Source organism: Pseudomonas sp. IPO3747 (assembly GCF_013385245.1).
Taxonomy (GTDB): domain Bacteria; phylum Pseudomonadota; class Gammaproteobacteria; order Pseudomonadales; family Pseudomonadaceae; genus Aquipseudomonas; species Aquipseudomonas edaphica.
On sequence record NZ_JACAQL010000008.1, the window covers coordinates 203342 to 316013 of the forward strand.

Genomic DNA, 112672 nt, shown 5'->3' on the forward strand with positions numbered 1-112672 from the left:
AGGGTGCCGGCCAGGGAAGCGACTTCGTGGGAAATACCTTCCATCATGCAGCCATCACCCAGGAACACGTAGGTGTGGTGGTCGACAATGTTGTGGCCAGGGCGGTTGAACTGCGCGCCCAATACTTTTTCCGCCAGCGCAAAACCCACGGCGTTGGCCAGGCCCTGGCCCAGCGGGCCAGTGGTGGTCTCGACGCCTGGGGTGTAGCCGAATTCCGGGTGGCCCGGGGTGCGGCTGTGCAGCTGGCGGAAGCTCTTGAGGTCATCGATGGTGACGTCGTAGCCGGTCAGGTGCAGCAGCGAGTAGATCAGCATCGAGCCGTGGCCGTTGGACAGCACGAACCGGTCACGGTCAGCGAACGACGGGTTGCTTGGGTTGTGCTTCAGGTAGTCACGCCAAAGTACCTCGGCGATATCCGCCATGCCCATCGGGGCACCGGGATGGCCGCTGTTGGCTTTTTGCACGGCATCCATGCTGAGGGCACGAATGGCGTTGGCACGCTCACGACGGCTGGGCATCGCTGATCTCCTGGAGTTTGAGTAGAAGAAACGGAAAAAAGGACCGGCATTTTCCCTCAGCCACCGCCTGCGGGCAATGACAGATAGTCACTTGTAGGTGTTTTTCCTGCGGTTTACCCGGCATTGGCTTGCAGAAACAGCCCACCGGTTCGTCTAAAGGTTATAGCGGCTGCTTATAACTACCGATTATCGACCAATATCAAAACTTTTTGATATTGGCCTTGCGGGGATTTCCACCCGTCACTAGACTGCTGGCCTTATGAACCTACCCGTGCCCTCCCTGCGTCCCGACGACGGCGATGAGCTGGCTGCCTTATGCAAGGCCGCTGGTGATCCGTTGCGCCTGAACGTGTTGCGCGCACTGGCCAACGACTCTTTTGGGGTGCTGGAACTGGCGCAGATCTTCGCCATCGGCCAATCCGGCATGAGCCACCACCTCAAGGTGCTGGCCCAGGCCGAGCTGGTGGCTACGCGCCGCGAAGGCAATGCGATTTTCTATCGCCGCGCCCTGCCCCACACCGAGCTGCTCGGCGGCAAGCTGCACGCTGCCCTGCTCGAAGAGGTAGACAGTTTGGGCCTGCCCAGCGATGTGCAGTCGCGCATCAGCCAGGTCCACGGGCAACGCGCCGCCGCCAGTCAGGACTTTTTCTCACGGGTAGCCGAGAAGTTTCGCGCCCAACAGGACTTGATCGCCGGTTTGCCCCAATACCGCGAAAGCGTACTGGCGCTGTTGGACAAGCTGAGCTTCAGTGATGAGGCGACGGCGTTGGAAGTTGGCCCCGGCGACGGTGGCTTCCTGCCGGAACTGGCACGTCGCTTCAAGCAGGTGACCGCGCTCGACAACAGCCCGGCGATGCTTGAACTGGCGCGCCAGCTGTGCGAGCGCGAAGCGCTGGGCAACGTCAGCCTGCAGTTGGCCGACGCGTTGAATGACACCAGCCTGCTGGCCGATTGCGTGGTGCTGAACATGGTCTTGCACCATTTTGCGGCCCCCGCCGAAGCCCTCAAGCAGATGGCGAATTTGCTGCAACCGGGCGGCAGCCTGCTGGTCACAGATTTATGCAGCCACAACCAGAATTGGGCCAAGGAGGCCTGCGGTGATCTCTGGTTGGGTTTTGAACAGGACGATCTGGCCCGTTGGGCCACCGCTGCGGGACTCGTTCCCGGGGAAAGCCTCTATGTAGGTTTACGTAATGGTTTCCAGATCCAGGTCCGCCACTTTCAGCGACCGACTGGCGACACTCACCATCGGTAAATATCAGGAAAACATCGAGATGAGCGAATACTCCCTTTTCACCTCCGAGTCCGTGTCTGAAGGGCATCCGGACAAAATCGCCGACCAGATTTCTGACGCGGTGCTGGACGCCATCATTGCTGAAGACAAGTTCGCCCGCGTGGCGTGCGAGACTCTGGTGAAAACGGGCGTGGCGATCATCGCCGGTGAAGTCACCACCACGGCCTGGGTCGACCTGGAGCAGATCGTTCGTGACGTGATCACCGACATTGGCTACAACAGCTCCGACGTCGGCTTCGACGGCGCGACCTGCGGCGTGATGAACATCATCGGCAAGCAGTCCCCCGACATCAACCAGGGTGTGGACCGCGCCAAGCCTGAAGATCAGGGCGCCGGCGACCAGGGCCTGATGTTCGGCTACGCCAGCAACGAAACCGACGTGCTGATGCCGGCACCGATCACCTTCTCGCACCAGTTGGTACAGCGCCAGGCGCAAGCACGTAAATCCGGCGTGCTGCCATGGCTGCGTCCAGACGCCAAGTCCCAGGTCACCTGCCGTTACGAAGGCGGCAAAGTGGTGGGCATCGACGCCGTTGTACTGTCGACCCAACACAACCCGGACGTGTCCTACGCCGACCTGCGTGAAGGCGTGATGGAGCTGATCGTCAAGCACGTGCTGCCTGCCGAACTGCTGACCAAAGACACTCAGTTCCACATCAACCCGACCGGCCAGTTCATCATCGGCGGCCCGGTGGGTGACTGCGGCCTGACCGGTCGCAAGATCATCGTCGATAGCTACGGCGGCATGGCCCGTCATGGCGGTGGTGCGTTCTCGGGTAAAGACCCCTCCAAGGTTGACCGCTCGGCGGCCTACGCCGGTCGTTACGTGGCCAAGAACATCGTCGCGGCCGGCCTGGCCGAGCGTTGCGAAATCCAGGTTTCCTACGCGATCGGTGTAGCCCAGCCTACGTCGATCTCGCTGAATACCTTCGGCACCGGCAAGATCAGCGATGACAAGATCGTCAAGCTGGTGCGTGAGATCTTCGACCTGCGCCCTTACGCAATCACCACCATGCTCGACCTGCTGCACCCGATGTACCAGGACACTGCAGCCTATGGCCACTTCGGTCGTACCCCTGCGCAGAAGACTGTCGGCGACGACACCTTCACCACCTTCACCTGGGAAAAAACCGACCGCGCCAACGACCTGCGCACTGCCGCCGGCCTGTAAGCACGCGTTGCACCAAAAGCCCCGCCGGGTTCGCCCGACGGGGCTTTTTATTGTCTGCGTGATGACTTTCGTATTTTTTGGATCCAATGCTTGCAGGCCAAATAATGGCCCTCTAGAATCCGCGCCCTCTCGGGCCTCTCACCTTATTTGGATATTGCCTTGCGCCAGCCCGGGATAGACCAGCGCGCAAGCAATCGAACATTGAGGTTTTTCATGCGCATTTCCACGCTCGCTCCTGCCGCCCTGCTGTTCTGCCTGTTCGCCCTGCCGGCCCATGCCGTCGACCTGAGTGCATTAGGTGGCGCCTTGAGCACTCAGCTAGGCGGCAAAACCGGCGACTGTCAGCAGCAAGCCAAAGACCTGCAAGCCAAGATCGATGCGGCGCAAGCCAAGAACGACCTGCTGAGCGTCCAGGCGTTTAAAGCGGCTCAGGAGCAGCTCAACAAAGGTTGTAACAAACTGGCAGAATCCCAGGCCAAGGTCGATGCCAAGCAACAAACACAGGAAGCCAAGATGGAAAAGAACGATGCCGTGAAGGCGTTGGGCGGCCTGTTCAAGTAACTGGTAACACCCGGTAAAAAGCCCCGCACTGCCGGGGCTTTTTTGTGGCCGCCTGGATCACTTAGGCTGAGCGTCCCTTCCGAGCAAGGATGCTCATGATGCATTTACTGATTGCCCTTCTACTCAGCGCCCTGGCGTTTCCAGCCTGGGCCGAAGACTGCCCCGAAGAGGCACGCTCACAGGTCGGCACCCTGGCTGAACAGCTCAAGCTCTGGGATGACAGTTACCACCGGCTCGGTCAGTCCCCGGTCAGCGACGAGCTGTACGACCAGGCCCGACAGCGCCTGGCGCGGTGGCAGGCCTGTTTTGCGCAAACGCAGTCGACGGCTGATAACCCGCTGGCAGGTGCACGCGGTACGCAGCCTCATCCAGTCGCTCATACCGGCCTGGAAAAGCTGGTGGATGAAGGGGCCGTGGGTGAGTGGCTCAAGACACGCCAGGACGTCTGGATCCAGCCCAAGGTCGACGGCGTTGCGGTGACGCTGGTGTATCGCAAAGGCCGCCTGAGCCAGCTCATCAGCCGTGGCGACGGCCTGCTCGGTCAGGACTGGACAGCCGCCGCGCGCAAGATCCAGGGCATTGTCCAGCAACTGCCAGAGCCCATCGACCTGGTGCTGCAAGGCGAACTCTATTGGCGTCTTGACGATCATGTGCAGTCCGAACACGGCGGGCTCAGTGCCCGCAGCAAAGTGGCGGGGCTGATGAATCGCCGACAGTTAAGCGATGCCGAGGCCTCCAGGATCGGGCTATTCGTCTGGGCCTGGCCCGACGGCCCGACAGACTTCAGCACGCGCCTGGCCACCCTGGCGCGCTGGGGGTTCACCGATAGCCGCCGCTACAGCCATCCCGTGCAAAACCTCACTGAAGCCGCGCACTGGCGCAGGTACTGGTACAACCATCCGCTGCCCTTTGCCAGCGATGGCGTGGTGCTGCACCAGGCCCGGCACGCACCTGCCAAGCGCTGGCAGGTCAGCGCGCCGTATTGGGCGGTCGCCTGGAAATACCCGATAACCAGGGCTTTGGCGCTGGTACGCAAGGTGCAGTTCAAGATCGGCCGCACGGGGCGTATCACGCCCATTCTGGAACTGGAGTCGGTGCGACTGGACGACCGGCAAATCCGCCGCGTCAGCGTCGGCTCCTTGAAACACTGGCATGCACTGGATATCCGCCCCGGCGATCAGGTCTCCATCAGCCTTGCCGGCCAAGTGATTCCTCGGTTGGAGCAAGTGATCCTGCGCAACGAGACCAGGGTGGCGGTGCAAGTACCGGATGCGCGCAACTTCCACGCCTTGAGTTGTTGGCAACTGGACCCTGGCTGCGAAGAGCAATTGCTCGCGCGCCTGACCTGGCTGAGCAGCAACCAGGGACTGGCCCTGCCTTATATGGGCCGCGAGACCTGGAACGCATTGATCCAGGCCGGTCTAATCGCAGGCATTCTCGATTGGTTAACCCTGGATGCGGCAGAGCTTGCTAACATTGACGGCTTCGGTGATCGCCGCCGTGCCCGGGTGCTCGACAGCCTGCAAAGCGCGCGGCAACGGCCCTTTGCACAATGGCTAAAAGCCCTGGGCGTACCGCCTTCGGCGCGCAACGATCTGGAGGGTGGCTGGCAGGCCCTGGCCGCCAAAGACACGCAAGCCTGGCTGGCCACCGACGGCATTGGCCCGGGCCGCGCGGCGCAATTGAGCGCTTTTTTTCGCGACCCGCAAGTACAAGCGTTAGCTGAAACATTACGCGTGGCTGGAATTGACGGGTTTTAAGCCCAACCCGGCCACTTTTACTCCCGGCAGAATTCACCCTGCCATCCGATTGCGACCTTGGAGCCTCACATGAAATTTCTAGCCCCACTTGCCTTGTTGGCCACCGTAAGCCTGGCGAGCATGCCGCTGCTGGCCGCCGAAGAAGTGCCGGAACTCACCGGCTGCGCCGCCAAGCGCCAGGCCATCAGCGCACAAATCGAACAAGCCAAAACCCATGGCAACAGCGAACAACAAGCCGGCCTGGAAAAAGCCCTGAGCGAAGTCACCGCCCACTGCACCGATGCGTCCTTGCGCAAAGAACGCGAGAACAAAGTGCTCGACGCCAAGCACGAAGTCACCCGCCGTCAGGCGGACCTCGACAAGGCGATGAAAAAAGGCGATGCCGACAAGATCAACAAACGCAAAGACAAGCTGGCTCAGTCGCGCAAAGAACTGCAGGAGGCTGTCGACGAACTCGACAAATAAAACCGGTCAGTGGTCGCGAAACTGTTTATGGCAGGCCGTGCAGGCATCTTCGACTTTCTGCACCGCAGGCCCCAGGTTGCTGGCCTTGTAGGGCTGCACCTGGCTTGCGATTACCAATTCACCGGTAGCCGTTTCAAGGTTTCGGGCCAGCTCCTGGAAGCGTGCCTGCTGTTGCCACACAGTATCCTTGGCGCTGGTGTGATCTTCCTCACGCACACTCGGGAAATGCTTCCACGGTTCGTGGGACAACGCATCGAGCTTGACCGCGCCTTCGGCGAACTTCGCGCCGTCGAACGGGATACGCCCACGCAGCATGCCGCCCAGGTCTTCGCCGGTCTTGAGCATCTGTTTGAAGATGGCCTTGCGTTGGCCCAGCGGCGAATTAGGATCGACACCGCCGCAGGCGGACAAGGTCAGGCAGGCCAGCAATACCACGGTCAGTTTTTTAAAAGTCATGATGGCTTCAGGGTCACGGGAAACGGCGGCCAGTATCCTCGCCCCGCCCGCAAAGACCAATAGCCCTATTAATAATAAGGGTTGCCTGAATGCGCTGCGGCGCAGGCAACCGCTTCAGGAATTACGTGTATGAATGTCACCTTGAAACGCTGGAGCCGCCGAATGGTGTGGGCTCTGCCGATGGTTGCGCTGCTGGCCGGTTGCGATGGCGGCAAAGACACCGGCAAAAAAGATGAAGCGGCCAAGCCCCATGCCGTCGCCACCTATGTCAGTGCACCGTGGGAAGCGCTGCCGGCGGTTTCCGACAGCGACCTGCTGGCCGGGTTTGAATCCTGGCGCAGTGCCTGCCAGCGCCTAAAAGCTGATCCGGTGTGGGGCGCAACCTGTGCCGCCGCCGCCACCGTACCGGGCGATGCCGTAGCCGTGCGCGGTTTTCTCAAGGAGCGCCTGGATGTGTTCGGCCTGCGCTCGGCCGACAACACACCCAATGGCCTGATCACCGGCTACTACGAGCCGGTCTACCCCGGCAGCCTGACCGAAACCGCCACCGCCCATGTGCCGGTGTACGGCGCGCCGGACGACCTGATCATCGTCAACCTGGAAAGCATCTACCCGGAACTCAAGGGCAAGCGCCTGCGCGGCCGCCTCGAGGGCCGTGTACTCAAGCCGTATGACGACGCCAGCACCATCAACGGCCAAGGCTCCACTGCCAAGCCGATTGCCTGGCTGACCAACCCGATGGACCTGCAATTCCTGCAGATTCAAGGCTCGGGGCGTATTCAACTGGCCGGTGGGCGCCAATTGCGCGTGGGCTATGGCGACCAGAATGGTTACCCGTACCGCCCGATCGGCCGCTGGCTGGTGGAGCAAGGCGAACTGAAAAAAGAAGACGTGACCATGGGCGCCATCAGCGCCTGGGCCAAGGCCAACCCGCAGCGCATTCCGCAATTGTTGGCGAGCAACCCCAGCTACGTGTTTTTCAGCGCCCGCCCGGACAGCAACGAAGGCCCGCGCGGCTCACTGAATGTGCCGCTGACGGCGGGTTACAGCGTGGCGGTAGACCGCAAGGTGATTCCGCTGGGCAGCCTGTTGTGGCTGTCGACCACCAAACCCGATGGCTCGCCCATCGCACGGCCCGTCGCCGCGCAGGACACCGGCGGCGCGATCACCGGCGAAGTGCGCGCAGACTTGTTCTGGGGCACCGGTGACGCGGCGGGTGAGCTGGCGGGGAATATGAAGCAGCAGGGGCAGATCTGGATGCTGTGGCCCAAGGGCGCGGCGTTGCCCCACGTGCCGGATGCGCCAGCTGGCACCTGAATAACGCTGAAGATCACATGTGGGAGCTGGCCTGTGTGGGAGCTGGCTTGCCTGCGATAGCATCACCGCGGTGTAACTGACATACCGAGGTGCCCGAATCGCAGGCAAGCCAGCTCCCACACAAGCCAGCTCCCACAGGGGATTACGTCAAACCTCTAGATCGACACAAAAAAGAAACTCGCAATCAACGCCATCCCCACCGCCCACACCAGCGAACGCAGCATCGCCCAGTCGGCCAGGTAGCAAATGATGTACAGCAGCCGACTGGTGATAAACAGCACCGCCAGTACATTGATGGTCACCAGCGACGCCGTACCGGCCAGGTGCGCGATGATTACCGCCGCTGCAAACGCAGGCGTCACTTCAAAGCTGTTGAGCTGGGCATTGTGGGCGCGCTTGGCGACGCCTTCGACGGTATCCAGGAAGGCACGCGGGTCGTGGTTCTGCCGCGGGCCGAACTTGCCACCGCTGAACTTGGCCACCCCCGTGCACAGGTAAGGCAGGAATATTGCGATCAACACACACCAGAAAGCGGCCGTCATGATGGATTCCTTTTTTTGTTTTAAATAGAAATTAGAGTTTTAGCACTATCACTGCAAAATCGCACTCACCGGCTATGAACCGAAGCACGCCGAAAGGTTCTATCGCGCTTTTAGCCCGTGCCTTGAAACATCCCGCCGCTGTTGCGGTCCATCCCAGCAATAACGACCTTCCCTCACTTCCAAGGACCTCGGATGCTTGAACTTGTCGCCGCCTTTATTTGCCTTACCACCCTGCTCACCTATGTGAACTACCGATTTATCGGGCTGCCGCCCACCATCGGTGTGATGGTCACGGCCCTGGTGTTCTCCCTGATTTTGCAAGGCCTGAGCCTTATCGGCTACCCAGGCCTCGAAGAACGTATCCAGCAGTTAATCGGCCAGATCGACTTCGGCGACTTGCTGATGAACTGGATGCTGTCATTCCTGCTGTTCGCCGGCGCCTTGCACGTCAACCTCAACGACCTGCGCAGCTATCGCTGGCCCATCGGCTTGCTGGCGACCTTCGGCGTATTGATCGCCACCGTGGTCATCGGCAGCCTGGCGTATTACATCTTTGCCCTGTTCGGCTGGCACGTCAGCTTCCTCTACTGCCTGCTGTTCGGTGCACTGATTTCGCCCACCGACCCGATTGCGGTGTTGGGCGTGCTGCGAACCGCCAACGCCTCCAAACCACTGAAAACCACCATCGTCGGCGAATCGCTGTTCAACGACGGCACCGCAGTGGTGGTGTTTACCGTACTGCTGGGCATCGCACAGCTGGGCGAAACACCGACCGTCGGCGCCACGGCCATGCTGTTCGCCCATGAAGCGATTGGCGGCGTGCTGTTCGGCGGGCTGATCGGCTACCTGGTGTACCTGATGATCAAGAGCATCGAGCAGCATCAGATCGAAGTGATGCTGACTCTGGCGCTGGTGATCGGCGGCTCGGCAATGGCGACCGAACTGCACGTTTCGGCGCCGATTGCGATGGTGGTGGCCGGGCTGATCATCGGCAACTTGGGGCGCAAGCTGGCCATGAACGACATGACCCGCCGCTACCTCGACGGCTTCTGGGAGTTGCTCGATGACATGCTCAACGCCCTGCTGTTTGCACTGATCGGCATGGAGCTGCTGCTGTTGCCGTTCAACTGGCTGCACGTACTGGCCGCCAGCTTGCTGGCCGTGGCGATCCTGGCCTCACGCCTGCTGACCGTGGCCCCGGCGATCCTGTTGCTGCGCCGCTGGCGCACGGTGCCACGCGGCACTATCCGCATTCTCACCTGGGGTGGTTTGCGCGGTGGCGTCTCGGTAGCACTGGCGCTGGCCCTGCCGCTTGGCCCGGAACGCGACTTGCTGTTGAGCATCACCTACATCGTGGTGCTGTCGTCGATCCTGTTGCAGGGTTTGAGCATCGGCAAGCTGGTCAAGCATGTGACCAAAGATGAGCCTGCACCGCCAACCGAGGCTCACTGATTGAGGCCGGCGGCGGATTCATTTCGCCGCCGGCGCCTGCGATCAATGGGCCTGCACGATGATCTGGCTCTTGAGGTCATTGAACATCGCCTCGATCATCGGCTGCATGCTCTTGAACCACTCAGGGCTGCACACCGCTTCGGGGTGGTTAAAGGCAAGCGTGCGGGAAACCAGCACGGTATTGCCGCTGCGCTCATAACTGGCGTCGTAGGTTACATCCGCGCCCTTGAGCGAAACGGTCTTGGGCAGCGCCAGAATAGTCAACGATGCGGGGAACTCGAAGCGGGCCTTTTCAACGCTCTCGCCGGCAAAGCAGGTGAAGTTCTGCACCCGCTTCTTTTCTACCGACAGGACCTGCACATCCTGGGCGATATAGCTTCCCAGGCGACTGAGTGCCGGTACACCGATCGGCCCAGGCACGTTGACGAGGTTTTCCGTGCGCCCGGCCAACGTGGTGTTGAAGCCGGACGCAGTACCTTCCAGCGCATCTGTTTGCAGGGTGCCGTTGCCCGCCTGGCCTGAGCTGCGCAGCATTTTCTGGATCATCTGATCACGCTCCGCCGGCTGCTGAGACCTGATCCAAAAACGCGTCGCTTCGGTACGCCAACCCTCGGCGAGGGACGTTTGCGTAAAGTCTGCCGCGCCCTTGTCATCGACCTTGAACACCAACTCACTCGATAGCTTGCTCGGTTGAGTGGCCGGGGTACGTGCCAACTCGCCAGTACGCGTCAACAACACCGGCTTGTCCAAGTCCTGCAGTGGCAAGTAACCGGCAGCGATGAAACTGGCGGTGGAGTCCAGGTAGAGGTCCAGGCTTGGCACATAGGTGATCGCATGGTTGAGCACGCGTAACGCCGCCACCTTGGGCAAAACATAGGCATTGCCGGCGTTGATCAACACCGGTGAGCTGTCGATGCCAACGGCCTTGAGCATGGCTTCCAGCAGGGCCACATGGTCCTTGCAGTCGCCGTAACGGTTGTCCAGCACCGATTGCGCCGGGTGCGGCACCACGCCGCCGGCGTCGATGTACACCGCCACATAACGGATGTTCTTGCGCACCCAATCGCTGAGCACCAGGGCCTTGGCCCGAGGCGTTGGCTGGTCGGCGGTGAGCCTGTGCGCCAATTCGGTGATTTGCGGTGTGACCTCAACCTTGGCACGTGCCTCGTAAGCCCTGGCCAGGTCTTTGTAGGTTGCAAAGGTCGAAACAGCGAGGAGTTGGCCATAGTCGGTGTAGGCCACCGCGCCTTGTTCAGGCCGGGTTTTGTCGACCGGCACGTAGTCCCATCGGTACACCTTACGCCCAACCGCTGCGGCCGAAGTGGAGGCTTTGAAACCCCGGGCCTCGGCGTACAAAGGCTTGTCGGCCGGCAAGTCGTAGATCAGGGAGTAATCCAGCGTGGGGCTCAAGCTCGCCGTGGAGAAGTCGGTAAACTCGCCAGGAAACAGCGCCGTGTGGCGTATTCGCTTGTAACGCAAGCTCAGACGATCACCCACTGCCACCTCAGGAAAAATCACCACCTTGACCCGCGAATCCTGAAACATCGGAGCATTGGCCGAGGCCTGCTCCTGTTGCTCCCTGATCTGCGGCGCGGTGACCATTACCCTGCGCCCATCGGGCTTGAGCGTGAACGCCTCGATAATCTCCAGGCTATCCAATGAGCGGTTATAACTGACCGCTTGCTGGGCACTGGATCTGATGGCCCGCTCTTCGTTGATCAGCACGACCTTATCGGCATCCACCACATAGCTGCCGTCGGTATTGATCACGTAGCGCTGAGTTTGCTTTTCGATGGTCACGGAGCGATCCGCAGCATCATCCTTGGCCTGTGCCACGCCGAAAACGCCCACCGCCAATACCAGCGTGCACCAACTGCGCCCCCGCAAAAAAGGGAAAGTCCGCATAAAGATCCTTCTTTCATGAATGGAAAACCGCGCAGCGACTTTGCCATTCATTTATGACGAATCAGCTTACTCGTCCTTGTTCACCCGCTGGGGATGGCGCGGGTCTGCGGGCTTGCCCGGCAAGCTGCTCTCACTGCGAATCTGCGCATGGCTGATCAGCGCAAAAATGAAACTGCCGCCGATGATATTGCCTGCCAGGGTCGGCCCGGCGAACACCAGCCAGAAGTCCTTCCACGGCAGTTCGCCGGCAAACACCAGGTACGACACTTCCGCCGAACCGACGACGATGTGGGTGAAGTCCCCCAGCGCCATCAGGTAAGTGATCAGGATGATGATGAACATCTTCGCGCTTTCCATGGACGGGATCATCCACACCATGGTGGCGATCATCCAGCCGGAAATAATGCCCTTGGCGAACATCTGGCCGGGGTCGTTTTCCATGACCTTGCGGCCGATTTCGAGAAAGGCCATGTCGGTCTTAGTGTCGAAGATCGGCAGGTGCAGCATCACGTAGGCCACCAGCAAGGTGCCGCACAGGTTGCCCACCAGCACCACCGTCCACAACCGCAACAGGCGGCCGGCATTGGCCAGCGTCGGCTTGCTCATCACCGGCAGCACGGCGGTCAGGGTGTTTTCGGTGAACAGTTGCTGGCGCGCCAGGATCACCGCAAGAAAGCCCGCGCAATAACCAAAGCTGGCGATCACCTTGAAGCCTTCGCCATCCGGCAGGCGCGAGTTGAGCAGGCCCATGCCCATCAGCGACAGGCCCATGGTCAGGCCCGCCGCCAACGCCGACCACCACAACGCAGCCACATTGCGCTCCAGTTCCTGGTCGCCCTGAGTGCGGATGATTTCGTGCAGAACCGCCGCGCGGGGCGGCTGGTTCTCGTCGACGTCCTGTTGCTCTTCCTGCGACAGGTTGGGGGTTTTGCCGTCTGTTTGAGTCGCCATGGGTGTACCTGAACAGGTGGGTGTTGTTCAGGTACGACCTGTCGCCAGCCGCCAGCGTTCAATGCCCGCCGCCGCTGGGTTCGCAGTTACTCGGTTTCGTCTTTGAACTGGTCTTTGACGTACCTGATTTCTGTACGCCCGTGCGGTGCCGGCAAACCATCTTCGCCCAGGTTGACGAACACCATTTTCTCTACGGTGAGGATACTTTTGCGGGTGATCTTGTTGCGCACTTCACAGGTCAGGGTGATCGAGGTGCGGCCGAACTCGGTGGCGGTGATGCCCAGTTCGATGATGTCACCCTGGCGCGAGGCACTGACGAAGTTGATTTCGGAGATGTACTTGGTCACCACGCGTTGGTTGCCCAGTTGAACAATCGCGTAGATCGCCGCTTCTTCGTCGATCCAGCGCAGCAGGCTGCCGCCGAACAGGGTGCCGTTGGGGTTGAGGTCTTCGGGTTTTACCCATTTGCGGGTGTGGAAGTTCATGGTCACTCCAAAGCGTCTTGCCGAATGATGGGCAACATCATGGCAGAGCCCGCGCCCAAGCTCTATGCACCATTGCCTATCATGCCCATGCACGATCTGCATGTGGCCGACAGAAAGGCTTGGGAAGTGCCGCGCACACGGCTATAATCGCCACCGCTTCAAAACGGTCATCTTCGATTGATACCGTTCTCCCGCCACCTGTCCGAGGGGCGCTGCAGCAGGTTCAACCTGTCAGGCTCGGATGGGGCGTTGTTCGGCCTGGTTAGCCAGCTGGATACTAAACGCACAACGGCGCCCATTCGCACACTACGAATGGAGGCTCTTCATGAGCGCTGTAATCACGCCTGCAGGTTTTACCGACTACAAAGTCGCCGACATGTCCCTCGCTGCCTGGGGCCGTCGCGAAACCTTTATCGCCGAATCCGAAATGCCAGCCCTGATGGGCCTGCGCCGCAAGTACGCCGCTGAGCAGCCGCTCAAAGGCGCGAAGATCCTCGGCTGCATCCACATGACCATTCAGACTGCCGTGCTGATCGAAACCCTGGTTGCACTGGGCGCCGAAGTACGTTGGTCGTCCTGCAACATTTTCTCGACTCAGGACCAGGCCGCTGCTGCTATCGCCGCTGCCGGTATCGCGGTTTACGCCTGGAAAGGCGAGACCGAAGAAGAGTACGAGTGGTGCCTGGAGCAAACCATCCTCAAAGATGGCGCGCCATGGGATGCCAACATGATCCTCGACGACGGCGGCGACCTGACCGAGCTGCTGCACAAGAAATACCCGCAGATTCTGGACCGCGTTCACGGTGTGACCGAAGAAACCACCACTGGCGTACACCGCCTGCTGGACATGCTGGCCAAGGGCGAGCTGAAAATCCCGGCCATCAACGTCAATGACTCGGTGACCAAGAGCAAGAACGACAACAAGTACGGCTGCCGTCACAGCCTCAACGATGCCATCAAGCGCGGCACCGACCACCTGCTGTCGGGCAAGCAAGCCCTGGTAATCGGCTACGGCGACGTGGGCAAGGGTTCGTCCCAGTCTCTGCGTCAGGAAGGCATGATCGTTAAAGTCTCCGAAGTTGACCCGATCTGCGCCATGCAAGCGTGCATGGACGGTTTCGAAGTGGTTTCGCCGTTCATCAACGGCCAGAACGACGGCACCGAAGCGAGCATCGACAAAGCCCTGCTGGGCAAGATCGACCTGATCGTGACCACCACCGGTAACGTGAATGTTTGCGACGCAAACATGCTCAAAGCCCTGAAGAAGCGCGCTGTAGTCTGCAACATCGGCCACTTCGACAACGAAATCGACACCGCTTTCATGCGCAAGAACTGGGCATGGGAAGAAGTGAAGCCGCAGGTACACAAGGTTCACCGTACCGGCGCTGGCGATTTCGACCCGCAGAACGACGACTACCTGATCCTGCTGGCTGAAGGCCGCCTGGTTAACCTGGGCAACGCCACCGGCCACCCAAGCCGCATCATGGATGGCTCGTTCGCCAACCAGGTCCTGGCGCAGATCTTCCTGTTCGGCCAGAAGTACGCCGACCTGTCGCCGGCCCAGAAAGCCGAGCGTCTGACCGTGGAAGTACTGCCGAAGAAACTCGACGAAGAAGTGGCCCTGGAAATGGTCCGCGGCTTCGGCGGCGTGGTGACTCAACTGACCAAGACCCAGGCCGACTACATCGGCGTGACCGTCGAAGGTCCGTTCAAGCCGCACGCTTACCGTTACTGATCGGCCCAGTGCCAGCTGCCATAGGGGAGCTGGCTTTTGTAGGAGCTGGCTTGTCGGATCGCCGCACCGCTGCGATAGCATCGCCTCGGTATTGCTGAAAAACCGAGGTGCCTGCATCGCGGGCAAGCCCGCTCCCACACCGGTATTCTGAGTTTCCATAGGTACGACCATGTCCCAAGACCGTCGCTACAGCTTCGAGTTTTTCCCGACCAAGACCGATGCTGGGCATGAAAAACTGATGGCGACTGCCAAGCAGTTGGCCAGCTACAACCCCGACTTCTTCTCCTGCACCTACGGCGCCGGTGGCTCGACCCGTGACCGCACGATCAACACCGTGTTGCAGCTCGAAAGCGAAGTCAAAGTTCCCGCCGCTCCGCACTTGTCGTGCGTGGGCGACAGCAAGGCCGACCTGCGCAGCCTGCTGACCCAATACAAACAAGCCGGCATCAAGCGCATCGTCGCTCTGCGTGGCGACCTGCCGTCCGGCATGGGCATGGCCAGCGGCGAGCTGCGCTACGCCAATGACCTGGTGAGTTTCATCCGCGAAGAAAGCGGCGATCACTTCCATATCGAAGTGGCGGCTTACCCGGAGATGCACCCACAGGCGCGTAATTTCGAAGACGATTTGCAGAACTTCGTGCGCAAGGCCAATGCCGGCGCCGACAGTGCGATCACCCAGTACTTCTTCAACGCCGACAGCTACTTCTACTTTGTCGAGCGCGTACGGGCCATGGGTGTGAATATCCCTATCGTGCCGGGCATCATGCCGATCACCAACTACAGCAAGCTGGCGCGTTTCTCCGACGCCTGCGGTGCTGAAATCCCACGCTGGGTGCGCAAGCAACTGGAAGCTTATGGCGATGACGTCAAGAGCATCCAGGCGTTCGGCGAGCAGGTGATCACACAGATGTGTGAACAATTGCTGCAAGGTGGCGCACCAGGGTTGCACTTCTACACCCTGAACCAGACTGAACCCAGCCTGGCCATCTGGAACAACCTCAAGCTGCCACGCTAAGGCTTGTTTGGTAATGCCAAGGCCCTCGTTTATACGAGGGCCTTTTGCTTTTAATGCGCCACATCAACTTGCCCGCGAATGCGTGTGCCAGAGCTTCTCTTTAGCGCAGGAGCATCGTAACCTCAGGGGATGCCCGTCATTCTCAAGCTGTTGACCGCTGTGCTTTTTGCTTGCCTGAGCTTCACCGCTTACGGCGAGAAATTGCGCGTTGTCACCGAGCCTTGGGCACCTTATGTGTACGACGACAACGGCAGCATGCGCGGCCTGGATTACGAAACCACGATGATCGTGTTCCAACGCCTGGGGGTGGAGGTGGAGTGGCAATTCCTGCCCTGGAAACGTTGCCTGGCCATGCTGGACCAGGGCCACGCCGATGGCGCACTGGATATTTTCCACAGCCATGAGCGCGATGCTTTGCTGCTTTACCCCAGCGAACCGTTGTCGGCTGTCGAGTTCGTGCTGTTCTATGCCAACGACCGCCCTCATCCGGCCCAGACCCTGGATGGCCTGCGCGGGCTGACGGTCGGCACGTCGCCAGGCTATCTGTATGGCGAGGCCTTCAGCGAATCCAGCCTGTTCGACCGCGAGCCGGCGCCCAGCCATGAGGCCAACTTCGGCAAACTGTCGCTGGGCCGCATTGACCTGGTGATTACGGACCGTCGAGTCGGCCAGCATGTGATCAAGGCCATGGGCCTGGAAGGCAAGGTCAGCCAGGCGCCGCTGGTGGTCAGCCGCCAGCCGCAATTTTTAGCCGTGCGCCGTGGCGCCGGCATGGACCTGCTGGTGCAACGCTTTGCCGCCGAGCTCAAGCGCTTCAAGCAAGAGCCTGCCTACGCAGCCTTAAGCGCCAAATATGGCGGAATCCAAGCCAATACAGCCCCTGAACACACCGTTGAGCAGCAGGAAAGCGGCGCGCCGTGATTGCTCTGTTATACTCCGGCCTTTCCGCCAGGCTCACGCCCGGCCGCTGAGGTCTTGAAAAAGGCACCTAACCCAGCTACTGCGCAGCTTTCAGCCCGCGCGAGCCGGTGGAGTGCCCGCCAGACGCAGCAGGACCGGACGGGGTTGCGCTCCCCTAAGCGCCATTCACGCCCGGCAAGATTATCCCTTTGGGCCAAGCCCTAACTAAAACAGGATTACTCATGTCCTTTGCTTCCCTCGGTCTCTCCGAGGCTTTAGTCCGCGCCATCGAGGCAGCGGGCTATACCGAGCCTACTCCGGTGCAACAGCGGGCCATTCCCGCCGTGTTGCAAGGTCGCGACCTGATGGTTGCGGCGCAGACAGGTACTGGTAAAACCGGTGGTTTCGCCCTCCCGATTCTGGAGCGGTTGTTCCCCAACGGTCACCCGGACAAATCCCAGCGTCACGGCCCGCGCCAACCGCGCGTACTGGTCCTGACCCCAACCCGCGAACTCGCCGCCCAAGTGCACGACAGCTTCAAGCTGTACGCCCGCGACTTGAAGTTCGTCAGCGCCTGCATCTTCGGCGGCGTCGGCATGAACCCACAGGTTCAGGCCATGTCCCGTGGTGTTGACGTGCTGGTAGCCTGCCCGGGTCGTTTGCTCGACCTGTGCGGCCAAGGCAGCGTCGATTTGTCCCACGTGGAAATCCTCGTGCTGGACGAAGCCGACCGCATGCTCGACATGGGCTTTGTCCATGACGTGAAAAAGGTCCTCGCCCGCCTGCCGGCCAAACGTCAGAACCTGCTGTTCTCGGCAACGTTCTCCCAAGACATCACCGCCCTGGCCGGCAAGCTGCTGCACAACCCGGAACGCATCGAAGTCACGCCGCCGAACACCACGGTCGAGCGTATCGAGCAACGCGTATTCCGCCTGGCAGCCAGCCACAAGCGTTCGCTGCTGGCGCACCTGATCACCCACGGCGCGTGGGAGCAGGTGCTGGTGTTTACCCGCACCAAGCACGGCGCCAACCGCCTGGCCGAGTACCTGGACAAGCACGGCCTCACCGCCGTCGCCATCCACGGTAACAAGAGCCAGAACGCGCGCACCAAAGCCCTGGCCGATTTCAAGGCCGGCACTGTGCGCATCCTGGTCGCCACCGATATCGCCGCGCGCGGCCTGGATATCGACCAATTGCCACACGTGGTCAACTTCGAGCTGCCGAACGTCGATGAAGATTACGTGCACCGTATCGGCCGTACCGGCCGTGCCGGTCGTTCGGGCGAGGCCATTTCCCTGGTCGCTCCGGACGAAGAAAAGCTGCTGAAAAGCATCGAGCGCATGACCAAGCAGAAAATCGCCGACGGCGACCTGATGGGCTTCGACTCCAGCGCCGTGGAGGCCGAAAAGCCTGAAGCGCGCGAGCGTCCGGACGTGCGTAACCCACGCAACCCACGCGGTCCGAAGGGCGATGGCCCGAACGGCGGCGGTGGTGGCGGTGGCCGTCGCGACAAGGGCAAAGACAAAGGCGGCAAGGAAAAAGCGCCCACCAACGGCCGTGGCGAACGCCCAGCCCGTGAGCAGAAGCCCCGTGAAGGCACCCCGGCCCGCGAACAGCGCCAGCCGAGCCAGCCGCCACGTGCCGCTGCCGACCGCGCCCCGGACGAGTTCCTCGACGACGATGTGGATAACTTCGGTAACCGCGTTGACTACGTGCCTCAGGCCAAGCCGGCCCAGGGCCGTGGCCGCCGTCCTGGTGCCCCGGCACAAGGTGCGGGCGCAGGCACGGGTGCTCCACGTGGCGGCCAGCCACAGGGCGGTCGTCAAAATGGCCCGCGCAACAGCAGCGGCGGTACCACCGGTACGCCACCTGCCAAGCGCAACGGCCCGCGTAATGGCGCCCCCCGTGACGGCCAGGCCCGTCGTGAAGACTCGCGCAGCAACAACCGCCGTCCGGCTCGTGACGACCAGCCACGCTTGTCGGAACCCGCCGTGCAGAACCCGCGCGGTGGTCCGGCGCCGAAGATCATCCACAAGGAGTCGAAAGCGGATCGCTTCCCGACACCTGAGCAGCTGGATCAACTGCCAGGCCGCCCTCGTGGTGAAAAACCAGCGCTGCTGACCCGCAACCGCTGAGTTTTCGACGCTAACAAAAACGCCCCGATTAATCGGGGCGTTTTTGCATCCAGGCGTTAGCTTATTGATCAGCCACTTCACCGGCCTTATGAAAAAGCTTGGCAAAGATCATCCAGCGACCGTCAACTTTCATCAGGTTCAAATAATCAACCATCACGTTATTGAACAAGCGCAAGCGCACTTTGACGATGGCCATTTCCGGCGACATCACGTCAATCATCAATACCTCATCAAGCTGCGGAAAACCGCCTTCCTGCGGCGACTTTCGGCCTTGAACCATGGTCCGGTATTCATCGAACGGCCGCACGACCACGGTCGAGTTCTGTGCGCTGTATAACACGCAGCCACGATGAAAGACTTGATCGAACGTATTCAAATCCTGAGTTTGCAACACACTAAAGTAATCGTTCAGAAACGCTTGAATCTCATCAATCATGGCGCACAACTCCCGACAGTTTCAACACGGTGTTATTTGAATAAATAACTTGCCGCCATTATTGATAGCCCACTCATTTCACGTATAGCGGCTATTATTAGGCTTTTCTGTGAAAGGAATTCACACTTTGAAACTGCCTCCCCTTGCCGCGCTGCGTGCTTTCGAGGCCTTGGCCCGACTGGGCAAAGTGAACCTGGCCGCCCTCGAACTGCACGTGACCCACAGTGCCGTCAGCCATCAGATTCGCGCCCTTGAAGAGTACCTGGGCCTCGCTTTGGTCATGCGCAACAAGCGCACGCTGATGCTGACGGATGAAGGCCGCGTGTATGCCTACCAGATCAGGCAGGGGCTGGGCGAAATCGCCGGGATCACCGAAAAGCTGATGGCAAAAACCAGGCACCCACAGCTGACCGCTTCGGTGCTGCCTTCCTACGCCATGCATTGGTTGTTGCCGCGCCTGCATGATTTCAGGGCGGCTCACCCCGAGCTGCACTTGCGGCTGGAGTCGAGCATGGAGTTCGCCAGCTTCGAGCAAGGCCCGCTTGATTGCGCGATTCGCTTCGGTCATGGCCAGTGGCCGGATGTGCATTGCGAAACGCTGATGGGTGACTCATTGCTGGTGGTCGCCGCGCGCGACTTCAACCACGGCGTGCTGCCGGACACGGCGCAAGCCGTCCTTGAGCAGCCATTGCTGCACGCCAGTGAGAGCTGGCCGATCTGGCTGGGCGCCGCAGGTATCGAGGGGCAACGTCCGCAAGCGCCGCTGGAGTTCACCGATTCCACGTTGATGCTCGAAGCTGTGCGGCTCGGGCACGGCGTCGCGCTGACACGCCGCTCGATTGCCCATGCACTGATTCAACGCGGGGAGCTGGTCCGGCTCACCGACATTGAACCGGCGCACACCTCACGCTATTACATAGTCTGGCCTGCGGGCAGCAAACCGTCGGCGCAGTTGACCTTGTTGCACACTTGGCTCAAGGGCCAAGTGACGATGTATCAAGAAAGCCTTTGAACAGCGCACAGCAAAACGCCGACCCTGAGGTCGGCGCTTGGCGTTTGAAACAGCGAAATAATTACTTCGCTTTTACGCCTTCAAAAGTCACGTACAGCTCAACAGTGTTGGACGCTGGGCCCAGGTCCATCTGCTTGCCGAAGTCCTGACGGTTGAAGCTGGTGGTGCCTTCAAAGCCGGCACGGTAGCCGCCCCATGGATCCTTGCCTTCGCCCAGGAACGTGGCCTTGACCACGATCGGCTTGGTCACGCCGTGGAAGGTCAGGTCGCCGGTCACGTCGGCAGTGACTTGGCCTGCAGCATTTTTACCGGTGGTTTTGACACTGGTGGAGACGAACTTGGCATCGGCAAACTTGCCAACGTCCAGGAAGTCTTTGCTGGCGATGTGCTTGTCACGTTCGGCGTGGTTGGTGAATACGCTGGCGGTACGGACGTTGAACTCGATTTTGCTGTCTTCAGGCTTGGCGGCGTCAAAGCTGAACTTGCCGTCCAGATCCTTGAAAGTACCGGTGATGAAGCTATAGCCCAAGTGGCTGATCTTGAAGTCAACGAAGGCGTGCTGGCCTTCCTTGTCGACAACATAATCAGCGGCCATCGCCGAACCTGCGGACAGCAGTGCGGAACCGATTGCCAGAGCGGCGAGAGTCTTTTTCAACATGCTTTCTATTCCTTGTGAGTCGAGGTTGAACATCAGGCTTTGCGTCCCAGCATTCGTGTCAGGGTCGCATCACGATCGATAAAGTGGTGTTTAAACGCGGCCACGCCATGCAAACCGGCGAAGACCACCAACACCCAGGCCAGGTACAAATGCACCAAGCCGGCGTTGTCTGCCTGGTCCGGTAGCCCGGAAACCACAGCAGGAATCTCAAACAGGCCAAACACCGGGATACCGACACCGTCTGCGGTGGAAATCAGGTAACCGGCGATCATCACGGCAAACAGCCCGAGATACAGGAACGCGTGGCCAAACGCAGCGCCAATACGCGTCATTCGGCTGTAGCTGGCCAACGGTGGTGGCGGCGGGCTGACAATGCGCCAGACGATACGCACCAGCATGATGGCAAACAGCATGATGCCAATGCTCTTGTGCAGGTCGGGCGCGTCTTTGCGCCAGGCGCTGTAGTAGTCGAGGCCGACCATCCACAGGCCCAGCGCGAACAAACCGAACACCACCAGGGCTACGCCCCAGTGCAAAACAATGCTGACCCAGCCATAACGGGCCGATGAATTACGTAGCTGCATGTCCCAAATCCCGTAAGAACTGTGCCCAAGACTAGCGATTTACCTATCGAATTAAAGCGGAAAATTTCGCTTTGAAATATCGAGAAATACGATCAAGAGAGTATGCACAGTACGTTAACAATGGATTAAGGACTATTCCTGATAAACGTGACAGATCGTCCTGCCTTTACTGCCAATTCATCCGTAATGGGTTGTGACGCCGCCTGGCATTGCATAGGCTTGCGCGATTGTTTCGCCTGCGCCGGGCGCAGGGCCGCTTCGAGGAGATAACCGATGGGCTTGAATAACCAGTGGATGCAACGCGACCTCGCGGTGCTGTGGCATCCCTGCACCCAGATGAAAGACCACCAGCAACTGCCGCTGATCCCGATCAAACGTGGCGAAGGCGTATGGCTGGAAGACTTCGAAGGCAAGCGCTACCTCGATGCCGTCAGTTCCTGGTGGGTCAATGTGTTCGGCCACGCCAACCCGCGCATCAACCAGCGCATCAAGGACCAGGTGGATCAGCTGGAACACGTGATCCTCGCCGGTTTCAGCCACCAGCCGGTGATCGAATTGTCCGAACGCCTGGTGGCGATGACGCCTGAAGGTTTGACCCGCTGCTTCTATGCCGACAACGGCTCGTCGTGCATCGAAGTCGCGCTGAAGATGAGCTTTCACTACTGGCTCAACCATGGCCTGCCGAACAAGAAGCGCTTCGTCACCCTGACCAACAGCTACCACGGCGAAACCATTGCCGCGATGTCCGTGGGCGATGTGCCATTATTTACCGAAACCTATAAAGCCTTGCTGCTCGACACCATCAAGGTGCCAAGCCCGGATTGCTACCTGCGCCCCGAGGGCATGAGCTGGGAAGAGCACTCACGCAACATGTTCCTGGCCATGGAACAGACCCTGGCCGAAAACCACGACAGCGTCGCCGCCGTGATCGTCGAGCCGCTGATCCAGGGCGCCGGCGGCATGCGCATGTACCACCCGGTGTACCTCAAGCTGCTGCGTGAAGCCTGCGACAAATATGGCGTGCACCTGATTCACGACGAAATCGCCGTCGGCTTCGGCCGCACCGGCAGCATGTTCGCTTGTGAGCAAGCCGGCATCCGCCCGGACTTTTTGTGCTTGTCCAAAGCCCTCACCGGCGGTTACCTGCCATTGGCGGCGGTCGTCACCACCGACGATGTGTACGACGCCTTCTACGACGACTACCCGACGTTGCGCGCCTTCCTGCATTCCCACAGCTACACCGGCAACCCGCTGGCGTGCGCGGCAGCCTTGGCGACTTTGGATATTTTCGAAGAAGACAACGTCATCGAAAACAACAAGGCCCTGGCCCAGCGCATGGCCACCGCCACCGCGCACCTGGTGGACCACCCGCACGTGTCGGAAGTGCGCCAGACCGGCATGGTGCTGGCCATCGAGATGGTTCAGGACAAAGCCACCAAAACCGCCTACCCGTGGCAGGAACGCCGTGGCTTGAAGGTGTTCGAGCATGCCCTGGAGCGCGGTGCGCTGCTGCGGCCGCTGGGCAGCGTGGTGTATTTCCTGCCGCCGTATGTGATAACGCCGGAACAGATCGACTTCCTGGCTGAAGTCGCCAGCGAAGGGATTGATATCGCCACCAACAGCACTGTCAGTGTTGCGGTGCCACAAGATTTTCACCCAGGCTTTCGGGATCCGGGTTAATTGAGTTCACTCAACTGATCGGGTGTCGGGTCTGCCGCTATCGCGGGCAAGCCCGGCTCCCACAGGTTTTGTATGATCGTTCCCACGCTCCGCGTCCGCTCTGCACACCACTTCCAGAGAACAGAAATGAGACTGTCCCGCTTTTTCACCGACACCCCGCTCAGCATCGGCGACCATGAATTGCCCGAAGCCCAGGCGCATTACATCAGCCGCGTATTGCGCATGGGTGAAGGCGACGCCGTACAACTGTTCGACGGCTCCGGCCAGGAATTCCTCGGCACCTTGCTGGAAGTCGGGAAAAAACGCGTTACCGTGCAACTCACGGAACGCTTCGCGGGCCAGACCGAATCACCGCTGCACATCCACCTCGGCCAAGGGCTGTCCCGGGGCGAGCGCATGGATTGGGCGATCCAGAAAGCCACCGAACTGGGTGTGAATGAAATCACGCCGATTTTCAGCGACCGCTGCGAAGTACGCCTGAAGGACGAACGCGCCGACAAACGTCTGCTGCACTGGCGCCAAGTGGCGATCAGCGCCTGCGAGCAATGCGGGCGTTCGACAGTGCCGGTGATTCACCCGCCGCTGTTACTGGCCGACTGGTTGAAGCAAGCCGAGGCGGATTTGAAGCTGGTGCTGCACCCGGTGGCCGAGCCGATGGTCAGCCACGCCAAGCCATCGAGCCTGGCGTTCCTGATCGGGCCTGAAGGTGGGTTGACCGACGCAGAAGTCGCAACCGCCCAAGCTGCCGGCTTCCACGCCGCCCGCCTCGGCCCGCGGGTGCTGCGCACCGAAACCGCGCCGGTCGTGGCATTGAGCGTGGCCCAGCAACTCTGGGGCGACTTCTAACCCTCGCCCGATCGTTCCCACGCTCTGCGTGGGAAAGCCTCCTGTGACGCTCTGCGTCACGACCTCAAATTGGGACGCAGAGCGTCCAAGGCTGCATTCCCACGCGGAGCGTGGGAACGATCATTGCGGCTATCACTCCACCGGGTCACTCACCGGCTTGGCAATAATCGCTTTCAACTCGCTGGTCATCGGAAACTCCAGGTTCAGGCCCTTGGGCGGAATCGGCTGTTCAAACCAACGCTGGTAAATCCCGTTGATCTCCCCGGAGCGGTACAGGTCGGCGAGCGTTTCGTTGACCACCGCTAGAAACTGCGGGTCGTCCTTGCGCAGCATGCAGCTGTAAATCTCCCGCGACTGCTCCTTGCCCACCACCACCCAGTGGTGCGGGTCACGGGCCTTGGCGCGCTCACCGTAGAGCAACGCATCATCCATGTAGAACGCCACTGCGCGGCCGGTCTCGAGCATTTTGAACGCTTCGCCATGGTCCTTGGCGCTGATCACAAACATATTGGCTTTGTGGTCGGCGTTGTAGCGCTTGAGAAAGCGTTCATTGGTGGTGCCGGCCGTGGTCACCACATTCTTGCCCTTGAGGTCTTCAAAACCCTGGATGCCACTGTCCTTGGCGGTCAGCAGTTGGCCCTTCACATAGATAAACCCGTAGGAAAACGCCACCTGCCTCTGCCGCTCGGCGGTGACACCGGTGGAACCGCATTCCAGGTCGACGGTGCCGTTTTGCACCAGCGGAATACGGGTCTGAGAGGTCACCAGGTTGTACTTAACATTCAGCTTGGCCACCCCGATTTTCTGCTGGATGCGCTCAACGATCTTGCTCGCCAACTCCACCGAATAGCCCATGGGCGTACCGCTGTTATCGCCCACATAGGAAAACGGCACCGAGGCATCGCGATACCCCAAGGTGATCGACTTGGCATTCTCGATCTTGCTCAAGGTGCCGTCCAGCGGGACATCATTGGCCTGAACCTGTGCGCCAAACAACAGCCCCAGGGTGCAGCCGGTCAACAGGATTTTTTTCATTGTTATTCTCCGTTGGTCTTGCGGTTATTTACGTACAGCAATCACGCTGATTTCCACCAGCACCGTCGGGCGCGCCAGTTCGGCCTGCAAGGTGGTGCGTGTCGGCGCCATGCCCGGCGACAACCACGCGGACCACACTTCATTCATGGGTGCAAAACCACTGCCGATGTCTTTGAGGTAAATAGTGGCGTTGAGCACGTGATCCTTGTCGCTGCCGGCTTGCGCCAGCAGTGCGTCGATCCTGGCCAGTACTTCGCGGGTTTGCGTGGCCACATCCTGGCCGTCGCCCGGCACCTGGCCCGAGAGGAACACCAAGTCCTTGAAGGTGACGGCGCCAGAGAGGCGCTCGTTGCTGCTGATTCGAGTGATGGTCATGGCTGTATCCTCAAGCGGCGCGGGGCGCGAGGCCCTGCATATCGATGGAAGGCGCGTGTTCGCTGATCAGTTCGGCCAGTAATTGGCCGCTGCCGCAGGCCAGGGTAAAACCCAGGGCACCGTGGCCCAGGTTCAACCACAGGTTGCGATAGGCGCTGGCGCCGATCAGCGGCACACCGGTGGGTGTGGCCGGGCGCATGCCGGCCCATTCGACCGCGTGGGTGTAATCGCCGGCCGTTGGGAATGTCTCCATGGCCTGGCGTTTCATCAGCGCCAGACGCTTGGGCTCAAGGCCTGCATCAAAGCCGACGATATCCACCATGGCCGCGACCCGCAGTTGCTCGCCGATGCGCGCATACACGATCTTGCGGTCATAGTCGGTGACACTCACGTTCGGCGCCTGGTGATGCGCGCCAATCGGCACGTTCAGGCTGTAGCCCTTGAGCGGATACAGTGGCAATGACAACCCTGGCAAACCCAATTGCGCGCTGCGATGCCCGGCCGCCAGCACCAGTTGATCCACCGCCATCACCTCGTCACCCAACTCGATGGCCTGCACCGCGCCGTCGGCGTGGCGTATGCGAGTGACCTCGCGGCCCAGCAAAAACCTGCAGCGCCCCGAGGCTTCGAGCCGGGCCGCCAGCCGTTGGCAGAAGGCGTGACAGTCAGCCACCTCCTCGTTCGGCGTGTAGATGCCACCGAGAAAGTCGGCGCCCATTAACGCTGGCTCCAAGTGTGCGCAATCGGCCACGGACAACACTTGCTGCTGCACGTTATTGCTGACCTTGCTGCGCGCATGCTCAAAGGAGGCGGCGTTACGAAACGTCACCAGTTTGCCGTTGCGGCGCCAGTCGAAACCTTCCAGGCGATCGCCTTCGCGCCATTGCTCCAGCGTGGCCTGGCTCAAGGACGCCAGGCGCAGCAGGTGCGCGGCATTGCGCGTGTTCACCGAGCCACGGCAGGCGCCGATAAAGGCCGCCATCCAGCGCCATTGCTGCGGGTCGAGACGCGGGCGCAGCTTCAGCGGCGAATCACCGCGCAGCAACCAGCCGATGGCTTGCAGCGGCACACCTTTGTCGGCCAACGGCGCGACATAGCGGTAGGACAGTTGCCCGCCATTGGCGAAACTGGTCTCGCTGCCGAGGCTGTCCCGCGTGTCGATCACTGTCACCTCATGGCCTGCACGCACCAGGGCATAGGCGCTTGCCAAGCCAATAACGCCACCACCGATGATGCAAACCCGCTTGGCCATTGCCGCCACCCGCTATTGAATTGACTGGCACCAAGCCTAGGGCCAGGTGACAGGTCGCCGACAATGAATAAAGATGGGTCATCTATAAACAAAGGTTATGGACTTGCCATGCGCCTGCGTCATATCGAAATCTTCCAGGCCATCCGCCAGACCGGCTCCGTCAGCGCCGCCGCGCAGCTGTTGCACGTCTCGCAACCGGCGGTAACCAAGGTGCTGCAGCACGCCGAGTTGCAGCTGGGCTTTGCGCTGTTTTTACGGGTGCGCGGCAAACTGCAGCCCACACCCGAAGCGCTGGCGCTGGAAAGCGAAGTCGAGAAAGTCACCGAAAGCCTGCAAGGCGTGCGGCGCCTGGCCAAGAGCTTGCGCCGCAAGCCGGGCCAAAGTGTGCGTATTGGTGCGATTCCGGCACTGGCCCTGTCGCTGCTGCCGCCGGCGATTCTGGAATGGAAGCGCGACTACCCGGACATTGCCTGTGAGCTGTCCAGCGACCACAGCCGCGAGCTGGTGCAGAAGCTGTTGATGCGTGAGATTGACCTGGCGCTGACGCTGAACTTCTCCGGCCATCCTGGGCTGACCACGCAAGTGCTGGCCAATGGGGTCTTGGTGGCGTTGGCGTCAAAGGGTTATTGGTCGGATGCCGAGCTGAGCACGCCCCTGCCATTGGCGGACCTGGCGGGTGCGCCGTTGATTGGCCTGTCGAGTGCCGACCCGTTGGCCGCCAAGCTCGACAGCTACCTGGAAAACGTCGACCCACCGCCACGGGTGAGCATTGCCGTACAGACCTATTCCCTGGCCCGGGCGATGGTGGAGTCAGGTGCCGGGTTGACGGTGATCGACCCGTTTACCGCCCTCGGCGCGTCAACGGCGACCACCTGCATTCGCCCGCTGACGCCGCCATTGCCGATCACCCTGTACGCCCTGACCCGCGCGGATGAGCCGCCGCCGCATATGTTGGCGAACCTGTTGGACATTTTCGGCAACCGAGCGCGAGAGCTGCTGGAACGCTTGTAATGTGGGAGCTGGCTTGCCTGCGATAGCGGTATTGAATGTGCCGACGCTATCGCAGGCAAGCCAGCTCCCACAAAAGCCAGCTCCCACAGGTCAGAGCACGTAGTGCATGATCGCCACAAAGTGCAGCAAACTGCCGCCGATCACAAACAAATGCCAGATCCCATGCGAATGCCGCAGGCGATCCTCCAGGGCAAAAAAGATGATGCCGACGGTGTACAACACCCCGCCCGACGCCAGCCAGATAAACCCCGCCGTGCCCAGCGCGGCAATCAGTGGCTTGACCGCCACCAGCACAATCCAGCCCATCACCGCATAGATCACAATCGAAAGAATCCGCGCCTCGGAACGCGGCTTGATCTCCTGCAAAATGCCGATCACCGCCAGCCCCCACACGATTCCAAACAGCGTCCAACCCCACGGCCCGCGCAGCGTCACCAGGCAAAAGGGGGTGTAGCTGCCGGCAATCAGCAGGTAGATCGAAAAGTGATCAACCTTCTGCATGATCTCTTTTCGCCGCCCCTGCACGCTGTGGTACACGGTGGACGCGCTGTACAGCACCAGCAGGGTAAAACCATAAATCGCCACGCTGACGATCTTCCAGGGGCTGCCGTCCAGGCTCGCCACCACCAACATCCACACTGCGCCGACAAACGCGGCGACCGCCCCGGCCAAATGGCTCCAGGCGTTGAATCGTTCCCCGTGATACATGTGTCACTCACCTCGAATAACCGTTACCACATGGTTGTGCCAGGACCATTGTGACGCTACCGGCACTGTTACAGGTAACACGCATTTCTGCCTTTGCCCAACGACCCCGTGCCGATGGATCACTCACTGAGTCCTGTGGGAGCTAGCTTGCCTGCGATAGCGGTGTGTCAGCCCATCATTCAATAATTGACAGACCTCATCGCAGGCAAGCCAGCTCCCACATACGGCAATCTCCATGGCCCGGCCCCAATATCGCCACCTGCATGGCTTGCCGGGTGCGATTGTGACCGTGCGCGGGCTGTACCTGTTCCCTTCGGTACACCCGACTGGTGCTGGGCCTGTGCAGCGCATCGCTGGGAGTGAACGGGTTTTAGGGGCACAATCGACAGCATTCGAACCCGAGCCACGGCCATGCTGATCGACGAAGAATTCACCCTCAAGAAACTGGAAATCTTCCTGGCGTTCATGCGCACCGGCAACCTGGCCCGCGCCGCTGCCGAGCTGCAAACCAGCAACGTCAGCGTGCACCGCGCTATTCACTCGCTGGAAAATGCGCTGCGCTGCCCGTTGTTCAAACACGAAGGGCGCAACCTCACGCCGCTGGAAAGTGCCTACGTGCTCGAAGAACGCGCGCAGAAACTGGTCGCCGATGTGGTCGACAGCGTGCGCCTGACCCGCGAAGCCGCCGGGTTTTCCGCCGAGCGCTTCAAGCTGGGCTCGCTGTATTCGCTGACGGTCAAAACCGTGCCGCAATTGATCATGGGCCTTAAAATCAGGCGCAGCGAACTCAATATCGACCTGATCCTGGGTTCCAACTTTGACTTGCTCTACAAACTCAAGAACATGGAAGTCGACGCGATCCTCATCTCCCTCGATGACCACGCCAACGACCCCGACTGCGAACAGATCGCGCTGTTTTCCGACGACATCTTCCTCGCCACTCCAGCCGATTCACCCTTCGACCGTGAGCAGCAAATCGACTTGGCGGATGTGCGCGACGCTACTTTCATTACCCTCACCCAAGGCTTCGCCACCCATCAGGACGGCAATCGGGTGTTCAAGCAGGCGGGCTTTGAGCCGAAGGTGGCGATGCAGGTGAACGACATTTTCACGCTGCTGAGCATGGTCAGTTCAGGCGTGGGTTATGCGTTGCTGCCAGGGCGGATTGCAGCGGTGTATGAGAACCGCGTGAAGCTCATACCGCTGCAACCGCGGTATCGGTTGCAGCAGCATATTGGCGTGGTGTTTTTGAAGGCCAAGGAGCGTGATCCGAACTTGCTGGCGTTGCTGGCGGAGTGTCGGATGTATGCCAACCGCCAAACCTGACACCGATCGTTCCCACGCTCTGCGTGGTAATGCAGCCCTGGACGCTCCGCGTCTGCTCTTAAAGGCGTGACGCGGAGCGTCACATGAGGCATTCCCACGCGGAGCGTGGGAACGATCATTGATGAGGCCGGCTCAGGTCAGCCCACCAACCCGCGCATCAGCAAAAACAGCAACGACGGTCCCAGCAGACAGCCCAGCGCCGTGTAAAACGCCGCCGTCAGGCAACCATACGGCACCAGTTTCGGATCGGTCGCTGCCAAACCACCGGCCACGCCGCTGGACGTGCCCATCAGCCCGCCGAAAATCACCGCACTGCGTGGGTTATTCAGCCCGATCAACGGCGCTACAAACGGCGTCATCACCATCACCAGAATGGCCTTGATCAACCCGGCGGCAATCGACAGTGCCATGACCTCGGAGCTGGCACCAATCGCCGCGCCCGTCACCGGGCCAACGATGTAGGTCACGGCGCCCGCACCAATAGTGGTGAGGCTTACGGCATCGGTATAACCAAACGCCAGCGCCACTCCAACGCCAGCCACGAACGACGAACCCACGCCGACAAACAGCGCCAGCACGCCCACATAACCGGCGCGCTTGAGTTCATCCACACTCACGCCAAACGCCGTGGCAACAATGGCAAAGTCCCGCAGCATCGCGCCGCCCAGCAAGCCGATGCCCGACAGCAACGGAATATCCACAACACCCTTGGCGCCGCCGGTAAACGCGCCGCCCACATACGACAGCACCAGCCCGAGCAAAATGGCGATGGCCGAACCGTGCAGCCGGCCTTTGGTGAAGGTGTCGGAGATCCAATAGGACACCCACATGGTCAGGCCGATCACGGCAAAACCACTGATCAGGCCGTAGCCGGTGATCACTTTCATCATGGATTCGTACATGGCGATCACCCGGCTTCTTTAGTGGGAACAACCGCAACAGGCTTGCGGTTGCCGATGCGCACTAACACCGGTACCAGGGCAAAACCCAGCACTACAGCGAGCGTGCCGGCCAGAATCGCCATCGGCCCGCCCTTGATTGCGCCGTACACGTTTTGTTGGGCCGCCATCGCTACCACAATAGGGATATACACCGCCGCCCAGAAGCTCACGCCCTGCTCCGACTTGCCGGTAAACAGCCCACGTTTACTGAGGTAACTGCCCAGGCCGATCAACAGCAACATGGCGATACCCACCCCGCCGACGTTGGCCGGAATACCCATCCACTTGCCCAGCAACTCACCGATAAACAGGCCGATCAACGTACACAGCGCCAGAAACGCCACACCGTAAATAATCATTGTTGTTGTCCTCGAAGTGCTTCATCGAAATTGTTGTTTTTGTGCTTCGAAAGCCTTGGGTGGTGCTTTATCGGTGGCGGCGCTCCTCCTCTTGCAGCAGGGCCTGCAAGGTGTCCAGGCGTGCGCCTTCATAGGCGATTACGCTGCCTTGCTCGAAGACACGGCGGGACAGGCCAGTGAGTACCGCGCCAGGCGGCAATTCGATTTGCAGGCGCACACCACGCTCGTAGGCGCTTTGCACGGTGCCGCGCCAGTCGACGATGCGGCACATGTTGAAAGCCAGGTCGTCGCGCAGTTGCTCGGGGTTGTGGATCGGCCGCGCGCGGGTGCTGCTCAGGTAGGTAATGCGCGGCGCCTTGAGCGTTACAAACGCCTGCGCCAATGCCTCGGCGGGTTCGTTCAGCAGCACGCAATGGGATGGCACGCTCACGGCCAGGCGCTTGGCCACGCCGTTGCCTTTGATGCGTTGCGCGACACGCTGCATGGCTTCGTCACTGCCGGCGATGACGGTCTGGTTGTCGGCGTTGATGTTGGCCAGGTACACCGGGGTTTGTGGGCTGTGGATTTCAGCCAGTAGCGTTTCGACTGTGGATAACTGCGGGCCGAGAATCGCGGTCATGCCAAAGCCTTGTGGATAAGCGTTTTGCATCAGTTCGCCGCGCAGGCTCACCAGCTTTACCGCATCGGCAAACGCCAGCGCACCAGCGATGACGGCTGCCGGGTAGGCGCCGATGGACAGGCCCGCCACGTAATCAGGCGTGCGTTGCAATTGGCGGGCGTGGGCCACACCGGTGATCAACAGGCAGAGTTGCACGGCGCGAGTGTTGGCCAGGGCTTGGACTGAATCGAGCTGGCTTACGTCTTCGCCCAATGCATCACTGGCTTCTTCCAGGACGTGAGCAGGCAACGCTTGAAGCATGCCCGCGCGCTGGGCACCCTGCCCCGGAAATACCAGAAGGCTGCTCATGCCACGGCCTGCCAAGGGTCAAGTACCAGGTGCGCGCCGTGGGTGGTTTTAAGCAGCACCCGGCGTGATTCGCCAGCCCATTCACGCAAGGCGACAGCGCCAAACGGGGTTTGCAGTTGCAGGTCGACAGCGCATTCGGCCGAGTCCAACAACGCCAACAGATTGCGTGCGGCGTTGCGCTCAAATGGCTCGGGTGTGCACAGCATCAAATCCAGATCGCTTTGGGCATGCAGTGCTTCAATGCCGCTGGCCAGCTCGAACCCTGCACTGCCGGTGACGCCCCAGTCCTGCTGCGCCAGCACTGGGCGCAGTTGATCAAGCGCGCGCAATGCCGGTAGATCCCGCGACGAGACCACACTGCGCAAATCTTGCGGCGTCACGCGTCGTTGCACTGCCACAAGGGGCATCAGCGCCGCAAAGCGCTGCTCACGCAAGCGCCCGCGCACACCCACAGCCACGTCACCCGGCTCGACCGTGGCGCGACGCACCACCACCGGGTGACCGGCGCTGATCACCTCCAGCACCCAGGCCGGCGCATCAGCGGGCAGATGCGCCGGGGTCATGCCCCAGAGCAAGTCGTGGGCGTTCACCATTGCTCCCGCAGCAGTTGGCGTACGTGGCTTGAGGCGGCGCGATTGCTCGCACCGAGGCGCCCTTTCAGATCCGGGCTGTGGATATCTTCAATGGCGCGCAGCAGGCAATCGCTGACCCGCGTCACGTCGTCCGCGGTGGGCTGTTCAATCTGGCTGACCGATAGGGTTTCCCAGAGCAAACCCAGGCTGGCATAGCTGTCAATGTCATAGGCCATGGGCGGCACGCTGGCGGCCAGGGCCTCGAGTTCTTCAACACTGCGCAAGGTCACCCGCGCCGCCGAGGCCTTGCCCATGGCGTGCACCATCACGCCAGGGTCACGCAGGGCGATCATGCGGTTAGCCTGATAACCGTGAGCAAGGAATGCACCGGACATGGCTTTGCCCACCAGCAGCGCAATCACCGGGTGCCCGGCCAAGCGAGCACGGGCATAGCTGTCGGCGGCGGCGGCCAGGGCCTGATGGATGCCGAGGGCTTCTTCGCGACGGCCGTAGGCTTGGCTGGGTACATCGACGATAGCGATGATGGGGCGTTTGTCGCCCTTCTCGATGGCTTCGTCGACAGCCTTGGCAAGGCCCCAGCCCTCCAGTAAACCGACCTCGCCGTTGCGCGCACGCGGGAAACGATTTTGCGCATCGGTGACCACGGCAATAAAGCGCACGGCCTGCTCACCCACTACGCCGTCTGCAACCTTCAAAGAGTACGGCAACCCTTCGACAGGCGTTGCGCCGACGCTCAATGCGTTGAACCACTGCAAGCCTCTCATGGACGTTCTCCTTGATACAGGTCGCGCACCGTCGCGGGGTCTATTTGCGGCGTTGCGTCCAGTTCAGTGAGGCGCGCCAGGTAGAAATCGATCTGACGGCTACGCTGTTGCTCGGGCAAACCCTGTTGCAGCAAGGCGCTGACGGTCTGTTGGATCTGCGCCACATCGTCGGCCACATAACGGTCGGCCAGGCCGCTGTTAAAACGCTGCTCGCCGCCGGTAAGGCTCCAGATAAACGGCCGGTCGCGGGAGTCGTACTCTTCCAGCCCCGCTTCCTGCTCGATCACTTGTGGGCCATTCAAGCCCAGGCGTGCTTCGCGGGTGACCACCAGATAACTGCACAACCCGGCGGCGATGGACATGCCACCAAAACAACCAACACTACCCGCCACCACGCCGACTACCGGCTGGTACTGGCGCAGGTCGACAATCGCCGCATGGATATCGGCAATCGCAGCCAAACCGAGGTTGGCTTCCTGCAAGCGCACGCCGCCGGTTTCCAGCAGCAGCACGGCACGGGTCGGAACACCGTTGCGGTTGTCTTCAGCCGCCAGTTCGAGGGCACCGGCGATTTTTGCGCCGCCCACTTCACCGAGGCTGCCGCCCTGGAAATTGCCTTCAATGGCAGCAATCACCACCGGCAACCCGGCGATGCTGCCTTTAGCGATCACCACGCCGTCATCCGCTTGCGGCACCACGCCTTGGCGGCTGAGCCAGGGCGACATCACGCGTTGGAACGGGTCGATCAGTTCGCGGTAAGTGCCGCTGTCCAGCAACGCCTTGGCTCGCTGCCGCGCACCGAGTTCGACGAAGCTGTGCTTGTTGAGTAAATCAGTCATGGCCGATCTCCTCGAAACCCTGTTCCAGGCGCAAACGCACCACGCCGGGCGTGGCGCCGAAGTCGTGAATATCAATCTTCAAAGCCGGTGGCGTCTGCTCCTGGAAGATCCGTTCGAACAGATGCTGCCAGCGTTGCTCGGCGCCATTCACCGAAGTCTGCACTTGAATGGTCAGCGTGCCGGGCGTGCCCGGTTCCAGCAGCACTTCCAGGTCGCCGGAGCCGACGCAACCCACCAGCGCACGGCCTTTGGGCGGCTGCCCGGCGGGGAATTCAAAGGATAAGGTTTCCATCACGACGCTCCGTCGAGGCGGTCGATAAACAGGCAGGCGGCCAACAGGTCGGCGGCGCCGCCGGGGGAGGCATTCAGGGCCAGGAGTTGCTGGTCAAGGTCGTGCAGTTGGCGGCGCCCGGCGAGGCTTGCGCTACCGCCAGCGTCCAGCACCGCCTGGGCGCCGCGTTGCATGGCGCGCAGGCCTTCGGTGCCGGCTCGGTAGAGCACGCAGGTGTCGGCCAGGTCGGTCATGATCGCGAGCAAGGCGTCCAGGCGCGCATTCTGTTCACCGGCGTTTTGACGGCGGCTTTTGTGCAACTGCGGCAGGCCGCGTTGCACCAGGGCAGGGAAGCCCAATTGCGCTTCTTCACGGGCACCGCGTGCGCCGTAGCGTTGCGCGACTTGCGCGCCATGGCTTAGCGGTTGCGGGGCGAAACGGTCGTTGAGCAAGGCCAGTTTGGCGGCGGTGAGCGTGACGGCGCGTGGCTCCAGAGCCGCTGCGGCAGTGAGCAAACCGAGGGCCCAGATCGCGCCGCGATGGGTATTCACGCCTTGGGTGGTGGCGAGCATGGCTTGCTCACCTTCGCGCCCGATACGCCCGAGGGCTTCGCGCAAGGGCAAACCCACTTCACCGAACTCAAGCGCCGCTTCGGCCATTTCCTTGAACATCGGCCACAACGACAGCGCCGAGGCGTGCATCAGGCCCAGGTGCAAATCGCTATGGGCGCCATTGCCGCGACGGTCTACCAATGCGGGTTTGGGTGACAGGTCAGCCTCATCAATCAAGGCATCCACAGCCATATCCGCCAGGCGATCGGCGAGGCTCAGTTCATGCAGTTTGAGGGCGCGCATTTACCAGCTCCTGAACTTGGCGGGCGGGTTATACAGGCCACCGGACCAGTCCACCAAATCGGCCACGCTCTTGGCGGCGAGCAGCTCGCGGGTGGCGTCGGTGCGGCGAATCCCCAAGTCTTCGGGCAAGGCGATCAAGCCTTCGCGGCGCATGCGCGCAGTGTCCTTGGGGTTGTGGCGCATGCCGATGGCGGTGACGCCTGCAACGGCGGCGATCATCGCCTGGCGCTCTTCCAGCGAGCGTGCCTTATACAAATAGGCGATGCCTTCTTCGGTGAGCAGGTGAGTCACGTCGTCGCCGTAGATCATGATCGGCGCCAGCGGCATGCCGCTTTTGCGCGCGACTTCCACGGCGTCGAGGGTTTCGACGAAGGTGGGTTTGCCGCCTTCCTGGAAGGTCTCGACCATTTGCACCACGAGCTTTTTGCCGCGTTCCAGCAAAGCCTCCGGCGCGTCGTCGTGGCGCATATCGAGCCAGGCCGGCGTACCGTGACGGCGGCCGCGTGGGTCGTGGCCCATATTCGGCGCACCACCAAAACCGGCAAGACGGCCACGGGTCACGGTGCTGGAATGCCCGTCGCCATCCACTTGCAGCGTGGCGCCGATAAACAGGTCCACCGCGTATTGGCCGGCCAGTTGGCAGAACATCCGGTTGGAGCGCATCGAGCCGTCGCGGCCGGTGAAGAACACATCCGGGCGGGCGGCGATGTAGTTTTCCATGCCCAGTTCGGTGCCGAAGCAATGCACGCTTTCCACCCAGCCGCTTTCAATCGCGGGGATCAGGGTTGGGTGCGGGTTGAGGGTCCAGTTGCGGCAGATTTTGCCCTTGAGGCCCAGGGACTCGCCGTAGGTCGGCAGGATCAACTCAATGGCGGCGGTGTTGAAACCAATGCCGTGGTTGAGCGACTGCACATTGTGTTTTTCGTAGATGCCACGGATCGCCATCATCGCCATCAGCACATGCACCGGCTTGATATGACGCGGGTCGCGGGTAAACAGCGGTTCGATGTAGAACGGCTTGTCGGCCACCACCACAAAATCCACCCAGCTCGCCGGGATGTCGACACGGGGCAAGTCAGTGACATCGTCGACCAACTGGTTGACCTGCACGATCACGATGCCATCACTGAACGCGGCGGGTTCGATCAGCGCCGGAGTGTCTTCGGTACTGGCGCCGGTGTAGATATTGCCGGCGCGGTCGGCCATGAAACCGGCCGAAAGCACCACGTTGGGGATCAGGTCAACCACCAGCCGTGCGTAGAGTTCGATGTAGGTGTGGATCGCGCCGATTTCCAGCAGGCCATCTTCGAGCAACTGGCTGATGCGCAGGGACTGGGTGCCGGCGAAGGAGAAATCCACCTTGCGCGCGATGCCCTTTTCAAACAGGTCCAGGTGCTCGGAACGGCCGACACTGGGCATGATCATGTGCAAATCGTGGAGCTTGGTCGGGTCGGCCTTGGCCAGTGAGCGCGAGAGAAAATCGGCTTGCTTCTGGTTATTGCCCTCCAGCACCACCCGGTCGCCGGGGAGGATCAGCGCTTCCAGCGCTTCGACGATTTTGTCACTGGGCAACACTGCCCCGTCTGCGTACTGCTTGACCAGCCCGAGCCGCCGCTGCTTCTCGTCGCGCCGCCGCGTCCAGCGCGAATCGGGGGTGATGGTTGTTGTCATGGTCGCTCCACGGGGTTTGCTGTCGTGGGCTGTACCTTAGGAGTGAATGTGGGGGGCATCAATCAAGCCCGGCGGTGGATCGTTACGGCTGGAGTAACGGAACATCAGTGAATGCTGGATTCAAGCCAAATGAAAATCAAAGGTGGGAGCTGGCTTGCCTGCGATGGCGGTGGGTCAGCTATGAAGGTGTCGGCTGACAGTCCGCTATCGCAGGCAAGCCAGCTCCCACATGTGTTCGGTGATGCTAGTTAGATAGCAGTCCCCTTTTGGGACTACTCAGGCAGGGCTGACGTGTTCCAGTGCTCTGTCGACCAACAGCTGACTCAGCTCTGCCATTTGGATCGTTCCCACGCTCTGCGTGGGAATGCCGCCTGGGACGCTCCGCGTCCCGCCAGGCAGCACAAGACTCAAGACCAGCGCAAGGGTGACGCGGAGCGTCACGGGATGCATGCCCACGCGGAGCGTGGGAACGATCATCTCAAGTAATCCGCGACCTGCGGCTACTTTCAGGCTGCCGCACAGAGCCCCCTGTGGGAGCTGGCTTGCCTGCGATGGCGGTGGGTCAGCAATGAAGTTGTGGGCTGACAGTCTGCTATCGCAGGCAAGCCAGCTCCCACATGTGTTCGGTGATGCTAGTTAGATAGCGGTCCCCTTTTGGGACTACTCAGGCAGGGCTGACGTGTTCCAGTGCTCTGTCGACCAACAGCTGACTCAGCTCTGCCATTTGGATCGTTCCCACGCTCCGCGTGGGTATGCCGCCTGGGACGCTCCGCGTCCCGCCAGGCAGCACAAGACTCAAGACCAGCACAAGGGTGACGCGGAGCGTGGGAACGATCATCGCCGTCAGGCCAGGCCGGACTCGACCAACAGCGCTTCCAACCCCATCAAATCCGGCACCTTCGCCACGTGCTCGCCCACCTGCACCGCCGCGAGTTCCAGCGGGCAGAGTGGCACGTCCACGTAGCTCAGTTCGCTGTCGAGCTTGTACGAGCGGGGAATGCCCTGGATCACCAGCGCAATAAACTTCAACGTCGGCCGCCCGCCCAGCGCATTCAGCACCACTATGCGCGAGCGCTCGGCGGTCAAGATCGCCTCGCCGCACACCGCTTCAAAGCTGATCAGGGGTATTTGCCGGTCACGCCAGGTCACTTGCCGCAGGTACCACGGCGGCGCATCGCTGGCCGGTTCGCCGCGCTGGAAGTCGATCAGCTCGGCCACGGCCACATTGGGCAGCAGCAGATGGCGGTCAGCCAAGGGCAACAACAGGCCAGTGAGTTGGCTGGTGCGGTGGTCAAGCATGGGACTTGCTCCAGTAGGCGATGCTTTCCAGCAGCACCGACTCCTGGTACGGCTTGCCGAGGTAGTCGTTGACGCCGATGGCCATGGCGCGGTCGCGGTGTTTCTGGCCGGTGCGCGAGGTGATCATGATGATCGGCAGGCGCATCAGGCGCGGGTCGTTGCGCACCTGAATCGCCACCTCGAAGCCGTCCATGCGCGGCATTTCGATGTCGAGCAGCATCAGGTCCGGGGTGTGCTCTTCGAGTACGGCGATGGCGTCGATGCCGTCTTTGGCGGTGAGCACGTTCATGCCGTTGCGCTCCAACAGGCGGCTGGTAACTTTGCGCACGGTGACCGAATCGTCCACCACCAGCACCAGCAGCGGGCGTTTTTTCAGCGGGTCGTTGAGGATCAGCGGCGCGTCAACCGCCTGGGCCGGCGACACGGGTTGACGTGCCCGGATGTGCGCAAGCAGGTCGATGATCAGCACCACGCGGCCATCACCCAGGATGGTCGCGCCGGACAGCCCCTGCACGCCCGCGAACTGCGGCCCCAGGCCCTTCACTACAATCTCCCGAGTACCGGCCATGGCATCCACATGCACCGCCACGCGCCGCTCGTTGCATTGCACCAGCAGCACCGGCACGGGCTGGTATTGGCCGAGCAATTTCGGGCGGCTGACGGTATGCAGCAGGTCGCCAAGGTAGAACAACTCATAACGCTGGCCGCCATATTCATAACGCGGCGGGTCTTGCTGATAGTGCCCAGCCAACTCGTGGGGCAGCACACGCACCACGCCTTCGATGGTGTTGAGCGGGATCGCATATTGATCGTCCGCGCACTGCACCATCAGCGCCCGGTTAACCGACACGGTAAACGGCAGGCGAATGCGAAAGTGCACGCCCGCACCGGGCGTGGAGTCAATCACCATCGAGCCGCCAAGCTGGCGCACTTCTTCGTGCACCACGTCCATGCCCACACCGCGTCCGGATATCTGGGTGATCTTTTCCGCCGTCGAAAAACCCGGCTGCAGGATGAACTGCAACACGTCGCGGTCGCTGATCTCTTGATGGGGGTCGAGCAGGCCGCGCTTGATCGCCTTGCGCCGCACTGCGTCCAGCGGCACGCCGGCGCCGTCGTCGCGCATATCGAATACGATATCGCCGCCTTCGTGGGTCAGGTCCAGGGTGATACGACCCTTCTCCGGTTTGCCCGCCAGCACACGTGCTTCGCGCGACTCCAGGCCATGGTCGACGGCGTTGCGCAGCATGTGTTCCAGCGGCGCGACCATGCGTTCGAGCACGTTGCGGTCCATCTCGCCTTCGGCATTGCCGACCACGAACTCCACGTCCTTGCCCAATTCCTCTGCCACCTGCCGCACGATGCGCTTGAGGCGCGGCAGCATGCGCTCAAACGGCACCATGCGCGTGCGCATCAGGCCTTCTTGCAACTCGGTGTTGATGCGCGCCTGTTGCTGCAACAGGTTGTGCGCATCCTGGTTGCGGCGGTCGAGGGTTTCCTTGAGGTCCAGCAGGTCGGAAGCGGACTCGGACAGCGCACGGGACAGTTGCTGCAACTGCGAATGGCGGTCCATTTCCAGCGGGTCAAACTCTTCATAACCCAGGCGCTCGGCCTCGGCTTGCTGGCGGCTGAGGATACGACCCTGGGTTTCGCTGTCGAGGCGGCGCAGTTGGTCGCGCATGCGCTCGATAGTGGTTTCGACCTCGCTGAGGGCCGTGCGCGCATCGTTGACCTGCTGCTCGATGCGCCCCCGGAAAATCGAGGTTTCACCGGCCAGGTTGACCAGGTCATCGAGCAAGTCGGCGGAGATTTTCACCATGTCCGCAGCCGGGTCCATAGCCGCTTCGGCCTTACCGGCGGGCAGTGCAACCGGCGCCAGCGGCTCATCGCTCGGGTGTACCAGGCTCTTGATCCGCTCGATCAGCTTGTCCACCGAGCCCACCGGTAAACCGTCTGCCACCGCGTCGATCATCTGCGCCAAGCGGTCGTGGCAACCTTGCAGCAGCGAAAACAGTTCCGGCGACGGCGCGAGCAAACCAGCGGACAGCCCTTCGTAGAGAAACTCCAGCTCATGGGCCAGATCGCCAATCGGCCCGATCTCGACCATGCGTGCACCGCCCTTGAGGGTGTGCAGGTCGCGCAGCAGGGTTTCCACTTCCTGGCGATTATTCGGCTCGGCCTGCCAACGCACCAGCGCGCTGCCGGAGCTGTCGAGAATGTCGGCGGCTTCTTCGAGGAAAATTTCCAGCAACTCGGGGTCGGCGGTCGCCACTTCGGGTGCTGTGGCCGCGGCTGCGGGCGTGCTGCTGTGGCGCAACTCGCGCAGTTGCGCGATCAAGTCGCTGGCGTCACTCAGCGGTTGCTGGTCTTGCAGTTGATCCAGTTGCAAGGCCAGCCGCTCGTGACTGGCCATCAACACTTGGGACAACTCGGTGGAGTAGCTGTAACGGCGGTCTACCAGGCCTTCGTAGAGGCCTTCCAGCTCATGGGCCAGGTCGCCAATCAGGCCGATTTCGGCCATGCGCGCGCCACCCTTGAGGGTGTGCAAGTCGCGCTGCAACGAAGACAACGGCGCTGCGCTGTCGGGCTCCAGCAGCCAACGTTTGAGCGACTGGCCGGCGCTGTCGAGGATGTCCACGGCTTCTTCGAGGAAAATCTCGACGATCTCATCGTCCATTGCCGTGTCCTGGTTCAACTGCGCCGTGGCCGCGCCCAATTCAGCGATGCTGAGGGCACGGCTGCCGTCGCTTTTGATCAGGCCGGTGGCCGACGGGTCGAGGGCTTCATCGAGCAATTCGCGCAGGGCCTGCACCCGCGCCGGCGCCGGGCTGATTTCCTGCCCCGCAGCCAACTGGTCGAGCATGTTGATCAGCGCGTCATGGGCCTGTTCGGCTTCTTGGAAAAACCGCTCGCTGACCGCCAGGCTGCTCTCCTCCACCGCCCCGTACAGGTCAAGCAAAGCTTCACAGAGTTCGTCGATGCTGTGCAGGTCGGCGATATGCGCGCCCTCGCCCAAGGTGGTCAACTCGTCCAGCAGTGCGGTGAGTTCCTGACGCTCACCGGGGTGCTGCTGCCAGCGGCGCAACAGGCTTTCGGCGTCGAGCAGAATGTCCATGCCTTGGGCCAGGAAGTTGGCGATCAACTGCGGGTCGCGTTTGATACGCAGGCCCGTGTTCGGCGCGTCGAGCAAGGCTTGCAGTTGTTGGTCGAGCAGGCTTTGGGTGCGGCTGATCAGGTCCGGCGCGCCCTTGATTGGCACCAGCGGGTCACTGTCCAGTTGGTGCAGGCCGCGCTGGAACAAGCCTTCGGCTTCCAGCAACAGCTCCACTTCGTCCAGGTCCAGCGGCAGGCGGTGAGCCTTGTATTCGCGGGTCAGGTGATCCAGCGGCCGCGCCAGTTCGGCAATCGGCAGCACACCGGCCATGTAGGCACTGCCTTTGAGGGTGTGCAGGGCACGTTGCAGCTCATCGCTGACTTGCAGCGGCACATGCTCGGCGGCCTGTTGCAGGAAGTGGTTGATGCTCTCCAGGTGGCTCTGGGCTTCGTTGCGGAAGATCTCCAGCAGCATTGGATCGTGCGGCTCGGCGGTGGCTGTTGCAGTGCCACTGGCTAGGGCATGGGCACGGGCGGCCAGGGCGTCGACTTCATCGCGCTGGTGTTGGTCGTCGGTGGCGAAGTCGGCGATCAATTCGGGCAGCAGGGCCACCGCTTCATCCAGTACGTGTTGCACATCGGAGCTGAGGGCCACGCTGCGTTCGAGCACGCGATTGAGCAGGTTTTCCACCGCCCAGGCCAGTTCGGCCAGCACCAGGGCACGGACCATGCGGCCGCTGCCTTTGAGCGTGTGAAAAGCCCGGCGCATTTCGCCTTGAGCAGTTTTGTCGGCGCTGTTGGGCAGATGGCGGTGTAGCACGTCGAGGACTTCGTCGGTTTCTTCGAGGAAGACTTCGCGCAGCTCATCGTCGATGGGTTCTTCATCGGCCGGCGGCGGCAGCAAACTGCCGGGGCGATGCAGCGCCGGCGGATTCAGGCGCGTGATCGGGCTGGCCAAGGCATCGAACTGGGACTGGCTCGGCGTGCTGTCGGCCGACAATGCGCCATCCGGCGCAACCAGCGCCTGACGCCAGGGCTTTTCGGCGGGCAGGTAACCGAGCGCGGCCAAGCCTTGGGTGGCCAGTTCCAGCACGCGTTCGCCAGCGGCGTCAGGGTCCTGGAGCATGCGTTCCAGGTAATACTCAAGGCTGCTGATCACGTCGGCGAAATGCGCCAACTGCGCCTGGGTCGGCGGCGCGTCGTTGACCATCAACTGTTCGTCGACGTAATCGGTGCAACCCCGCATCAGGCTCGCTGCGCGTGGCAGTGGAATCATCGCCAAGGCGCCGCGCACCTGGCTGAGCAGCTCCGGCAGGGATTCCAGGCGTTGGCGGTCCCAGTCGGCTTCAATGCAGTCGATCACCAGCTCTTTGGCTTGGCGCAGGCATTGGCAGGACTCGCGGATCACCAGTTGATGAATCTGCGTCAGGTCGGTGGTGGGCAGGCGGCTTTCTTCGCGGCTTTCCGGTTCGACGGTGCCGACCATGCCGGCCAGCGTGGCCTCGACATAGAGCAAGGCGCCGGCGACGTCCATCAGTACGGCGTCGTTGGGTTCGCGGTGACCTTGCACCAGGCTCAACACCACGGCGAGCTGGTCGATGATCACCTTGCGCGGCTGGCCGAAGCCCAGCACCGCCAAGGTATCGGCGATCTGCCGCAATGGCGCCAGCAGCGCATCCAGGTCGTCGGTGTGTTGGCGGTCGCTGCGCACGAACAAGTCGAGGCGCTCCTTGACCCGCACCAGTTCCTCACACAATGCGCCAAGCACCGACCCCATGGCATTGCGATCCGGCCCGGCCAGCCGCGCCCGTTCGGCATCGACCACGGCACTGTCGGGCAAGGCCTCATCCAGGCCGTAGCGTTCCTTGAGACTTTGCATGCGCGGCGTCGGACGAGTGACCTTGGCCACATAAAACAGCAGGCTCTTGAGCAGTTCGTCGGGCGCCGGCTGGTTGATACCGCCGATGCCCTGGGCCAGCAGGCGCTTGAGTTGCTTGTCGCTGGCCTTGAGCAGGCTGCGCAGCGCCGGGCTGTTGGCGATCACGCCGGTGAGCATGCCTTCGACCAGCGCCGAGGTGACTTGCCACAACGGCAACAGCGGCGCGCCCTGGCACAGCGCTTCGAGGCGCGCAAACACCCGCGCCATGTCTTCCAGGTTGCTCGGGCCATGGTCTTCGCGCAGCAGGCCGGCCAAGGCTTGTTGGAGCAATTTGTGCCACTGGTGCAATTGTTCGTACAGTTCTGGCACTGCGCGCTGGGCCAGGGCTTCGTCGGGCAGCGGTGCAATCGACAAGAGCTGTGGGCTGAACAGACTGGTTTCCGACAACAGGCTTTCGCCGCGGGCGCTGCGCAGGTCGTTGAGCAGCGGCAACACCACCAACGGCAGGTCGCGGCGGGCGCTGTGTACGCGGTCCAGATACAACGGCAATTGGCTGAGGGCTTGTTGCAGCAGGCGGATGCTTTCATCGCGCTGGCCGACGCGCTCGGCTTGCAGGGCCAGGGTCAATTCTTCGATTTCTTCGGCGAGCAACGCCGCACCGTAGAACTCGACCATTTGCAGCGCGCCATGCACTTGGTGGATGGCGGCCAGGCACTCGGCGATGGCGTCGCTGTCGTGGGTTTCGACAAACGCATCCAGCGCCGAACGGGCCTGTTTCAGGGTTTCGGCAATGTCGCCCTTGACCCATTCAAGGGCCACGTAGTCGTGCCGATCAACCATAACTGCTCCGCTTAAAATTTATGAGTTGCTGGTGTTGCCAAGAACAATCGAGATCACCTGTGGGAGCTGGCTTGCCTGCGATGGCGGACTGTCAGGTGATACCTGTGCAACTGACCCACCGCTATCGCAGGCAAGCCAGCTCCCACATCAGATAGCATTTCAATCATCGGCCTGTTTAGGCGGCGGCAGGGTGAAACCCGACACCGACCGGCGCAACTGACTGGCCATCTTTGCCAAATTGCCGATGCTCTCCGCCGTGGCCGTAGAACCCGACGACGTCTGCGTGGTGATCTGCTGAATCACATTCATCGTCAGCGAAATCTGCCCCGCCGATGAGGTCTGTTGCTGCGCCGCATTGGAGATGCTCTGAATCAACGCCGCCAGGGTTTTCGACACGCCTTCGATCTCTTCCAACGCCACCCCGGCGTCCTGGGCCAACCGTGCGCCACGCACCACTTCGGTGGTGGTTTGTTCCATGGAGATAACCGCTTCATTGGTGTCGGCCTGAATCGCCCGCACCAGGGTTTCGATTTGCCGGGTGGCGGCGGATGAGCGCTCGGCCAGCCGCTGTACTTCGTCGGCCACCACCGCAAAACCGCGCCCAGCGTCACCGGCCATGCTCGCCTGGATGGCGGCGTTGAGGGCGAGGATGTTGGTCTGGTCGGCAATGTCGTCGATCAGGCTGACGATATCGCCAATCTCCTGGGAAGACTCGCCCAGGCGTTTGATGCGCTTGGCGGTGTCCTGGATCTGTTCTCGGATGTTGTCCATGCCATGGATGGTGTTGTGCACCACCTCGTTGCCCTTGTTGGCGATTTCCACCGAGCGCTCCGCCACGGCCGAAGATTCGGCAGCGTTGGCCGACACTTGATCGATGGACTGGGCCATCTGGTTGATCGCCGTGGAGGCTTCGGCGATCTGCTGGGCTTGATGCTCCGAAGCCTGGGCCAGATGCATGGCGGTGGCCTGGGTGTCCTGCACCGCACCGGCCACTTGCCCGGCGGTGAGGTTGATGGTCGCGACCAGATCGCGCAGTTGGTCGACGGAGTAGTTGATGGAGTCGGCGATGGTGCCGGTGAAGTCCTCGGTGACCGAGGCGGTCACGGTGAGGTCGCCATCGGCCAGGTCTTCGATTTCATCGAGCAGGCGCATGATCGCGTTCTGATTGCGCTCGTTCTTCTCGGCGGTTTCATGCAGTTGGCGGTTGGTTTCGCGCACCATCACCAGGCCGATCAGAATGATCGAGGCCAGTGCCAGCAAACCCAGCACGTAGCCACCAATGGTGTCGAAACTTCGCCCGCTGGCGAGGTTTTCAAAACCGGTGGCCAGGTGCGAGGCCTCATCGAGCAGGGTTTGCGACAGGTTGAAGATATTGCTCGCCGAGGCCCGTACCTGGAACAGCTGCGGCGAGGTTTCGAGGATTTCATCCACGGAGCCGGAGACAAACTCGAACAGCTCCGAAATTTCCGCCAGCCGCGCGCGCGCGTCATGGTCTTCGACCTGGGTAATGCGCAAGCCCGGGTTGCCATTGAGCATGCCGTTGAGCACCACACCGAAGCGGCTGGCATCGCGGCCAAAGGCATCGGCGGCTTGCACGGCGGTTTCGTCGCCCGCCAGCACGGTGTTGACCGCGCCGAGAATACGTTCGGCCAACAGCGATTGGCGTTGAGCCAACGCTACCTGGCTGGCCGGTGCGCCACGTTGCAGCAGGATATCGACGACCTTTTCCGATTCCATCTGCAATTGCGGCACGGTTTCGGCGAGGGTCGCGGCCACTTGATGCAGGGACAACACGGTTTGTTCGCTGGCGAGAATCGCGTCGGTGTTTTTCAGCAGCGCTTCCCAGTCGGTCTGCACCGCGCGCATTTCCGCACGAACCGCACTGGGCGCGGCGGGCAGGCCGGTTTCGGTATCACCTTTTTTCAGGTAGCCCCAGCGCTGGGCAAAGTCGTTGCGCGCATCGCCCAGCAATTTGAACGCGGCGGCCTTGCCGGCAGCGGCCTCGGTGGCGTTTTTGGCGATGCGTTGGGACAGCACACGCAGCTCACCGGCGTGGCCGATGTACTGCTTGTCATAGGTGGACTGAGTGTTGAGGTACGCGAAGTTGGCGAACAACAGCATGATGAACACGATCAGCGCAATAAACAGCACGATGATCTGTGAGCGGCTGCGCGATGCGGCCTGGGGTTTGGGCGTGGTGACGGTGGTCATGCGGCAACATCCATGAAGCCTGGGGCCTGGGCCAGAGCGAAGGGGCTGAAGACCTGCCACAGCGGGTCGCCGTCGAACTGGCCGAGGATAAACGGCGCGCCGGGTGCGGCGCTGGTCAACAAAGCGTCTTGTGCGAAATGCTGCATGCCCACCACCTCGTCTACCAGCAGCCCGACAAACAGGTCGTTGTACTCGACCACCAGCACCCGTCGTTGCTTGCGTGCCTTGGACAATTCAAGGCCAAGAAAGCCACCCAAGTCCATCACCGGCAGCAAACGCCCACGCAGGTTGGCCACGCCCTTGACCCACGGTTTGACACCGGGCATCAAGGTGCAACGCGGCTCATGCAGCACTTCGGCGACTTCGCCCATCGGCGCCACGTACCAGTGTGGCCCCAGGCGAAAGCCGATCCCGCTCCAGCGTTGCAGGCGAGCTTCCTGGGACGGCAGGTCGGCGGCCAGCAGGCGGCAGCGGCGGTCGATGTCCAGCAGCAGCTCGAAGGCGGTTTGCGACTCGGTCATGATCGCGAGCCTTTAGCCGGCCAGTACCTTGTTCAAGGTGGCGATCAGGGTGTCTTCGTCCACAGGCTTGGTCAGGTAATCCTTGGCACCCTGGCGCGCGCCCCAGATTTTGTCGGTTTCCTGATCCTTGGTGGTGATGATGATGATCGGAATGCCGTTGGTTTCCGGCTCCTTGGACAGTTGGCGGGTAGCCTGGAAGCCGTTGAGGCCCGGCATCACGATGTCCATCAGCACGGCGTCGGGTTTTTCCTGGCGGGCCAGGGCCACGCCGTCCGCGCCGTTTTCGGCCTTGAGCACCACGTGGCCGTGTTTTTCCAGCATGCCGGTGAGTTTGTACATTTCAGTCGGCGAATCGTCGACGATCAGAACGCGTGCCATGGTTTTCCCCACTACATTGGTCGGCGCCAGCCCTTGTGAGGCGGCGTCAGTGTGCTTGTTCTACTGCGGCAAACCCAGGCACGTAAGCCTTGATTGCGCCCAGCAGTTCTTCCTTGCTGAAAGGCTTGGTCAAAAACTGATCGACACCAACGATGCGCCCCTTGGCCTTGTCGAACAGGCCGTCTTTAGAAGACAGCATGATCACCGGGATCGACTTGAACGCCGGGTTGTTCTTCACCAGGGCGCAGGTCTGATAGCCATCCAGGCGCGGCATCATGATGTCGACAAAGATAATGTGCGGGTGATGATCAACAATCCGGGCCAGGGCATCGAAACCGTCGATAGCCGTGATCACATCGCAGCCCACGTTCTTCAACAGCGTCTCGGCGGTGCGGCGGATCGTTTTTGAATCATCGATCACCATCACTCTCAAGGCGTTGGAATGCTGTTCCATATCTGCTCTACCATCGCCACAGCGAATCGGTTTTCGGTGTGTACTGCCTGATGTTGCACAGGATGAGCGCCGCAAGCCTTGGAATTCAAGGGCTGCTGCGCCGTGGCAGTCTTTTTAGCACAGTCTCCGGGCGCAATCTATCGAGCAACCGGCCAGGTGGTTTTTCCTTGACCCACAACAGCCGCAGCGCCACTCTGACGCCACTTTTATGCGCCCTAATTTGCTAGAGGAAATCCCCCATGAGCGTTCGCGTCGGCATTGTCATGGACCCTATCGCCAGCATTTCCTATAAAAAGGACAGCTCGCTGGCCATGCTCCTGGCCGCCCAGGCCCGCGGCTGGACCCTGTTCTATATGGAGCAGCGCGATCTTTACCAGGGCGACGGCGAAGCCCGCGCACGCATGCGCCCGCTGCAGGTGTTTGCCAACCCTGAGAAGTGGTTTGAGCTGGCGGACGAGATCGACAGCCCGTTGAGCGATCTGGACGTGATCCTGATGCGCAAGGACCCGCCGTTCGACATGGAATTCGTCTACTCCACTTACCTGCTGGAACAGGCCGAGCGCGCCGGCGTGCTGATCGTCAACAAGCCGCAGAGCCTGCGCGACTGCAATGAAAAGCTGTTCGCCACGCTGTTTCCGCAGTGCACGCCGCCGACCGTGGTCAGCCGCCGCGCCGACGTGCTGCGTGAATTCGCCGCCAAACACGGTGATGTGATCCTCAAACCGCTGGACGGCATGGGCGGCACGTCGATCTTCCGTCACCGCGCCGGTGACCCGAACCTGTCGGTGATCCTGGAAACCCTGACCGCGCTGGGCACCCAGCAGATCATGGGCCAGGCTTATATTCCGGCGATCAAGGATGGCGACAAGCGCATCCTGATGATCGACGGCGAACCGGTGGATTACTGCCTGGCGCGTATTCCAGCAGCCGGCGAGACCCGTGGCAACCTGGCGGCCGGTGGTCGCGGTGAAGCACGCCCGTTGTCGGACAAAGACCGTTGGATCGCCTCTCAGGTTGGCCCAACCCTGCGGGAAAAAGGCCTGCTATTTGTAGGACTAGACGTAATTGGTGAGAACCTCACCGAAATCAACGTCACCAGCCCGACCTGTATTCGCGAGATCGACAATGCATTTGGCACGAACATCGGCGAAATGCTGATGGCGGCCATTGAGCGCAAGCTACAAGCCAAGTGACATAGAACAGCCGGACATAAACCAACATTGCGTTATCATGCGCCACCTGTGAAACGCGCGATGTTGGTTTTTTTGTCATGACACTCCCGTCCGATCTGCCCTACGAACTCTCCCACAGCGGCGTGCGCCCGGCTGATCGGCTCGGATTTACCCTGTTCCTGGCCGCCTTGATCCACCTCGCCCTACTGCTCGGCCTGGGCTTCACCTACGTCGAGCCCAAGCAGATCAGCAAAACCCTGGAAATCACCCTCGCCACGTTCAAGAGCGAAAAAAAGCCCGAAAAGGCCGATTTTCTTGCCCAGGACAACCAGCAAGGCAGCGGCACCCTCGACAAGAAGGCCGTGCCCAAGACCACCGAAGTGGCGCCTTTCCAGGACAACAAGGTCAATAAAGTCACGCCCCCACCCGCCCCCAAGCCCGAGGTCAAGCAGGCCGCGCCCAAGGCCGCCGTGACCACCGTTGCGCCCAAACCGCAAAAAGCTGCGACCCAGCGCGAGAAAGCCAAGACCGAACCTACGCCTGAGCCGGTGAAGACTGCGCCGACGTTCGACAGTTCGCAGCTCTCTGACCAGATCTCCAGCCTCGAAGCGGAACTGGCCAATGAGCAACAGCTGTATGCCAAGCGCCCGCGCATCTACCGCCTGAATGCCGCGTCAACCATGCGCGACAAAGGCGCCTGGTATAAAGACGAGTGGCGCAAGAAGGTCGAGCGCATCGGTAACCTCAACTACCCGGATGAAGCGCGGCGTCAGCAGATTTACGGCAATTTGCGTCTTCTGGTGTCGATCAACCGCGACGGCTCGCTTTATGAAGTGCAGGTGCTGGAGTCGTCCGGCCAGCCGCTGCTGGACCAGGCCGCCCAGCGCATCGTGCGCCTGGCTGCGCCTTTCGCGCCGTTTACCGGTGACTTGAACGACATCGACCGCCTGGAAATCATCCGCACCTGGAAGTTTGCCAGGGGCGATCGGCTGTCGAGCAACTGAGGATCGTTCCCCCTCGCCACAGGTACGAAGTACATCCTTTAATGATGGATAAGGATCGTTCCCACGCTCTGCGTGGGAATGCATCTCAGGACGCTCCGCGTCCACTTTTAAGAGCGCGACGCGGAGCGATCACTAACTCCAGCTTGTCAGTTCGCCCCTCCAACGCCACACTAGTGGGCATGAAAAATGTCAGCCCGACCTACCTCAAGCACCAATTCCTGATCGCCATGCCCCATATGGCCGACCCGAACTTTGCGCAGACCTTGACCTACATCGTCGAGCACACGGCCAATGGTGCAATGGGGTTGGTGGTCAACCGCCCGCAAGAGCTGAACCTGGCCGATATCCTTGAGCAACTGCGCCCCGAGATCGACCCACCGGCGCGTTGCCAGGGCGTGCCGATCTACATCGGCGGGCCGGTGCAGACCGATCGTGGCTTTGTGCTGCACCCCACCGGGCCGAAGTTTCAGGCCACGGTAGACCTTGAAGGCGTGTCGCTGTCGACCTCCCAGGACGTGTTGTTTGCCATCGCCGACGGCGTCGGCCCCGAGCAAAGCGTGATCACCCTCGGCTATGCCGGTTGGGAAGCCGGGCAACTGGAAGCCGAACTGGCCAGCAATGCCTGGCTGACCTGCCCGTTTGACGCCGACATCCTGTTCAACACCGCCAGTGAGCTGCGCCTGGAAGCAGCTGCCGCCAAGCTTCGGGTCAACCTCAGCCTGCTGACCAGCCAGGCGGGGCACGCCTGATGGCTTTGCGCTTGATCCTCGGTTTTGACTACGGCACCAAACAGATCGGCGTAGCGGTCGGCCAGGTGATTACCGGCCAGGCCCGCGAGCTGTGTACATTGAAAGCCCAGAACGGCGTGCCGGACTGGAACCAGGTCGAAGCCCTCATTAAAGAGTGGAAGCCCGACGCCGTCGTGGTCGGCCTGCCGTTGAACATGGACGGCACCCCCAGCGACATGTGCCTGCGCGCGGAAAAATTCGCCCGCCGCCTCAATGGCCGCTACAACCTGCCCTTCTATACCCACGATGAACGCCTGACCACCTTTGAAGCCAAGGGTGAGCGCCGCGACCGTGGCGGGCAAAAAGGCAGCTACCGCGACAACCCCGTGGACGCCATTGCCGCCGCCCTGTTGCTGCAGGGCTGGCTGGATGAAAACACCGCTTTATTTGAATCCTGACTGACGCGGCTTGCCGCGTCTTTTTACGTTTGAGCCCGGACCTTGTGCGCACCTCGCTGCGCAAGGCCTAGAAGGAGCCACCATGAGCCTGCCCAATCCCACCGAACTGATCAGCCAGATGGCGACGAACCTCACCGCCCATCTGCAACACCGCGCCATCAGCGAGCCGCGTTTTATCGGCATCCGCACTGGTGGTGTGTGGGTGGCCCAGGCGCTACTGGAAGAGCTGGGCAGCGATTCGCCGCTGGGCACCCTGGACGTGTCCTTTTACCGCGACGACTTCAGCCAGAATGGCCTGCACCCGCAAGTGCAGCCCTCGGCGCTGCCGTTTGAGGTCGAAGGCCAGCATCTGGTGCTGATCGACGACGTGCTGATGAGCGGCCGCACCATCCGCGCCGCCCTTAACGAGCTGTTCGACTACGGCCGCCCGGCCAGTGTGACCCTCGTATGCCTGCTGGACCTGGACGCCGGCGAATTGCCGATCAGCCCGGACGTGGTTGGCGCAACGCTGTCGCTGCAAGCCCATCAACGGGTAAAATTGTCCGGTCCCACGCCGCTCGAACTCGAACTGCAAGACCTTGCCCTTTAAACCGCCTTGTACAGAGTCCCCGCGATGACGCCTCTAGATGCCAAGCGCCCGCTGCAGCTCAATGCTCAGGGCCAGTTGCAACACTTCTTGTCCCTCGACGGTTTGCCCCGCGAACTGCTCACCGAAATCCTCGACACCGCCGACTCGTTCCTCGAAGTCGGTGGCCGGGCGGTGAAGAAAGTCCCGCTGCTGCGTGGCAAAACCATCTGCAATGTGTTCTTCGAGAACTCCACGCGCACCCGCACCACCTTTGAACTGGCGGCCCAGCGGCTGTCGGCCGACGTGATCACACTGAACGTGTCCACCTCGTCGGCGAGCAAGGGCGAAACCCTGCTCGACACCCTGCGCAACCTGGAAGCCATGGCCGCCGACATGTTCGTGGTACGCCACGGCGACTCCGGCGCCGCGCATTTCATCGCCGAACATGTGTGCCCGCAGGTGGCAATCATCAACGGCGGCGACGGCCGCCACGCCCACCCGACCCAGGGCATGCTGGACATGCTCACTATTCGTCGGCACAAGGGCAGCTTTGAAAACCTCTCGGTGGCCATCGTCGGCGACATCCTGCACTCGCGTGTGGCGCGCTCGAACATGCTGGCCCTGAAAACCCTCGGCTGCCCGGACATTCGCGTGATCGCGCCGAAAACCCTGCTGCCGATCGGCATCGAGCAATACGGCGTGAAGGTCTACACCGACATGACCGAAGGCCTCAAGGATGTGGACGTGGTGATCATGCTGCGCCTGCAACGTGAGCGCATGTCCGGTGGCCTGCTGCCGAGCGAAGGCGAGTTCTACCGCCTGTTCGGGCTGACTACCGCGCGTTTGGCCGGCGCCAAGCCGGATGCCATCGTGATGCACCCAGGCCCGATCAACCGTGGCGTGGAGATTGAATCGGCGGTGGCCGATGGCCCGCAGTCGGTGATCCTCAACCAGGTGACTTATGGCATCGCCATCCGCATGGCCGTGTTGTCCATGGCCATGAGCGGGCAAACCGCGCAACGTCAATTCGAGCAGGAGAACGCCCAGTGAAGCTCAGCATTCTTGGCGCTCGCGTTATCGATCCGGCCAGCGGGCTGGATCAAGTCACCGACCTTCACCTGGAAGCCGGCAAGCTCATCGCCATTGGCGCCGCGCCCGCCGGCTTCAGCGCCAGCCAGAGTATCGATGCCAACGGCCTGGTGGCCGCGCCTGGCCTGGTGGACCTGAACGTCGCCCTGCGCGAGCCGGGTTACAGCCGCAAAGGCAGCATCGCCAGCGAAACCCGTGCGGCCGCAGCCGGTGGCGTCACCAGCCTGTGCTGCCCGCCACACACCAAGCCGATCCTGGACACTTCGGCGGTGACCGAGTTGATCCTCGACCGCGCCCGTGAAGCCGGTAATTGCAAAGTGTTCCCCATCGGCGCGCTGAGCAAAGGCCTGGAAGGTGAACAACTTGCCGAGCTGATCGCCCTGCGTGACGCCGGTTGCGTGGCATTCGGCAACGGCCTGGAGAGTTTTCGCAGCACCCGCACGCTGTGCCGTGCGCTGGAATACGCGGCCACGTTCGATCTGACCGTGATCTTCCACTCCCAGGACCGCGACCTGGCCGAAGGCGGCCTGGCCCATGAAGGCGCCGTGGCCAGCTTCCTCGGCCTGCCGGGCATTCCGGAAACTGCCGAGACCGTGGCCCTGGCCCGTGATCTGTTGTTGGTGGAACAAAGCGGTGTGCGTGCGCACTTCAGCCAACTCACCAGCGCACGCGGTGTGGCCTTGATCGCCCAGGCCCAGGCGCGCGGCTTGCCGGTGACGGCGGATGTGGCGTTGTATCAGCTGATTTTGACCGATGAGGCGCTGATCGACTTCTCCAGCCTGTATCACGTGCAGCCGCCGCTGCGCACGCTGGCCGACCGTGAAGGTTTGCGGGCGGCGGTGAAGTCGGGTGTGGTTTCGGCGATTTCCAGCCATCACCAGCCCCACGAACGGGATGCCAAGCTGGCACCGTTTGGCGCAACAGAGCCTGGAATCAGCAGCGTAGAGCTGTTGCTGCCATTGGCGATGACGTTGGTGGAAGACGGTTTGTTGGACTTGCCGACGCTGCTGGCGCGCCTGAGCGCTGGCCCTGCCGAGGCATTGCGCCTGCCAGCGGGCAAGTTGGCGGTGGGTTCGGCGGCGGATCTGGTGCTGTTTGACCCGGCCAGTTCCACGGTTGCCGGGGAACACTGGCTGTCCAAGGGCGAGAACTGCCCGTTCATCGGCCATAGCCTGCCGGCGACGGTGCGCTACACCTTGGTGGATGGGCGGATTACTTACCAGGCCTGACCCCAGTCTGGAGTGGCCAAAGTACATGTGGGAGCGGGCTTGCTCGCGAATACGGTGTGTCAGCCGGCAAATATGCTGACTGATCCACCGCTTTCGCGAGCAAGCCCGCTCCCACATTGGGCTCTCTAATAGGCTTGAGAGACTTATCGGCCGTTGTTGCGCTCGGCATTGCGGATCGAAATCTGCGTATTCAACGTCCAGAAGTCATACAGCACCCCGATCAGGAACAAACCGCCGGTCAACAGGTAGATCAGGCCGGTGATCCATTTGCCCTGGTACATGCGGTGCAAACCGAATACACCCAGGAACGCCAACAGAATCCAGGCCACGTTGTATTCGATCGGGCCGGCGGTAAAACGCAGGTCTGCTTCACGGTCCATGGCCGGGATCAGGAACAAGTCGATCAGCCAACCGATACCGAACAGGCCGAAGGTGAAAAACCAGATCGTCCCGGTCACGGGTTTGCCGTAATAGAAGCGATGCGCCCCGGTAAAACCAAAAATCCAAAGCAGGTAACCGATCACCTTGCTGTGGGTGTCTTGCTGCGTAACATCCTGTCGATAGGTGTTCATGGAGTACCTCTTTTGCCTCGATAGATAAATTTTTTCATTTTCTTTGTGACTTTTTTACGGGCGCCCGACGCACGGCAAATGGTATCTTCCCTCCCGCAAAGCCTTATGCCACCTGACTTCTGTAGGACAATAGCGGCAATTCGTCGCGTTTTTCCTGAGTTTGACCCCAGAGTTCAGTCGACAAACGGCCTGAGAACGACACAAAAAGCTGTTATAAAGTTGCGCGCAAACCTAAAAGAGCCACGCCTAATGCGACCATTTTTCAAGACATGGCTAACCATCTGCCTATTAATGCCACTGGCCGCCCACGCCACCAATCGTGAGCAACGTCTTCCTAACGTTAACGGTTTCACCCCTAAAGTTCACAGCACACCCAGCACTGCCAAGTCGGTAAAGCTGACCGTCAACCGCCCGACTCAAGTGAGCAAGGCCCACGGTAAAGCGATCCACACCCAACTGGCCGTCAACACCAAACAAAGCAGCAATGTCCTCAGCCGTGCCGTTAACGTGCTCGGTACCCCTTATCGTTGGGGCGGCAGCAGCCCAAGTAAAGGGTTCGACTGCAGCGGTTTGGTGAAATATGCGTTTAATGATGTAAAAGCGGTGGATTTGCCCCGCACCTCCAACGCCATGGCTGCCGGCCACGGCTTGAAGGTTGATCGCAAGGATTTAAAACCGGGCGACCTGTTGTTCTTCAAACTCAAGAGCCGCCAGGTCAACCACGTTGCTATCTACCTGGGCAACGACCGCTTTATCCACGCACCGCGCCGTGGCAAGTCGGTGAGCATCGACACACTGAAAAAGCCGTTCTGGGACAAGAACTACGTGATTGCCAAGCGTGTTCTGCCTAAAGAGCAGAATAACCTGCGGGTTGTTCAGCGCTGATCCCAGGCTGAATGCACTACAAAATGTGGGAGCTGGCTTGCCTGCGATATCGAACTGCCAGGCGACATCTCTGTCGACTGGCACACCGTCATCGCAGGCAAGCCAGCTCCCACACTGATTTCATCGGCGTTCAGATATCTGTCGGCACCCGCGCCAGCCCCCGCGCATCCTCCCGGCTGATCAGCCCTGCGCTGACCAACGCCTTCAAGCTCATATCCAGCGTTTTCATCCCCAACGCCCCGCCGGTTTGAATCGCCGAGACCATCTGCGCCACCTTGTCCTCGCGGATCAGGTTACGGATAGCTGGCGTGCCCAGCATGATCTCGTGCGCCGCCACCCGGCCGCCGCCGATTTTCTTAACCAGCACCTGGGACACCACCGCCTGCAGCGACTCCGACAGCATGGCGCGCACCATGGCTTTTTCCCCCGCAGGGAACACATCCACCAGCCGATCCACGCTCTTTGCCGCTGAAGTGGTGTGCAGCGTGCCCAATACCAAGTGCCCGGTCTCTGCCGCCGTCAGTGCCAGGCGGATGGTTTCCAGGTCACGCAGCTCGCCCACCAGAATCACATCCGGGTCTTCACGCAGGGCCGAGCGCAGCGCCGCCGAAAAACTATGAGTGTCGCGGTGTACTTGGCGCTGGTTGATCAGGGCCATTTTCGGCCTGTGGATAAATTCGATCGGGTCTTCCAGCGTGAGAATGTGCTGGCGCCGGTGCTGGTTGAGGTGGTCAATCATCGCCGCCAGGGTCGTCGACTTGCCGGAGCCGGTTGCCCCAGTCACCAGTACCAGGCCGCGCGGCAACTGCGCGATACGGCGGAAGACCTCGCCTAATCCGAGGTCTTCCAGGCTTTGCACTTCGGTCGGGATAGTGCGAAACACTGCGCCCATGCCGCGATCCTGGCGGAACACATTTGCGCGGAACCGCGCCAGGCCCGGCAGCGCGAACGCAAAATCCGTTTCAAGAGATGTTTCGAAATCCTTTTGTTGGTGCTGGTTGAGCAAAGGGCTTAATAAGTCCGCAACTTGCGTAGGCGAAAGCACCGGCCCCTCCAATGGCCAGATTTCGCCATCGACACGCAGCATTGGCGCCAGGCCAGCCGATAAATGCAGGTCGGAGGCGCCACGGCGCACGCTGGCCGTCAGCAGTTCAGTGATATCCATAGGGCTTTCCATTTCCAGTAGAATGCCGCGGACTCCATATCCACGGGTGCATCTTGAATGTCGACGATAGCAGACAACATTGGCCAGGTTAGCCAGCGCATCCGCGCCGCGGCCCACGCCGTGCAACGTGACGAAAGCAGCATCCACCTGCTGGCCGTGAGCAAGACCAAACCGGCCCAGGCCGTGCGCGAAGCCTATGCCGCCGGGATGAGAGATTTTGGCGAGAACTACCTGCAAGAAGCCTTGGGCAAACAGGCTGAATTAACCGACCTGCCCTTGAGTTGGCACTTCATCGGCCCCATTCAATCGAACAAGACTCGTGCGATCGCCGAGCACTTCGCCTGGGTGCATTCCGTGGACCGCCTGAAAATCGCGCAACGCCTGTCTGAACAACGCCCGACTGACCTGCCGCCGCTGAATATCTGCATTCAGGTCAACGTGAGTGGCGAAGCCAGCAAGTCCGGCTGTACACCCGCCGACCTGCCGGCCCTGGCCGCTGCAATCAGCGCCCTGCCCCGTTTGAAGCTGCGTGGCTTGATGGCGATCCCCGAGCCGACTGAAGATCGCGCTGCACAAGATGCAGCCTTCGCTGCGGTAAAAGACCTGCAAGCCAGCCTGAACCTGCCGCTGGACACACTTTCCATGGGCATGAGCCACGACCTTGAGTCGGCCATCGCCCAAGGGGCCACTTGGGTGCGGATCGGTACCGCCCTGTTTGGCGCCCGCGACTACGGCCAGCCGTAAAATGGCTGACATCCCTCTAAGTAAGGACCTGTCATGAGCAACACGCGTATAGCCTTTATCGGCGCCGGCAACATGGCGGCCAGCCTGATCGGCGGCCTGCGGGCCAAGGGCCTGGAAACCACGCAGATCCGCGCCAGCGACCCCGGCGCCGAGACCCGCACCCGCGTCAGCGCCGAGCACGGTATCGAAACCTTTGCCGATAACGCCGAGGCCATCCAGGGCGTCGACGTGATCGTGCTGGCGGTAAAACCGCAAGCCATGAAGGCCGTGTGCGAAAGCCTGCGCCCGAGCCTGCAACCGCACCAACTGGTGGTGTCGATCGCCGCCGGCATCACCTGCGCCAGCATGAACACCTGGCTCGGTGCCCAGCCGATCGTGCGTTGCATGCCCAACACTCCGGCACTGCTGCGCAAGGGCGTCAGCGGCTTGTACGCCACCTCCGAGGTGACTGCCGAGCAGCGCGACCAGGCTCAGGAACTGCTGTCTGCCGTGGGCCTGGCCGTGTGGCTGGAACAGGAGCAGCAGTTGGACGCGGTCACCGCCGTGTCCGGCAGCGGCCCGGCTTACTTCTTCCTGCTGATCGAAGCCATGACCGCCGCCGGCGTCAAACTCGGCCTGCCCCATGAAGTCGCCGAGCAACTGGCCGAGCAAACTGCTTTGGGCGCCGCGAACATGGCGGTCGACAGTGATGTAGACGCTGCCGAGTTGCGCCGTCGCGTGACCTCGCCAGGCGGTACCACGCAGGCCGCCATCGAATCCTTCCAGGCCGGGGGCTTTGAAGCCCTGGTGGAAAAAGCACTGGGTGCCGCAGCACACCGTTCAGCCGAGATGGCTGAGCAACTGGGCAAATAGTCATCCCTTACCAAGGTAATCAAACATGCTCGGAATCAATGACGCTGCCATTTTCATCATCCAGACCTTGGGCAGCCTGTACCTGCTGATCGTGCTGATGCGTTTTATCCTGCAACTGGTGCGGGCGAACTTCTACAACCCGCTGTGCCAATTCGTGGTCAAGGCCACCCAACCGCTGCTCAAGCCACTGCGCCGGGTAGTGCCGAGCATGTTCGGCCTGGACATGTCCTCGCTGGTGCTGGCACTGCTGCTGCAAATCCTGTTGTTTGTAGTGATCCTGATGCTCAACGGCTACCAGGCGTTCACCGTGCTGCTGTTGCCATGGGGCTTGATCGGAATCTTCTCGCTGTTTTTGAAGATCATTTTCTGGTCGATGATCATCAGCGTGATTCTGTCGTGGGTCGCACCCGGCAGCCGCAGCCCGGGTGCTGAGTTGGTAGCCCAGATCACCGAACCGGTGTTGGCACCGTTCCGTCGCCTGATCCCGAACCTGGGCGGCCTGGATATCTCGCCAATCTTCGCGTTTATCGCGATCCAGCTGCTGCAAAGCTGGGTGATTCCGCGCTTGGCCTACTATGCGTTCATGCCTAAAGAGCTGTTCGGCCTGATCTGATAGGTGGGAGCTGGCTTGCCTGCGATGCAGGCTCCTCGGTGTGTCAGTCTCACCTTGGTGATGCAATCGCAGGCAAGCCAGCTCCCACACAAGCCAGTGCTGATATCTGTATCTGCGTACTGGTGCGGGCCTTTGCTTGCCGCTGGGGTCACCGCTCTTTAGACTTACGCCTCATTTAAACGAGAGCAGGGTCGATGCCAGCTGCCTTCCCCCCCGATTCTGTTGGACTGGTCGTGCCCCAAGTGGCGCACTTCAGCGAACCGCTGGCCCTGGCCTGCGGCCGTTCGCTGCCTGCCTACGACCTGATCTATGAAACCTACGGCCAGTTGAACGCCACGGCGAGCAACGCCGTGCTGATCTGCCACGCCCTGTCCGGCCATCATCACGCCGCTGGCTTTCACAGTGCCGACGAGCGCAAGCCCGGCTGGTGGGACAGCTGCATCGGCCCCGGCAAGCCCATCGACACCAGCAAATTCTTTGTGGTCAGCCTGAACAACCTCGGCGGCTGCAATGGTTCCACCGGCCCGAGCAGCCTCAACCCGGAAACCGGCAAGCCGTTCGGCGCCGACTTCCCGGTGCTGACCGTGGAAGACTGGGTGCACAGCCAGGCGCGCCTTGCCGACTTGCTGGGCATCAACCAATGGGCCGCCGTGATCGGCGGCAGCCTGGGCGGCATGCAGGCGCTGCAATGGACCATTTCCTATCCGGATCGCGTGCGCCATTGCCTGGCCATCGCCTCGGCCCCAAAACTGTCGGCGCAGAACATCGCGTTCAACGAAGTGGCACGCCAGGCCATCCTCACCGACCCCGAGTTCCACGGCGGTTCGTTCCAGGAAGCCGGTGTGATCCCCAAGCGCGGCTTGATGCTGGCGCGGATGGTCGGGCATATCACCTACCTGTCCGATGACTCCATGGGCGAAAAATTCGGCCGTGGGCTCAAGAGCGAAAAGCTCAACTACGATTTCCACAGTGTCGAGTTCCAGGTCGAAAGCTACCTGCGTTACCAGGGCGAGGAGTTCTCGGGGCGCTTCGACGCCAACACTTACTTGCTGATGACCAAGGCGCTGGACTACTTCGACCCGGCCGCCAACCACGACGACGACCTGGCGAAAACCTTCGAGCACGCCACGGCCAAGTTCTGCGTGATGTCATTCACCACCGATTGGCGCTTCTCGCCAGCGCGTTCACGTGAACTGGTGGACGCCTTGATGGCCGCACGCAAAGACGTCTGCTACCTCGAGATCGATGCTCCGCAAGGCCATGACGCCTTCCTGATTCCGATCCCACGCTACCTGCAGGCTTTCAGCAACTACATGAACCGCATTACTTTGTGAGAACGCCATGAGAGCCGACCTGGAAATCATCCAAGACTGGATCCCCGCCGGCAGCCGCGTGCTCGACCTGGGCTGCGGTGATGGCGAACTGCTCAGCTGGCTGCGCGACAACAAGCAAGTCACCGGGTATGGCCTGGAAAACGACCCGGACAACATCGCCCAGTGCGTGGCCAAGGGCATCAACGTGATCGAGCAGGACCTGGACAAGGGCCTGGGCAACTTTGCCAGCAACAGTTTCGATATCGTGGTGATGACCCAGGCCCTGCAAGCGGTGCATTACCCGGACCGCATCCTCGACGAGATGCTGCGCGTGGGCCGTCAGTGCATCATTACCTTCCCCAACTTCGGCCACTGGCGCTGCCGCTGGTACCTGGCGACCAAGGGCCGGATGCCGGTCTCGGACTTCCTGCCATACACCTGGTACAACACGCCGAACATCCACTTCTGTACGTTTGAAGACTTCGAAGCCCTGTGCGGCGAGCGTGAAGCCAAGGTGATCAACCGCCTTGCCGTCGATCAACAGCACCGCCATGGGTGGGCGAGTAAGCTATGGCCTAATCTGTTGGGCGAAATTGGTATCTACCGGGTCAGCAGCCCTGGCCTGACCGACCACAAGATTGCCGTCTAATCATTATCAAGAGGCACGATCATGAGTCGTTTGGCTGTTTTTCTATTGACCGCCTTCCTGGGCGCCAGCGCCGTGGCAGCAGACGCCGTCGACGGTAACCGCCAGAAAGAATTTGGCGATATCACTGTGCACTACAACACCTTCACCTCGAGTTTCCTGCAACCGGAAACCGCCCAGGCAGCCGGTATCGTGCGCAGCAACGAGAAGGGCCTGATCAATGTGTCGGTGATCAAGGGCGTGACGCCAGTGGCCGCGCAGGTGACCGGCACGATCAAGGACTTGAGCGGCAAGAGCGAAGTGCTGACGTTCAAGCAGATTACTGAAAAGGGCGGCATCTCGTACCTGGCGCCCTACTCGGTCACACAGCAGGAATACCGGACGTTTACCATCAACGTTGAAACCGGTGGCAAGGCCCACGGCTTCAGCTTCGTCCAAGAACTTTTTCCGGGCACCAAATGAACCTGACACAGCTCGTACTCGCCAGCCATAACGCCGGCAAACTCAAAGAACTCCAGGCCATGCTCGGCGACTCCGTGCAGCTGCGCTCGATCGGCGAGTTCAGCCAGGTCGAACCGGAAGAGACCGGCCTGTCGTTTGTCGAAAACGCCATCCTCAAGGCCCGCAATGCCGCACGCATCTCCGGCCTGCCGGCGCTGGCGGATGACTCGGGCCTGGCCGTGGACTTCCTCGGCGGCGCACCGGGCATCTACTCGGCGCGGTATGCCGATGGCAAAGGCGACGCGGCCAACAACGCCAAACTGCTGGACGCCCTCAAGGACGTGCCGGACGCGATGCGCGGCGCACAGTTTGTCTGCGTGCTGGCGCTGGTTCGCCACGCTGATGACCCCTTACCGATTCTGTGCGAAGGCCTGTGGCACGGGCGCATCCTGCATGCCGCCAGTGGCGAGCATGGCTTTGGCTATGACCCGCTGTTCTGGGTGCCGGAGCGCAATGTCTCCAGCGCCGAACTGAGCCCGGCCGACAAGAACCAGATCAGCCACCGCGCCCGCGCAATGGATTTGCTGCGCCAACGCCTGAGCCTGAAATGACCCAAAACACCTCTGCGCAACCGCTGATCCACGGCGGCGCGCAAACGCCTCGGGCGGCATTGCCGGTGCTGCCGCCCCTGGCGCTGTACATCCACATCCCGTGGTGCGTGCGCAAATGCCCGTATTGCGACTTCAACTCCCACACCGCCAGCAAAGTGCTGCCGGAAGAAGAGTACGTAGACGCATTGCTGGCCGACCTTGATCAAGACCTGCATGCGGTTTACGGCCGTGAACTAAGCTCGATTTTCTTCGGTGGCGGCACGCCCAGCCTGTTCAGCGCCGCCGCGCTGGGGCGCCTGCTCAAAGGCGTGCAAGCCCGTATCCCGTTTGCCAACGACATCGAAATCACCCTGGAAGCCAACCCTGGCACCTTCGAGCAAGAGAAGTTCGTGGCGTACCGCAAGTTGGGGATCAATCGCCTGTCCATCGGCATCCAGAGCTTCCAGCAGCAAAAGCTTGAGGCGCTGGGCCGCATCCATAACGGCGATGAAGCTGTGCGCGCCGCCGGCATGGCACGCCAGGCCGGGTTCGATAACTTCAACCTGGACCTGATGCACGGCTTGCCCGATCAGTCACTGGACGATGCCCTGAGCGACTTGCGCCAGGCCATCGCATTGAAGCCAACGCACTTGTCCTGGTATCAGCTGACGCTGGAACCCAACACCGTATTTTGGAACCAGCCGCCCGCGCTGCCGGAAGACGACACGCTGTGGGATATTCAGGAAGCTGGCCAGGCACTGCTGGCCGAACACGGTTACGCGCAATATGAAGTGTCGGCCTATGCCCAACCGGGCCGCCCGGCACGGCACAACCTGAATTACTGGAGCTTCGGCGACTTTATCGGCATCGGCGCGGGCGCCCACGGCAAGCTCAGCCATCCGGACGGGCGCATCGTGCGCACCTGGAAAACCCGGGCGCCAAAGGACTACCTCAACCCGGCAAAAAGTTTCCAGGCCGGGGCGAAAGAACTGACCAATGAGGAGCTGCCGTTCGAGTTCCTGATGAACGCTTTGCGCCTCACCGAAGGCGTTGAATCCAAGCTGTACGCCGAACGCACCGGCCTCGACCTGGCCAGCCTCGACGAAGGCCGCCAGGAGGCAGAACAAAGTGGCTTAATGCAGGTCGAACCGTCACGCCTGGCGGCCACCGACCGTGGGCAACTCTTTCTCAATGACCTGTTGCAGAAGTTTTTGAGCTGACGCTCTAAGGAAATCACATGGATTTGGTACTCGACCTGCTCGCCACCGTGTCCCGCTGGAGCCGTAGCAACCTGTCGGAAATCTCCCTGGCCCTTGTCGGTTGTTTGCTGGTGTTGTTTGGCGCGGATATCAAAGGCTGGATCGAAGGCCGCTTGGGCAGCATCGCCGGAGCATTGCGCGTACCGTTGATGGCGCTGGTATGCATGATCGGCAGCGGCGCAGCCTTGCTGTATGCCACGCCTTGGATTGTGCGGGGGCTGAGCCAGTTTAATAACTACAGTTTGGCGCCAGTGTTGGTGGTGGTGCTGGTGTTGATTGGCGTAGTCGCCGACCGCCGCTGATTCCAAAGCCCAACACAAAACAACTGTGGGAGCTGGCTTGCCTGCGATGCAGGCACCTCGGTGTATCTGTGATACTGAGGTGATGCTATCGCAGGCAAGCCAGCTCCCACAGTTGATTGCACTCCAAGCCGGCTATTGGCTTGTCAGTCAACCTTCTCGAACTTCAAATCCCAAACCCCATGCCCCAGTCGCTCGCCGCGGCGTTCGAACTTGGTGATCGGGCGCTCGGCCGGGCGCGGCACGCATTTGCCGTCTTCGGCCAGGTTGCGGTAGCCAGGCGCTACGTCCATCACTTCCAGCATGTATTCGGCATACGGCTCCCAGTCTGTGGCCATGTGCAGAATGCCACCCACTTTCAGCTTGCTGCGCACCAGCTCCGCGAAGGAAGCCTGGACGATACGGCGTTTGTGGTGACGCGATTTGTGCCATGGGTCCGGGAAGAACAGCATCAGGCGGTCGAGGCTGTTGTCGGCGATGCAGCGGTTGAGTACTTCAATCGCGTCGCAGTCGTAGACTCGCAGGTTGGTCAGGCCTTGGGTCAGTACGCCGTTAAGCAGCGCGCCGACACCTGGGCGGTGCACTTCCACCCCGATAAAGTCCTGGTCCGGCGCGGCCGCGGCCATTTCCAGCAGGGAGTGGCCCATGCCGAAACCGATTTCCAGGGAACGCGGGGCCGAACGGCCGAACACCTGGTCGTAGTCCACCGGCGCGTCGGCCAATGGCAACACGAACAGCGGCGTACCTTGCTCCAGGCCCTTTTGCTGGCCTTCGGTCATGCGGCCGGCGCGCATCACAAAACTCTTGATGCGGCGGTGCTTGGACTCGTCGCCTTCTTCCACGGTGTTCGGCGTTTCGTTTGATTCAGTCATCAATGGCTCTTACTTGATCAGACCATCCAGCGGCGAGGAGGCGCTGGCGTACAGTTTTTTCGGCATGCGACCGGCGAGGTAGGCCAAGCGGCCCGCGACGATTGCGTGTTGCATGGCTTGGGCCATCATGACCGGCTGCTGGGCATGGGCGATGGCCGAGTTCATCAGCACCGCGTCGCAACCCAGCTCCATGGCGATGGTGGCGTCGGAGGCAGTGCCCACGCCCGCGTCCACCAGCACCGGAATCCTGGCTTCTTCGAGGATGATTTGCAGGTTGTACGGGTTGCAGATGCCCAGGCCAGAACCGATCAGGCCGGCCAGCGGCATCACGGCGATGCAGCCGATTTCGGCCAATTGGCGAGCGATGATCGGGTCATCACTGGTGTAGACCATCACGTCGAAGCCTTCCTTGACCAGGGTTTCGGCGGCCTTGAGGGTTTCGATCACGTTGGGGAACAGGGTTTTCTGATCGGCCAGCACTTCCAGTTTCACCAGGTTGTGGCCGTCAAGCAGCTCACGGGCCAGGCGGCAGGTGCGCACGGCTTCGATGGCATCGTAGCAACCGGCAGTGTTCGGCAGGAAGGTGTAGCGATCCGGCGACAACACTTCGAGCAGGTTCGGTTCGCCTTCGATCTGGCCGAGGTTGGTGCGGCGCACGGCAAACGTCACGATCTCGGCACCCGAGGCTTCGATGGCCAGACGGGTTTCTTCCATGTCGCGGTACTTGCCGGTGCCAACCAGCAGGCGGGACTGGTAGGTACGACCGGCCAGGACGAAGGGCTTGTCGCTACGAACGATGCTCATGGGAAATCCTCGAATTGGGGTGAGGTTCTGCAGAATGCGGGTTGACGCCCTTGAGCGCCGGGCGGCTAGCCGCCGCCGATGGCGTGGACCACTTCGACCTGATCACCTTCGGTGAGCGCGGTTTCGGCATGCTGGCTACGCGGGACGATATCCAGGTTGAGCTCCACTGCGACTCGGCGTCCGGTCAGGTCCAGACGGGTCAGCAGGGCCGCAACGGTTTCACCGTCGGGCAGTTCAAAGGATTCGCCGTTCAACTGAATGCGCATGCCACGGGCCGCCATCGTTTTTAGGGGCCAGCATTCTAGCCCGATCAGCGTGGCTGACCCAAGTCCCTTGGTCAGGCTACCTGTAGACGCCACGCAGTCAAACCGAGGAAGAACCAGCCGAGCAAGAAGGCCAGACCACCAAACGGCGTGATGATGCCGAGCTTGCTGATGCCGGTCAGGGTCAGCGCATACAGACTGCCCGAGAACAGCAGGATGCCGACGGTAAAGGAGATGCCCGCCCAGTTGACCAATCGGCCAGGAATATGCGCGGCCAGCAACGCCACGCCGAACAGCGCCAGGGCGTGCACCAACTGATAGGTGACGCCCGTATGGAAGATCGCCAGGTACTCGGCGCTCAGGCGGTTTTTCAGGCCGTGGGCGGCAAAGGCGCCCAGGGCGACGCCGGTAAAGCCGAAAAAGGCAGCCAGCATCAGAAAGCTACGCAGCATGAGGAACTCCAGTCAGACTCGAGGGGCAGGGTCTGTATAATGGCCCGCTCAACGGGTTCGGCCAAGCCATCTCTATGCTGCGTCTCCTCTTCAAGCGCTTTCTCAAAGTCGTTAAATGGTTTGCCATCGGCAGTGTGCTGCTGGTGCTGCTGTTTCGTGTGGTGCCGCCGCCGTTCACCGCGTTGATGGTGGAGCGCAAGATCGAATCCTGGATCGACGGCGAGCCGATCGATGTGCAGCGCACCTGGGTGCCGTGGGATGAGATATCCGACGAACTGAAAGTGGCGGTAATGGCGGGTGAAGACCAGCGTTTCCCGCAGCATTGGGGTTTTGACTTCGGCGCGATCCAGGCGGCGCTGCTGCACAACGAGCGCGGCGGTTCGATTCGCGGCGCCAGCACTCTGAGCCAGCAAGTGTCAAAGAACCTGTTTTTGTGGACCGGTCGCAGTTATCTGCGCAAAGGCCTGGAAGCCTGGTTTACCGCACTGATCGAAGTGTTGTGGCCCAAGCAGCGGATTCTTGAGGTGTACCTCAATAGCGTGGAGTGGGATGAAGGCGTGTTTGGCGCAGAGGCCGCCGCGCGGCATCACTTTGGCGTGAGTGCCAAAGCGCTTTCCCGTCAGCAGGCCAGCTATCTGGCGGCGGTTTTGCCCAACCCTCGAGTGTGGAGTGCCAGCCATCCAACAGCCTATGTGGCACGGCGAGCGGCATGGATTCGGCAGCAGATGAGCCAGTTGGGCGGGGATGGTTACTTGGTGGAGTTGAATAACTCCCGCAAAGCCCCCTGGTCCGATTGACACACTGCACTACCCATGTGGGAGCTGGCTTGCCTGCGATAGCGGTGGGTCAAACTACCCATGTGTTAGCTGATACTGCCTCATCGCAGGCAAGCCTGCTCCCACAGTAAACCGAGTTGAGCTTGAGATTTTCGACTGCAAACAAAAATGCCCCAATCTTTCAATCGGGGCATTTTTTTGTCTTATCGCAGCGTTTTAAGCGGCGATCGACAACTTCAGCTTGTTCATCGCGCTTTTCTCAAGCTGACGAATCCGCTCGGCCGACACGTTGTACTTCTGTGCCAGGTCGTGCAGCGTGGCTTTTTCTTCAGCCAGCCAGCGCTGATAGAGGATGTCACGGCTACGGTCGTCCAGCACTTCCAGCGCTTCGTGCAGGTTCTGGTTGGAGTTGTCGCTCCAGTCGGCGTCTTCCAGTTGACGCGCCGGGTCGTACCGGTGGTCTTCCAGGTAGTTGGCCGGCGATTGGAAGGCGCTGTCGTCGTCCGCTTCAGCGGCCGGGTCGAAGGCCATATCATGGCCGGTCAGGCGACTTTCCATCTCGCGCACTTCACGCGGCTCCACGCCGAGGCTTTCGGCCACGCGGTGGACTTCCTCGTTGTTCAGCCACGCCAGGCGTTTTTTCTGGCTGCGCAGGTTGAAGAACAGCTTGCGCTGGGCCTTGGTGGTCGCGACTTTCACGATGCGCCAGTTGCGCAGGATGAACTCGTGGATTTCCGCCTTGATCCAGTGCACGGCAAACGATACCAGGCGCACGCCCATCTCAGGGTTGAAGCGCTTTACAGCCTTCATCAGGCCGACGTTGCCTTCCTGGATCAGGTCAGCCTGGGCCAACCCGTAGCCGCTATAGCTACGGGCGATATGTACGACAAAACGCAGGTGGGCGAGCACCATCTGCCGAGCCGCCCCCAAATCCTGCTCATAGTAGAGACTCTCGGCCAGTTCACGCTCCTGCTCGGGCGTCAGCAATGGAATGCTGTTGACCGTGTGCACATAGGCCTCCAGGTTCGCACCCGGGACCAGAGCATAAGCAGGTTGCAAAGAAGTGGTCATACGAAAAAACCTCCGACTCACATAACTCGTGCAGTTCAGCACTGCGAAAATTGACCGGGAACCGTAGGACAAGTTCCCTAAACCACCAATACGGTCAATACAAACGAAACCACATTAATCTGACATTAACTACTTCGGTGCCAGCTCACGTAAATGACGAGCGACCGCAATCCAGGCACCGATATACCCCAACAAGACGGCACCAAGCAAGAGACTCAAGCCATCGGCGACCGGCACGCCGGCCAGGGCAAAATCGCTGCCGTACAAACCGGCCAGCCCTACTACCGCGTCGTTGAGCCAGTTCAAGCCAAAAGCCAAAACGCCCCAGGACAAAATCCCGGCACCGAAGCCATAAAGCGCGCCCATGTACAGAAAAGGCCTACGCACATAGCTGTCTGTGCCGCCGACCAGTTTAATCACTTCTATCTCGGTGCGGCGGTTTTCAATATGAAGACGAATGGTATTACCTATCACCAAAAGTAATGCAGACACCAACAACACCGTGAGACCGAACACAAAGCGGTCGCCCAGCTTGAGAATGGCCGCCAGACGCTCTACCCAGACTAGATCAAGTTGTGCCTGTTGTACCTTGGGCATCTCTGCGAGTTTTTGTCGCAGGGCCTCAAGCGCTGGCTTGTCGACTTCGTTCGGCGTCACCAGCACCACGCCCGGCAGCGGGTTCTGCGGCAGCTCTTTAAGCGCCTCACCCAGGCCGGACTGCTGCTGGAACTCTTCAAGGGCCTGATCGCGGCTGATGTATTCGGCATCCGCCACGCCCGGCAGGTTCTTGATGTCGTCGCGCAGGTTCTCGCCATCTTTGGCGCTGGTGTCGAGGTCCAGGTACAGCGAAATCTGCGCCGCGCGCTGCCAGGAACCGCCCAGGCGCTCTACATTATTAAGCAGCAGCGACAAACCCATCGGCAGGCTCAGTGCCACGGCCATTACCAGGCAGGTGAAAAAGCTGCCGATCGGCTGCTTGCCCAGGCGGCGCAGGCTGTCGACCAAGCTGGCACGATGGCTTTCGATCCAGGCGCGCAGCAGCGTGGCGAAATCCGGGCCATCATCTTCGTCGCGTTTTTTCTTCGGCGGTTGCGGGTCGGCGGCTTTTGGCGCCACACGCTCGGAAACCTTGGGGCTGCGAGTCGCACTCATACGCCAGCCTCCCCGTCGCCGATCAGGCGGCCGCGTTGCAGGGTCAGCATGCGGTGGCGCATACGGGCGATCAGTGCCAGGTCGTGACTGGCGATCAATACGCTGGTGCCCAGGCGGTTGATGTCTTCGAACACGCCCATGATCTCAGCCGCCAGACGCGGGTCGAGGTTACCGGTAGGTTCGTCCGCCAGCAGCAAGGCCGGGCGGTGGACAATGGCGCGGGCGATGCCGACGCGCTGTTGTTGGCCGGTGGACAGGTCGCCCGGGTACAGGTCGGTCTTGTCCGACAGTGCCACGCGCTCCAGGGCCGAATCCACACGCTTGACGATTTCAGCCTTGGACAAGCCGAGAATCTGCAGCGGCAAAGCAATGTTGTTGAACACCGTACGATCGAACAGCAACTGGTGGTTCTGGAACACCACGCCGATCTGGCGGCGCAGGAACGGGATCTGTGCATTGCTGATGGTGGCCAGATCCTGGCCGGCCAGCAGCAGCTTGCCGGTGGTCGGGCGCTCCATCGCCAGCAACAGCCGCAACAGCGTACTTTTACCGGCGCCCGAATGGCCGGTTACAAATAGAAACTCGCCACGCCGCACTCGAAAGCTCAGCTCATGCAAGCCCACATGCCCGTTGGCGTAGCGTTTACCGACCTGTTCGAATCGAATCATGAACGCTCCCGCTCGGCGAAAAGTGCCTGTACAAAGGGTTCGGCTTCAAAGGTGCGCAGGTCGTCGATACCTTCACCGACACCGATATAACGAATCGGCAACCCGAACTGTTTGGCCAGGGCGAAGATCACACCACCCTTGGCCGTGCCGTCGAGCTTAGTCAATGCCAGGCCGGTCAGTTGCACCGTCTGGTTGAATTGTTTGGCCTGGCTGATGGCGTTCTGGCCAGTGCCGGCGTCGAGCACCAGCAGCACTTCGTGCGGGGCGTCGGCGTCGAGCTTGCCGATTACGCGGCGCACTTTCTTCAGTTCTTCCATCAGGTTGTCTTTGGTGTGCAGGCGACCGGCGGTATCAGCGATCAACACATCGATGTTACGGGCCTTGGCAGCCTGCACGGCATCGAAAATCACCGAGGCGGAATCGGCGCCGGTGTGCTGGGCGATGACCGGGATCTTGTTGCGCTCACCCCAGACCTGCAACTGCTCCACGGCAGCGGCGCGGAAGGTGTCACCGGCGGCGAGCATGACTTTCTTGCCTTCCGACTGCAGCTTCTTGGCCAACTTGCCGATGGTGGTGGTTTTGCCGGCGCCGTTGACGCCGACGACCAGGATCACGAACGGCTTGTTCGGCGTGATCACCAGCGGCGCTTCCACCGGCTTGAGCATCGCAGCCAGTTCGGCCTGAAGGGATTTGTAGAGCGCATCGGCGTCGGTCAACTGCTTGCGCGCAACCTTCTGGGTCAGGCTCTGGATGATCACGGCAGTGGCTTCGACGCCCACGTCGGCGGTCAACAGACGGGTTTCGATGTCTTCCAGCAGCTCGTCATCAATAACCTTCTTGCCCAGGAACAGGCTGGCCATGCCTTCGCCGATACTGGCGCTGGTTTTGCTCAGGCCTTGCTTGAGGCGGGCGAAGAAGCCGGTTTTGCTGGTTTCAGCGGGAGCAACAACGGGCTCCGGGGCGACCGGCGGCTCGATAATGGCGGGGGCGGCAACCACCACAGGTGCCGGCGCTGGCTCCACAACCACCGGCGCAGGCGTTTCGATCACTGGCGGCGCTTCGACCACAACCGCCACCGGCTCAACCACGACCGGAATCGGCGGCGTCACGTGCTCAGCCTGCACGTCTTCAACCAGCGCCACAGGCTCTTCGGCCACCGGCAGTTCCAGCCACGACTTGTGCTCTGGCTCTGGCTCAACCTGTGCCGCTGGCTGCAATACGGGCTCAGCCATCGGCAACACCACCGGCGCCGGGGTTTCAGCGACCGGTTCGGCTTCTAATACAGGCTCTGGAATCGGCTCAGGCTGAACCTGTGGCTGTTCGACGACGGTTTCCTGCGGCTTTTTGCGCAGCCATCCGAACAGGCCTTTTTTCTCGCCAGCCGCAGCTGGACTCTTCTTGTCGTCGTTGGAACCAAACATGGAGGACGGCTATCTCAAAGTAGCGATGCGCCAGGGCGCCTCGGTAAATAAATTCGATGCAGAACAGACTGCTTTAACGCTCGCTTGTTCATGCGCAACATTTTGTAAGGCGTAAATAAAGGCCTCAACAAATCGTTTCAATAAAGGACTGAAGCGACAAAATCGGCGAAAAGTAGAAGATCGTCGGGGAAACCCAGCGCCAATTCCTACATTCCTACGACTGAAACCGGGACAAGATGACTGCCACAGTGGCCCTGTCCAAACCGGATCAGTATCCTAGCACCTCCTCGCCCGCCGACGCTAAGACCAAGCGGGTAGCCCAACAGGTTAAAACACGAATGATTGCTCTAGCCCGCCGCGCCGCAGGCCTGCTGCTCAGCACAGTTTGTCTGCCTCTTTCAGCCTTGGCTGCCGACCCACAACCCACCCATGAATTCACCCTCGATAACGGCCTTAAAGTGGTCGTGCGCGAAGACCATCGCGCGCCGGTGGTGGTTTCCCAGGTCTGGTACAAGGTCGGTTCGAGCTACGAAACCCCGGGCCAGACCGGTTTGTCCCATGCCCTGGAACACATGATGTTCAAGGGCAGCGCCAAAGTCGGTCCCGGCGAAGCCTCGCTGATCCTGCGTGACCTGGGCGCTGAAGAAAACGCCTTCACCAGCGATGACTACACCGCGTATTACCAGGTACTGGCGCGTGACCGCCTGGGCGTCGCTTTCGAGCTGGAAGCCGACCGCATGGCCAGCCTGCGCCTGCCGGCCGATGAGTTCAGCCGCGAAATCGAGGTGATCAAGGAAGAACGCCGCCTGCGCACCGACGACAACCCGATGTCCAAGGCCTACGAGCGCTTCAAGGCGATGGCCTACCCGGCCAGCGGCTATCACACGCCGACCATCGGCTGGATGGCCGACCTTGAGCGCATGAAGGTTGAAGAACTGCGCCACTGGTACCAGTCCTGGTATGTGCCGAACAACGCCACGCTGGTGGTGGTCGGCGACGTGACGCCGGACGAGGTCAAGAAACTCGCCGAACGTTACTTCGGCCCAATCCCCAAGCGTGATGTGCCACCCGCCAAGATCCCGCTGGAACTGGCCGAACCTGGCGAGCGCTTGCTGACCCTGCACGTGCAGACCCAACTGCCGAGCGTGATCCTCGGTTTCAACGTGCCGGGCCTGGCGACTGCCGAAGACAAGCGCTCGGTGCAAGCCCTGCGCCTGCTCTCGGCCCTGCTCGATGGCGGCTACAGCGCGCGTATCTCGGAACAGCTGGAGCGCGGTGAAGAACTGGTCTCCGGCGCGTCCACCAGCTACGACGCCTATACCCGTGGTGACAGCCTGTTCACATTGAGCGCCACGCCGAATCAGCAGAAGAAAAAGACCATTGCCCAGGCCGAAGCCGGCCTGTGGCGCCTGCTGGACGAGTTGAAAGCCAAGCCGCCGACCACCGAAGAACTGGAGCGTATCCGCGCCCAAGTAATTGCCGGCGTGGTTTACCAACGTGATTCCATCACCAGCCAGGCCACGGCCATCGGCTCGCTGGAAACCGTTGGCCTGTCCTGGAAACTCATGGACACCGAGCTTGCCGACCTGCAAAGCGTGACCCCGGAAGATATCCAGAAAGCCGCGCGTACCTACTTCACCCGCGAACGTTTGAGCGTCGCCCATGTTTTGCCCGAGGAGACCGCTCATGATTAATCGCAAAAGCAGCCGCCTGATCTTCCCCGGCCTGGTCGTCGTCACCCTGATCGCCGCCAGCGCCGTGTACTTCCTGCGCCCGAGTGAATCGGTGGCCAGCCAGGCGCTGGACAAGGCGCAATCGGCCAACAAACTGCAATCTTTGGCAGAACTGGACGGCAAGGCGCCGACCAACCGCAAGCTCGACGTGCAAACCTGGACCACCGCCGAGGGCGCCAAGGTGCTGTTCGTCGAAGCCCACGAACTGCCAATGTTCGACATGCGCATCCTGTTCGCCGCCGGCAGCAGCCAGGACGGCAATACCCCAGGCGTTGCGTTGCTGACCAACGCCATGCTCAACGAAGGCATACCGGGCAAGGATGTCAGCCAGATCGCCAGCGGCTTTGAAGGCCTGGGTGCCGACTTCGGCAACGGCGCTTATCGCGACATGGCGTTGGTGTCCCTGCGCAGTCTGAGCGACAGCGACAAGCGCGACGCGGCCCTGACGCTGTTTGACCAAGTGATCGGCAAGCCGACTTTCCCGGCCGACTCCCTGGCGCGCATCAAGAACCAGATTCTGGCCGGTTTTGAGTACCAGAAACAGAACCCAGGCAAGCTGGCCAGCCTTGAGTTGTTCAAGCGGTTGTACGGCGACCACCCTTACGCGCACTCGAGCGAAGGCACGCCTGAGAGCATTCCGGCGATTACCCTGGCGCAGTTGCAGGCGTTCCACGCCAAAGCATATGCAGCGGGCAATGCGGTGATTGCCGTGGTGGGCGATCTGACTCGCGCCGACGCTGAGGCCATGACGGCCAAGGTCTCCGCATCGCTGCCCAAAGGCCCGGCCCTGGCCAAGATCGCCCAGCCGACCGAGCCGAAAGCTGGCCTGAGCCATATCGAGTTCCCGTCCAAGCAAACCCATTTACTGTTCGCGCAACTGGGCATCGACCGCGCCGACCCGGACTACGCCGCCTTGTCCCTGGGCAACCAGATCCTCGGCGGTGGTGGTTTCGGCACCCGCTTGATGAGCGAAGTGCGTGAGAAGCGCGGCCTGACCTACGGCGTTTACTCCGGTTTCTCGCCGATGCAGGTACGTGGTCCGTTCATGATCAACCTGCAGACCCGCGCCGAAATGAGCGGCGGCACCCTGCGCCTGGTTGAAGACGTGCTGGCCGACTACCTCAAGACCGGCCCGACGCAAAAGGAACTGGACGACGCCAAGCGTGAGCTGGCCGGTAGCTTCCCGCTGTCTACCGCAAGCAACGCCGATATCGTCGGGCAGCTGGGCGCCATGGGTTTCTATAACCTGCCGCTGAGCTATCTTGAGGATTTCATGAAACAATCCCAGGCCCTGACCGTAGAGCAGGTCAAGGCTGCAATGAATAAACACTTGAGCGCCGACAAGATGGTCATCGTGACCGCCGGCCCGACGATTGCGCAAAAGCCACTACCGCCCCCCACTGATAAACCCGCCGAGCAGCCGCTCGGGGTTCCGGAGCATTAATGGCCAGTTCATCTCGCCCGAAAAAACCTGTCCACAACGTGCATAACGGTGTGGGCCAACTGCGCATCATTGGCGGTGAATGGGGCAGCCGCAAGCTGAGTTTCCCTGACGTCGTGGGCCTGCGCCCAACGCCGGATCGCGTGCGTGAAACCCTGTTCAACTGGCTCGCGCCGTATATCGGCGGCGCCAAGGTACTGGACCCGTTCGCCGGCAGCGGCGCGCTGTTCCTCGAAGCGCTGTCCCGTGGCGCCGCCCAGGGCCAGGCGCTGGATGCCAGCAATGTGGCGGTGTCCAGCCTCAAGGAACACCTGGGCACACTGCGCTGCACCACCGGCCAGGTGCAGACAGCCGATGCGCTGCGCTACCTGGAAACCCAGGCGGCCAGCGAATACGACGTGGTGTTCCTCGACCCGCCGTTCAACCAGAACCTGTTGCCGACGGTGTGTGCGCTGCTGGAAGAGCGCCAGTGGCTGGCACCCGATGCGTGGATCTACACTGAAAGCGAGACCGCGCCGTCTACCCTCGGCCTGCCGGGCAGCTGGCGCCTGCACCGGGAGCAGAAGTCCGGTCGCGTGTATTACGCGTTGTGGCATCGGTTGGTTGAAAGCGCCGCTTAACCTTAGGTAAATGTTGTAGTGAGCGGGCTTTTTGTGGCGGCCAGGATGGTTGTGGCGAGCAGGCTTGCCCTGCGTTGGGCTGCGAAGCAGCCCCTTTTAAAGGCACCGCGATCCTACAAATAGAATGCGGCGACTTTACTGGGGCCGCTTCGCAGCCCAACGCAGGGCAAGCCTGCTCGCCACAACAAGCTCGCATGCCACAGTAAGCTCGCTTGCTACCGAGAGTTTCATGATCCCGTCCTCTGAGCTGTTCAAACCCGCCTTCGGCCTCGGCAACCCCCACTTGCAAACCCTGTGGGGGCCGCTGTGGCGCCCTACCACCCATATCGAACGCCAACGCGAACGCCTGTGGCTGGACGACGGCGACTTTCTCGACCTCGACTGGCATGGGCCCCATGACGCGCAAGCGCCATTGGTGCTGGTGCTGCACGGGCTGACCGGCTCGTCCAACTCGCCTTATGTGGCCGGGCTGCAAAAAGCCCTCGCAGCTCAAGGCTGGGCCAGCGCCGCCTTGAATTGGCATGGGTGCTCGGGCGAGCCAAACCTGTTGGCACGCAGCTATCACTCCGGTGCCAGTGAAGACCTGGCGGCGGCGATTGCACATCTGCATGCCAAACGACCCTTGGCGCCGCTGTATGCGGTGGGTTATTCGTTGGGCGCAAATGTGCTGCTCAAGCACCTGGGCGAAACCGGCGAGACGTCCGGGCTGCAAGGCGCAGCGGCGGTGTCGGTGCCGTTTCGACTGGACCAGTGCGCTGACCGTATCGGGCTGGGCTTTTCGCGGGTGTACCAGAAGCACTTCATGCGCGAGATGTTGGCGTATATCCGCGTCAAGCAAAGCCGCTTTGTGAAAGATGGCCGGGCCGAAGGGCTGAAAACCCTGGAAGCCCTGGGCTCATTGGAGAAAATGCGCACGTTCTGGGACTTCGACGGCCGGGTGACCGCACCGTTGCACGGGTTCCTCAGTGCCGAGGACTATTATCGTCGCGCCTCGAGCCGTTACTACTTGGGCGAAATCCGCACGCCAACCCTGATTATCCAGGCCGCCGATGACCCGTTCGTGTTTGCTCACAGCCTGCCCGAGGCCAGTGAACTGTCGGATTGCACCGAGTTTGAGTTGTTGGCCAAGGGTGGGCATGTGGGGTTTGTGGATGGGACGTTGAAACGCCCCAGTTACTACCTGGAGCGCCGTATTCCGCAGTGGTTACTGACACAACACAGTTAGAAAATGTGGGAGCTGGTTTGTGTGGGAGCTGGCTTGCCTGCTCCCACACAAACCAGTTCCCACAGTTTTATTGTGGTTTACATGGCTATTCAATCAGTCGCCGGTTGCAATCTGCCGTGTGGGGTCGGTAATCCACTCACTCCACGACCCCGCATACAACTTGCCCAACGGGTAACCGGCCAAACTCAAGGCAAACAAGTTGTGGCACGCCGTCACGCCCGAACCGCAGTACGCCACCAGTTCATCCGGTGACCGGCCCTGCAACTGTGCGGCGAAGCGCTGCTTGAGCTGATCGGCCGGTAGAAAGCGGCCATCACTGCCCAGGTTTTCGGTGAACGCTGCACATTGCGCACCGGGAATGTGCCCGGCAATCGGATCAATCGGCTCTACCTCGCCGCGAAAACGCGCCGCTGCACGGGCGTCGATCAAGGTGAGGCCCGGCTCACCCAAGCGCTTTTGCAAATGCTCGGCGTCCAGCAGCAGGCGGTTGTCCGGCTTACCGGCGAACGCTCCCGGCTCCACCACCGGTGCATCGAGGCTCAACGGGAAACCGGCGGCGTGCCAGGCCTTGAGACCACCGTCCAGGATAAACACCCCGTCACGCTTGCCCAGCCAGGCCAGCAACCACCACGCGCGGGCGGCATAGGCGCCAGGGCCGTCGTCGTACAGGACGATGTCGGTGTTGGCATGGATGCCCCAGGCCCGCAGTTGCGCAACCAAAGTGTCCGCCGCCGGTAACGGGTGGCGGCCGGTCACGCCTTTGGTCACCGGCCCACTGAGATGACGCTCCAAGTCGGCATATTGCGCGCCTTCGATATGCCCTTCGGCATAGCTGCACAGCCCGTAGTCCGGGTCTTCGAGGGCAAAACGACAATCCAGGATCACCAGCCCCGCGGCCTTTTGGCGTTCGGCCAATTGCTGGGGGCTGATCAGTTGGGCAAGCGACATGACGGGCTCCTGTGAACAGATTCGGGAAAGGTCCTACTTCACTTCTTCCAGTGCCTGGTTCAACGGCACGTAAAACTCTTTGAACAAGGCATCCACCGCCTCTTTCGCCTGGGGCGTGACAAACCCCGCCTCCAGCACCAGCACCTGATACACACCGCGCTTGATCGCTTCGGCGCTCAAGTGCGCGGAGTTCTCATTGGTGGTGCACAGGAACCGCACCCACGAGGTGAGGATGATCCAGGCATTAAGGGTCAGTGCCTCGGTTTGCACCGGGTCCATACTGAGGATGCCAGCGTCGACAAACCCTTGGTAAATGGCCCCGCCCTGGATCAGGCAGCGCTGGGAAAACCGCCGGTAGCCGGTGGCCAGTTCCGGGTCGCTTTCCAGCAGGTGTTCGAGGTCTCGGTGCAGGAAGCGGTAGCGCCACATGCCGGCCAGCACGGCCTGCAGGTAAAAGCGCTTGTCTTCGACAGTCACCGCGCGGCCCTGTGGCGGGCGCAGGAAACTGTCCACCAGCGCTTCGTACTCACGAAACAGCACGGCGATGATCGCCTGCTTGTTGGGGAAGTGGTAGTACAGGTTGCCCGGGGAAATTTCCATATGGGCGGCGATATGGTTGGTACTGACGCTGCGCTCACCCTGCTGGTTAAAAAGCTCCAGGCTGGTTTGCACAATGCGCTCGCTGGTCTTTACTCGTGGTGCCATAGGGGATCAGCTTCTGAACACGGGATGGGGCATCTTACGGCCTATCCTTGTCAGGATAAATCCGCATGTTGCTGCAATGACATTTGACAATTTAGAGCAATGACTCTAAAAATCCAGGCAGACCTATAACAATCGGGAACTGCGCCATGTCTGCCAACGTTGCCTACCTGCAAGATTCCCAGGCGCTGGATCAACTCCAGGACCTGTTCGACGCCCAACGTCGCGCCTATGCGGCCAACCCGATGCCGCCAGCTGCACAGCGCCAGCAGTGGCTAAAGGCTTTACGCGACGTGCTCAGCGACGAACGCCAGGCGCTGATCACCGCGATCAGCCAGGACTTCAGCCACCGCAGCGCAGACGAAACCCTGTTCGCCGAGTTGATGCCCAGCCTGCATGGCATTCACTACGCCAGCAAACACCTCAAAGGCTGGATGAAACCTTCCCGGCGTGCGGTAGGCATTGCCTTCCAACCAGCGTCAGCCAAAGTCATCTACCAGCCGCTGGGTGTGGTCGGGGTGATTGTCCCCTGGAACTACCCGTTGTACCTGGCCATTGGGCCGCTGGTCGGGGCTTTGGCGGCGGGAAACCGGGTGATGCTCAAACTCAGCGAATCCACGCCCGCCACGGGCGAACTGCTGAAGGCGCTGCTGGCCAAAATCTTCCCCGAAGACCTGGTGTGCGTGGTGCTGGGCGAGGCCGAAGTGGGCATGGCATTTTCCAAATTGCGCTTCGATCACCTGCTGTTCACCGGCGCCACCAGCATCGGCAAACACGTGATGCGCGCAGCGGCCGAGCACCTGACACCGGTTACCCTGGAGCTCGGTGGCAAGTCGCCAGCCATTGTTTCCGCGGACGTGCCACTCAAAGACGCCGCCGAGCGCATTGCCTTCGGTAAATGCCTGAATGCCGGGCAAACCTGCGTGGCACCGGATTACGTGTTGGTGCCGGAAGACCGCGTTGAAGGTTTCGTCGAGGCCTACAGCAACGCCGTTCGCGGGTTTTATCCGACCCTGGCCGACAACCCGGACTACACCGCCATCATCAATGAGCGGCAACAGGCCCGGCTCAATGCCTACGTCAAAGACGCCACCGACAAGGGCGCCACCCTGATACCGCTGTATGACCAGGGCCAGGCACGGCGTATGGCCCATAGCCTGTTGCTGAATGTCAGCGACGAGATGACGGTGATGCAGGACGAAATCTTCGGCCCGGTGCTGCCGATCGTGCCTTATCGCGGCCTCGACCAAGCGTTTGCCTACATCAACCAGCGCCCTCGCCCACTGGCCCTGTATTACTTCGGCTACAACAAAGGCGAACAGAACCGCGTGCTCCACGAAACCCATTCCGGCGGTGTTTGCCTCAACGACACGCTGCTGCATGTGGCCCAGGACGATATGCCCTTTGGCGGCATCGGCCCGTCGGGCATGGGCCATTACCACGGCCATGAAGGCTTCCTCACGTTCAGCAAGGCCAAAGGGGTGCTGGTCAAACAGCGCCTGAACGCGGCGAAACTGATCTACCCGCCTTACGGCAAAGCCATCCAGAAGTTGATCCAGAAGCTGTTTATCCGCTGATTCCGCCACCCTCGGGATAACAATAACAATGAACCCTAGCCTGACTGAAACACCCGCGCTGTCACGGCGCGGCGTTCTGAAAATCGGCCTGTGCGCCAGCGCATTCCTGGCCACCGCCGGCTTGGGGGCCAGCCTCAGCGGCTGCTCCAGCAGCACCCCGGCCAGTGGCTTTGCCATGCTGCGCAGCAGCGACTTGCCGTTTTTGCGCGCAATCATCCCGGTGTTACTCGAAGGCGCGGCCAGCGCCCAGGACGTGGTCGCCGGCATCGAAGACACCCTGAAAAAACTCGACTACAGCCTGCAAAACCTGTCGCCGGAGATGTTCAAGCTCACCCAGCAACTGTTCGACGTGCTGAGCATGGGCATCACCCGTGGCCCGTTGACCGGCATTTGGGGCAGTTGGGAAAACGCCAGCAGCGATCAGATCCGCAACTTCCTGCACCGCTGGGAGAACAGCTACCTGAACCTGCTGCGCATGGGCCAGGGCTCGCTGCTCAAGCTGGTGATCATGGCCTGGTACTTCCGGCCACAATCCTGGGCGCATTGCGGCTACCCCGGCCCACCGAAGATCTAGCCCTGGCAACCCAATCAAACATGTGGGAGCTGGCTCGCCTGCGATAGCGGTGTATCAGCCAGAAATGAAAGGCAGGCAGACCGCCATCGCAGGCAAGCCAGCTCCCACACTGAATGCAACTTCGTATAAAAATAAGAGTGCACTTCTATGCCCGTACCCGATCTGTTCCGCGATGGCCTGGCCCGTGGCTGGAAAACCCACAATGGCGCCGCCCTCAGCAATGACCTGACCCTGGAAGCCGATGTGGCCATTATCGGCAGTGGCGCGGGTGGCGGCACCACTGCCGAGATCCTCAGTGCTGCGGGCTACAAAGTGCTGCTGATCGAAGAAGGCCCGCTCAAGACCAGCAGCGACTTCAAGCTGCTCGAAGACGAAGCCTACGCCAGCCTCTACCAGGAAGGCATCGGCCGCATGAGCAAGGACGGCGCGATTACTATCCTGCAGGGGCGTGCCGTCGGTGGCACCACGCTGATCAACTGGACCTCGAGCTTTCGCACACCCGATGCCACCCTCGCCCACTGGGCCAGTGAATATGCAGTCAAGGGCCACAGCAGCGCAGAAATGGCGCCGTGGTTCGAAAAAATGGAACAGCGCCTGGGCATCGCCCCTTGGGCCATTCCACCGAATGCCAACAATGATGTGATCCGCAAAGGCTGCGAAAAGCTCGGCTATAGCTGGCACGTGATCCCCCGCAACGTGCGCGGCTGCTTCAACCTGGGTTACTGCGGCATGGGGTGCCCGGTCAACGCCAAGCAATCGATGTTGGTGACCACCATTCCCTCCACCCTGGAAAAGGGCGGCGAACTGCTCTACCTCGCCCGCGCCGAACACCTGAAATACAGCGGCGACACCATCAGCAGCCTTGAATGCGTGGCCATGGATGAGCGTTGCGTGGCGCCTACCGGGCGCAAGATCACGGTCAAGGCCAAGCATTACGTGCTCGCGGGCGGTGGCATCAACAGCCCGGCACTGTTGATGCGTTCGGACGCGCCCGACCCGCATTCGCGGCTGGGCAAGCGTACCTTCCTGCATCTGGTGAATTTCTCCGCGGGGCAGTTCGACGAGGTGATCAATCCGTTCTATGGCGCTCCGCAGTCGATCTATTCCGACCACTTCCAGTGGCAGGACGGCACCACCGGCAAAATGTCTTACAAATTGGAGGCGCCGCCGCTGCATCCAGGCCTGGCCAGCACGCTGTTCGGCGGCTACGGCACCGGGAACGCGCTGGACATGAGTCAGTTGCCCCACACCCACGCCATGCTCGCCCTGCTGCGCGACGGCTTTCACCCCGACAGCCCCGGCGGCACGGTGGAATTACGTGGCGACGGCACACCGGTGCTCGACTATCAGGTCTCGGACTACGCCTGGGACGGCCTGCGCCGTGCGTTTCATACCATGGCCGAGATTCAGTTCGCGGCGGGCGCCAAGTCGGTCAAGCCGCTGCATCACGATGCACGCTACGTGAATACCCTGGCCGAGGCACGCAGCCTGATCGATGGCCTGAGCCTGGAACTGCACCGCACCACGCTGGGCAGCGCCCATGTGATGGGCGGTTGCGCCATGGGCGAGGACCCGAAAAACGCGGTGGCCGACAGCCTCGGCCGTCATCATCAATTGCGTAACCTGTCGATCCACGACGGCTCGCTGTTCCCCACCAGCATTGGCGCCAACCCACAATTATCGGTGTACGGGTTGACGGCGCAACTGGCGACAGCATTGGCCGAACGTCTGAAAACAGCATGAAAAAACCGGGTATTCACGGTATCTATCTACATAAGTCGACTTGGCCCACCGGGAATGCTGCGATACCATCCGGTTCCCCAACGGACTCCGCCAGGACGACGCGATGAACCGAGTGTTGTACCCAGGTACCTTCGACCCGATTACCAAAGGCCATGGCGATCTGGTCGAACGTGCGTCTCGCTTGTTCGACCATGTGATCATCGCGGTCGCCGCCAGCCCCAAGAAAAACCCACTGTTCCCCTTGGAACAGCGCGTAGAGCTGGCGCGTGAGGTCACCAAGCACCTGCCCAACGTGGAAGTGGTGGGCTTTTCGACGTTGCTGGCGCACTTTGCCAAAGAGCAGAACGCCAATGTGTTCCTGCGTGGCCTGCGCGCGGTGTCGGACTTCGAATACGAATTCCAGCTGGCCAACATGAACCGCCAACTGGCGCCGGACGTGGAAAGCCTGTTTCTTACGCCGTCGGAACGTTACTCGTTCATTTCCTCGACGTTGGTGCGTGAAATTGCCGCTTTGGGCGGAGATATCACCAAGTTCGTGCATCCGGCCGTAGCCGATGCGCTGACCCTGCGCTTCAAGAAGTAAGGCTCTTTGTGGCGAGGGAGCTTGCTCCCGCTGGACTGCGCAGCAGTCCCAATCGTTTCCAGCACAGCGGGGCCGCTGCGCGGCCCTACGGGAGCAAGCTCCCTCGCCACAGAGACAGCGACCGATATTCGGGCTTGCCACACGCTCGCACTGCGGGCGCCAATGCGGCACAATTGCACGCATTAGTTTTCAGATGCCCTGGCTGACAGCCCTGGCAGGAGTTTCCATGTCCCTGATCATCACCGACGATTGCATCAACTGCGACGTCTGCGAACCCGAGTGCCCGAACGCTGCGATTTCCCAGGGCGAAGAGATCTACGTGATCGACCCCAACCTGTGCACCCAGTGCGTCGGTCACTACGACGAGCCTCAGTGCCAGCAAGTGTGCCCGGTGGATTGCATTCCGCTGGATGAAGCCCATCCGGAAACGGAAGAGCAGTTGATGGCCAAGTACCGGTTGATTACCGGCAAGGCCTGAAGTTATTTATTGCCTGTAAAGGCCTCATCGCAGGCAAGCCAGCTCCCACATTTAGAGTGGTGAATACCTCCAAATGTGGGAGCTGGCTTGCCTGCGATGGCGACATCAGCCATCACCCGACACTCAGCTCTGGCACTTGGGGCAAAACACACTCGCCCGCTGCCCCAGCACCACATTGCGCAACTCGCTCCCGCAGACCTTGCACGCCTCACCGCCCCGGCCGTAGACGTACAGCTCCTGCTGGAAATACCCCGGTTGCCCATCACCGCCGATAAAGTCCCGCAACGTGGTGCCACCACGCTCGATAGCTGCCGCCAGCACGCGCTTGATCTCGATCGCCAGCTTCAAATAACGCCCGCGTGAGATACCACCCGCAGCCCGGCGCGGATCTATCCCTGCCGCAAACAACGCTTCGGTCGCGTAGATATTGCCCACGCCCACCACCACCGCGTTGTCCATGATGAACGGCTTCACCGCTATCGACTTGCCACGCGACAGCTGGAACAGACGCTCGCCATCAAACAGGTCGGTCAACGGCTCCGGCCCCAGGCGCAGCAACAGTTCGTGGTTGTGCGGGTCCTGGCTCCAGAGCATCGCGCCAAAACGCCGAGGGTCGGTATAGCGCAGCGCCAGGCCCGACTCCAGCTCAATGTCCACATGCTCATGCTTGAGCGCTGGCAAGCCGACTTCCACCAGGCGCAAATTGCCCGACATACCCAAATGGCTGATCAACGTGCCCACTTCGGCATTGATCAACAGGTACTTGGCCCGCCGCTCCACCAGCACGATGCGCTGCCCGGACAGGCGCACATCCAGGTCTTCCGGGATCGGCCAGCGCAGGCGCCGTTCACGCACCACCACAAGGCTGACGCGTTGGCCTTCCAAATGCGGCGCAATCCCGCGCCGGGTGGTTTCGACTTCGGGTAACTCGGGCATGTGTACCTCTTGATTAAAGGGTCAGTGCGCGCCCAGTTCGCGGATCGATAGCTTCAGGCTTTCAAAGTCGTAGTCCGACAGGCCCACGTAGTCCAGCACCAGATGCCCGATGGCATCCCACTCATGGTCCGCCGATTGGTTGCCCAGCACGCGGTGGGACGAGCAGATGTGCTCGGCCATCTTGAGGATCGCCAACAGGTTTTTAAGTTGCGGGTTGCGCGACGACTCATCGCTGAAAATCGCCAGGGCGTTGTGGTGGTTGGCGATGGCGTCGGTCACATGCTCCGGCAGGCGCCAGGATTTGGCGGTGTAGTAACCCACCACGGCATGGTTGGTGTTGAACGCGTTGTTCTCGGTGTCGACCACCCGGCAATCCGGGCCGGCATTGGCGTAAGCCTGCTCCAGCACCGCCATGTAATTGGGGAAGCGCTTGAGCATCAGCGGCACGCCGCAGTCGTGGAACAGGCCCAAGGCATAGGCCTCGTCGACCGTTTGCGAGCCGGTGCGCTTGGCCAGGGTCAGGCAGGTCATGGCCACGTCCTGGGCGGTGTCCCAGAAGCGGTTGAGGGTGACGATGGTGTCGTCGCTCATCTCGCCCTTGATCGACTGCGCGTTGATCAGGTTGATGATCGAGCGGCTGCCCAGCAGGTTCACCGCGCGCTGGATCGAGGCGATCTTGTTGCTCAGGCCGTAATACGGCGAGTTGACGATCTTCAGCAGCGCACCAGACAGGCCTGGATCCTGGGAGATCAGCCGCGCGATCACTTCCAGGTCCGGGTCGGGCATGTACTGCTCCATCTGCAAATCCACCATGATTTGCGGTTGAGGCGGCACGCTGATGCCTTGCAGGGCCTGCTGGATCTGCTCGGCGGAAAGCTCTGGGGACATAAATACACACTCTGGACTAGGCGCGAATTCTAACCTCTATGGGAAGCTGACCGACACCTCAAAAACCGGATTGAATGTGGGCTCTGGGCTTGTGTGGGAGCTGGCTTGCCTGCGATTGCATCACCACCGTACGTCAGATACACCGAATCGCCTGCATCGCAGGCAAGCCAGCTCCCACATGAATAACGGCGCAACAGGGTATACTCCCGCTCTTTTTTCCGGAGCGACGTCATGTCCCTGCCTAGCCTGCGTCTCAAAGCCAACGCCGATCGTCGTTTGCGCAACGGCCACCTGTGGGTCTACAGCAACGAAATCGATGTGGCCGCCACACCTCTTCACGGCTTCCAGGCAGGCGACCAGGCTATCCTGGAAGCGGCTGGCGGCAAGACCCTGGGCATCGTGGCCATGAGCCCGAACAACCTGATCTGCGCCCGCCTGCTGTCACGCGACATCAAGTTGCCGCTGGACAAATCGCTGCTGGTGCACCGCATCAACGTCGCCCTGTCCCTGCGTGACCGCCTGTTCGACAAGCCGTTCTACCGCCTGGTCTACGGTGATTCCGACCTGTTGCCGGGCCTGGTCGTCGACCGTTTCGGCGACATCCTTGTAGTACAGATCGCCTCGGCGACCATGGAAGCGCACAAAGAAGACGTGATCGCTGCCCTGACCCAAGTGCTCAAGCCAAGCGGCATCCTGTTCAAGAACGACTCCGCCGCGCGTGACGCCGAAGGCCTCAACCGCTACGTCGAAACCGTTTTCGGCCTGGTGCCGGAGTGGGTCGCGCTGGAAGAAAACGGCGTGAAATTCGAAGCCCCGGTGATCCAGGGCCAGAAAACCGGCTGGTTCTACGACCACCGCATGAACCGCGCCCGCCTGGCCCCGTACGCCAAAGGCAAACGCGTACTCGACCTGTACAGCTACATCGGCGGCTGGGGCGTGCAAGCTGCAGCGTTCGGCGCCAGTGAAGTGTTCTGCGTCGACGCCTCCGCCTTCGCCCTCGACGGCGTAGAGCGCAACGCCGCACTGAACGGTGTTGCCGAGAAGATGACCTGCATTGAAGGCGACGTGTTCGAAGCCCTCAAAGAGCTGAAAGCCAGCGAAGAACGTTTCGACGTGATCGTCGCCGACCCACCGGCCTTCATCAAACGCAAAAAAGACATGAAAAACGGCGAAGGCGCCTACCGCCGCCTGAACGAGCAAGCCATGCGCCTGCTCAGCAAGGACGGCATTCTGGTCAGCGCATCGTGCTCCATGCACCTGCCGGAAGACGACCTGCAGAACATCCTGCTGACCAGCGCCCGTCACCTGGACCGCAACATCCAGATGCTCGAACGCGGCGGCCAGGGCCCGGATCACCCGGTGCACCCGGCGATTGCCGAAACGCGCTACATCAAGAGCATTACCTGCCGGTTGCTGCCTAATAGCTAAGTAACACGCAGATCAAATGTGGGAGCTGGCTTGCCTGCGATAGCGGTGGACCTGTTGACGAGTTTGTTGACTGACACTCAGCCATCGCGGGCAAGCCCGCCCCCACATTTTTCCGACACAAACCGTCCTTCAACGGTTTTGATTGAATTCCACATTTCGCAGACTAGTATCGGTTTCTGGAATTACTCCGGAAAACAAAAACAATGTCTGGGCCCTACCTCTCCCGCTTCATCCTCATCACCTGCATTTCCCTGATCAGCTTTTTCCCTATCAACATTCTGCTGCCCTCGTTTCCCGCGCTGGCTGCCAGGTTCGACACACCTACCGCAGAAATCGCACTGTCGATCAGTCTGTTCACGCTGGTGTTTTCAATTTCCCAATTGATTGCAGGCCCGCTGTCGGATAAATGGGGCCGCAAGGAAGTGCTGATCGGCTGCATTACGCTGTCGATCCTCGGCGCGATGGGTTGCGCGTTCGCGTCCGACTACCTGACCTTCCTGCTGTTTCGCTGCGTGCAGGCCATGGGCTGCGGGTTTTTCGTACTGGGCCATGCACTGGTCGAAGACCTGTTCGAAGAACAGGACCGCGCCCGCGTACGCCTGTATTACATGACCCTTAGCGGTTCGTTTGTGGCGCTCTCGCCGCTGATCGGCTCCTGGCTGCAAACCACCTTCGACTGGCAAGGCAGCTTCTACGGCTTTGCGCTGATGGCACTGGGCATGTTGATCCATGCGCTCTGCATCCTGCCGTCCAAGGCCGCCAGCCCGCACCGCGCGCCGGTATCAATCATCGGTACGCTCAGAGCCGTCGCTGGCAACCGCGACTTCCTGCGCTACTGGTGGATCGCCGCGCTGGTGTTCGCCTGCTATTTCGCCTTGATCAGCGTGACGCCGCTGATTTTCATGGATGCGTTGAAACTGTCCGAATACCAATACGCACTGATGTTGATGGTGTACGGCGTGGCCTACCTGCTCGGTGGCGTCGCGGCATCGTACTTGCAGAAGCGCATCTCGCTGTCCCGGCAAATCAATATCGGGCTGGGATTGCTGCTGGTGGCCGGCATTTTGTTAACGCTGATTATCAGCGTTGAGGCCATCACCTCCCTGACTCTGCTGATCCCGATGCTGATCAGTGCCCTGGCCGTCACTCTTGTGCGGCCTGCCGCGATTTCGGCGGCGATGCTGCTGTTTTCCAGCAGCGCGGGCACGGCAGCGTCGGCGGGCAACAGCATCATGTTCCTGACCGCGGCCATCAGCAGCGCCGCCCTCGCGCAGACCGGCAACCATTTGCTGATGACCATCGCCGTAAGCTTCATCGTTTTCAGCCTGTGGGGTTGGGTGGCGAATGCACGTGTGGGTCGCTAGCAAGCGCCCTCGCCACAGACGGTCATTCCCTCCAGCCGCCAGCGGTGTAGAATCGGCCTTATTCATCGCCAGTCATCCCCCGGCGGGTTTATGAGCTCGAGGCCCAGGCACGCGGCGATCCCGCGACGCGAGTGGCAACGTTTGGACACACGGCCATTTTCTGAGTGCTCCATACGTCAATAGAAGCTCACTTCCCTTTAGTACTTGATTAGCCGCCCGGAGTGCTCCATGCCAGATTACCGCTCGAAAACATCCACCCACGGCCGCAATATGGCCGGCGCGCGCGCACTGTGGCGTGCCACGGGGATGAAAGATGACGACTTCAAGAAGCCGATCATCGCGATTGCCAACTCCTTTACCCAGTTCGTACCGGGCCACGTCCACCTCAAGGACCTGGGCCAGCTGGTCGCCCGCGAGATCGAACGCGCCGGTGGCGTCGCCAAGGAATTCAACACCATCGCCGTGGATGACGGCATCGCCATGGGCCATGACGGCATGCTGTATTCGCTGCCGAGCCGCGAGATCATTGCCGACTCCGTGGAATACATGGTCAACGCCCACTGCGCCGATGCCATCGTCTGCATCTCCAACTGCGACAAGATCACCCCCGGCATGCTGATGGCCGCCCTGCGCCTGAACATCCCGGTGATCTTCGTCTCCGGCGGCCCGATGGAAGCCGGCAAGACCAAGCTCGCCTCCCACGGCCTCGACCTGGTCGACGCCATGGTCATCGCCGCCGATTCCAGCGCTTCTGACGAGAAGGTCGCGGAATACGAACGCAGCGCCTGCCCGACCTGCGGTTCGTGCTCCGGCATGTTCACCGCCAACTCGATGAACTGCCTGGTCGAAGCCCTGGGCCTGGCCTTGCCGGGCAACGGTTCCACCCTGGCCACCCACAGCGACCGCGAACAGCTGTTCCTGCAGGCTGGCCGCACCATCGTCGAGCTGTGCAAGCGTTACTACACCGAGAACGATGAGTCGGTGTTGCCGCGCAATATCGCCAACTTCAAGGCGTTCGAGAACGCCATGACCCTGGACATCGCCATGGGCGGTTCCACCAACACCATCCTGCACTTGCTGGCCGCAGCGCAAGAAGCCGAGATCGACTTCGACCTGCGCGACATCGACCGTCTGTCCCGTCATGTGCCGCAACTGTGCAAAGTCGCGCCGAATATCCAGAAGTACCACATGGAAGACGTGCACCGCGCCGGCGGGATCTTCTCGATTCTTGGCTCGCTGGCCCGTGGCGGCCTGTTGCACACCGACCTGCCGACTGTGCACAGCAAATCCCTGGCCGAAGGCATCGCCAAGTGGGACATCACCCAGACTGACGACGAAGCGGTGCATCACTTCTTCAAGGCTGGCCCGGCGGGTATCCCGACCCAGACCGCGTTCAGCCAGTCGACCCGTTGGGAAACCCTGGATGACGACCGTGAAAACGGCTGCATCCGCAGTGTCGAGCACGCCTACTCGCAAGAAGGCGGCCTGGCCGTGCTGTACGGCAACATTGCCCTGGATGGCTGCGTGGTGAAAACCGCCGGTGTGGATGAATCCATCCACGTGTTCGAAGGCCGCGCCAAGATCTACGAAAGCCAGGACAGCTCGGTGCGCGGCATCCTCGCCGACGAAGTGAAAGAAGGCGACATCGTGATCATCCGCTACGAAGGCCCGAAAGGCGGCCCGGGCATGCAGGAGATGCTCTACCCGACGTCTTACCTGAAATCCAAAGGCCTGGGCAAAGCTTGCGCCTTGCTGACCGACGGCCGCTTCTCTGGCGGCACCTCGGGCCTCTCGATCGGCCACGCTTCGCCAGAAGCCGCTGCCGGTGGCGCGATTGGTCTGGTGCAGGACGGCGACAAGGTGCTGATCGACATTCCGAACCGCTCGATCAACCTGTTGATCAGCGACGAAGAACTGGCGGCACGCCGGGTTGAGCAGGACAAGAAAGGCTGGAAACCGGTGGAGAAGCGTCCGCGCAAAGTCACTACCGCGCTGAAGGCATATGCCCTGTTGGCCACCAGTGCCGACAAAGGTGCTGTGCGTAACAAGGCGATGCTCGACGGCCTGTAAGCCCGCCCATAAAAAAGCCCCGCCACGTGCGGGGCATTTTTTTGCCTGAATAAAACTCCCCAGACAACAGAGATCAACTGTGGGAGCTGGCTTGCCTGCGATGGCGGCGTGTCAGCTTGCCTCTCTGAGCCTGACCGATCGCTATCGCAGGCAAGCCAGCTCCCACACTGACCGCGTTACTGGATTTCGTCCGGCTTGACGATCACCCAGTTCTTGTCCGCCGTCACCGGCAAGCCTTCCTTGGCCTGAGCAGCCGCGTGCTTGGCCATCATGCCGTTGAGCTGGGTCATGTATTTGTCCTTGCGGTTGATCCACAAGTGAATGCCACCCTTGGCCACGTCCACATCGTGGAATAGCATGTAACCGTCGCTGGTCGGTGTGTCACCGCCGACGATCACCGGTTTTTTCCACTCGTCGATGTAGGTCAGGATCGCTGCGTGCTTGCCGGCCATCCAGGTTGCCGGGGTCCATAAGTACGGCGTCAGTTCCAGGCCGAGGTTGGCCTTCTCGTCATATTTGCCCGCAGTGATCTGCTTACGCGCAGTGGTCAGTTCGCCGGTCTTGCGATCCTTGAGCAAGGTGCTCACGCCGATGACGTTCTCGGGTTTGACGTTGTAGCCGTACTTCGGATCGGCGGCGACCATACGCACCAACTCCTCGGAGGCGGCGGTCATCACATACACCTCGATGCCGTTTTCCATCAGCTTGTTGTACAGCTCAGCCTGGCCGGTGAAGACTTTCGGCGGCTGCACCTCAGACTTCTTCACCACATCGCCTTCAAAGTAGGTGACCGGCACCGGCTTGCCGGAAGCCATCAGCTCGTCCACCTGGACCTTGAGTTCCTTGAGGGTGAAGCCCGAGAAAATCTGCGCAACCCATGGGTAGCAGACCATGTCGTCGACTTCGCAAAGGCGGTAGTAGTAGCTGAACAGGCTTTCCTTGTGGTCGGCGGTGTCCTTGAACGGCATCAGCTTCAGCGATGGGTCCATGCTCTCGCGGGTGATCAGGCCCTTGTTTTCCATGTAGGGCAGCAAGGACTCTTCGAGGTCGTAGCGGTAACTGGTGTTGTCCATGTCGAACACCGCGAAGTTACCCTTGTTGGCGTTGGCGGCGATCATCTTGTTCAGTTGCTCGGCGGCCGGCGCCGGCCAGTGTTTCAACTCTGTGGCGGCAAATGCCTGGCTGACGAGGCCGAGGCAGAAGGCGGCGGCAAGTAGTTTTGGCGCGAGCTTCATAAGCGTTTTCTCCCTGAGTGAAAGACACCGACGCTAACAAATCTGTATGACAGTTATCGCCCGAGCACGACCGCTTGCGTCGTGATAACGCCAAGGGCATGTGCCTGAGCGTCAAATGCTTATTCCAAAAACGACAGTCGCCATTCCATATTGGTATTAAATCAATATATTTCAAACTGTTAGGCTTCCCGGTTCGCAATCGCAGGCTCACGCGATTGGCTGCCTTCTCAACGGAGCTTCAATGAATCTGCCCCTGATTCTCAACTTACTGGTGTTCGTGGCCCTGTTGCTGGGCCTGGCACAAACCCGTCGCACGAACTGGAGCCTCGCCAAGAAGGTGCTGTTTGCCCTCGTATTGGGCGTGGTGTTCGGCACGGTGTTGCACACCATTTACGGCGACGGCAACCCGGTGCTGAAGGCCTCGATCAGCTGGTTTGATCTGGTCGGCAATGGTTACGTGCAACTGCTGCAAATGATCGTGATCCCGCTGGTGTTCGCCTCGATCCTCAGTGCCGTGGCGCGCCTGCATAACGCCTCGTCCCTGGGCAAGATCAGCTTTTTGACCATCGGCACGCTGCTGTTCACCACCGCGATTGCGGCGCTGATCGGTATCGGCCTGACCAATCTGTTCGGCCTTACCGCCGAAGGTCTGGTGGCGGGCACCCAGGAGATGGCACGCCTGCAAGTGATCCAGAGTGATTACGCGGGCAAGGTGGCCGACCTGAATATCCCGCAGTTGCTGCTGTCGTTCGTACCGGCCAACCCGTTTGCCGACCTGGCCCGCGCCAAGCCGACGTCGATCATCAGCGTGGTGATTTTCGCTGCATTCCTGGGGGTTGCCGCGCTGCAACTGCTCAAGGATGACGTGGAAAAAGGCCAGAAAGTGCTCAACGCCATCGACACCCTGCAAGCCTGGGTCATGCGCCTGGTGCGCCTGGTGATGAAGCTGACGCCCTACGGCGTGCTGGCGCTGATGACCAAGGTAGTCGCCGGCTCCAACCTGCAAGACATCATCAAGCTCGGCAGTTTTGTAGTGGTGTCTTATCTGGCTCTGGGGCTGATGTTTGTGGTTCACGGCCTATTGCTGTCGCTGGCCGGGATCAACCCGCTGCGGTTCTTCCGCAAGGTGTGGCCGGTACTGACGTTTGCCTTCACCAGTCGTTCCAGTGCGGCAGCCATTCCGCTGAGCATTGAAGCGCAGACCCGCCGTCTGGGGATCCCGCAGTCCATCGCCGGGTTTGCCGCCTCGTTTGGCGCGACGATCGGCCAGAACGGTTGCGCCGGTCTCTACCCAGCCATGCTGGCGGTGATGGTTGCACCGACCGTGGGCATCAACCCGCTGGACCCGCTGTGGATCGCGACGCTGGTGGCGATTGTGACCTTGAGTTCGGCCGGTGTGGCAGGCGTGGGCGGTGGTGCGACCTTTGCCGCGCTGATCGTGCTGCCGGCGATGGGCTTGCCGGTGTCACTGGTGGCGCTGCTGATTTCCGTGGAGCCGCTGATCGACATGGGCCGCACGGCGTTGAACGTGAATGGTTCGATGACAGCCGGGGCGATTACCAGCCAGATCATGGGGCAGACGGATAAAGCGCTGCTGGATGCCGATGAGCATGCTGAATTAGCGCAGGTCTGATAGACCGCTATCGCAGGCAAGCCAGCTCCCACACTTGAATCGGTTTCCTCAGGAGAAATCGGTCAACTGTGGGAGCTGGCTTGCCTGCGATGCTTTTAGGCTTTTTCCCAGACTTCGAAGTTGTAGGCAGGCTTATCGCCTTCAGCCAGGTTCTCGACGTTTGAAACCAACTTCCACTGGTTCAAATCAAACTCCGGAAACCATGCATCGCCTTCCGGGCTCAACGCCACCCGCGTCAAATACAGGCGATCCGCCTGCGCCAGCCCCTGCGCATACAGCTGCGCACCGCCGATCAGCATCAGCTCATCCACGCCCTGTTCCAGCGCCCAGGCTTCAGCCCGCTCAACCGCCGCGTCCAGTGACGGAAAAACTTCCGCACCTTCCAGCGCCAAGCCGGTCTGACGGCTGACCACAATGTTCAAGCGCCCCGGCAACGGTCGGCCCAGGGAATCCCAGGTCTTGCGCCCCATGATGATCGGCTTGCCGAGCGTGGTGGCCTTGAAATATTTAAAATCCCCCGGCAAATGCCAGGGCATGCTGTTGTCGACGCCGATCACCCGGTTTTCACCAAGGGCTGCGATCAGGCTTAAAGGGAGAGTTTTTTTCATGCCGACGAGAATACCAGAGCCACGAGTCTGCGGTTATGCTCCAAGCTCACTTGCTCAACAGGACGGCGCGTGACTGCTCTGAACCCGCTGCATACACTTTGGCTGACCGAAACCGTGCGCCTGCGCGAAGAACACGCAGGCCCTTTGGAAGACCTGGAAGCCAACCGCCTGGCCCGCACGGCCGGTGGCGACCTGGCGACGCGCATCCAGCAGCGTGCCCTGCACCTGGCCGAGCGCGATGGGCTGACCGCCGCCCTCACCCGCTGGCTGCAAGGCGCTCGTTTGGCGTTGGTGCTGCTGGCGGTGGTCGCGGTTATCAGTGGCGCCGGGCTGGCCTTTGCCGCCTTGGGCAACGGCCTGACGCCGGTGAACGTGTTCTGGGCCTTGGGCAGCCTGCTCGGCTTGAACCTGATCCTGTTAATCAGCTGGGCCTTGGGCTTGCTGTTTGCCGGTGAACACAGCGCCAGCCTCGGGCGGCTGTGGTTGTGGCTCAGCGAAAAACTTGCCCGGGATGCCAAAGCCGCGCAATTGGCGCCAGCCTTGTTGCTGTTGTTGCAGCGCCAGAAACTCAATCGTTGGGCCGTGGGTGTGCTGGTCCACAGCCTGTGGTTGTTGGCATTGCTCAGCGCCTTGGTGATTCTGCTGACACTGCTGGCCACGCGGCGCTACGGTTTTGTGTGGGAAACCACCATCCTCGGCGCCGATACCTTTGTTGCCGTCACCCAAGCCCTCGGCAGCTTGCCCGCCTTGCTGGGTTTTAATGTGCCGACGGTGGAGATGATCCGCGCCAGCGGCGACTCCGCCCTGAATATCGAAAGCGCCCGCCAGGCCTGGGCCGCATGGCTGGTAGGCGTGCTGCTGGTGTACGGCCTGCTGCCCAGATTGCTCCTCGCCCTGCTGTGCCTGTGGCGCTGGAAACGCGGGCGCGCTGCGTTGCGCCTGGACCTCAACCTGCCCGGCTACAGCCAATTACGCGAACGCCTGATGCCAAGCAGTGAACGGCTGGGCGTCAACGACGCCGCGCCCGAACAACTGCACCTCGTCACTGGCGGCATCAGCGAACTGGAAAGCGACGGCGCCCTGCTGGTGGCCATCGAACTCGACGATCAGCACCCGTGGCCGCCCAAGCTGCCAAGCAGCGTCAAGGATGCTGGCATCCTCGACAGCCGCGAATCGCGCAACAAACTGCTGGAACAACTCACGCGCTTCCCGCCCGCACGCCTGGCCATTGCCTGTGACCCGCGCCGCTCGCCGGATCGCGGCAGCCTGGCGTTGATCGCCGAGCTGGCCCGCAGCGCCACCGCCACCCGCGTATGGCTGCTGCAGGCGCCACCCGGCCAGGCGCTGGACGCCGAGCGCTTGGGCGACTGGCACGCCGCGCTGCAACAGCTGGAGCTGCCGTTCGCCGACTGTGCGCCGCTGAACTGGCTGGAGACCGGTCATGACTAAACCACTGAAACTCGCCGTGGTCGGCCACACCAATGTCGGCAAAACCTCGCTGCTGCGCACGCTGACCCGTGATGTGGGCTTTGGCGAAGTCTCCCATCGCCCCAGCACCACCCGTCATGTGGAAGGCGCGCGTTTGTCGGTCGACGGCGAAGCCTTGTTGGAGCTGTACGACACGCCCGGCCTGGAAGATGCCATCGCGTTGCTTGATTACCTGGAACGCCTGGACCGACCCGGCGAACGCCTCGATGGCCCGGCTCGCCTGGCGCGGTTCCTGGAAGGCAGCGAAGCCCGCCAGCGTTTTGAACAGGAGGCCAAAGTGCTGCGGCAACTGCTGGCCTCGGACGCCGGTTTGTACGTGATCGACGCCCGCGAACCAGTGCTGGCCAAGTACCGCGACGAGCTGCAAGTGCTGGCCAGTTGCGGCAAGCCATTGCTGCCGGTGCTCAACTTCGTCAGCAGCAACGACCACCGCGAGCCGGACTGGCGCGAAGCCCTGGCCCGCCTCGGCCTGCATGCGCTGGTGCGTTTCGACAGCGTGGCGCCGCCGGAAGACGGCGAACGCCGCTTGTATGAAAGCCTGGCACTGCTGCTGGAAAACTCACGGCCGCAATTGGAACGCCTGATCCTCGATCAGCAAGCCCAACGCCAGGCCCGTCAGCAAAGCGCTGCGCGCTTGATCGCCGAGCTGCTGATCGACTGCGCCGCATGCCGGCGCAGTGTGGTCACCGAAGATGAGCAGCAAGCCATCGCTGATTTGCGTAAAGCCGTGCGCCAGCGCGAACAGAAATGCGTAGAGGCGTTGCTCAAGCTATTCGGTTTTCGCCCACAGGACGCCGCGGCCAGCGACCTGCCCTTGCTGGATGGCCGCTGGGGCGATGACCTGTTCAACCCCGAAACCCTCAAACAACTCGGCGTTCGGGTCGGCGGCGGGATCGCCGCAGGCGCGGCAGCCGGTGCGGGTGTGGACCTGCTGGTCGGCGGTCTCACCCTCGGCGCCGCCGCCCTCGCCGGTGCCATTGCCGGTGGCGCACTGCAAACCGCACGCAGTTACGGCAGCCGCCTGCTGGGCAAGCTCAAGGGCCAGCGCGAGCTGACCGTCGACGACAGCGTGCTGCGCCTGCTCGCCCTGCGCCAACGCCAGTTGCTCAGGGCCCTGAACCTGCGTGGCCATGCGGCGATGCACAGCATCAAGGTCGACTCGCCGCAGGACAAAACCTGGCGTGAAGGCAAGTTGCCGGATGCGCTGTATAAGGCGCGCGCCCATCCGCAATGGTCGTCGCTCAACCCTCACGCCAAGCTGAGCCAAGCCGAGCGCCAAGAGCAGGTCGAAGTCTTGGCGACCAAACTCAATGAGGCTGAGGTTAAGCCGTCTTGATGGGTTGTGTATGCCAGTCGAATGCGAGGAAAGCGTTGCACAAGACCTTAATCGCAAGTTTGTCGCGGTGGTCAGCAACATCATCCCGATCCAAGTCACTGTTGGTAAATGACTCCAGAACCCCATCACTATCGCCGTCATAACCAGCCGCGCTGTACACCAGCGCGCGTTTACCCTGCAGTGAACAGCACTGGTAAAAATTCAGCTTGATCGCATTGGGCACGCCATCTTTCGCCCAGTGACTGACGTGCATCGTCAAGTAACGCCGCCAGGTATCGCCGGGGTTAAACCAGCCTTGCTTCAAAAAGGTATCGACAAAGGCCTTGAGCAACACTTTGTCTTCCGCTGATTTATAGCCATCAGCGTTGATATCGCCGGGTAGCAGGATATCGGCAGCACCGTCAGCCGTAATATCCACGGCCACGGCTTCATGCACCAGTTCGTCAGGTTCGTTGTCGGCCCGCTGAAAAAACTGCAACACCGCCATGTCGGGTTTGCCATTACCGCTTCTGTCCTGAGCGGTGGCTTTCAAGTAACGCATCACAGACTCTCGTTTCATACTGGACATCCCTCGTCGTCAGTAAACCAATTGAACTTCAAAACCGTATCGGCGAGCACTTGCACCAAGCCCTTGTCGACGTCATTGGTGACGCCGTCACGGTTAATATCGAAGTGAATATTCCACTCCAACGCCCCGTCACTATCAAAGTCATAGGCGGCGTTCCATATCAGCGGGGTGTTATCGCAAGGGTGAATAGCGCATGGAGGTTTCCTGAAAAGCTAATTCATGCCTCGTGCGCTCACCAGCGCACACAGTCGATGCCCGCTGTAAGAAGGCTCGACATGTGTCGCCCCTTAACGCCAGTTGAACTTCAGATACAGATTGGCCATTGATTGCAGTGCCTTTAGATCCATGGTGTCGAACAGCTCAAGAGGCAGCGCTTCGTCATCCAGTTGCATTACGCCCATGCCGAGGCTATCGCACGCGGTGACGCTGAACTTCAGCCGCTGTTTTTCAATCATGGGTTTTTCGTTCTGATAGAGATCCAAGCGAACTTCGGCGGGGTCGCCTGCGACGGTGAAACGGCTCACATAAAAGTTGATCGAGCGGTTGGGCATGGGTGGACGGCAGAGCCAATTCACTTTCAATACAGCATTGGCAAAATCCTTGAGTAACGCCCTGTCCCTCTCCCCCGAGACACCATTGCCGTCGATGTCACCGGTGATCTGGTAATCGACCAGGCCATCCGCAGATAAGTCGACAGCTGTGGCCTGGCGCACCAGCTCATCCGGCAGCTTTGGCGTGCGTTGAAAAAACAGAAGGTCCACGGTATCCGCCAAAGCATTAGCACTTTGATCCTTCACGGCAACTCTCAAATAACGCATCTAAATCGCTCCCTTAATCAGAGGGCGTACCTTACAGAGTGCGTGGACATTGACTCCATGCGCTGCGTCCGTGTCATCGGTCGGAATCACGCCATTCTTATGAAGGCAACGTCAGTAGCCGCCGAGCCTTGAACTTTAATACCTCCAAGTCCAGTACAGGCACGTGCATTTGCTTGGCCTGCTCATCCCAATCACGCAGGCGCAGGCTGACCTCGCAAAGCGGATCTTGCTCAAAAGCCCGAGCCTCTTCGGCCGTCATCACACCGCCCTGGTAACCCAGGGTACGGCGGCTGGCTTCACTCAAGCGCGCGCAGTAGTCCGGCTGGCTGAAGGTCAGGTAGCGTTTGGCTTGCACGTGGTACTCCACCAGTTTGGCCATGCGCTCGCTGAAGCCTGCGCGGCGCAAATAGTCCGCACCCAGGCGTTCGTGGCTGACCACGCCATAGCCGCCCATGTTCTCACCGCCCTGCCCGCAGAGATGCCCTATGTCGTGGAAAAACGCCGCCAGCACCACCTCATCGTCGAAGCCTTCGGCCATAGCGAGCTGCGCAGCCTGGGACATATGTTCGATCTGCGACACCGGCTCACCGATGTAATCGGCCGCGCCGTGCTGTTCGTATAAGCCGAAGACTTCGGCGATTGCCTGTTCCGGATTCATGATGCGTCTCCCCACAATGCTGTGATATTTCGCTCGGCCATCGCCGGGCCAACGCTCATGCCCACGCCGGAATGCATCAACGCCGCGCTCACGCCCGGCGCCGCACGCAGGAATGAAAACGGCGCCGGGCCGCGTGAGCCATACACACCCTGCCAGCGTTCCACCACCTGGATTTTGCAGCCTAACGTTTGCTCCGCCAGCTCGATCAGCCAGTCATCAACTTGCTCGGCATTGAACGGTGATGCATCGCTGCCGTAATCGTGGGAGTCGCCGATGATCAGCTCGCCCTGCGGTGTCGGACTGATCAGCAAGTGAATGCCGTGCTCTTGCAAATGCGGCGCTTCGCGCAGGATCTGCGCCTGCACTGGCGCAGCTTCCGGCAGGTCGGCAAACGCGCCGTAGTGCACGCAACTAAGGCCCGTGAGCAATGCGTGTTGCAGGTTCAGGTTGAGCGCAGGCCGGGCGCGCAGCATTTGCAGGCGACAGATGCTGGGGTTGAGCCCGGCAATCGACTCCGCCAACAAGGTTTGGTAGTCATGACCGGAGCATACGATGACCTGCTCACCGCGAAAGCTGCCCGCTGTAGTGTGTACTTGACCAGGCTCAACGTCGCGCACCAGCGTGGAGAAATAGAACTGCACCTTCAATTCCTGGGCCAGATAATTGATCAGCGCCGGGATCGCCTCGCGCGAATACAGTTGCTGATCATCCTTGCCATGCAGCGCGGCACGGTGATGGCGAAACTGACCGCCGTACAGGTCTTTCATCGCCGCGCCTTGCAACAGCTCGACGTTGTAGTCGTGTTCTTGCGCCCGGCCAGCGCAGAAGGCTTCCAGCAGATGTTCTTCGGCTTCGGTGCGGGCGAACAGGTATGAGCCGTTGCGCTTGAGCTGGATACCGGCCACCTGTGCCCAGTGCGCCCAGATATCACGGCTTTCCTGCGCCAGATCAAGCATCGGCCCGGGGGGTTGGCCGGTGACCAGTGCCTGGCCGAAGTTGCGCACGGAGGCCCCCAGCGGTGTGGCGCTGCGCTCGAAGACCTTGACCTTTAGGCCGCGTTTGGCGGCGGCGTAGGCGTGGGACAGGCCGAGGATGCCGGCGCCGATGATTAACAGATCGCTACTCATGTGTTCCTCTCGTTCCCACGCTCTGCGTGGGAATGCATCCAGTGACGCTTTGCGTCACGACTTCCAAGAGCGGACGCGGAGCGTCCAGGGCTGCATTCCCACGCGGAGCGTGGGAACGATGATCAGTTACTGCTTCTCCGACTTGCCGTCATAGCGCTTGCGCCATTCGGTCAGGATGCTGTCGCGGTTTTTCGAAGCCCAGGCGAAGTCGTTCTTGATCAAGCGTTGTTCGTAGTCAGCCGGCAATTCGGTCTGCGGCTTGGCGATACCCGGCTGGGCGAGGACGGCGAAGTTGTCCTTGTACAGCTCCATCGCAGCGGGGCTGGCGGAGAAGTCGGCAAGTTTTTTGGCCGCATCGGCGTGAGCAGTGCCCTTGATCACGGCAGTCGCTTCGATGTCCCAGCCCAAGCCTTCTTTGGGCAAGATAATGTCCAGCGGCGCGCCTTGGCGTTTGAGCTGCACGGCCGGGTACTCAAACGAAATACCAATCGGGAATTCCCCGGAAGCCGCCAGCTTGCACGGCTTGGAGCCGGAGTGAACGTACTGGCCGATGTTCTGGTGCAGGTCGTCCATGTACTGCCAGCCCTGCTTCTCGCCGAAGGTCTGCAGCCAGGCGCTCACATCCAGGAAACCGGTGCCGGACGACGCCGGGTTCGGCATCACGATCTTGCCCTTGTACTCAGGCTTGGTCAGGTCTTGCCAGCTCACCGGCTTGGTCAGGCCTTGTTTCTCGGCTTCGACAGTGTTGAAGCAGATGGTCGCAGCCCACACGTCCATGCCGACCCAGGCCGGTGGGTTGGCGGCGTCACGGTAGTTTTTGCCGATCTTGTCCAAGTCCTTGGGTGCGTAGCTATCCAGCATGCCTTGCTGATCGAGAATCGCCAGGCTGGAGGCAGCCAGCCCCCACACCACATCCGCCTGCGGGCGGGCTTTTTCGGCCAGCAGTTTGGCAGTGATGATGCCGGTGGAGTCGCGCACCCACTTGATATCGATATCCGGGTTGGCTTTTTCGAAGGCCTGTTTGTAGGTCTTCAACTGCTCGGCTTCGAGGGCCGTGTACACCGTCAACTCGGTTTTGGCGGCAAAGGCATTCAGGCTGAATGCGCTGAGTAGAGCAGCGGCCAGGGCCAAGGGCTTGAACATGGAGCACCTCCTTCAGGGACTTTTATTGGCCGGGCGCGGTTTGGCGCCAGGCTTGAGAGCGGCGTAAAGCGCCACGTGAGGCCCACGCCAGCAGCAGCGAGACGCCGGCCGATGTGAACAGGATCAGGGTCGACATGGCCGCAGCGCCGCCCACATTGCCGGCGTCGTCCATGTTCAACACGGCGACGGCGGCGAGGATGGTGTCGGGGCTGTAGAGGAAGATCGCGGCGGACACGGTGGTCATCGCCGACACAAACAAGTAGCGCACGATATCCAGCAACGCGGGCAGGCAGATCGGCACGGTGACACGCAGATAGTGGCGGTACAGCGGCGCCTTGAGGGACAGCGCAGCGGCTTCGAACTCGGCATCCAACTGGCGCAGCGCGGTGGTTGCGGTCATTTGCGCGGTGGTCAGGTAGTGCGCGATGGTGCACACCACCAGCAAGGTCATGGTGCCGTAGAACACGTGCAGCGGGTTGCCGTTGAGGTTGAAGAAGAACACGTAACCCAGGCCCAGCACCAAGCCCGGCACAGCCATCGGCACAAAGCTGAGCATGCGCAGCGCCAGGTTCAGGCCTTTCTGGCCCTTGGTCTTTTCCATCAGGTAGGCGCCGGTGAAGATCAGTACGCTGCCGATCAGCGCGGTGCACAGCGCCATGGTCAGGCTGTTGCGATACGCCAGCCAGCCGCCGCCGGCCGTGTCTTCAAACTGGTAGTGATTGAGCGATAGAGAGAGGTTGTACGGCCAGAACTTCACCAGCGAGGAATACACCGCCATGCCGAACACCAGCAGCAACACGGCGCATATCAACAACACAATCGCCAGGTAGCAGCCATCCCTCAAGCGCGATGGCGCCGGCTGGAACACCTGGGCGCGGCCGCTCATGGCATCGCCATGACGACGGCGCAGCCAGGCGTCCACAGCAAAGCTGAACAGCGCCGGCAGCAACAACACCATGCCGATCAAGGCGCCGCGACCGAACTGTTGCTGGCCGACCACCGCCTTGTAGGCTTCCAGCGCCAACACCTGATAATCGCCACCCACCACCACGGGCACGCCGAAGTCGGTGATGGTCAGGGTGAACACCAGGCAAAACGCCGCGAATACCGCCTGACGCGTGGCCGGCCAGGTAATGCTGCGAAACGCCCGGGCCGGGCTGGCGCCCATGCTGGAGGCGGCATCGAACAGGCGCGCATCCGCCAGGGACAGCGCCGACAGCAGAATCATCAGGGCATGTGGGAAGGTGTAGATCACTTCACCCAGCACAATGCCCCAGAAGCCGTAGATATTGTCCGAGAGCAAACCACGCAACATGCCCTGGTTGCCGAACAGATAGACCAGCGCAATACCCGGCAACATCGACGGGGCCATCAATGGCAGCAGCGACAGGCCGCGCCAGATCGGCTTGCCGGGGATCAGCGTGCGTTGCAGTGCGTAGGCAAACAGGTAGGCCAGCGGTACGACGATGGCCGCCACGCTGAGGGAAACTTTCAGGCTATTGCCTAACAACCAATGAAAGTTGGCGCTGGTCATCAGCTCCCGCGCCGCGACCAGCCCGCCGCCCTGCCCGGCTTCGCTGCTGAAGCCGCGCCAGAAGATCGCCAGCAACGGCAACAACACCGCAATGCCCAGCAGGAGTAACCAAAGCAGCTTGCCGCCGACCACAAAGAGGCGGTCGCCAAGCTCAGCGCGGGAAACCTGACGAGCCACGTGGTCGGGTATCGGCAGACTCATATCAGCAGCCATCTCAGGCAAACACCTGCAGGCTGCGCGGCGGCAGAGCCACCCAGATATCCTGCGCGCCCAGGCGCGGCATGGCTTCGGGGGCCAGTTCGGCCAACAGCGGGTGGCCAGGCAATTGCTCCAGCTCAAAGCTCATGCGGCAGCGGTTGCCGAGGAAAGTGATCTCGCGGACCTTGGCCGGGAACAGGTTTTCTTCATGCACCAGCGGGTTGACGCTGATGGCTTCCGGGCGGCAGAACAAGCGGCCGGACTTGGCTTTGCTGGCGCTGTCATCCAGCCGCATGTGCAAGCCGCCGACCTGGGCATGGCTGTCACTGCTGCGGCTGAACGGCAGCCAGTTGCCCTGGCCGACAAATTCCGCCACAAACGGCGTGGCCGGGCGGTCGTAGATTTCCTGGGGCGTGGCGTATTGCTCGACCTTGCCGTTGTTCATCACGGCAATACGGTCGGCCATCAGCATGGCCTCGTCCTGGTTGTGGGTGACCATCAGCGTGGTGATGCCCAGGCGCCGTTGCAATTGGCGCAGCTCGGTACACAGATGCTCACGCACGCGGGCGTCGAGGGCCGACATGGGTTCGTCCAGCAACAGCAATGACGGCGCCGGCGCCAGGGCACGGGCCAGGGCCACGCGCTGTTGTTGGCCGCCGGAGAGTTGACCGGGGTACTTTTTTTCACTGCCGACCAGGCCGACCAGTTCGAGCATCTGCCCGACGCGCTTGCGCACTTCGTCGCGACCACTGCCGGTGAGGCCGTAGCCGATGTTCGCTTCGACGGTCAGGTTGGGAAACAGCGCGTAAGACTGGAACAGAATGCCGTAGTCCCGCGCCTGCGGCGGTAGCAAGGAAACATCGCGGTTGCCCAGGTAAAGCTCACCGCTGTCCTGGCGCTCCAGGCCGGCGATACAGCGCAGCAAGGTGGTTTTGCCGCAGCCGGACGGGCCTAGCAGGCACACCAGCTCGCCGGCCGCGACCTCCAGGGACACGTTGTCCAGCGCGGTGAATGCGCCGAAGCGTTTCTGGATACCGCGCACCTTCATTGGCGCACCGGGTTGGGTCAGGGCTGTGTTCATGCAAGGCACCTCATCAAACTGATGAAGGCCATGCTAGGCGGGCAATGCGTCCCTCTTGTGGCAGAAAGGCAAAAGGCAGTGATAGTGGTATTGGTGGATTTGGGTGTAAGGCGATCGTTCCCACGCTCTGCGTGGGAATGCATCTTGTGACGCTCCGCGTCACGACATTCAAGCGCAGACGCGGAGCGTCCAGGGCGGCATTCCCACGCGGAGCGTGGGAACGATCAGAGCGGCGACATTTCCTGCGCCAACCCCAGAAACGCCGCCGGCAACCGCGCGCCTTTGCGCTCTTTGAGGCAGTACAAATACTCGGGAATCTGCGGTGCATTCTCGATAGTCAGCACCCGCAGTTGTGGGTCATGGGGCACTTCCTGGCGGGCAATGATGCTGATGCCGATGTTGCGCAGCACCGCCTCGCGAATCGACTCACGGCTGCCGATTTCCAGCAACGGCCCGTAACTCACGCCGGCGCCCTGCAACATCTCTTCAGTCAACCGCCGCGTGGTGGAACCGGCTTCGCGCATCAGCAGCGTATGCCCGGCCAGCGCACTCAGTGGCACATGTTCAAGCTTGGCCAGGGGATGATTACGATGCACCGCCAGCACCAGCGGGTCGGTGCCCAGCACGCGGCGAATCAGGCGTGGGTCTTCGAGCAGTTGCGAGGAGGCCGCGACATCGACGCGGTAATCGTCCAGTGCTTCGAGCACTTGTTGGGAATTGCCGATTTCCACCGAGACGTCCACATGGGGCAGGCGTTCGCGAAAGGCTTTGACCAGATCGAGGATGTAGTACGGCGCCGTGGCGGCAATCCTCAAAGCGCCCTGGACCTGGCCAGTATTGCGCAGGAAAAACTCGATATCGGCCTCTTGCTGCAACAGCGCCTTGACCATCGGCAGCAGGCGCGCGCCGTCGTCACTGACGGTGAGGCGCCGCCCGCCGCGGTAGAACAGTTCAACGCCGTATTGGCTTTCCAGGTTGCGAATCTGGGTGGTGACGGTGGGCTGGCTCAAGCCGAGTTTTTTCGCCGCCTGGGTAATGCTGCCCAGGCGGGCGACCATAAAAAACGCCTTTAACTCAGCACTCAGCACACCGCCCTCTCATCCTCTATTTGCGCAACAGGCGCAGACCGTTGAATACCACCAGCAGGCTCACGCCCATGTCCGCGAACACCGCCATCCACATGGTCGCCATGCCCAGGAAGGTGACTGCCAGGAAGATCGCCTTGATCACCAACGCCAGGGCGATGTTCTGCTTGAGGATACTCGACGTTTGCCGCGACAGACGAATGAATGCCGGAATCTTGCGCAGATCATCGTCCATCAGCGCCACGTCGGCAGTCTCGATTGCCGTGTCAGTGCCGGCGGCGGCCATGGCAAAGCCGATTTCGGCGCGGGCCAGGGCCGGGGCGTCGTTGATGCCGTCGCCGACCATGCCTACCCGGCGGCCTTGCCCGTAGAGGGTTTCAATGGCTTGCAGCTTGTCGGTGGGCAACAGATCGCCCTGGGCCTGATCGATGCCAACCTGCGCCGCAATCGCCTGGGCGGTGTGGGTGTTGTCGCCGGTGAGCATCAGGGTCTTGATGCCCAGCGCGTGCAGTTGCTGGATGGCTTCGCGGCTGCTGTCTTTTACCGTGTCAGCCACGGCGAACAACGCCAGCGGGCCGGACTTGTCGAGCAGCAGCACCACGGACTTGCCTTGTTTTTCCAGGGCGAACAGCTTTTCTTCCAGCGCCGGCGAGCACAGGCCCAGGTCTTCCACCAGACGGTGGTTGCCCAAGTGGTAGGTTTCGCCGTTGATGTCGCCACGTACACCGCGACCTGGCAAGGCCTCGAAGTTATCCACAACGTGGCTTGGCAAGTTTTTATCCACAGCTGCCTTGGCGATGGCCAGCGACACCGGGTGGTCGGAGCGCCCGGCCAGGCTGGCCGCCAAGGCGGGTGCGCTGTCTTCGACGTTGGGGAACAGCGCCAGGTAATCGGTTTGCACCGGTTTACCGTGGGTGATGGTGCCGGTCTTGTCGAGGGCCAGGTAGTCGAGCTTGTAACCACCCTCCAGGTACACGCCGCCCTTGATCAGGATGCCTTTGCGCGCCGCAGCCGCCAGGCCGCTGACGATGGTCACCGGGGTGGAAATCACCAGGGCGCAGGGGCACGCGACCACCAGCAATACGAGGGCGCGGTAGATCCAGTCGAACCACACGCCGGCCATGAACAACGGTGGGATAATCGCCACGCCCAAGGCAAACAGGAAGACTGCCGGGGTGTAGACCTTCGAGAAGCTGTCGACAAAGCGCTGGGTCGGCGCCCGTGCGCCCTGGGCCTGTTCCACCGCGTGAATGATGCGCGCAAGGGTGGAATTGTTGGCCGCTGCGGTGACCTTGTACTCAAGGGAACCGGCCTGGTTGATGGTGCCGGCGAAGACCTTATCGCCTACGGTTTTTTCAATCGGCAGGCTTTCGCCGGTGATCGGCGCCTGATCGATGGTGGATTGGCCGGCAGTAACTTCACCGTCCAGGCCTATGCGTTCGCCGGGTTTTACCCGCACGATCGCGCCCAATTCAATACTTTTTACCTCCTGTTCAAGCCACGAACCATCGGCATGCTGCACCGTGGCCTGTTCCGGCGTCATTTGCATCAGGCCGCTGATGGCATTACGCGCACGGTCCAGAGACTTGGCTTCGATCAACTCGGCCACCGTAAACAGGAACATCACCATGGCCGCTTCCGGCCACTGGCCGATCAGGATCGCACCAGTTACCGCGATACTCATCAGCGCGTTGATGTTCAGGTTGAGGTTTTTCAGGGCGATCCAGCCCTTTTTATAGGTGGTGAGGCCGCCGCTGAGGATCGATACCAGCGCCACCAAGGCAATTACCCAGGTCGGTGCCACGCCCGTGAAATGCAACACTTCGGCGCCCAATGCACCTACGCCCGACACCGCCAACGGCCACCAATGTTTCTTGGCAGGCGGCGCGGCAGCAGGTGTGCCCTCTTCGATAGGGTCGGCTTGCATGCCGATGGATTTGATCGCCGCGATGATCGGCGCAGTGCTCGGCAGGTCATGGGTAACGCCGAGGATGCGGTTGATCAGGTTGAATTCCAGCTGCTGCACACCGGCAAGCTTGCCCAGTTTGTTCTGGATCAGCGTCTGTTCGGTGGGGCAGTCCATGGCTTCGATGCGGAAAGTGCTCAGGCGCGAGCCGGCCGTCGGCGCTTCGCTGAGCGTAACCACAGCAGGCGCTACCTTGCTGGAACAGCAGGAATCGCCATGGCTGCCATGCTCATGCTTTTTGACCGGGGTCAGCGTGGCGCCGTGGTCGTGGCCATGTTCGTGGCTATGGTCATGATCATGGTCGTGCTTGTGATCATGTTTTTTCGGGGTGTGGATGGAATCGCTCATTCTGTCGCGTCCGTAAAGGTGCCTGTTGCCAAGTAAAGACCCTGTAGCCACTATAGGGTCAAGCACCCATTTGGAGATTGCTGCGATGAAGATCGGTGAATTGGCCAAACTGACCGATTGTCAGGTGGAAACCATCCGTTATTACGAAAAAGAAGGCCTGCTGCCGCCCCCGGCGCGCACCGATGCCAATTATCGCGTGTACACCCAGGCGCACACCGAGCGGCTGATCTTTATCCGCAACTGCCGCAGCCTGGACATGACGCTTGAAGAAATCCGCAGCCTGCTGGGGCTGCGCGACAGCCCGCAGGACCAGTGCGAGAGTGTGAATGCGTTGATCGACGAGCATATCCACCATGTGAAAGCGCGGATCGATGGGCTGTTGGCGTTGCAGGCGCAATTGCTCGACCTGCGCCAACGCTGCGGCGGTGGGCCGGATCTGGACCAGTGCGGGATTTTGCAGCGGCTGGAGGTCAGCGGCAGTGTGGCGGCCAGCGAGGCGGAGCCTTCGCATGTGGGCAGAAGCCACGGGCATTAAGGTGTATACAAAACAACTGTGGGAGCTGGCTTGCCTGCGATAGCGGTGGATCAGAGGCATTTGTATCGCCTGACACTCCGCTATCGCAGGCAAGCCAGTTGCCACATTTTTGACCGAGGCGGTCTTTAGATGGCGACGTCAGCCTTGATGCTCGGATCGGCGTCGTAGCCCACAATCTCGAAATCTTCGAACTTGTAGTCGTAAATCGACGCCGGCTTACGCTTGATTACCAGTTCCGGCAGCTTCTTCGGCGTGCGCGCCAGCTGCGTACGGATCTGTTCCATATGGTTGCTATAGGCATGGGTGTCGCCGGTGGTGACGATGATCTCGTGCGGGATCAGGTCGCATTGCTGGGCCAGCATATGGGTCAGCAACGCCAGCGCGGCGGTGTTGTACGGCAGGCCGAGGAATACGTCGGAGCTGCGGATGTACAACTGCATCGACAGATGGCCGTCATGCACAAACGCCTGGTACAGCAGGTGGCACGGCGGCAGGGCTTGCTTGCCGTTGCGCGCGTTTTCCTGCGGGCTCTTGGTTTCGTCCGGCAGGTATTCGACGTTCCAGCCGTGGAACAGGATGCGACGGCTGTTGGGGTTGTTTTTCAACGTGTCGACCATGTAGTCGATCTGGTTGATGGTGCCACCGTCCTTGGTTGGCCAGGCGGTCCACTGCTCGCCGTACACCGGGCCGAGGTCGCCGTCTTCGGTGGCCCATTCGTCCCAGATTTTCACGCCGTTTTCGTTCAGCCACTTGATGTTGGTATTGCCGCTCAACATCCAGATCAATTCGTTGGCGATGCTTTTGAAATGAAGCTTCTTGGTGGTCAGCAGCGGGAAGCCGTCGGCCAAGTTATGCCGATACTGACGGGCAAACACGGCTTTGGTGCCGGTGCCGGTGCGATCGCCCTTGGTCAATCCATTGGTCACGACGTCGTTCAGTAGTTCGAGATATTGCTTCATGTTTTTACCCGTATCAAAGAAGCCGAGGCTCGCAAAAGCCTCGGCATTCGAATTTAAAGCGCGGCGTTCTTGATGCCTTGCGGGCGATTGTACGCCCACCACAGCAGGCCCAGGCCCGCCAGGATCATCGGCATGCTGAGAATCTGCCCCATGGTCAACCAGCCCCACGCCAGGTAGCCCAGCTGTGCATCCGGCACGCGGACGAACTCGACGATGAAGCGGAAGATCCCGTAGAACAACGCAAACATGCCGGAAACCGCCATGGTTGGGCGTGGCTTGCGCGAGAAGATATAAAGAATCAGGAACAGTGCCACACCTTCCAGAGCGAACTGGTAGAGCTGCGACGGGTGGCGTGGCAGTTGCGCCGGGTCGCTGAAGGGTGGGAACACCATGGCCCACGGCACGTCGCTCGGCTTGCCCCACAACTCGGCGTTGATGAAGTTACCGATACGCCCGGCACCCAGGCCAATCGGCACGAACGGTGCGACGAAGTCCATCAGTTGGAAGAACGACTTGCCGTTGCGGCGGCCGAACCACCATGCGGCAATCATCACGCCGACAAAGCCACCGTGGAACGCCATGCCGCCCTTCCACACTTCGAAAATCAGCGTCGGGTTGGCGATATAGGCCGGAAGATCGTAGAACAGCACATACCCCAGGCGTCCGCCGACGATCACGCCCATCGACATCCAGAACACCATGTCGGAGAGCTTCTCCTTGGTCCAGGTCGGGTCAAAACGGTTCAGGCGCCGGGAAGCCAGCAGCCAGGCACCGCCGATGCCGATCAGGTACATCAACCCGTACCAATGGATTTGCAGCGGACCGATGGCCACGGCCACCGGGTTGATCTGCGGGTAAGGCAGCATTGCGACTCCTCGTTAAATCAATAGTCATGGCGCACCGGACCATGCCGGTGTGGGATTAAGCCTGCGTTACAGCCGCAATTTCAAATTAAGAAGGTTAGACACGCCCAATAGCCCGGCATGTTAACGGATGGAAGGCGCTCGGCCCAACTTCGATACGATGGATAGCCATCCGCTGTATGGGTAGAGTGAACAAAACACAAAGGGAACGCCTTATGTGCCTGATTGTTTTCGCCTGGCGGCCGGGCCACGCCCAGCCGCTGATCGTCGCGGCCAACCGTGATGAGTTCTACGCCCGCCCCAGCCTGCCGCTGGCTCAGTGGCCGGATGCGCCACATGTCTACGCTGGTCGCGACCAGGAAGCCGGTGGCACCTGGCTTGGGGTGAACGCCGAGGGGCGGTTTGCTGCCCTGACCAATATTCGCGACCCGCACCAGCCGCCTGCACGTAAGTCCCGAGGGGAGTTGGTGGCGCGATTTCTCAGTGGATCGCTGCCAATTGACGAATATTTGGCCGATGTTAACGGCCGTTCGATTGAATACTCCGGTTTTAACCTGCTGGTAGGCACGCGGGATGAGCTGTGGCATTACAACGCCAATGAGACCGAGCCGACGCGGTTGGAGGCTGGGGTTTATGGCCTGTCGAATGCCGGCCTGAATACGCCCTGGCCCAAATTGCTCAAGGCCAGGGCGGCGTTGAGTGAATTGCTGGAGCACCCACAGCCGCAGGCCTTGCTGGAAATCTTGAGCGACCCGCAGACTGCGCCATTTGCCGACTTGCCGGACACCGGCGTGGGCTTGGCGACCGAAAGCCTGCTCTCCAGCGTGTTTATCGCCAGCCCCAGTTATGGGACGCGGGCGAGTACGGCGCTGATTGTGAATGCCGATGGGTCGCGGCAGATGGTGGAGCGTAGTTTTGGGCCGTTGGGGGGACGGTTGGGTGAGGTCGAACTGAACATTTGATGGCGCTTGGGCTGCCGTCATCGCAGGCAAGCCAGCTCCCACATTTTGAACTGTGAACACAGTCAAATGTGGGAGCTGGCTTGCCTGCGATAGCGGTCTAGAGGGTTTTTGCAGAAGCCGGGTTGATCATTCGCGTCAGCCCCAGGTTCTTCAGCGCCAGTTGCAGCGAGCTGTGGATAACTTGCGGGTTGTCGATGGTCATCAACTCGGCAAGCAGGTCCTTGGCCATGCTCAGCTCAACCTGACGCAACATCCACTTCACCTTCGGCAAGTTGGTGGCGTTCATCGACAGGCTATCAAAGCCCATTGCCATCAACAGCACCGCTGCCGCCGGGTCGCCGGCCATTTCACCGCAGATACTCACCGGCTTGCCTTCGGCATGGGCGTCGCGCACCACATGCTGCAGGGCTTGCAGCACTGCCGGGTGCAGGTAATCGTAGAGGTCGGCCACCCGTGGGTTGTTGCGGTCCACGGCCAGCAGGTATTGGGTCAGGTCGTTGGAGCCGACCGAGAGGAAGTCCACTTGCCGCGCCAGTTCTTTGGCCTGGTACACCGCCGCCGGAATTTCGATCATCACGCCAATCGGTGGCATCGGCACGTCGGCGCCTTCGTCGCGTACTTCGCCCCAGGCGCGGTGGATCAGGTGCAGCGCTTCTTCCAGCTCGTGCGTGCCGGAGATCATCGGCAGCAGGATGCGCAGGTTGTTCAGGCCTTCGCTGGCCTTGAGCATGGCGCGGGTCTGGACCAGGAATATTTCAGGATGGTCGAGGGTTACACGAATACCGCGCCAGCCAAGGAAGGGGTTGTCTTCCTTGATCGGGAAATACGACAGTGACTTGTCGCCGCCGATGTCCAGGCTGCGCATCGTCACCGGCAACGGGTGGAAGGCGGACAGTTGCTCGCGATAAATCGCCAGCTGCTCCTTCTCACTCGGGAAACGTTGGTTGATCATGAACGGCACTTCGGTGCGGTACAGCCCCACGCCTTCAGCGCCACGCTGTTGCGCTCGGGCCACATCGGCCAGCAAGCCGGTGTTGACCAGCAGCGGCACACGGTGGCCATCGAGGGTGACGCATGGCAGCTCGCGCAGCGAATCGAGGCCCAGCGCCAGTTGCTTCTCTTCTTCCACCACCTCGGCGTATTGCTTGCGCAGCAGCTCGCTGGGGTTGGTAAAGACTTCGCCACGATGGCCGTCGACGATCATGTCGATGCCGTCGACCTTGGAATACGGCAGGTCCACCAGGCCCATTACCGTCGGAATACCCATGGCCCGAGCCAGGATCGCGACGTGGGAGTTACCCGAACCCAGTACCGACACCAAACCCACCAACTTGCCCTCTGGCACTTCGCCGAGCATGGTGGCGGTCAGTTCTTCACTGATCAGGATGGTGTTGTCGGGGTAGACCAGGTTGGTGGTGCGGTCTTCCTGCAAGTAGGCCAGCAGACGGCGGCCGAGGTCGCGCACATCCGAGGCGCGTTCACGCAGGTAGGCATCGTCCATCAGTTCGAAACGGTTGACGTGATCGGTGACCACCTGGCGCAACGCGCCCTGGGCCCACTGGCCGGTCTTGATCACGGTTTTGACTTCGTTACCCAGGGACGCGTCGTCGAGCATCATCTGGTACACGTCGAACAGCGCGCGCTCTTCGGGGCGCAGTTGCGTGGCCAGCTTGGTCGACAGGTTGCGCATGTCGGCGCGCACGCCTTCCAGGGCGGTCTTGAACAGTTTGATTTCAGCGTCGATGTCATCGACGGTTTTGTCCGGCACCACATCCAGGTCGGCTGGCGGCAGCATGACCACGGCCGTACCGACCGCAGCGCCCGGCGAACCTGGCACGCCGACGAACTTGGCTTCCTGGATGCCCTTGCCCTGACGGCCCAGACCACGAATCGAACCGGTCGCCTCAGCGTGGGCAATAACCCCGGCGAGCTGCGCGCTCATGGTCACGAGGAAGGCTTCTTCGCCTTCATCGAACTGGCGGCGTTCTTTTTGCTGGATGACCAACACGCCGACAACGCGGCGGTGGTGAATGATCGGTGCGCCGAGGAACGAGGCGTAGCGCTCTTCGCCGGTTTCGGCAAAGTAGCGATAACGCGGGTGATCGGCCGCGTTTTCAAGGTTCAGGGGTTCTTCACGCGTCCCCACCAGGCCCACCAGACCTTCATTGGGCGCCATGCTGACCTTGCCGATCGAGCGCTTGTTCAAGCCCTCGGTGGCCATCAGCACAAAACGGTTGGTCTCTGGGTCCAGCAGGTAAACCGAGCAGACCTGGCTGCCCATGGCTTCCTTGACGCGCAACACAATAATCCCCAACGCCGCCTTGAGATCCTTGGCGGAGTTAACTTCCTGGACGATCTTGCGCAGCGTATTGAGCATGGCTCGGGGTCGAACTCCGTCGTCAGTCGCGCGCTAAAAGGCGCGGGGCAAGCTCTTTGAGAGCGCGACGATAAACCTCGCGCTTGAATGTCACCACCTGGCCCAACGGGTACCAATAGCTGACCCAGCGCCAGCCATCGAACTCCGGTTTACCGGTCAAATCCATTCGCACCCGCTGCTCGTTGGAGATCAGGCGCAAAAGAAACCATTTTTGCTTCTGGCCGATGCACAGCGGTTGGCTGTGGGTACGCACCAGGCGTTGCGGCAAACGATAGCGCAACCAGCCACGGGTACAGGCCAGAATTTGCACATCTTCGCGCTCAAGGCCGACTTCTTCATTCAACTCACGGTACAAGGCGTCTTCAGGGGTCTCGTCGGGGTTGATTCCGCCTTGAGGAAACTGCCAGGCATCTTGGTTGATTCGGCGAGCCCATAGCACCTGTCCGGCATCATTCGTAAGAATAATCCCGACATTAGGACGGAAACCATCGGGGTCGATCACGGCAACAACCTCGCAAACGCATGTCGCCGCATTGTTCCACAAAGGTTGTTCCAGCGGCAACGAGGCTTCTTACCTTATGTGCACTCTTGTGAAAAGACCGTATTCTGGACGCCTTTTTACAGACTTTTCAGCGAGTAACTGCAATGCGCCTGGCTTTATTCGACTTGGACAACACGCTTCTCGGCGGTGACAGCGATCACGCGTGGGGCGATTACCTCTGTGAGCGTGGGATTCTTGACCCGGTGGCCTACAAAGCCCGTAACGACGAGTTTTACCAGGATTACCTGGCCGGCAAGCTGGATAACGCCGCCTACCTGAACTTCAGCCTGGAAATCCTTGGCCGCACCGAGATGGCCCAGTTGGACGAATGGCACCGCGACTTCATGCGCGACTGCATCGCCCCACTGATGCTGCCGCTCGCCCTGGAACTGCTGGCCAAACACCGCGCCGCTGGCGACAAGCTGGTGATCATCACCGCCACCAACCGCTTCGTGACCGCGCCGATCGCCGAGCTGCTGGGGGTTGAAACCCTGATCGCCACTGAATGCGAGATGGAAAACGGCCGGTATACCGGGCGCAGCACGGATATCCCGTGCTTCCGTGAAGGCAAAGTGACGCGCTTGAATCGTTGGCTGGAAGAAACCGGGTACAGCCTGGAAGACAGCTACTTCTATAGCGATTCGATGAATGATTTGCCGTTGCTGGAGCAGGTA

109 protein-coding genes and 1 riboswitch (2 of these 110 cut by a window edge) are annotated in these 112672 nt (G+C 61.1%); of the genes, 52 read left to right on the forward strand and 57 right to left on the reverse strand.

Annotation, left to right across the window (positions count from 1 at the left end; genetic code table 11):
- Positions 1-518, reverse strand: partial view of a transketolase gene (tkt, locus tag HX790_RS12530; RefSeq protein ID WP_017139398.1) — the start only. 1480 nt of this gene lie to the left of the window's left edge; 518 of the gene's 1998 nt are visible here — the first part of the coding sequence; the start codon lies at positions 516-518; its stop codon lies beyond the left edge, outside the window.
- 259 nt (positions 519-777) lie between these two features.
- Between tkt and HX790_RS12535 the strand changes: the two genes are divergently transcribed.
- The 5 genes from HX790_RS12535 (at position 778) to HX790_RS12555 (ending at position 5769) form a co-directional block, all read left to right on the forward strand.
- Positions 778-1773, forward strand: a complete 996-nt coding sequence (locus HX790_RS12535; protein ID WP_017139399.1) for a metalloregulator ArsR/SmtB family transcription factor — start codon at positions 778-780, stop codon at positions 1771-1773.
- A gap of 19 nt (positions 1774-1792) precedes the next feature.
- Positions 1793-2983, forward strand: coding sequence for a methionine adenosyltransferase (gene metK / locus HX790_RS12540; protein ID WP_099550362.1), 1191 nt, complete (start codon positions 1793-1795; stop codon positions 2981-2983).
- Between the two features lie 213 nt (positions 2984-3196).
- Entirely contained in the window at positions 3197-3544 is a 348-nt protein-coding gene (locus HX790_RS12545; protein ID WP_176991616.1) for a hypothetical protein, read from the forward strand.
- A gap of 95 nt (positions 3545-3639) precedes the next feature.
- Positions 3640-5304, forward strand: coding sequence for an NAD-dependent DNA ligase LigB (gene ligB, locus HX790_RS12550; protein WP_099550361.1), 1665 nt, complete (start codon positions 3640-3642; stop codon positions 5302-5304).
- A gap of 69 nt (positions 5305-5373) precedes the next feature.
- Positions 5374-5769: a DUF1090 domain-containing protein gene (locus HX790_RS12555; protein ID WP_017139403.1), complete on the forward strand. Its 396-nt coding sequence runs from the start codon at positions 5374-5376 to the stop codon at positions 5767-5769.
- Positions 5770-5775: 6 nt separating this feature from the next.
- Here HX790_RS12555 and HX790_RS12560 read toward each other — a convergent pair whose 3' ends face one another.
- A complete protein-coding gene (locus HX790_RS12560) occupies positions 5776-6225 on the reverse strand; it encodes a cytochrome c (protein ID WP_017139404.1) in 450 nt (149 codons plus the stop codon).
- Between the two features lie 129 nt (positions 6226-6354).
- Here HX790_RS12560 and HX790_RS12565 point away from each other — a divergent pair, with 129 nt between their 5' ends.
- On the forward strand, positions 6355-7542 hold the full coding sequence (locus HX790_RS12565) for a murein transglycosylase A (RefSeq protein WP_176991617.1): 1188 nt from the start codon (positions 6355-6357) through the stop codon (positions 7540-7542).
- Positions 7543-7697: 155 nt separating this feature from the next.
- On the opposite strand, the gene HX790_RS12570 is transcribed toward HX790_RS12565, so the two are convergent.
- The gene (locus HX790_RS12570; protein ID WP_017139406.1) at positions 7698-8084 is read right to left on the reverse strand and encodes an MAPEG family protein; all 387 of its coding nucleotides are present in this window, start codon (positions 8082-8084) and stop codon (positions 7698-7700) included.
- Between the two features lie 192 nt (positions 8085-8276).
- Between HX790_RS12570 and HX790_RS12575 the strand changes: the two genes are divergently transcribed.
- Entirely contained in the window at positions 8277-9536 is a 1260-nt protein-coding gene (locus tag HX790_RS12575; RefSeq protein WP_170036837.1) for a sodium:proton antiporter, read from the forward strand.
- A 42-nt stretch (positions 9537-9578) separates the two neighbouring features.
- Here the strand turns inward: HX790_RS12575 and HX790_RS12580 are convergent, their stop codons facing one another.
- The 3 genes from HX790_RS12580 to HX790_RS12590 form a co-directional block, all read right to left on the reverse strand.
- A complete protein-coding gene (locus tag HX790_RS12580) occupies positions 9579-11441 on the reverse strand; it encodes a DUF3857 domain-containing transglutaminase family protein (protein ID WP_176991618.1) in 1863 nt (620 codons plus the stop codon).
- 66 nt (positions 11442-11507) lie between these two features.
- Positions 11508-12392 carry a formate/nitrite transporter family protein gene (locus tag HX790_RS12585; RefSeq protein ID WP_176991619.1) on the reverse strand — a complete coding sequence of 295 codons (885 nt, stop codon included), beginning with the start codon at positions 12390-12392 and terminating at the stop codon, positions 11508-11510.
- Positions 12393-12478: 86 nt separating this feature from the next.
- Entirely contained in the window at positions 12479-12877 is a 399-nt protein-coding gene (locus HX790_RS12590) for an acyl-CoA thioesterase (RefSeq protein WP_017139410.1), read from the reverse strand.
- A 198-nt stretch (positions 12878-13075) separates the two neighbouring features.
- Positions 13076-13181, forward strand: a riboswitch (S-adenosyl-L-homocysteine riboswitch).
- Positions 13182-13202: 21 nt separating this feature from the next.
- Between HX790_RS12590 and ahcY the strand changes: the two genes are divergently transcribed.
- From ahcY to HX790_RS12610, 4 genes are all read left to right on the forward strand, one after another.
- Complete coding sequence (gene ahcY, locus HX790_RS12595; RefSeq protein ID WP_017139412.1) at positions 13203-14612, forward strand: adenosylhomocysteinase; 1410 nt, start codon at positions 13203-13205, stop codon at positions 14610-14612.
- A gap of 169 nt (positions 14613-14781) precedes the next feature.
- On the forward strand, positions 14782-15627 hold the full coding sequence (gene metF / locus HX790_RS12600) for a methylenetetrahydrofolate reductase [NAD(P)H] (RefSeq protein WP_017139413.1): 846 nt from the start codon (positions 14782-14784) through the stop codon (positions 15625-15627).
- A gap of 129 nt (positions 15628-15756) precedes the next feature.
- Positions 15757-16548, forward strand: coding sequence for an ABC transporter substrate-binding protein (locus HX790_RS12605; RefSeq protein ID WP_099550357.1), 792 nt, complete (start codon positions 15757-15759; stop codon positions 16546-16548).
- A gap of 221 nt (positions 16549-16769) precedes the next feature.
- On the forward strand, positions 16770-18662 hold the full coding sequence (locus HX790_RS12610) for a DEAD/DEAH box helicase (RefSeq protein ID WP_017139415.1): 1893 nt from the start codon (positions 16770-16772) through the stop codon (positions 18660-18662).
- A gap of 61 nt (positions 18663-18723) precedes the next feature.
- Here the strand turns inward: HX790_RS12610 and HX790_RS12615 are convergent, their stop codons facing one another.
- Positions 18724-19098, reverse strand: a complete 375-nt coding sequence (locus tag HX790_RS12615) for a nuclear transport factor 2 family protein (RefSeq protein WP_056857726.1) — start codon at positions 19096-19098, stop codon at positions 18724-18726.
- 127 nt (positions 19099-19225) lie between these two features.
- Between HX790_RS12615 and HX790_RS12620 the strand changes: the two genes are divergently transcribed.
- Complete coding sequence (locus HX790_RS12620; protein WP_017139417.1) at positions 19226-20110, forward strand: LysR substrate-binding domain-containing protein; 885 nt, start codon at positions 19226-19228, stop codon at positions 20108-20110.
- Positions 20111-20171: 61 nt separating this feature from the next.
- Here the strand turns inward: HX790_RS12620 and HX790_RS12625 are convergent, their stop codons facing one another.
- Together HX790_RS12625 and HX790_RS12630 are read right to left on the reverse strand one after the other, a co-directional pair.
- Positions 20172-20768: a YceI family protein gene (locus HX790_RS12625; protein WP_026013867.1), complete on the reverse strand. Its 597-nt coding sequence runs from the start codon at positions 20766-20768 to the stop codon at positions 20172-20174.
- 32 nt (positions 20769-20800) lie between these two features.
- Positions 20801-21352 (reverse strand): cytochrome b, encoded by a 552-nt coding sequence (locus HX790_RS12630; protein ID WP_176991620.1) that lies wholly within the window; start codon positions 21350-21352, stop codon positions 20801-20803.
- A 273-nt stretch (positions 21353-21625) separates the two neighbouring features.
- On the opposite strand from HX790_RS12630, the gene HX790_RS12635 reads away from it, so the two are divergent.
- Entirely contained in the window at positions 21626-23032 is a 1407-nt protein-coding gene (locus HX790_RS12635) for an adenosylmethionine--8-amino-7-oxononanoate transaminase (RefSeq protein ID WP_017139420.1), read from the forward strand.
- A gap of 126 nt (positions 23033-23158) precedes the next feature.
- Entirely contained in the window at positions 23159-23878 is a 720-nt protein-coding gene (locus tag HX790_RS12640; protein WP_017139421.1) for a 16S rRNA (uracil(1498)-N(3))-methyltransferase, read from the forward strand.
- Positions 23879-24010: 132 nt separating this feature from the next.
- Here HX790_RS12640 and HX790_RS12645 read toward each other — a convergent pair whose 3' ends face one another.
- Genes HX790_RS12645 through HX790_RS12655 form a run of 3 tightly spaced genes read right to left on the reverse strand, consistent with a single transcriptional unit; the run spans position 24011 to position 26540 of the window.
- Complete coding sequence (locus tag HX790_RS12645; protein WP_176991621.1) at positions 24011-24913, reverse strand: transporter substrate-binding domain-containing protein; 903 nt, start codon at positions 24911-24913, stop codon at positions 24011-24013.
- Positions 24914-24937: 24 nt separating this feature from the next.
- Positions 24938-25288, reverse strand: coding sequence for a RidA family protein (locus tag HX790_RS12650; RefSeq protein ID WP_017139422.1), 351 nt, complete (start codon positions 25286-25288; stop codon positions 24938-24940).
- A gap of 10 nt (positions 25289-25298) precedes the next feature.
- On the reverse strand, positions 25299-26540 hold the full coding sequence (locus HX790_RS12655; protein WP_176991622.1) for a D-amino acid dehydrogenase: 1242 nt from the start codon (positions 26538-26540) through the stop codon (positions 25299-25301).
- A gap of 108 nt (positions 26541-26648) precedes the next feature.
- Here HX790_RS12655 and HX790_RS12660 point away from each other — a divergent pair, with 108 nt between their 5' ends.
- A complete protein-coding gene (locus HX790_RS12660; RefSeq protein ID WP_169987554.1) occupies positions 26649-27551 on the forward strand; it encodes a LysR family transcriptional regulator in 903 nt (300 codons plus the stop codon).
- Positions 27552-27641: 90 nt separating this feature from the next.
- On the opposite strand, the gene HX790_RS12665 is transcribed toward HX790_RS12660, so the two are convergent.
- Positions 27642-28259, reverse strand: a complete 618-nt coding sequence (locus tag HX790_RS12665; protein ID WP_017139425.1) for a hemolysin III family protein — start codon at positions 28257-28259, stop codon at positions 27642-27644.
- Positions 28260-28670: 411 nt separating this feature from the next.
- Here HX790_RS12665 and HX790_RS12670 point away from each other — a divergent pair, with 411 nt between their 5' ends.
- A complete protein-coding gene (locus tag HX790_RS12670) occupies positions 28671-29585 on the forward strand; it encodes a LysR substrate-binding domain-containing protein (RefSeq protein WP_017139426.1) in 915 nt (304 codons plus the stop codon).
- A gap of 137 nt (positions 29586-29722) precedes the next feature.
- On the opposite strand, the gene madM is transcribed toward HX790_RS12670, so the two are convergent.
- From madM to pilG, 15 genes are all read right to left on the reverse strand, one after another.
- Positions 29723-30487: a malonate transporter subunit MadM gene (gene madM, locus HX790_RS12675; protein ID WP_026013868.1), complete on the reverse strand. Its 765-nt coding sequence runs from the start codon at positions 30485-30487 to the stop codon at positions 29723-29725.
- 5 nt (positions 30488-30492) lie between these two features.
- Positions 30493-30885 carry a malonate transporter subunit MadL gene (madL, locus tag HX790_RS12680; protein WP_017139428.1) on the reverse strand — a complete coding sequence of 131 codons (393 nt, stop codon included), beginning with the start codon at positions 30883-30885 and terminating at the stop codon, positions 30493-30495.
- Positions 30886-30952: 67 nt separating this feature from the next.
- Positions 30953-31852 carry a malonate decarboxylase subunit epsilon gene (mdcH, locus tag HX790_RS12685; RefSeq protein ID WP_017139429.1) on the reverse strand — a complete coding sequence of 300 codons (900 nt, stop codon included), beginning with the start codon at positions 31850-31852 and terminating at the stop codon, positions 30953-30955.
- Positions 31849-32445 (reverse strand): malonate decarboxylase holo-ACP synthase, encoded by a 597-nt coding sequence (locus tag HX790_RS12690; RefSeq protein WP_017139430.1) that lies wholly within the window; start codon positions 32443-32445, stop codon positions 31849-31851. The genes mdcH and HX790_RS12690 overlap by 4 nt, the downstream gene beginning before the upstream one ends.
- Positions 32439-33209 (reverse strand): biotin-independent malonate decarboxylase subunit gamma, encoded by a 771-nt coding sequence (gene mdcE / locus HX790_RS12695; protein ID WP_017139431.1) that lies wholly within the window; start codon positions 33207-33209, stop codon positions 32439-32441. The genes HX790_RS12690 and mdcE overlap by 7 nt, the downstream gene beginning before the upstream one ends.
- Positions 33206-34048 (reverse strand): biotin-independent malonate decarboxylase subunit beta, encoded by an 843-nt coding sequence (locus HX790_RS12700; protein WP_017139432.1) that lies wholly within the window; start codon positions 34046-34048, stop codon positions 33206-33208. The genes mdcE and HX790_RS12700 overlap by 4 nt, the downstream gene beginning before the upstream one ends.
- Positions 34041-34340, reverse strand: a complete 300-nt coding sequence (locus HX790_RS12705) for a malonate decarboxylase subunit delta (protein WP_017139433.1) — start codon at positions 34338-34340, stop codon at positions 34041-34043. Before HX790_RS12705 ends, HX790_RS12700 begins: the two co-directional genes overlap by 8 nt.
- On the reverse strand, positions 34340-35173 hold the full coding sequence (locus HX790_RS12710; protein ID WP_176991623.1) for a triphosphoribosyl-dephospho-CoA synthase: 834 nt from the start codon (positions 35171-35173) through the stop codon (positions 34340-34342). The genes HX790_RS12705 and HX790_RS12710 overlap by 1 nt, the downstream gene beginning before the upstream one ends.
- Positions 35174-36844: a malonate decarboxylase subunit alpha gene (gene mdcA / locus HX790_RS12715; protein WP_017139435.1), complete on the reverse strand. Its 1671-nt coding sequence runs from the start codon at positions 36842-36844 to the stop codon at positions 35174-35176. It lies immediately after the preceding gene.
- 843 nt (positions 36845-37687) lie between these two features.
- Positions 37688-38143 (reverse strand): chemotaxis protein CheW, encoded by a 456-nt coding sequence (locus HX790_RS12720; protein ID WP_017139437.1) that lies wholly within the window; start codon positions 38141-38143, stop codon positions 37688-37690.
- On the reverse strand, positions 38136-43955 hold the full coding sequence (locus tag HX790_RS12725) for an Hpt domain-containing protein (protein ID WP_176991624.1): 5820 nt from the start codon (positions 43953-43955) through the stop codon (positions 38136-38138). Before HX790_RS12725 ends, HX790_RS12720 begins: the two co-directional genes overlap by 8 nt.
- A gap of 159 nt (positions 43956-44114) precedes the next feature.
- A complete protein-coding gene (locus HX790_RS12730) occupies positions 44115-46166 on the reverse strand; it encodes a methyl-accepting chemotaxis protein (protein WP_017139440.1) in 2052 nt (683 codons plus the stop codon).
- Positions 46163-46687, reverse strand: coding sequence for a chemotaxis protein CheW (locus tag HX790_RS12735; RefSeq protein ID WP_017139441.1), 525 nt, complete (start codon positions 46685-46687; stop codon positions 46163-46165). The genes HX790_RS12730 and HX790_RS12735 overlap by 4 nt, the downstream gene beginning before the upstream one ends.
- A gap of 12 nt (positions 46688-46699) precedes the next feature.
- Positions 46700-47065 (reverse strand): twitching motility response regulator PilH, encoded by a 366-nt coding sequence (gene pilH / locus HX790_RS12740; RefSeq protein WP_017139442.1) that lies wholly within the window; start codon positions 47063-47065, stop codon positions 46700-46702.
- A gap of 46 nt (positions 47066-47111) precedes the next feature.
- Positions 47112-47519, reverse strand: a complete 408-nt coding sequence (pilG, locus tag HX790_RS12745; protein ID WP_010564379.1) for a twitching motility response regulator PilG — start codon at positions 47517-47519, stop codon at positions 47112-47114.
- A gap of 239 nt (positions 47520-47758) precedes the next feature.
- Here pilG and gshB point away from each other — a divergent pair, with 239 nt between their 5' ends.
- The 7 genes from gshB to HX790_RS12780 all read left to right on the forward strand — a co-directional run bounded on the left by gshB (position 47759) and on the right by HX790_RS12780 (position 53767).
- Positions 47759-48712, forward strand: coding sequence for a glutathione synthase (gshB, locus tag HX790_RS12750; protein WP_099550340.1), 954 nt, complete (start codon positions 47759-47761; stop codon positions 48710-48712).
- Positions 48713-48789: 77 nt separating this feature from the next.
- Complete coding sequence (locus HX790_RS12755; protein ID WP_176991625.1) at positions 48790-49695, forward strand: energy transducer TonB; 906 nt, start codon at positions 48790-48792, stop codon at positions 49693-49695.
- Between the two features lie 179 nt (positions 49696-49874).
- Positions 49875-50444, forward strand: coding sequence for a YqgE/AlgH family protein (locus HX790_RS12760; RefSeq protein WP_017139445.1), 570 nt, complete (start codon positions 49875-49877; stop codon positions 50442-50444).
- A complete protein-coding gene (gene ruvX / locus HX790_RS12765; protein WP_003195067.1) occupies positions 50444-50881 on the forward strand; it encodes a Holliday junction resolvase RuvX in 438 nt (145 codons plus the stop codon). The genes HX790_RS12760 and ruvX overlap by 1 nt, the downstream gene beginning before the upstream one ends.
- A gap of 82 nt (positions 50882-50963) precedes the next feature.
- Entirely contained in the window at positions 50964-51470 is a 507-nt protein-coding gene (gene pyrR, locus HX790_RS12770) for a bifunctional pyr operon transcriptional regulator/uracil phosphoribosyltransferase PyrR (protein WP_170036805.1), read from the forward strand.
- 24 nt (positions 51471-51494) lie between these two features.
- The gene (locus HX790_RS12775; protein WP_056857699.1) at positions 51495-52499 is read left to right on the forward strand and encodes an aspartate carbamoyltransferase catalytic subunit; all 1005 of its coding nucleotides are present in this window, start codon (positions 51495-51497) and stop codon (positions 52497-52499) included.
- On the forward strand, positions 52496-53767 hold the full coding sequence (locus HX790_RS12780; RefSeq protein ID WP_099550338.1) for a dihydroorotase: 1272 nt from the start codon (positions 52496-52498) through the stop codon (positions 53765-53767). Before HX790_RS12775 ends, HX790_RS12780 begins: the two co-directional genes overlap by 4 nt.
- Before the next feature lie 143 nt (positions 53768-53910).
- On the opposite strand, the gene HX790_RS12785 is transcribed toward HX790_RS12780, so the two are convergent.
- On the reverse strand, positions 53911-54339 hold the full coding sequence (locus HX790_RS12785) for a TM2 domain-containing protein (protein WP_176991626.1): 429 nt from the start codon (positions 54337-54339) through the stop codon (positions 53911-53913).
- A 249-nt stretch (positions 54340-54588) separates the two neighbouring features.
- Here HX790_RS12785 and HX790_RS12790 point away from each other — a divergent pair, with 249 nt between their 5' ends.
- Entirely contained in the window at positions 54589-55224 is a 636-nt protein-coding gene (locus tag HX790_RS12790; RefSeq protein ID WP_017139450.1) for a C40 family peptidase, read from the forward strand.
- Between the two features lie 130 nt (positions 55225-55354).
- Here the strand turns inward: HX790_RS12790 and HX790_RS12795 are convergent, their stop codons facing one another.
- Positions 55355-56389 (reverse strand): type IV pilus twitching motility protein PilT, encoded by a 1035-nt coding sequence (locus HX790_RS12795; protein ID WP_138454277.1) that lies wholly within the window; start codon positions 56387-56389, stop codon positions 55355-55357.
- Between the two features lie 57 nt (positions 56390-56446).
- On the opposite strand from HX790_RS12795, the gene HX790_RS12800 reads away from it, so the two are divergent.
- From HX790_RS12800 to HX790_RS12840, 9 genes are all read left to right on the forward strand, one after another.
- Entirely contained in the window at positions 56447-57133 is a 687-nt protein-coding gene (locus tag HX790_RS12800) for a YggS family pyridoxal phosphate-dependent enzyme (protein ID WP_099550335.1), read from the forward strand.
- Between the two features lie 33 nt (positions 57134-57166).
- A complete protein-coding gene (gene proC, locus HX790_RS12805; RefSeq protein WP_017139453.1) occupies positions 57167-57985 on the forward strand; it encodes a pyrroline-5-carboxylate reductase in 819 nt (272 codons plus the stop codon).
- Positions 57986-58010: 25 nt separating this feature from the next.
- Positions 58011-58598, forward strand: coding sequence for a YggT family protein (locus HX790_RS12810; RefSeq protein ID WP_017139454.1), 588 nt, complete (start codon positions 58011-58013; stop codon positions 58596-58598).
- 194 nt (positions 58599-58792) lie between these two features.
- Entirely contained in the window at positions 58793-59932 is a 1140-nt protein-coding gene (locus HX790_RS12815; protein ID WP_017139455.1) for a homoserine O-acetyltransferase, read from the forward strand.
- 7 nt (positions 59933-59939) lie between these two features.
- Positions 59940-60560, forward strand: coding sequence for a methionine biosynthesis protein MetW (gene metW / locus HX790_RS12820; protein ID WP_016972957.1), 621 nt, complete (start codon positions 59940-59942; stop codon positions 60558-60560).
- A gap of 21 nt (positions 60561-60581) precedes the next feature.
- Entirely contained in the window at positions 60582-61019 is a 438-nt protein-coding gene (locus tag HX790_RS12825) for a DUF4426 domain-containing protein (protein WP_017139456.1), read from the forward strand.
- Positions 61016-61609 carry an RdgB/HAM1 family non-canonical purine NTP pyrophosphatase gene (rdgB, locus tag HX790_RS12830; protein WP_017139457.1) on the forward strand — a complete coding sequence of 198 codons (594 nt, stop codon included), beginning with the start codon at positions 61016-61018 and terminating at the stop codon, positions 61607-61609. Before HX790_RS12825 ends, rdgB begins: the two co-directional genes overlap by 4 nt.
- Complete coding sequence (hemW, locus tag HX790_RS12835; RefSeq protein ID WP_017139458.1) at positions 61606-62808, forward strand: radical SAM family heme chaperone HemW; 1203 nt, start codon at positions 61606-61608, stop codon at positions 62806-62808. The genes rdgB and hemW overlap by 4 nt, the downstream gene beginning before the upstream one ends.
- 17 nt (positions 62809-62825) lie before the next feature.
- Positions 62826-63149 carry a DUF3392 domain-containing protein gene (locus tag HX790_RS12840; protein WP_017139459.1) on the forward strand — a complete coding sequence of 108 codons (324 nt, stop codon included), beginning with the start codon at positions 62826-62828 and terminating at the stop codon, positions 63147-63149.
- A 143-nt stretch (positions 63150-63292) separates the two neighbouring features.
- On the opposite strand, the gene trmB is transcribed toward HX790_RS12840, so the two are convergent.
- From trmB to HX790_RS12860, 4 genes are all read right to left on the reverse strand, one after another.
- Complete coding sequence (gene trmB, locus HX790_RS12845) at positions 63293-64018, reverse strand: tRNA (guanosine(46)-N7)-methyltransferase TrmB (protein ID WP_017139460.1); 726 nt, start codon at positions 64016-64018, stop codon at positions 63293-63295.
- Positions 64019-64027: 9 nt separating this feature from the next.
- Positions 64028-64822 carry a thiazole synthase gene (locus HX790_RS12850; RefSeq protein WP_017139461.1) on the reverse strand — a complete coding sequence of 265 codons (795 nt, stop codon included), beginning with the start codon at positions 64820-64822 and terminating at the stop codon, positions 64028-64030.
- A gap of 65 nt (positions 64823-64887) precedes the next feature.
- Complete coding sequence (gene thiS, locus HX790_RS12855) at positions 64888-65088, reverse strand: sulfur carrier protein ThiS (protein ID WP_032865944.1); 201 nt, start codon at positions 65086-65088, stop codon at positions 64888-64890.
- Positions 65089-65159: 71 nt separating this feature from the next.
- Positions 65160-65537: a DUF423 domain-containing protein gene (locus HX790_RS12860; protein ID WP_017139463.1), complete on the reverse strand. Its 378-nt coding sequence runs from the start codon at positions 65535-65537 to the stop codon at positions 65160-65162.
- A gap of 74 nt (positions 65538-65611) precedes the next feature.
- Between HX790_RS12860 and mtgA the strand changes: the two genes are divergently transcribed.
- Positions 65612-66334, forward strand: a complete 723-nt coding sequence (mtgA, locus tag HX790_RS12865; RefSeq protein ID WP_017139464.1) for a monofunctional biosynthetic peptidoglycan transglycosylase — start codon at positions 65612-65614, stop codon at positions 66332-66334.
- Positions 66335-66529: 195 nt separating this feature from the next.
- Here mtgA and rpoH read toward each other — a convergent pair whose 3' ends face one another.
- The 4 genes from rpoH to ftsY all read right to left on the reverse strand — a co-directional run bounded on the left by rpoH (position 66530) and on the right by ftsY (position 70625).
- Entirely contained in the window at positions 66530-67384 is an 855-nt protein-coding gene (gene rpoH / locus HX790_RS12870; protein WP_017139465.1) for an RNA polymerase sigma factor RpoH, read from the reverse strand.
- 129 nt (positions 67385-67513) lie between these two features.
- The gene (gene ftsX / locus HX790_RS12875; protein ID WP_017139466.1) at positions 67514-68536 is read right to left on the reverse strand and encodes a permease-like cell division protein FtsX; all 1023 of its coding nucleotides are present in this window, start codon (positions 68534-68536) and stop codon (positions 67514-67516) included.
- The gene (ftsE, locus tag HX790_RS12880; RefSeq protein ID WP_003213784.1) at positions 68533-69204 is read right to left on the reverse strand and encodes a cell division ATP-binding protein FtsE; all 672 of its coding nucleotides are present in this window, start codon (positions 69202-69204) and stop codon (positions 68533-68535) included. Before ftsE ends, ftsX begins: the two co-directional genes overlap by 4 nt.
- Positions 69201-70625 carry a signal recognition particle-docking protein FtsY gene (ftsY, locus tag HX790_RS12885; protein ID WP_099550331.1) on the reverse strand — a complete coding sequence of 475 codons (1425 nt, stop codon included), beginning with the start codon at positions 70623-70625 and terminating at the stop codon, positions 69201-69203. Before ftsY ends, ftsE begins: the two co-directional genes overlap by 4 nt.
- A 338-nt stretch (positions 70626-70963) precedes the next feature.
- On the opposite strand from ftsY, the gene HX790_RS12890 reads away from it, so the two are divergent.
- From HX790_RS12890 to HX790_RS12905, 4 genes are all read left to right on the forward strand, one after another.
- Positions 70964-72319, forward strand: coding sequence for a pitrilysin family protein (locus tag HX790_RS12890; RefSeq protein WP_176991627.1), 1356 nt, complete (start codon positions 70964-70966; stop codon positions 72317-72319).
- Positions 72312-73802: a pitrilysin family protein gene (locus HX790_RS12895; RefSeq protein WP_176991628.1), complete on the forward strand. Its 1491-nt coding sequence runs from the start codon at positions 72312-72314 to the stop codon at positions 73800-73802. The genes HX790_RS12890 and HX790_RS12895 overlap by 8 nt, the downstream gene beginning before the upstream one ends.
- Complete coding sequence (gene rsmD, locus HX790_RS12900; RefSeq protein WP_056857682.1) at positions 73802-74419, forward strand: 16S rRNA (guanine(966)-N(2))-methyltransferase RsmD; 618 nt, start codon at positions 73802-73804, stop codon at positions 74417-74419. The genes HX790_RS12895 and rsmD overlap by 1 nt, the downstream gene beginning before the upstream one ends.
- 229 nt (positions 74420-74648) lie before the next feature.
- On the forward strand, positions 74649-75644 hold the full coding sequence (locus tag HX790_RS12905) for a hydrolase (protein ID WP_176991629.1): 996 nt from the start codon (positions 74649-74651) through the stop codon (positions 75642-75644).
- Positions 75645-75737: 93 nt separating this feature from the next.
- Here HX790_RS12905 and HX790_RS12910 read toward each other — a convergent pair whose 3' ends face one another.
- Both HX790_RS12910 and HX790_RS12915 read right to left on the reverse strand, forming a co-directional pair.
- Positions 75738-76592 carry a sulfurtransferase gene (locus tag HX790_RS12910; protein ID WP_099550328.1) on the reverse strand — a complete coding sequence of 285 codons (855 nt, stop codon included), beginning with the start codon at positions 76590-76592 and terminating at the stop codon, positions 75738-75740.
- Between the two features lie 33 nt (positions 76593-76625).
- Positions 76626-77297 (reverse strand): TetR/AcrR family transcriptional regulator, encoded by a 672-nt coding sequence (locus tag HX790_RS12915; protein WP_017139471.1) that lies wholly within the window; start codon positions 77295-77297, stop codon positions 76626-76628.
- A gap of 146 nt (positions 77298-77443) precedes the next feature.
- Between HX790_RS12915 and HX790_RS12920 the strand changes: the two genes are divergently transcribed.
- The 5 genes from HX790_RS12920 to HX790_RS12940 all read left to right on the forward strand — a co-directional run bounded on the left by HX790_RS12920 (position 77444) and on the right by HX790_RS12940 (position 82249).
- Complete coding sequence (locus HX790_RS12920) at positions 77444-78871, forward strand: coniferyl aldehyde dehydrogenase (protein WP_099550326.1); 1428 nt, start codon at positions 77444-77446, stop codon at positions 78869-78871.
- 28 nt (positions 78872-78899) lie between these two features.
- Positions 78900-79445, forward strand: a complete 546-nt coding sequence (locus tag HX790_RS12925) for a hypothetical protein (protein ID WP_017139473.1) — start codon at positions 78900-78902, stop codon at positions 79443-79445.
- A 147-nt stretch (positions 79446-79592) separates the two neighbouring features.
- Positions 79593-81188, forward strand: a complete 1596-nt coding sequence (locus HX790_RS12930) for a GMC family oxidoreductase (RefSeq protein ID WP_017139474.1) — start codon at positions 79593-79595, stop codon at positions 81186-81188.
- Positions 81189-81291: 103 nt separating this feature from the next.
- Positions 81292-81771, forward strand: coding sequence for a pantetheine-phosphate adenylyltransferase (gene coaD, locus HX790_RS12935; protein ID WP_003176711.1), 480 nt, complete (start codon positions 81292-81294; stop codon positions 81769-81771).
- A gap of 226 nt (positions 81772-81997) precedes the next feature.
- On the forward strand, positions 81998-82249 hold the full coding sequence (locus HX790_RS12940; protein ID WP_017139475.1) for a YfhL family 4Fe-4S dicluster ferredoxin: 252 nt from the start codon (positions 81998-82000) through the stop codon (positions 82247-82249).
- Positions 82250-82372: 123 nt separating this feature from the next.
- Here the strand turns inward: HX790_RS12940 and mutM are convergent, their stop codons facing one another.
- Together mutM and HX790_RS12950 are read right to left on the reverse strand one after the other, a co-directional pair.
- A complete protein-coding gene (gene mutM, locus HX790_RS12945; RefSeq protein ID WP_176991630.1) occupies positions 82373-83185 on the reverse strand; it encodes a bifunctional DNA-formamidopyrimidine glycosylase/DNA-(apurinic or apyrimidinic site) lyase in 813 nt (270 codons plus the stop codon).
- A 21-nt stretch (positions 83186-83206) separates the two neighbouring features.
- Positions 83207-84019: an HDOD domain-containing protein gene (locus HX790_RS12950; RefSeq protein WP_169987622.1), complete on the reverse strand. Its 813-nt coding sequence runs from the start codon at positions 84017-84019 to the stop codon at positions 83207-83209.
- Positions 84020-84304: 285 nt separating this feature from the next.
- Here HX790_RS12950 and HX790_RS12955 point away from each other — a divergent pair, with 285 nt between their 5' ends.
- From HX790_RS12955 to ilvD, 3 genes are all read left to right on the forward strand, one after another.
- Complete coding sequence (locus tag HX790_RS12955; protein ID WP_003213799.1) at positions 84305-85501, forward strand: class I SAM-dependent rRNA methyltransferase; 1197 nt, start codon at positions 84305-84307, stop codon at positions 85499-85501.
- Between the two features lie 203 nt (positions 85502-85704).
- Positions 85705-86865 carry an MFS transporter gene (locus tag HX790_RS12960; protein WP_176991631.1) on the forward strand — a complete coding sequence of 387 codons (1161 nt, stop codon included), beginning with the start codon at positions 85705-85707 and terminating at the stop codon, positions 86863-86865.
- A gap of 228 nt (positions 86866-87093) precedes the next feature.
- Complete coding sequence (ilvD, locus tag HX790_RS12965) at positions 87094-88935, forward strand: dihydroxy-acid dehydratase (protein WP_017139479.1); 1842 nt, start codon at positions 87094-87096, stop codon at positions 88933-88935.
- 176 nt (positions 88936-89111) lie between these two features.
- Here the strand turns inward: ilvD and HX790_RS12970 are convergent, their stop codons facing one another.
- A complete protein-coding gene (locus HX790_RS12970; RefSeq protein WP_017139480.1) occupies positions 89112-90170 on the reverse strand; it encodes a hypothetical protein in 1059 nt (352 codons plus the stop codon).
- A gap of 241 nt (positions 90171-90411) precedes the next feature.
- Between HX790_RS12970 and HX790_RS12975 the strand changes: the two genes are divergently transcribed.
- Positions 90412-91803, forward strand: coding sequence for an L-cystine transporter (locus HX790_RS12975; protein WP_017139481.1), 1392 nt, complete (start codon positions 90412-90414; stop codon positions 91801-91803).
- A gap of 95 nt (positions 91804-91898) precedes the next feature.
- Here HX790_RS12975 and HX790_RS12980 read toward each other — a convergent pair whose 3' ends face one another.
- Complete coding sequence (locus HX790_RS12980) at positions 91899-92411, reverse strand: dihydrofolate reductase (protein ID WP_176991632.1); 513 nt, start codon at positions 92409-92411, stop codon at positions 91899-91901.
- Positions 92412-92480: 69 nt separating this feature from the next.
- Here HX790_RS12980 and HX790_RS12985 point away from each other — a divergent pair, with 69 nt between their 5' ends.
- The gene (locus HX790_RS12985; RefSeq protein WP_176991633.1) at positions 92481-93860 is read left to right on the forward strand and encodes a DUF2868 domain-containing protein; all 1380 of its coding nucleotides are present in this window, start codon (positions 92481-92483) and stop codon (positions 93858-93860) included.
- A complete protein-coding gene (locus HX790_RS12990; RefSeq protein ID WP_176991634.1) occupies positions 93853-95235 on the forward strand; it encodes a DUF3482 domain-containing protein in 1383 nt (460 codons plus the stop codon). The genes HX790_RS12985 and HX790_RS12990 overlap by 8 nt, the downstream gene beginning before the upstream one ends.
- Here HX790_RS12990 and HX790_RS12995 read toward each other — a convergent pair.
- The 9 genes from HX790_RS12995 to HX790_RS13035 all read right to left on the reverse strand — a co-directional run bounded on the left by HX790_RS12995 (position 95222) and on the right by HX790_RS13035 (position 105761).
- Positions 95222-95776, reverse strand: a complete 555-nt coding sequence (locus HX790_RS12995) for a hypothetical protein (protein ID WP_017139485.1) — start codon at positions 95774-95776, stop codon at positions 95222-95224. The two genes, HX790_RS12990 and HX790_RS12995, sit on opposite strands and share 14 nt — an antisense overlap.
- A 314-nt stretch (positions 95777-96090) precedes the next feature.
- Positions 96091-96621 carry a hypothetical protein gene (locus tag HX790_RS13000; protein WP_017139487.1) on the reverse strand — a complete coding sequence of 177 codons (531 nt, stop codon included), beginning with the start codon at positions 96619-96621 and terminating at the stop codon, positions 96091-96093.
- A 97-nt stretch (positions 96622-96718) separates the two neighbouring features.
- A complete protein-coding gene (locus HX790_RS13005; RefSeq protein ID WP_017139488.1) occupies positions 96719-97279 on the reverse strand; it encodes a phosphonate degradation HD-domain oxygenase in 561 nt (186 codons plus the stop codon).
- Positions 97276-98406, reverse strand: a complete 1131-nt coding sequence (locus HX790_RS13010; protein ID WP_169987592.1) for a TIGR03364 family FAD-dependent oxidoreductase — start codon at positions 98404-98406, stop codon at positions 97276-97278. Before HX790_RS13010 ends, HX790_RS13005 begins: the two co-directional genes overlap by 4 nt.
- Before the next feature lie 126 nt (positions 98407-98532).
- Complete coding sequence (locus HX790_RS13015; RefSeq protein ID WP_017139490.1) at positions 98533-99549, reverse strand: putative 2-aminoethylphosphonate ABC transporter substrate-binding protein; 1017 nt, start codon at positions 99547-99549, stop codon at positions 98533-98535.
- 22 nt (positions 99550-99571) lie between these two features.
- The gene (locus tag HX790_RS13020; RefSeq protein ID WP_176991635.1) at positions 99572-101296 is read right to left on the reverse strand and encodes a putative 2-aminoethylphosphonate ABC transporter permease subunit; all 1725 of its coding nucleotides are present in this window, start codon (positions 101294-101296) and stop codon (positions 99572-99574) included.
- A gap of 1 nt (position 101297) precedes the next feature.
- The gene (locus tag HX790_RS13025) at positions 101298-102362 is read right to left on the reverse strand and encodes a putative 2-aminoethylphosphonate ABC transporter ATP-binding protein (RefSeq protein ID WP_017139492.1); all 1065 of its coding nucleotides are present in this window, start codon (positions 102360-102362) and stop codon (positions 101298-101300) included.
- Between the two features lie 224 nt (positions 102363-102586).
- Positions 102587-103450 (reverse strand): LysR family transcriptional regulator, encoded by an 864-nt coding sequence (locus HX790_RS13030; RefSeq protein WP_017139493.1) that lies wholly within the window; start codon positions 103448-103450, stop codon positions 102587-102589.
- A 16-nt stretch (positions 103451-103466) separates the two neighbouring features.
- Positions 103467-105761, reverse strand: a complete 2295-nt coding sequence (locus tag HX790_RS13035) for a heavy metal translocating P-type ATPase (protein WP_176991636.1) — start codon at positions 105759-105761, stop codon at positions 103467-103469.
- A gap of 85 nt (positions 105762-105846) precedes the next feature.
- On the opposite strand from HX790_RS13035, the gene cadR reads away from it, so the two are divergent.
- Positions 105847-106296 carry a Cd(II)/Pb(II)-responsive transcriptional regulator gene (gene cadR / locus HX790_RS13040; protein ID WP_017139495.1) on the forward strand — a complete coding sequence of 150 codons (450 nt, stop codon included), beginning with the start codon at positions 105847-105849 and terminating at the stop codon, positions 106294-106296.
- A gap of 125 nt (positions 106297-106421) precedes the next feature.
- Here the strand turns inward: cadR and HX790_RS13045 are convergent, their stop codons facing one another.
- Together HX790_RS13045 and lgt are read right to left on the reverse strand one after the other, a co-directional pair.
- A complete protein-coding gene (locus HX790_RS13045; RefSeq protein WP_017139496.1) occupies positions 106422-107255 on the reverse strand; it encodes a thymidylate synthase in 834 nt (277 codons plus the stop codon).
- A 53-nt stretch (positions 107256-107308) separates the two neighbouring features.
- Complete coding sequence (gene lgt, locus HX790_RS13050) at positions 107309-108121, reverse strand: prolipoprotein diacylglyceryl transferase (protein WP_017139497.1); 813 nt, start codon at positions 108119-108121, stop codon at positions 107309-107311.
- A gap of 212 nt (positions 108122-108333) precedes the next feature.
- Between lgt and HX790_RS13055 the strand changes: the two genes are divergently transcribed.
- The gene (locus HX790_RS13055) at positions 108334-109080 is read left to right on the forward strand and encodes an NRDE family protein (protein WP_017139498.1); all 747 of its coding nucleotides are present in this window, start codon (positions 108334-108336) and stop codon (positions 109078-109080) included.
- 97 nt (positions 109081-109177) lie between these two features.
- Here the strand turns inward: HX790_RS13055 and ptsP are convergent, their stop codons facing one another.
- Positions 109178-111457, reverse strand: a complete 2280-nt coding sequence (gene ptsP / locus HX790_RS13060; protein ID WP_017139499.1) for a phosphoenolpyruvate--protein phosphotransferase — start codon at positions 111455-111457, stop codon at positions 109178-109180.
- A 22-nt stretch (positions 111458-111479) separates the two neighbouring features.
- Positions 111480-111959, reverse strand: coding sequence for an RNA pyrophosphohydrolase (locus HX790_RS13065; protein WP_003176750.1), 480 nt, complete (start codon positions 111957-111959; stop codon positions 111480-111482).
- Positions 111960-112102: 143 nt separating this feature from the next.
- Here HX790_RS13065 and HX790_RS13070 point away from each other — a divergent pair, with 143 nt between their 5' ends.
- Positions 112103-112672, forward strand: partial view of an HAD family phosphatase gene (locus HX790_RS13070; RefSeq protein ID WP_017139501.1) — the 5' portion only. It continues 87 nt past the right edge of the window; the window shows 570 of its 657 coding nt (coding positions 1-570); its start codon is at positions 112103-112105; its stop codon lies off the right edge, out of view.

Excerpts from the sequence above, each read along its gene's own strand:
- HX790_RS12670 (WP_017139426.1), top strand. The coding sequence starts at position 28,671 with ATGCTGATCGACGAAGAATTCACCCTCAAGAAACTGGAAATCTTCCTG.
- mtgA (WP_017139464.1), top strand. The coding sequence starts at position 65,612 with ATGCTGCGTCTCCTCTTCAAGCGCTTTCTCAAAGTCGTTAAATGGTTT.
- HX790_RS12940 (WP_017139475.1), top strand. The coding sequence starts at position 81,998 with ATGTCCCTGATCATCACCGACGATTGCATCAACTGCGACGTCTGCGAA.
- metF (WP_017139413.1), top strand. The coding sequence starts at position 14,782 with ATGTCCCAAGACCGTCGCTACAGCTTCGAGTTTTTCCCGACCAAGACC.
- HX790_RS12730 (WP_017139440.1), bottom strand. The coding sequence starts at position 46,166 with ATGACCACCGTCACCACGCCCAAACCCCAGGCCGCATCGCGCAGCCGC.
- HX790_RS13010 (WP_169987592.1), bottom strand. The coding sequence starts at position 98,406 with ATGAGTAGCGATCTGTTAATCATCGGCGCCGGCATCCTCGGCCTGTCC.
- HX790_RS12960 (WP_176991631.1), top strand. The coding sequence starts at position 85,705 with ATGTCTGGGCCCTACCTCTCCCGCTTCATCCTCATCACCTGCATTTCC.
- trmB (WP_017139460.1), bottom strand. The coding sequence starts at position 64,018 with ATGACTGAATCAAACGAAACGCCGAACACCGTGGAAGAAGGCGACGAG.
- ligB (WP_099550361.1), top strand. The coding sequence starts at position 3,640 with ATGATGCATTTACTGATTGCCCTTCTACTCAGCGCCCTGGCGTTTCCA.
- HX790_RS12760 (WP_017139445.1), top strand. The coding sequence starts at position 49,875 with ATGAAAAATGTCAGCCCGACCTACCTCAAGCACCAATTCCTGATCGCC.
- HX790_RS12990 (WP_176991634.1), top strand. The coding sequence starts at position 93,853 with ATGACTAAACCACTGAAACTCGCCGTGGTCGGCCACACCAATGTCGGC.
- mdcH (WP_017139429.1), bottom strand. The coding sequence starts at position 31,852 with ATGAGCAGCCTTCTGGTATTTCCGGGGCAGGGTGCCCAGCGCGCGGGC.
- HX790_RS12785 (WP_176991626.1), bottom strand. The coding sequence starts at position 54,339 with ATGAACACCTATCGACAGGATGTTACGCAGCAAGACACCCACAGCAAG.
- coaD (WP_003176711.1), top strand. The coding sequence starts at position 81,292 with ATGAACCGAGTGTTGTACCCAGGTACCTTCGACCCGATTACCAAAGGC.
- HX790_RS12605 (WP_099550357.1), top strand. The coding sequence starts at position 15,757 with ATGCCCGTCATTCTCAAGCTGTTGACCGCTGTGCTTTTTGCTTGCCTG.
- HX790_RS12690 (WP_017139430.1), bottom strand. The coding sequence starts at position 32,445 with ATGGTGAACGCCCACGACTTGCTCTGGGGCATGACCCCGGCGCATCTG.
- HX790_RS13015 (WP_017139490.1), bottom strand. The coding sequence starts at position 99,549 with ATGTTCAAGCCCTTGGCCCTGGCCGCTGCTCTACTCAGCGCATTCAGC.
- HX790_RS12535 (WP_017139399.1), top strand. The coding sequence starts at position 778 with ATGAACCTACCCGTGCCCTCCCTGCGTCCCGACGACGGCGATGAGCTG.
- HX790_RS12640 (WP_017139421.1), top strand. The coding sequence starts at position 23,159 with ATGAGACTGTCCCGCTTTTTCACCGACACCCCGCTCAGCATCGGCGAC.
- lgt (WP_017139497.1), bottom strand. The coding sequence starts at position 108,121 with ATGCTGCCTTACCCGCAGATCAACCCGGTGGCCGTGGCCATCGGTCCG.
- HX790_RS12920 (WP_099550326.1), top strand. The coding sequence starts at position 77,444 with ATGTCTGCCAACGTTGCCTACCTGCAAGATTCCCAGGCGCTGGATCAA.
- pyrR (WP_170036805.1), top strand. The coding sequence starts at position 50,964 with ATGAGCCTGCCCAATCCCACCGAACTGATCAGCCAGATGGCGACGAAC.
- pilH (WP_017139442.1), bottom strand. The coding sequence starts at position 47,065 with ATGGCACGCGTTCTGATCGTCGACGATTCGCCGACTGAAATGTACAAA.
- HX790_RS12905 (WP_176991629.1), top strand. The coding sequence starts at position 74,649 with ATGATCCCGTCCTCTGAGCTGTTCAAACCCGCCTTCGGCCTCGGCAAC.
- ruvX (WP_003195067.1), top strand. The coding sequence starts at position 50,444 with ATGGCTTTGCGCTTGATCCTCGGTTTTGACTACGGCACCAAACAGATC.
- HX790_RS12915 (WP_017139471.1), bottom strand. The coding sequence starts at position 77,297 with ATGGCACCACGAGTAAAGACCAGCGAGCGCATTGTGCAAACCAGCCTG.
- mdcA (WP_017139435.1), bottom strand. The coding sequence starts at position 36,844 with ATGACAACAACCATCACCCCCGATTCGCGCTGGACGCGGCGGCGCGAC.
- HX790_RS12560 (WP_017139404.1), bottom strand. The coding sequence starts at position 6,225 with ATGACTTTTAAAAAACTGACCGTGGTATTGCTGGCCTGCCTGACCTTG.
- ftsE (WP_003213784.1), bottom strand. The coding sequence starts at position 69,204 with ATGATTCGATTCGAACAGGTCGGTAAACGCTACGCCAACGGGCATGTG.
- HX790_RS12565 (WP_176991617.1), top strand. The coding sequence starts at position 6,355 with ATGAATGTCACCTTGAAACGCTGGAGCCGCCGAATGGTGTGGGCTCTG.
- HX790_RS12955 (WP_003213799.1), top strand. The coding sequence starts at position 84,305 with ATGTCCCTGCCTAGCCTGCGTCTCAAAGCCAACGCCGATCGTCGTTTG.
- HX790_RS12775 (WP_056857699.1), top strand. The coding sequence starts at position 51,495 with ATGACGCCTCTAGATGCCAAGCGCCCGCTGCAGCTCAATGCTCAGGGC.
- HX790_RS12700 (WP_017139432.1), bottom strand. The coding sequence starts at position 34,048 with ATGACTGATTTACTCAACAAGCACAGCTTCGTCGAACTCGGTGCGCGG.
- HX790_RS12925 (WP_017139473.1), top strand. The coding sequence starts at position 78,900 with ATGAACCCTAGCCTGACTGAAACACCCGCGCTGTCACGGCGCGGCGTT.
- HX790_RS12930 (WP_017139474.1), top strand. The coding sequence starts at position 79,593 with ATGCCCGTACCCGATCTGTTCCGCGATGGCCTGGCCCGTGGCTGGAAA.
- HX790_RS12545 (WP_176991616.1), top strand. The coding sequence starts at position 3,197 with ATGCGCATTTCCACGCTCGCTCCTGCCGCCCTGCTGTTCTGCCTGTTC.
- HX790_RS13045 (WP_017139496.1), bottom strand. The coding sequence starts at position 107,255 with ATGAAGCAATATCTCGAACTACTGAACGACGTCGTGACCAATGGATTG.
- HX790_RS12825 (WP_017139456.1), top strand. The coding sequence starts at position 60,582 with ATGAGTCGTTTGGCTGTTTTTCTATTGACCGCCTTCCTGGGCGCCAGC.
- HX790_RS12635 (WP_017139420.1), top strand. The coding sequence starts at position 21,626 with ATGGGCTTGAATAACCAGTGGATGCAACGCGACCTCGCGGTGCTGTGG.
- HX790_RS12665 (WP_017139425.1), bottom strand. The coding sequence starts at position 28,259 with ATGTATCACGGGGAACGATTCAACGCCTGGAGCCATTTGGCCGGGGCG.
- HX790_RS12630 (WP_176991620.1), bottom strand. The coding sequence starts at position 21,352 with ATGCAGCTACGTAATTCATCGGCCCGTTATGGCTGGGTCAGCATTGTT.
- pilG (WP_010564379.1), bottom strand. The coding sequence starts at position 47,519 with ATGGAACAGCATTCCAACGCCTTGAGAGTGATGGTGATCGATGATTCA.
- HX790_RS12645 (WP_176991621.1), bottom strand. The coding sequence starts at position 24,913 with ATGAAAAAAATCCTGTTGACCGGCTGCACCCTGGGGCTGTTGTTTGGC.
- HX790_RS12615 (WP_056857726.1), bottom strand. The coding sequence starts at position 19,098 with ATGATTGATGAGATTCAAGCGTTTCTGAACGATTACTTTAGTGTGTTG.
- HX790_RS13055 (WP_017139498.1), top strand. The coding sequence starts at position 108,334 with ATGTGCCTGATTGTTTTCGCCTGGCGGCCGGGCCACGCCCAGCCGCTG.
- HX790_RS12570 (WP_017139406.1), bottom strand. The coding sequence starts at position 8,084 with ATGACGGCCGCTTTCTGGTGTGTGTTGATCGCAATATTCCTGCCTTAC.
- madM (WP_026013868.1), bottom strand. The coding sequence starts at position 30,487 with ATGTACGAATCCATGATGAAAGTGATCACCGGCTACGGCCTGATCAGT.
- madL (WP_017139428.1), bottom strand. The coding sequence starts at position 30,885 with ATGATTATTTACGGTGTGGCGTTTCTGGCGCTGTGTACGTTGATCGGC.
- HX790_RS12860 (WP_017139463.1), bottom strand. The coding sequence starts at position 65,537 with ATGCTGCGTAGCTTTCTGATGCTGGCTGCCTTTTTCGGCTTTACCGGC.
- HX790_RS12980 (WP_176991632.1), bottom strand. The coding sequence starts at position 92,411 with ATGAAAAAAACTCTCCCTTTAAGCCTGATCGCAGCCCTTGGTGAAAAC.
- thiS (WP_032865944.1), bottom strand. The coding sequence starts at position 65,088 with ATGCGCATTCAGTTGAACGGCGAATCCTTTGAACTGCCCGACGGTGAA.
- HX790_RS12850 (WP_017139461.1), bottom strand. The coding sequence starts at position 64,822 with ATGAGCATCGTTCGTAGCGACAAGCCCTTCGTCCTGGCCGGTCGTACC.
- hemW (WP_017139458.1), top strand. The coding sequence starts at position 61,606 with ATGACCCAAAACACCTCTGCGCAACCGCTGATCCACGGCGGCGCGCAA.
- HX790_RS12840 (WP_017139459.1), top strand. The coding sequence starts at position 62,826 with ATGGATTTGGTACTCGACCTGCTCGCCACCGTGTCCCGCTGGAGCCGT.
- HX790_RS12710 (WP_176991623.1), bottom strand. The coding sequence starts at position 35,173 with ATGCGCGCCCTCAAACTGCATGAACTGAGCCTCGCCGATCGCCTGGCG.
- HX790_RS13005 (WP_017139488.1), bottom strand. The coding sequence starts at position 97,279 with ATGAATCCGGAACAGGCAATCGCCGAAGTCTTCGGCTTATACGAACAG.
- HX790_RS12660 (WP_169987554.1), top strand. The coding sequence starts at position 26,649 with ATGCGCCTGCGTCATATCGAAATCTTCCAGGCCATCCGCCAGACCGGC.
- HX790_RS12725 (WP_176991624.1), bottom strand. The coding sequence starts at position 43,955 with ATGGTTGATCGGCACGACTACGTGGCCCTTGAATGGGTCAAGGGCGAC.
- HX790_RS12790 (WP_017139450.1), top strand. The coding sequence starts at position 54,589 with ATGCGACCATTTTTCAAGACATGGCTAACCATCTGCCTATTAATGCCA.
- HX790_RS12890 (WP_176991627.1), top strand. The coding sequence starts at position 70,964 with ATGATTGCTCTAGCCCGCCGCGCCGCAGGCCTGCTGCTCAGCACAGTT.
- HX790_RS12810 (WP_017139454.1), top strand. The coding sequence starts at position 58,011 with ATGCTCGGAATCAATGACGCTGCCATTTTCATCATCCAGACCTTGGGC.
- metK (WP_099550362.1), top strand. The coding sequence starts at position 1,793 with ATGAGCGAATACTCCCTTTTCACCTCCGAGTCCGTGTCTGAAGGGCAT.
- ilvD (WP_017139479.1), top strand. The coding sequence starts at position 87,094 with ATGCCAGATTACCGCTCGAAAACATCCACCCACGGCCGCAATATGGCC.
- cadR (WP_017139495.1), top strand. The coding sequence starts at position 105,847 with ATGAAGATCGGTGAATTGGCCAAACTGACCGATTGTCAGGTGGAAACC.
- HX790_RS12815 (WP_017139455.1), top strand. The coding sequence starts at position 58,793 with ATGCCAGCTGCCTTCCCCCCCGATTCTGTTGGACTGGTCGTGCCCCAA.
- HX790_RS12555 (WP_017139403.1), top strand. The coding sequence starts at position 5,374 with ATGAAATTTCTAGCCCCACTTGCCTTGTTGGCCACCGTAAGCCTGGCG.
- HX790_RS12590 (WP_017139410.1), bottom strand. The coding sequence starts at position 12,877 with ATGAACTTCCACACCCGCAAATGGGTAAAACCCGAAGACCTCAACCCC.
- rpoH (WP_017139465.1), bottom strand. The coding sequence starts at position 67,384 with ATGACCACTTCTTTGCAACCTGCTTATGCTCTGGTCCCGGGTGCGAAC.
- rdgB (WP_017139457.1), top strand. The coding sequence starts at position 61,016 with ATGAACCTGACACAGCTCGTACTCGCCAGCCATAACGCCGGCAAACTC.
- HX790_RS12655 (WP_176991622.1), bottom strand. The coding sequence starts at position 26,540 with ATGGCCAAGCGGGTTTGCATCATCGGTGGTGGCGTTATTGGCTTGGCA.
- HX790_RS12800 (WP_099550335.1), top strand. The coding sequence starts at position 56,447 with ATGTCGACGATAGCAGACAACATTGGCCAGGTTAGCCAGCGCATCCGC.
- HX790_RS12895 (WP_176991628.1), top strand. The coding sequence starts at position 72,312 with ATGATTAATCGCAAAAGCAGCCGCCTGATCTTCCCCGGCCTGGTCGTC.
- HX790_RS12995 (WP_017139485.1), bottom strand. The coding sequence starts at position 95,776 with ATGCGTTACTTGAAAGCCACCGCTCAGGACAGAAGCGGTAATGGCAAA.
- gshB (WP_099550340.1), top strand. The coding sequence starts at position 47,759 with ATGAGCGTTCGCGTCGGCATTGTCATGGACCCTATCGCCAGCATTTCC.
- HX790_RS12795 (WP_138454277.1), bottom strand. The coding sequence starts at position 56,389 with ATGGATATCACTGAACTGCTGACGGCCAGCGTGCGCCGTGGCGCCTCC.
- HX790_RS12585 (WP_176991619.1), bottom strand. The coding sequence starts at position 12,392 with ATGGCGACTCAAACAGACGGCAAAACCCCCAACCTGTCGCAGGAAGAG.
- HX790_RS13025 (WP_017139492.1), bottom strand. The coding sequence starts at position 102,362 with ATGAACACAGCCCTGACCCAACCCGGTGCGCCAATGAAGGTGCGCGGT.
- HX790_RS12910 (WP_099550328.1), bottom strand. The coding sequence starts at position 76,592 with ATGTCGCTTGCCCAACTGATCAGCCCCCAGCAATTGGCCGAACGCCAA.
- ahcY (WP_017139412.1), top strand. The coding sequence starts at position 13,203 with ATGAGCGCTGTAATCACGCCTGCAGGTTTTACCGACTACAAAGTCGCC.
- proC (WP_017139453.1), top strand. The coding sequence starts at position 57,167 with ATGAGCAACACGCGTATAGCCTTTATCGGCGCCGGCAACATGGCGGCC.
- HX790_RS12720 (WP_017139437.1), bottom strand. The coding sequence starts at position 38,143 with ATGCTTGACCACCGCACCAGCCAACTCACTGGCCTGTTGTTGCCCTTG.
- HX790_RS13000 (WP_017139487.1), bottom strand. The coding sequence starts at position 96,621 with ATGCGTTATTTGAGAGTTGCCGTGAAGGATCAAAGTGCTAATGCTTTG.
- HX790_RS12975 (WP_017139481.1), top strand. The coding sequence starts at position 90,412 with ATGAATCTGCCCCTGATTCTCAACTTACTGGTGTTCGTGGCCCTGTTG.
- HX790_RS12625 (WP_026013867.1), bottom strand. The coding sequence starts at position 20,768 with ATGTTGAAAAAGACTCTCGCCGCTCTGGCAATCGGTTCCGCACTGCTG.
- ftsY (WP_099550331.1), bottom strand. The coding sequence starts at position 70,625 with ATGTTTGGTTCCAACGACGACAAGAAGAGTCCAGCTGCGGCTGGCGAG.
- mutM (WP_176991630.1), bottom strand. The coding sequence starts at position 83,185 with ATGCCCGAGTTACCCGAAGTCGAAACCACCCGGCGCGGGATTGCGCCG.
- HX790_RS13020 (WP_176991635.1), bottom strand. The coding sequence starts at position 101,296 with ATGGCTGCTGATATGAGTCTGCCGATACCCGACCACGTGGCTCGTCAG.
- HX790_RS12580 (WP_176991618.1), bottom strand. The coding sequence starts at position 11,441 with ATGCGGACTTTCCCTTTTTTGCGGGGGCGCAGTTGGTGCACGCTGGTA.
- HX790_RS12755 (WP_176991625.1), top strand. The coding sequence starts at position 48,790 with ATGACACTCCCGTCCGATCTGCCCTACGAACTCTCCCACAGCGGCGTG.
- HX790_RS12705 (WP_017139433.1), bottom strand. The coding sequence starts at position 34,340 with ATGGAAACCTTATCCTTTGAATTCCCCGCCGGGCAGCCGCCCAAAGGC.
- mdcE (WP_017139431.1), bottom strand. The coding sequence starts at position 33,209 with ATGAGAGGCTTGCAGTGGTTCAACGCATTGAGCGTCGGCGCAACGCCT.
- HX790_RS12970 (WP_017139480.1), bottom strand. The coding sequence starts at position 90,170 with ATGAAGCTCGCGCCAAAACTACTTGCCGCCGCCTTCTGCCTCGGCCTC.
- ftsX (WP_017139466.1), bottom strand. The coding sequence starts at position 68,536 with ATGAGTGCGACTCGCAGCCCCAAGGTTTCCGAGCGTGTGGCGCCAAAA.
- HX790_RS12610 (WP_017139415.1), top strand. The coding sequence starts at position 16,770 with ATGTCCTTTGCTTCCCTCGGTCTCTCCGAGGCTTTAGTCCGCGCCATC.
- ptsP (WP_017139499.1), bottom strand. The coding sequence starts at position 111,457 with ATGCTCAATACGCTGCGCAAGATCGTCCAGGAAGTTAACTCCGCCAAG.
- HX790_RS12575 (WP_170036837.1), top strand. The coding sequence starts at position 8,277 with ATGCTTGAACTTGTCGCCGCCTTTATTTGCCTTACCACCCTGCTCACC.
- HX790_RS12650 (WP_017139422.1), bottom strand. The coding sequence starts at position 25,288 with ATGACCATCACTCGAATCAGCAGCAACGAGCGCCTCTCTGGCGCCGTC.
- rsmD (WP_056857682.1), top strand. The coding sequence starts at position 73,802 with ATGGCCAGTTCATCTCGCCCGAAAAAACCTGTCCACAACGTGCATAAC.
- HX790_RS12735 (WP_017139441.1), bottom strand. The coding sequence starts at position 46,687 with ATGACCGAGTCGCAAACCGCCTTCGAGCTGCTGCTGGACATCGACCGC.
- metW (WP_016972957.1), top strand. The coding sequence starts at position 59,940 with ATGAGAGCCGACCTGGAAATCATCCAAGACTGGATCCCCGCCGGCAGC.
- HX790_RS13035 (WP_176991636.1), bottom strand. The coding sequence starts at position 105,761 with ATGAGCGATTCCATCCACACCCCGAAAAAACATGATCACAAGCACGAC.